The sequence below is a fragment of the Desulfitobacterium dichloroeliminans LMG P-21439 genome (genome assembly GCF_000243135.2).
In the GTDB taxonomy this organism is placed as follows: domain Bacteria; phylum Bacillota; class Desulfitobacteriia; order Desulfitobacteriales; family Desulfitobacteriaceae; genus Desulfitobacterium; species Desulfitobacterium dichloroeliminans.
In genome coordinates this window covers 2,346,786-2,462,128 of sequence record NC_019903.1, presented here as the reverse complement: position 1 = coordinate 2,462,128, position 115,343 = coordinate 2,346,786, and the positions used below count along the sequence as shown (strand labels likewise).

Below are 115,343 nucleotides of genomic sequence, written 5' to 3'. Positions count from 1 at the left end.
TGGAGATCCTCAAGGAGGAGGGACAGGTCATCACATTAATAAAACCACAATTTGAGGCGGGTCGGGAACACATCGGTAAAAAGGGGGTTGTCAAAGATCCCCAGATTCACCAGTGGGTTATTAACCATGTCCTCGAAGAGTCGGAAAAATGTGGTTTTGTGGTCAAAGGCTTGGACTTCTCGCCCATCCGTGGTCCAGAAGGTAATATTGAATATTTAGCCTGGCTTCAGCGTAAACAGGATAACGGCATACCTTGGCGTGAACTCGTTCCCGAGATTGTTGAACATGCTCAAAAAAGATCGGAGTGAATTGCATGGATCGAGTCGGCTTGTGGATTAACCGTAGTAAACCCGAAGCTATAACCTTAGCCGAACATCTTACCCCTTGGTTTCAAGAGCGCGGCTGGGAAGTCTATACCGATTGGGAAGAAATTATCGCTCAAAAGGTCAACTTTCTCATCTCCTTAGGAGGCGATGGGACCTTACTGGAAGCCTCCCGTGAGGCCGCACGTCATGCTCTGCCGGTTCTAGGAGTGAATCTAGGTCGCCTTGGCTTCTTATGTGAAATCGAGCGTAACGAGCTTTTTGATGCTCTAATCAAGATTATTGATCATGATTATACGATTCAGGAGCGCCTTATGCTTAACGTAACCGTAACGGGCCCGGATCAGAGTAGGGATACCTTCTATGTGTTGAATGATGTGGTGTTTCTCAGAGAGCCTTCAGGTGCTATGATAACTCTACAAGCTAATCTGTCAGGAGAACCCTCCGTACGATATCCGGCGGATGGTTTAATTGTATCCACACCCACCGGCTCCACGGCCTATGCTTTATCGGCAGGAGGACCGATCTTGAGTCCCAATGTTGAGGCGATTTTAATAACCCCTTTGGCGGCCCATTCTCTATCGGCACGTCCAATGGTCCTTTCTGCAGAAGAGAAGATCGATATTTTTTTGGCTCGCGGGGAAGGGTGTATCGTGAATTTTGATGGCTATCATCGTATGCTGATGAAGCAGGGCCAAATGTTTCATATAGAGAGGGCTCCAATTGCCGCCCTTTTGATTCGTTTAGGAAAAAGAAGTTTTTACCATGTGGTGCGGGAGAAATTAAAGGATCGTTGGCATGAGTAACCGAATTCAAGATATTCAAGGATTTCTTAGAAATATTCTTATGACAATGATTCAAGCTGGTGATGTAGTTCTAGATCTTACGGCTGGGCGGGGGAGAGATACCCTGTTTCTTGCTGAGCTGGTCGGGGAGAAGGGGTTTGTTCATGCTTTTGACATTCAAGAGATAGCCCTTCAAGAGACGCAAAGGTTACTAAGTGAATATCAACTGGAAGATCGTGTTCGCTTGCATCATTGCGATCACAGTCGATTATTAGAAAAGGTTCAAGAACCTGTTCAAGCGGCCATGTTTAATCTCGGATATCTACCGGGACATAATCAAGATGTCACCACGCATGCTACCTCGACAATTTCGGCTTTGACGGCCGTCTTTCAATTGCTCCGTAAAGACGGTGTGATCGCACTTACTTTGTATCGCGGTCATCCAGGTGGCTTAGCAGAGGCTGTTGCAGTGGAAGATTTTTTAAGCGATTTACCACGGCGTCAATACAGTGTCTTGCGCGGAGAGTACACGAATCAAATCCCAAACGCACCTTACTGGATTTTGGTTCAGAAGAATAAGGGGGATAACGAATGAAGACCCGTCGGCAGATGAAAATCCAAGAGATTATTAATAACCACCCTATACATACCCAAGAAGAACTTGCTGAGCGATTAAGAAAAGAAGGCTTTGATGTGACACAAGCCACGGTGTCACGAGATATCAAAGAGATGGGTCTAATCAAGGTTCCTACTTCGGATGACGATTATCGCTATGCGGTTCCCGGTTCAGCTCAACCACTCAGTACTCCCGACCGACTCAAACGCCGGATGAGAGAGACCGTAGTTACCATAAATGATAGCGAAAATCTGATTGTTTTGCGGACGATTCCTGGAAATGCTCAGGCGCTTGCCAGTTTGATTGATCACAGTAATTGGGAGGAAGTGATTGGTACGGTAGCTGGTGACGATACCATACTCTTGGTTGTCAAGCCAATCAGCGCTGTACCTCAAGTCCGAGGACGAATCGCTCAATTCATGGAATAGGGTTATTGGTCAAAGAGGAGATGGATTGCGATGTTAACAGAAATCCATGTAGAGAATTTCGCTTTAATGGAAGAGATAGAATTATCTTTTTCACGAGGTTTAACTATTTTTACCGGAGAAACAGGTACGGGGAAATCCATGCTCATCGATGCTCTTGGCGTATTGTTGGGAGGAAGGGCAAGTGCGGATTTTATTCGCCATGGTCTGGATAAGGCCTGGGTGGAAGGTATTTTTGAAGAGTGCCCTCCTGAAGTTCTCGAAGGTATAGAGGATGCCGGTTATCCTCTCGAAGAGGGGCAGCTAATTCTTTCTCGAGAGATCAATCGCAATGGTAAGAACATCTGCCGTGTTCAAGGAAGAACGGTTCCCTTAACACTCTATCGAAATTTGGTCCAAGGTTTAGTGGATATTCACGGACAGATGGAGCATCAATCGCTTTTTAATCCTGATAGTCATCGCGGTTTGCTGGATGCTTTTGGAGGAGAAAAACAGCTGGAGCTCCTAAGCCAGGTTAATAAGCTTGCCCGAGCTTATCGAAGTCTTATGCAAAAAGAACAGCAGCTTTTGCGTAGTGAAGCTGATCGAGAACGACGTGAGGATATCTTACGCTTTCAAATTGATGAGATTACTGCCATTGATCCTCAACCCAATGAAGAAGAAACATTAGTACAGGAAAAGAAGCGTTTGGCAAATTCGGAAAAGATCATGGGCAACATTGGGGAAATGTATGCTTTATTATATGAGGGTGGACAGCAGTCCTCCGCCTTAGATCAAATAGGTCGCTGCCGGAAAGCATTACAGGATCTTGTTCGCTATGATGAGAACTGTAACCATATGCTTGAACCTATGGACTCCATCTATTACACAATCGAAGATTTAGCCTCCCAAGTGAGTTCGTACCGAGATGGATTTGATTTTAATCCAGGACGTTTAGATGAAATCGAAGAGCGCTTAATTCAATTGCAACGTTTGCGAAAATATGGTCATACGGTCCAGGAAGTTCTCCACACGAAAGATGAAATGATGCAAGAGCTTCATACCATCACGAATCTACAAGAAGAGCTGGGGGCGTTACGTCGTGACCGAGAAAATATTCTAAGAGACTATGAGCAGAAAGCTAAGGAGTTAACGCAGGCACGGTTGCTGGTTGCGAAACATCTTGCTGAAGGTCTTAAAGGGGAATTGGCCGACTTAGGTTTGGAGAAAAGCAGTTTTGAAGTGAAGCTTACCTCTCTCCATGAACCTCAAATAGGTGGAGCAGAGGAAGCAGAGTTCTATTTTTCAGCAAACCTTGGGGAACCCCCAAAGCCACTAGCAAAAGTAGCCTCCGGCGGAGAAATGTCACGTCTCATGTTAGCTTTAAAAAGTCTTTTATCCAAAATCGAAAGCGTTAGCACCTTTGTTTTTGATGAAGTGGACAGCGGTGTGGGCGGCCGCACCATTCAAAAGGTTGGCGATAAATTAGCAAAAATTGCTGAAAACAAACAAGTGTTTTGTATAACCCATGCTGCGCTAGTGGCTGCCTTTGGTGAACATCATTTTGGTATCCAAAAAGAAATTAGCAATGGAAGAACAAGAACCCGCATCCAACTGCTTTCTGAGGAAGAGCGTATCCATGAATTAGCCCGCATGTTGGGCGGGGAGGAAGAAGCCATCGCCCTCGAACATGCGCGAAAACTTATGAAAAATATTTATTAATCTATTATAGAAATGAATTATTATGGGGATTTTATAGATAGAAGGTGAATTTGGCCTTCTATTTTTTTATTTGGAAATACAGAACGGAATTGTCAGGATGAAATGAATTCATGATGGTTAATTTACTATTAGGTTCTGAAAAAAAATAAGAATATCGAGAGAAAGGAAGAACATGGGGAGACAAAAAGACGGAGGGTGATAAGAGAGTGAAAACGAAGAGAGCCATGGTCTTCGCCAGTGTTCTTCTCTGTACCTTTCTCAGTCTTAATCCAACGCTTCATCAAATGGCACAACTGCCTGAACTCTATGAATCCAGCAGTCATCGTCTTCCACAACTCACAGGTCTGCTAGCTAATCTTATTGTCGCTGAAGAAGTTAAAGCAGCTGAGGCGGATGTAAATGCGGTTATGGCTGCTCACCCGGAAAAGCCTGAGGTTATTCAAGTGACCTACAAGCTTTTCGGACTGATACCGCTGAAGTCTAGTGCCGTCGAAGTGATGCCCAATCTCAAACTTTTACCTGGCGGACAATCGATTGGGGTAAGCTTGCAGGCAAAAGGAGTTATGGTAGTTGGGCAGGCTGCTGTGCAGAATCAGGAGGGTAGACTGGTTTGCCCAGCCAAAGATGTAGGAATCGAAGTAGGAGATGTCATCTTAAAAATCGATGGTCAAGAAATGTCGAGTGATCAAGACGTAGCCAATGCGATTCATCGGGCCGGTAAAAAGCAAGGCTTTTCGGAGATCCTTATCAGTCACAATGGTCAACAAACTCAAAAAAAGGTGACAACAGTTCTCTGTCCCGAAACCGATCGTTATCGAGTCGGTCTTTATGTACGGAATGAAGCTGCAGGAGTAGGAACACTTACCTTTTATGAGCCAAAGACTAGTCAATACGGTGCATTGGGTCATGTTATCAACGATGTAGATACGAATCAAAAGATTGAAATTGTTAATGGAAATGTGGTTGCCTCGACTATATATGCTATTGAGAAAGGAAAACGAGGACATCCAGGAGAAAAGATCGGCTCATTCGTCAATCAATCGAGATTTTCAGGCAATATCAAGAAAAATACCGTGTCAGGGATTTTTGGTTCCTTAGAAGGGGAAATTAGCAATCCTTACTTTAATGAACCCATTGCCGTGGGCTGGGAATCGGAAATTAAGGAAGGTCCGGCGAAAATTTATACAGTCTTAGAAGGAGAACGCATTGAAGAATACGATGTGCAGATTGAGCGCATCATGCGGAATCGTACGGATAGCAAAAATATGGTCATCAAGGTTTCTGATCCTGAGCTTATTGAAAAGACAGGAGGAATCATTCAAGGCATGTCGGGGAGTCCGATTGTCCAAAATGAGAAAATCATCGGCGCAGTAACTCATGTTTTTGTCAATGATGCTTCGCGAGGGTATGGCGTGTTTATCCAAAATATGCTAAAAGATGCTGATATTATTGACAAAAAGGAAGCTGCTTAGCGTTGAACAGTAGATCTTTATTGCCATTGAGTATAGACTCAATGGCTTTTTTATTAATTAAGTGGAATAAATACTAATGATTTGTCGAATATTATTCCTTTTATGAAGATATTGGAATAATAAAGCAACTCCATTGAATTGTTAAATTGTGATGGTATACTGATATAAGATACTTAATAAGTTCACAAATTGTAGAGAAAAATCTAAGAGTTCGAGGTAGTTGTTATTTTTTCATAGTATAGCAGGAAGAATTTATACATTTGTCGAAACTATAAGCACTTCGGATCGAGCAAGGGGGAGCAGTCTTAATGCAAAAGCCCATCAGAGTATTGTTAGCTGATGATAATCGCGAGTTTGTCGAGGTCCTAAAAGAATATATCTTACGCCAGACAGATATGCAGCTCGTTGGAATTGCTTATCATGGCAATGAAGCCTTGGACATAATTTACAGGGAACAACCCGACTTGGTGGTCTTAGACATAATCATGCCTCATTTGGATGGCTTAGGGGTGTTAGAAAAGCTACAAGGCGATATTAAGAAGCCTCATGTGATTATTTTAACAGCCTTTGGTCAAGAAAGTATGACCCAACGGGCAGTGCAGCTAGGTGCTGATTATTTCATTTTGAAACCCTTTGACTTAGAAACCCTCGGCAAGCGGATTCGTCAGTTACAAGGGGTCATCCCCTTAGCGCAATATAGCAATAAAGAGGGGACTTCAGGTGCTGGATCTTCCATTACTCCTACCCTATCCTCGACGCAAACTGCAGTTGCCAATGCTCGTAACCTTGAGGTTGAAGTGACGCGAATGATTCATCAGATGGGTGTTCCGGCTCATGTCAAGGGTTATCAATATCTAAGAGATTCTATTGTTTGCGTAGTTCAGGATGTGTCGCTCCTGGGAGCTGTGACAAAGGAGCTTTATCCGATGATTGCAAATAAATATAATACCACTCCTAGCCGAGTGGAACGTGCAATTCGCCATGCCATCGAGTTGGCTTGGGATCGGGGGAATATAGAGTTTATGAATCGGTTCTTTGGTTACACAATCAATGTGGATCGGGGCAAACCCACAAATTCAGAATTCATTGCCATGGTGGCTGATAAATTGAGAATGGCAAAAATGCTCTAAGCTATCAAAAAATGCTTGGGCAATAAAGAGAGCTGATTACCTTCTATCAAGGCAAATCAGCTCTCTTCGCATTCCGGTATATTGATCAACAGGTGTTCGCTTATTATGGTGTATCGCTATACATATTTTCCAGAAGCGCTCGAACATGTTCGTTTTCAAGATATTCATCATATTCCATCTTACGATCAATGATTCCCTTGGGAGTTATTTCAATGATGCGGTTGGCAATGGTCTGAACAAACTGATGGTCTTGTGAGACAAAAAGGATGGTTCCATCAAACTGTGTGAGCCCATTGTTTAAAGCTGTGATGGATTCAAGGTCTAAGTGGTTGGTGGGTTCATCCAGCAATAATACATTTGCGCCGCTCAGCATCATGCGGGAGAGCATACAGCGGACTTTTTCCCCTCCCGAGAGGACATTAGCTGATTTTAGAGATTCTTCCCCTGAAAAAAGCATTCTACCGAGGAAGCCACGAACAAAAGATTCATCTGGATCTTTAGAGAATTGTCTTAACCAGTCTACAAGGGATAGATTCGTATCGAAATAGGCGGAATTATCCTTAGGTAGATAGGTTTGGGAAGTAGTCACGCCCCAACTGAATTCTCCACTATCGGCTTCCATCTCGCCCATGAGGATTTTTAATAACGTCGTTTTGGCCAGACCGTTGGGTCCCACAAAGGCAACCTTGTCCCCGCGGTCCACAATAAATGAGACATTGTCGAGGACTTTTTCCCCATCAATAGTTTTCGTAAGACCTTCAACTGTAAGTAAGTTGTTGCCTGCCTCACGGTCAGGAGTAAAAGCGATATAAGGATATTTGCGGGAAGAGGGCCGAATATCGTCTAAGGTCAATTTATCAAGCTGTTTTTTGCGGGAAGTAGCTTGCTTTGCCTTGGAAGCATTAGAGCTAAAGCGTTGAATAAAGCTTTGGAGCTCGGCAATTTTATCTTCTTTTTTCTTATTGGCATCCCGCATCAATTTTAGAGCAAGTTGGCTAGACTCATACCAGAAGTCGTAGTTCCCCACAAAAAGCTGGACTTTGCCAAAGTCAATATCCACTATATGGGTACAGACTTTATTCAAGAAGTGGCGGTCATGGGAGACGACCAACACGGTACTCTCGAAATTATAGAGGAAATTCTCCAACCAGTTAATGGACTGAAGATCCAAGTGATTGGTTGGCTCGTCCAAAAGAAGAATATGTGGATGACCGAAAAGAGCTTGAGCTAGTAGTATGCGTACCTTCTCACTACCCTCAAGTTCTTTCATTTTCCTATCGTGATATTCCTTGGGGATACCCAGTCCCATGAGGAGTTCAGCGGCTTCAGCTTCAGCTTGCCAACCATTCATTTCAGCAAATTCCGCTTCTAAATCAGCGGCTTTCATCCCATCCTCTTCGTTAAAATCAGGCTTGGCATAAAGCGCATCCTTTTCAACCATAATTTCATAGAGTCGAGAATGGCCCATGATGACAGTTTTTAAAACGTCAAACTCTTCAAATTCAAAATGATCTTGCTTTAAGACGGCGATCCGTTCCCCGGTTGAAACGACAACCTCTCCTTTAGAAGGATCGATTTCTCCTGAGAGTATTTTGAGGAAGGTGGATTTGCCAGCCCCGTTAGCCCCAATGATACCATAGCAGTTTCCTGGGGTGAACTTGACATTGACATCTTCGAATAAAGCGCGTTTACCAAAGCGCAGTGTAATTCCGTTTGTACTTATCATGTCTTATGATCGTTCCTTTATATATATTTTTATCATGATTCACGAATTCTCATTATACCATATTTTCCGCGAGATTACTTATATTGTGTACTTATACTGGAAGAAAGGGAGCATCGCCGACTACTTTAGCAAGTAGTTCTACGACACTCCCTCAAATATTCTAGAATATTACCCCTAAGGCAATAAGAATCAAGACAGCAATCACTATAATACCTACACCAACGCCTGCGCCGATTCCAGCAACCGGAGCGACTGGCCGAGGGCAACATGCCCCGCCCATTCCGCCATAACCCATACCGAACATAGATTTACCTCCTTCACTTTTAGATGGTATTTAGAATACGATTCCTAAGGCAATTAACAAGAGGATGATGACGACAACGATTGCAATACCTGAACCAAAATTGAAACCACCCTCTAGACCAGCACCTAATGCCATTTGAGTTCCTCCTTTGATACGAAGATACTATAGATTATGAATTCCTATCCGCATTGCCACAATATGGAAAAATAAATTTCCGTGCTAAGGATAAACACTGAGTAAACAAATAACAACTATTTCAGATTGGTTGAGCCTTAACGTAGAAGAATATCTGCTCTGTTAGCGTCTATATCATTAGATGGAGATGAATGTTATGATATTGAGAAAAGGAGGGAGAAGATTATGGTGGGTTCTTCGTTACTACTACTTTTGGGTTTTGCCATGGTCGCCGTAGTTTTAATTATTGGAGCAATTGCGTTTTCTCTTCGTTCACATAATCGGAGTGACAATCCAAGCGAACAGAAAGATGGAGGAAATGCTATGATTAAAACTGTGTATACGTATTTGATTCTATTTGCGACCTTGATGATGACTATTGGTGGAAGTGTAGCGGCTTTTATGGCTGCGGCAGATTTAGTTGCACCCCAAAGCTACTATGTGTCCTTTGAGGATTATAAACAGGGGAAAATTTATGAAAAAGGGGAAACAGAGCCTTCCCTACCGGCCATTGAGAAAAGCGATGAAGAATTAAAGGCTGATTATCAAAGGCAGGTTGATGAGGAAAAAGCCCGCTCCCGAGAGAGAGCTCTAAACAGCTTAATCAAGAGCTTTGGCTGGATTGTAATTCCGTTACCTGTATTTCTGTATTATCAACGGCGTTTAAGGGCGGAATGACGTATAGATCATTGGTTATGGTCAGGGTAAAAAGCAACCTAGGGGTATTGATAGGAACCCTGGGTTGCTTTATATTTTTTCTTAGTCAGGATATGATAAAGGAAGCTAAGGATCTTTGTTGGGGGATGAAGTGTACTATGAGTGATAAGAGTATCCAGCAAAAGACAGGTCGAATCGAGGATGCTTCGCTAGAGGAGCAGTGCATAGAAAAGGAAATAGTCTTTTCCGGGCGCATGCTGAGAATGGACCGGGATAGAATTCGTTTGCCCAATGGGGTGGAAACTACCCGGGAGGTAGTTAGACATCCGGGTGCTGTGGGTATCTTGCCTTTTAAGGGAGAAGAACTAATCTTAGTCCGCCAGTATCGCTATCCGATTGAAGAGATTACTTTGGAGATTCCAGCGGGAAAGTTGGATCCGGGGGAAGAGCCACTGACCTGCGCAGTGCGCGAACTGAGGGAAGAAACGGGCTATCGTGGCACCTTGGAGCATTTGGTGAGTATCTATACCACTCCAGGTTTTACTGATGAAATCATCCATCTCTATAAGGCAACAGATTTGGTCTGGGATCCTCTGCAAACCGACGAGGATGAATTTTTAAATGTTGAAAGTGTACCTTGGGCTATGGCCAAGGAAATGGCTCTGGCCGGTGAATACAAAGATGCCAAGACAATTCTGGGAATCTTGATGCTAGCAGGTAAAGAAAAATGATAAATCTTTATGCAGATCTTCATATTCATATCGGTGAAAGCTTAGATGGAAAAGCAGTTAAGATTACCGCAGCCAAGAGTCTAAATTTACCGAACGTTCTTGAAGTCTCTCGTCATATCAAAGGGCTGGCGATGATTGGCGTTATCGATGCCCAATCCCCAGGTGTACGCAATGATTTCCGGCAAATGATTATGGCAGGGAAACTGCGCCCCCTGCCAGGAGGAGGATATGGGGCAGAGGGGTTGACGGTTATTCTGGGCACGGAAATCGAACTGTCTGTGGGTACGGGGAATGCCCACTTTCTCGCTTATTTTCCCACCATAGAGCATATTGAGGGTTATGTGAAGAAAATACACCCCTTTTTAAAGAACTGGCAACTCAGTTCCCAAAAGGGACACTTAGGTGTTAAGCAATGGCTGGAAGCTGTGGCGGAGAATGAAGGGATATGGCTACCTGCGCATGCCTTTACCCCCCATAAAGGAATTTATGGAAACTGCTGTAAGAGTTTACTGGATATTCTGCCTGGACTGCCCCAGGCTTTAGAAATTGGCTTAAGTGCTGATCGACAGATGGCGAAATCCATCTCAGAACTTGACGAGGTCGTGCTCTTTAGTAATTCAGATGCCCATTCCCTACCTAAGATTGGACGTGAATACAACCTGCTGAAGCTCTCAGAAGCATCTTTTCAGGGACTGAAGGAACTAGTCTACCGCACTAATGGCGAGGTTTTGGTGAATTATGGACTGCCACCGAAGTATGGCAAGTATCATCGCACTTATTGCTTGGTCTGTGAACAGGTCGCTGATGGGGAGCCGCCGCTTCTGAGTTGCCCGACCTGTGGAAGTACCCAGGTGGTATCCGGTGTGCTCGATCGCTTGGTGAGTATTGCTGATGCTGAAATGCTGAGTATTACGGATCCTCGTTATATTTATCAAATCCCCTTAAGAGAACTGCCGGGAATCGGGCCGAAAATGTATGGGCGTTTATTGGAGCATTTTGGCACAGAAATGAATGTTCTCCACCAAGTCCCTGAGAAAGATTTGGTCCAGGTGGCTGGGGAGAAAATTGCCCAGTTGATACTGCTTTCTCGCCAAGGTAAATTGGAATTTCAAGCTGGAGGCGGTGGAGTATTTGGTAAGGTAGTGGACATACTTTCTTAAACTCCTGAATAGGATGTCTATAGAGGATGCTGACATGCTTATGCAGTGTTAGTGTCCATTTTGGGGCTATAGACAGGGAGGCTGAAGGTATGCGGAAACTAAGCGAGCATATCCGACAATATTGGGTTATTTATCTTGCCCTAGCCAGTGTATATCTGGCAGGAATAATCTTCGGGTCAATGGGAGTTGGCGCCCTAAATGGTGGTGAGACTGAAGAACTCACCAGCTTTTTGGACAAGCTGCTCGCTAGTCAGCCCACCACTCTAGATTCTAGTTTTCTGATGCAATTAGCCAGAGAGCAATTTATTATTATGGCGGGAATATGGCTTCTGGGGTTGACGGTGATTGGAACGCCGTTGATTTTTCTGATTGTATTTACACGCGGATTTGTATTCGGATTCACCCTGAGCTTTATCATAGGGATAAAAGGACTCTGGGGGTTAGGGCTAGTCTTCATATCGATTTTAATACCAGCCTTGGCCGGGATTCCTTTTCTTCTCTTAGGAGCGGGCCTAGCAACCATTTTTTCAATGCTGCTACTTAAAGGGAAGCAGGTTGGGGAATCTTTACGGCGGGAATTTTTCTATTATTCCTTTGCCACGATTCTTGTTTCCCTTGGTGCAGTTTTGATGGGAGTTTCCCAAGGCTATTTTTCAATCTTGGGTGTCAACTTTTTTAATCTCTAGAGTTTTGTGCCGATTTCATGCTTTATATAATCCTGTTATTTAAATGGAATTAAATCAAATTTCGCATATTATGATTTCTGTTTAATTTTTTATTGAATAATATATTGCATTATTGAGTTAGCGGTGGTAAACTAACTTTAGAAGTTAGCGGTGCCTTACTAGTTTTTTGAGGATCGAAGGAGTGAAAGAAGTGGCAATGCAAAGTATAGCTAATCTCCAAGTTGTAAATAGAAATACAGTTTCTCTGACACCAGTAACAGTAGGTGCGATGCCTTTAGCAATGGTGGCACCTGGCGAGGAAGTCAAAGTCGTTTCCATTAAAGGCAGAGATAATACAAGACGCTTTCTGGAGAATCTGGGTTTTGTTGAGGGTGCTGTAGTTTCGATCGTCACTGAGTTGGCTGGAAATGTGATTGTTTCCATTAAAGAATCTCGGATTGCGGTAAACAAAGGGATGGCAATCAGGATTCTTACTGTCAAAGCATAAGGCACGACATGAAGGGGGAAGAATGATGATAAACCTTAGGGACGTGAAGGTCGGTCAGTCAGTAACTGTGGTCAAGTTGCATGGCCAGGGGCCGATTAAGCGTCGGATTATGGACATGGGTATTACCAAAGGCACGGAGATTCTTGTGCGTAAGGTGGCTCCCTTAGGTGATCCTATCGAAGTGAATGTGCGTGGCTATGAACTTTCATTACGGAAAGATGATGCTGCAAATATCGAAGTTAGATAGCATAAGAGATTATTTTTTTTAGCCCATAGTTAGCCTTGGCTAACCAAAAAGAAGAAGGGGAGGATAGATTTATGTCATTGAAAATCGCTTTAGCAGGGAATCCAAATAGCGGAAAAACGACCTTGTTCAATGCTTTGACGGGTTCTAATCAAACAGTGGGGAACTGGCCGGGTGTTACAGTCGAGAAGAAAGAGGGCAAGCTCAAGACTCATAAGGATGTGACGATTGTTGACTTGCCGGGAATTTACTCACTCTCTCCCTATACCCTAGAAGAAGTGGTATCGCGAAATTATCTGATCGGGGAGAAACCCGACGCTATTATTAATATTATTGATGGTTCTAACCTGGAACGGAATTTGTACTTAACGACTCAATTGATAGATCTAGGCATCCCGGTGGTGATCGCCATCAATATGATGGATGTAGTCAAGAAGTGCGGAGACGAGATCAATACTGCAAAGCTTTCCCAAGCGTTAGGATGCGAGATATTTGAGATCTCAGCAATCAAAAAGATGGGAATCACCGAGCTTGCTGACGAGGCTGTCAGAATTTCCCGAAGCGCAGAGAGCACAGCTACTAAGCTTGTTTTTGATTCTAAGGTTGAAGAAGCCCTTGAAACTATAGGGGGTAAGCTACCAGCAGAAATTCCGGTAGCACAAAAGCGCTGGTATGCAATTAAAATGTTTGAACGTGATGTAAAGGTTCTCGAGCAGATTAGCGGAGTGGATGTCGAAGAGATTACTCTAAGGGTTGAAGATGCTCATGACGATGATAGTGAATCTATTATCACCAGTCAACGCTATGATTTTATTACTTCACTGCTTAAAGGGAGTTACACCAAAAAAAGCACCTCTAGATTGACCACTTCGGATAAGATTGATAGGGTGATAACCAATCGCTGGCTCGCCCTGCCGGTTTTTGCTGCCATAATGACGTTTGTTTATTATATTTCGATTACGACTGTGGGCGATATAGTTACCACGTTCACCAATGATACACTCTTCGGGGCTTGGATCAGCGAACCTTTAGCCGCCTGGATGGAGAGGGTCGGCACAGCTGGGTGGCTAACCGGACTTGTTGTGGATGGCATCGTTGGTGGGGTAGGTGCGGTTCTCGGTTTTGTTCCCCAGATGTTAGTCTTATTCTTCTTGTTAGCAATTCTTGAGGAATGCGGATATATGGCACGGATTGCATTCATCATGGATCGAGTGTTCCGTCGTTTCGGACTGTCCGGTAAATCCTTTATTCCTATGTTGATTGGTACAGGATGTGGTGTACCTGGCGTTATGGCAACGCGAACCATTGAAAATGACCGTGACCGCCGGATGACTATTATGACCACCACCTTTATGCCTTGTGGAGCGAAGATGCCTATTGTGGCGTTAATTGCCGGTGCAGTTTTTGGTGGAGTATGGTGGGTAGCCCCTAGTGCATACTTTATTGGGGTGGCGGCGATTGTTTTGTCCGGCATCATTCTCAAGAAAACCAGTCGTTTTGCCGGAGATCCAGCCCCCTTTGTTATGGAACTTCCGTCGTATCATTTACCCACTGGGGAAAGTGTACTTCGTAGCACTTGGGAACGGGGCTATTCCTTTATTAAGAAAGCAGGAACAATCATCTTATTGGCTAGTATCTTTGTTTGGTTCTTATCTTCCTTCGGTTTTGTTGAAGGGTCCTTCCAAAGGGTCGAAGATATGGATGCAAGTGTCCTGGCAGTGATTGGTGGGATGTTGGCGCCTCTCTTTGCACCCCTTGGGTTTGGTAGTTGGCAAAGTACTGTGGCAACTTTGATGGGCCTAATCGCCAAAGAAGAAGTTGTTGGAGTGTTTGGGGTGCTTTATGGGGTGTCTGGAGATGCACTGGGTCTAGTTGAAGAAGGAGCCTTTGGCAGCTTAGGCGCTATCGGTTCTCACTTTACACCTTTAACCGCTTATTCATTCTTAGTGTTTAATCTCCTTTGTGCTCCCTGCTTTGCCGCCATCGGGGCTATCAAAGGGGAAATGAACGATCAAAAATGGACCTGGTTTGCCATAGGTTACCAATGCCTATTGGCATACGCAATGGCCTTGCTTGTTTTCCAATTCGGTTCCTTCTTTACGGGTGGCGGATTTACAGGTGGAACAGTAGCGGCGATACTCGTATTGGCAGTTCTTCTCTACATGGTGTTTAGACCAAGCAAACCAAGTCTTAAAGTTCAAGGTATCTTAGTCAAGGATTGATCACTTGGGTGAGAAGGAGGAGATGATAGTATGGATTGGCTAATCGCTAATGGTGCAACAATTATTATTGGTGTATTGGTACTGATAGTCATTGCTTTCGCCGGTCGCAATGTATATGAAACGAGGAAAAGTGGCGGGTGTTCTGGCTGTGCCAGCCGTGCCGGTTGCCCAAGTGCAGCCGGGCGTGCTAATAGGAATGGGTGTGATAGTGCCCCAAAGCCATAATGGATTTCTGAAAAGAGAGTCTTCCCAAGAGAAAGCCGCTCCTGTTTAACAGTGAGCGGCTTTTGTATTCCCTGACTTCCCTTCGTGGTGGTTGATTTTTCGCCCTGATTATACTATGCTTTGGATAAGATTTTTTTTAATTCGGGAGAAGGAGCTATTGCCATGAGTATTCATGAATCCGGCGAGATGTATCTCGAGACCATTTATGTGCTGAAAAATAAAAAGAGCGATGTTCGCTCCATCGATATTGCCAACGAGCTGGGTTATACTAAGCCAAGTATTAGTCGGGCGGTAGGTATTCTCAAGAAGAAAAAATATATTGAGGTGGACACTTCGGGAGTCATTACCTTGACCCAAGAAGGTGTGGACATTGCGTCAAATATCTATGAACGGCATAAAGTAATTACTGAATATTTGATTGGCTTGGGTGTTGACGAAGCCACTGCTTCCCAGGATGCCTGCCGTGTAGAGCATGTGATTAGCCAAGAGACCTTTGATAAGATTAAGGAAGAGTATCATAAGCGGTGCCAATCGTAATATTCTATTATGTAAAGATGTATCGTCTAGTAAAACCACTTATTGCTAAGGATAAGTGGTTTTACTATGTCATCAAGACAATCCTCTACCGCATAAGTTTTAGAGATTGGGGGGGCAAAGTTATGCAGAGAGGTAAGAGTTGGCCGGAATTTTTTTTCTATCTCGCACGTGTCATGGTTTTACTTGTTTTACTTGCTGTGCTGTTGCCGAAGCTTGTCACAGTATGTAGCTTATTGATTACTTCTCATGGGGATCGAGATGGAAGACCTAGTGGTAACCCCATGCGGGTAGAAGAAGAGGGCAGCAATTGGAGTGAGTTTGTTATACAGCTTTTCCCTGATATTAAAAGATAGATTTTTCTAACCCACTAATCCGCAGGAAAACCCTCCCTTCTGTAGAATTTTATTCTGGGAGGGATTTCTTGTGGAGACTCAGACGGAAATATGGATAAAAAAGTATTTGACTTACCTTAATGTAGAGAGAGGACTTTCCCAAAATACTCGAATCAGCTACGACCGCGATCTTAAAAAGATCACAGTCTTTCTTCAGCAACGGGAAAAAACTTTGCTAAACTGTGATGGCAATGATCTTTTTCTTTTTCTTCTGCACGAAAAGGATCTGGGAAGGTCTTCACGCACATTAGCGCGGCACCTCGCAACCCTGCGAGGGATCTTTTCCTTTCTCTTAGGGGAGGAAATGCGGGAGGACGACCCTACCGAATATCTATCATCTCCTAAGCTTGGGCAACATTTGCCTCATGTGTTGTCTGAAGGGACCATCGAAAGGCTCTTCAAGGAAGAAGATATCGGAACTGCATCATCAGAAGCCGCTCAAAGCAAAAATAATAACAAAAAGAAAAGGGCAGTAACGGACGCCCAAGAGAAGGATAATGCTTTGTTGATGCGTAATCTTGCCATGATTGAGGTACTCTATGGTTGTGGGTTGCGGGTTTCCGAATTAGTAGGCCTTCGAGTTAAAGATATTATCTTTGAGACGAAGACACTGCGCTGTCGGGGTAAAGGAAATAAAGAAAGGATTGTACCCATCGGGGAGTATGCCCTCAAAGTGGTACAGGATTATTTGGACCAGGGACGAGAGCTACTAAGAGCTAAGAATAAAAGCGAGATGCTTTTTCTTAATTCTCAAGGCAAGGCGCTAACCCGACAAGGGGTGTGGAATATCCTCAAGAAATGGGCCCAAGCCCATGGCGTCACCGAGAATATCTATCCGCATAAATTTAGGCATAGCTTTGCCACTCATCTTTTAGATCATGGGGCTGATCTGAGATCAGTGCAAGAGATGTTGGGGCATGCTGATATTTCAACTACCCAAATTTATACTCATCTTTCTCGGCAAAGGTTGATAGAGGTTTTTCGTAAAGCTCATCCTCGAGCAGATTAATGTAATGAAGCTATAAGGGGGAATTAATTTTTGAAAAGAGTCATCTTAATTGTTTTAGATAGTGTAGGAATTGGTGAAATGCCGGATGCTCATGTGTATGGAGATGTGGGAAGCAATACCTTAGGGAACATTGCTAAGGTTCGTGGTGGGCTACATTTGCCTCATCTACAAAAATTAGGTTTAGGGAATATTGAACTTATTCAAGGGGTCGCTCCGCTGGCCTGTCCTGACGGAAGCTATGGAAAAATGGCAGAAAGATCTCCCGGAAAGGACACAACCACAGGACATTGGGAGATGGCTGGGGTGATCTTGGCAAAGGCCTTCCCTACCTTTCCCCAGGGTTTTCCAGATGAGTTTGTTCAAGCCTTCGCCAAGCGTATCGGCCGTGAAGTTATCGGTAATGAAGTAGCTTCAGGCACGGAAATCATTCAACGTTTAGGTCAGGAGCATGTTACGACCGGAAAACCCATCGTTTATACTTCTGCAGATTCCGTTTTCCAGATTGCGGCACATGAAGAGATTATTTCCCTCGATGAACTGTATAGAATTTGTGAGATAGCCAGAGAAATGTTGGACGGAGATTTAAGAGTTGGCCGAGTGATTGCCCGACCCTTTTTGGGCACGGCAGGAAGCTTTTATCGGACAACCCATCGTCATGATTATGCCATTGAACCACCCCATACGATGCTCTTGGATGGAATTAAAGAAAAGGGTCTTCAGGTCATGGCTGTGGGGAAGATTAAGGATATCTATGCCGGACGTGGGGTAACCCTACACGTTCCGAGCATAAGCAATAAGGATGGAGTGGATAAGACCCTAGACTTCATGGGTGAGGGGAAACCCGGTTTAATCATGACGAATTTAGTCGATTTTGATATGCTATATGGCCATCGTAATGATGTAGAGAAGTATGCTCTGGCTATCGAGGAATTTGATGCCAGATTACCGGAGATCCTTGCTGGCCTAGGTGAGAAAGATATCTTAATGATCACGGCAGACCATGGTTGTGATCCGACCACTGCAAGCACAGATCATTCCAGAGAATACGTCCCTTTGCTAGTGTATGGGAAGCAAGTTAATCCAGGTGTGAATCTGGGTGTCCGATCTTCCTTTGCAGACTTGGGAGCAACTATCGCGGAATATTTGGGCACCGATCAATTACGCAATGGCCAGAGCTTTTTGGATGATCTGTTTCAAGTATAATGTAGTTGGGTTAAGAAAGATGATTGTATAGATGTGGAAATAAAGGAGCGATATTGATGATTAGCGAGCAAGAATTCATGGAGAAATTGAGTGAAACCCGACGAAGTATTGTGGAGAGGGTAAATATCGAACCCCAAATAGGAATTATTCTTGGCTCAGGTTTGGGTGGTTTTGTGGATTTAATAGAAAATCCTGTAGCTATTCCATATCATGAGATTCCCCATTTTCCAGTATCGACGGTAGAGGGGCATAAAGGACAACTAGTATTCGGAAAAGTTTTAGGTAAACCTGTCGTGGCTATGCAAGGACGCTTCCACTTTTATGAAGGGTATTCCATGCAGGAGGTAACTTTTCCCGTCCGAGTCATGCAGGCATTAGGAGTCGCAGGCTTAATTGTGACGAATGCTGCTGGTGGTATCAACCCCGCCTATCGGCCCGGGGATCTCATCTTAATTAAGGATCACATTAATATGATGGGAGACAATCCCTTGCGCGGAACAAATCTCAGTAATCTTGGTCCTCGTTTCCCGGACTTAAGCGAGGGCTATGATCTGGATTGGCGACAAAGAGCTTTAACAGTAGCTCGAGAAGTTGGCATTTCTCCCCAAGAGGGAGTTTATGCTGCTATGAGCGGTCCAAGCTATGAAAGTCCGGCCGAAATTTGCTTCCTTCGCACCGTTGGTGCTGATCTCGTCGGTATGAGTACCGTCCCTGAAGTCATCGTAGCTAACCATGGGGGGATGAGGGTCTTAGGAATCTCCTGTGTCACCAATATGGCTGCCGGAATCCTTGCACAGCGTCTCAGCCATGCCGAGGTTATGGAGACTGCTCAGCGCATTGAGAAGCAGTTTGTGCGATTCGTTCAGGCTTTGGTAAAAGCCCTCGCCTAAGAATATAAGGGGGTAAGTACAATGCGGGTAGTTGATGTAATCAACAAAAAGAAAGTGGGCAAAGCCTTGACCCAAGAAGAAATAGAGTTTTTCGTGCAAGGTTATGTCAAAGGTGAAATTCCGGATTATCAGATAGCTGCTCTTTATATGTCAATCTACTTCCAAGGTATGAATGATGAGGAAATAGCCAACTTAACGATGGCTTATGTAAACTCAGGAGAGACAATAGATTTATCGGGCATAGAAGGGGTGAAAGTAGATAAGCATTCTACGGGAGGAGTGGGGGATAAGATAAGCCTTATAGTCATCCCCTTGGTTGCCTCCTTAGGAATTCCCGTGGCCAAAATGAGTGGAAGAGGGTTGGGACATACCGGTGGTACGATCGACAAATTAGAAGCTATCCCAGGATTTAAGACCACTCTAAGTACAGAGCAATTTATCGCCAATGTGAACAAACATGGGATGGCAGTTGTAGGCCAAACTGCGAACTTAACTCCTGCTGACAAACTCACTTACGCCCTAAGAGACGTTACAGGAACAGTGGACAGTATCCCTCTCATAGCAAGCTCAATCATGAGTAAGAAGATTGCTTCCGGCGCAGATGCCATAGTGCTAGATGTGAAGGTTGGTTCAGGAGCCTTCATGAAATCCTTGGAGGAAGCCAAAAGGCTGGCTAAGTGCATGGTGCAAATCGGTAAAGCCTTAAACAGAAGGACAATCGCCATCATTACCGATATGAATCAACCCCTTGGACATGAAGTTGGCAATGCCAATGAGATAAGAGAGGTCATCGATGTTTTAAGTGGAAAGGGTGCAGAGGATGAAACCACAGTTGCCTTGACCATTGCCACGTATATGGCCATTGCTAGTGGAAAATATCATGATTTCCAGTCTACTCATGCAGAACTTCTGCAAGTTATTGAATCGGGGAGGGCCCTTGAAAAATTAAAAGATTTTATCTCCATTCAAGGGGGGAATCCCCAAATCATAGATGAACCGTCGAAACTACCTCAAGCTAAGAATCATATCGAAATTCGCTCCAACCAATCAGGGTATATAAGTCGTATTGACGCTGAGCACATTGGACTTGTAGCTATGCTGTTGGGTGCAGGACGGAAAAAGAAAGAAGACTCCATTGATTATGCAGCAGGGGTAACTCTATTGAAGAAGGTTGGGGATTATATTCACATCAATGAACCACTTTGTATTCTTCACACTAACCTTGATACTATCGAAACGAAGGTTTTAGAGGCATATGTATTTCAAGATAGCAAGCCTGATCCAATAGAATACATCCATGAAGTTGTAAAGTAATCCTTGCATGAATTATGAAGAGAACCCTGGTCATATGGCCTGGGTTCTCTCTGTTTTCATTATGGCATACCCAACCCTCCACGGCGTAGGGCTCCTCCTATAGTCATTTAGAGGTGCCGTTAGGAAATAGGCAAACTTTTATGCATTGATTTTTATCCAATAGTCATAGGATGAGCTAATTTCACGTAATCTTTTAATACCCGAGGGTTAGGAGTGACGACAAAGATGCGTGAAAGGAAAGTCCATAATTTAGCAGGAGATACGACAACAGCTCACCGCTATGCAGTTGTGGGGAATGCGGATCGCTTTCTAAAACATAAACATGCCTATAAAGCTTGGCAGCTTTTAAAGCAATTCGGCTGCGTAGTACATCCTGTAGCTCAGGATCTTCAGCGATTGGAAGGCTTTAAAGTCTACTCTCATTTAACGGCTTTACAGGATAAGGTGGATGTGGTAGTTCCCTGTTTGAAAGCAGAATGGATTCCAGATATTATCAGTCAGGCTCAAGAGTGTGGGGCCGAATTCGTATGGTTTCAAGAGCGCAACTGGACTAAGGAATTCCAGGAACAGGCTGATGAAGCAGGGCTTCAGGTGATACGAGGATGTATCTTAAAACATAAAATTTACCCCAAGCCCTTTGGGTATCTTCGCCCCTGCTATTGGCATGGACTCCATTCCCCTAAGGCCCCAAAACGTCGTTAGCAAGGGTTTGTTGAGCCCTTTTTTACTGACCCCAAAGCATTATAATCACAACTGTTTTACAAATAGAGAACGTTTCCTGTCGTATTGGGAGACGTTCTCTATTCGTTTTAGTAAGTATAAGGAGATTTGTCCTTGGCAAACAGAAATTCAATATTATTTGTTTTTCTGGGGATAATATAACAAACATGTTTTGAAGGGGGTCAAAAGAATGCGCAAAGCATTGATCTGGATTTTTGTATGCGGTCTTTTTCTAGGAAACGTAGTTGTTCCCAACCAGGCCTATGGTGCAGTGCTAGAAACAGACGCCGCTAGCGCCATTCTCATGGATGCTAAGTCCGGCCAGATTCTATTTGAAAAAGAAATCCATAAAGAGCTGCCTCCAGCCAGTGTAACGAAATTGATGACACTACTCGTAGCTGCTGATGCTATCGAGTCAGGTCGAGTGAGCCTTACGGATAAGGTCACGGCCAGCGAGGGTGCCAGTAAATTAGGGGGATCCCAAATTTACCTTGAGCCGGGAGAAACCTTCACTCTGGAAGAGATGATGATTGCCATAGCTGTCGGATCAGCCAATGATGCCTGTTATGCAGTAGCGGAACATATTAATGGTACGCATGAAGCCTTTGTCGAAGTAATGAATAAGAAAGCTAAAGAATTAGGAGCAAATCATACTAACTTTGTGAATGCCTATGGTCTACCTGCCGAAGGCCATTACACCAGCGCCTATGACCTAGCAGTCATGGGACGTGAAGCATTAAAGTATCCTTTGGTGCGTAAGCTGACCGGCATGAAGGAATATGATTTACGGGACGGCAAGTTCAAGCTTTGGAATACTAATAAATTACTGTGGTGGTACGAAGGAGCAGATGGTTTTAAAACTGGTTGGACCAATGAAGCCAAATATTGTCTGGCCTCTACTGTCGAACGGGATGGACTACGTCTTATTGCTGTAGTCATGGGCGTTCCTCCGGTACGGGGACATTTTACTGAATCAATGAAACTCTATAATTATGGATTTGCTAATTTTACGTATAAAGAATATGCCCCGATAGGCCAAAAGCAAGGGGTTGTTATGGTTCGCAAGGGAGTAGAGCAAGAAGTTGTGGCAGTGACTGAGAATGCCTTAGGTATTACGGTTCAAAAAGGTAATGACAAAAACATCTGGGCCGAGACGAAACTCAACCCAGATGTGGAAGCACCTATCAAAGCTGGCCAAAAAGTGGGAGAAATATTGCTATACCGAGATCAAGAACTGTTGACATCAGTGAACCTAGTAGCGGAAAAAGAAATTGCCAAAGCAGGTATTGGACAACAAATAATGCGAACTCTGCAAGGTGTATTTGGCTTCTAAAACTTTAGGTATCCGCCGAACCATCTGGTTCATGGAGAAATTGGCGGATATGATGCAGTGCTGCCCGCTCAATTCGTGAGATTTGTACTTGAGATAAGTTAAGGAGAGCTGCAATCTCGCTTTGTGTTTTATCTTCGTAGAAGCGCATCATGAGAACACGTTGTTCTCGTTCAGGAAGTTTATCCAGTACTTCTTTGAGGGCAATCTTTTCAAACCAACTGGGCTCAAAATCTTTTTCTATGGTAAGTTGGTCCAGAATATAAATCGGATCGGAGTCGTCTTGATAGAGGGTGTCATATATGGAAGTAGGGCTTTGCACAGCTTCCAATGCAGATACTATATCTTCACGTTCGACTCCGATATTTTCCGAGATTTCGCCGATGGTGGGTTCTCGACCTAGGCTAGCAGACAAGAACTCCCGTGACTTATTGACCTTATAAACCAGCTCCTTATAAGAGCGAGGGACCTTTACTGGATGGTCATCCCTTAAGAAACGACGTATCTCACCGATAATCATGGGCACAGCATAGGTCGAAAATTTCACGCCGTAGGTAAAGTCAAATTTGTCAATCGCCTTTATTAAACCAATGGTACCGATTTGAAAGAGGTCTTCCAGCTCGTAACCCCGATGAGAGAAGCGCTGTACAAGGTTGAAGATCAGCTTAAGATTGCAATTAATTAGTCGCTCTCTGGCGTCAACATCGCCTTCTTGAGCACGATGGAGTAGATTCATCATCTCTTCATCTGATAGGAGTGGGAAACGGGGAAGATTCATTTCCGTTAGTCTTTGAATCATTTTTCATCCCCCCCTAATGCGTGGAGGGCTGGATTTTATCAAGTCGTTTAATCATTGTGACGGTAGTACCTTGATTGACGACAGATTCCACTTGAAGATCATCCATAAAGGACTGCATGAAGACAAATCCTAAGCCCATACGTTCTGGATCAGTACTAAAGGCTGGTTGCATAGCCTGTACCACATCAGCAATGCCGCAACCTTCGTCTCTAACAATTATCTTTAAGGTCTCAGAATTTTGTTCAATGGTCAAGTAGACCAGCTTGTCCGAATTATTGCCATAGCCATGGATGATTGCATTAGAAACCGCTTCGCTTACGGCGACCTTAAGTTCCTCGATATCATTTAGCGAAAGATCCAGTTGAGCGCCGACGGAAGCAATTAACATCCGAGCAATTCCCACATTTTCGGCAAGACTTGAGAGCGAAAGTTTTAAAAGATTATTTTTCATACTGTTTTTCCCTTCCTTCCATCTTCCTGGCCCAGCATCTCTTCAAACTGAATAATACGTGGGAGCCCAGATAATTCCATGATCTTGTAGATATGAGGCGGCACTCGGGTAATGATGATCTTCCCCCCCATGGGCAGAAGTTTCTTATAGCGACCGAGAATGACACCAAGACCGGAACTGTCGATAAAGCTGATTTCTTCTAGATTGAGGATTACTGTTCGGACTCCTCGACGTTCAATCTCGCTATCTATGGCTTGACGTAGACTTTCAGAGGTATTCATGTCGAGTTCACCCCTTAAATGCAAGAGCAAGGTCTGGCGCTCAATCTTCTTATCAATAAGCAATTGTATTCCCCCCCAAAACGTCTTCTCAGAATCAATTCGACGGTATCCATAATTTTCCTTCTGATCTGTGTGGAAAATATTAATTTCGTAATTATGGGAAGGTGAATCAGGTAAATCGCATAAAATTGTTTTTTGGGATTCATACTAAGTGCTAGCAAAGTTGACGGATATTTACTCATGCGTCAAGTCTAGAGGAGTGATTGAATTGCCTAAGCAAAATTTAAGACCCCCAAATCTAAAAGTAACTCCCCAAGAATACGAACAATTGTCTAAATCTATGACTCCCAAGCCTACGATCGGTAAGAATATTATTCGCGCTTTTATCGTGGGTGGGCTTATCTGCGTTTTTGGCCAGATTATCATTAATTCTCTCGTTCAAATGGGATTGCCAAAGGAACAAGCTTCAACAGCAACCACAGCCTTGCTCATCTTTCTGGGCGCACTATTGACTGGATTGGGTGTATACGACGTAATCGGCAAGTTCGCAGGGGCAGGCTCCATCGTTCCGGTCACTGGATTTGCTAACTCTATAGTTTCATCTGCCTTGGAGTATAAACGCGAAGGATATGTCATGGGCGTTGGTGCCAAACTATTTACGGTAGCTGGGCCGGTATTAGTCTACGGAATTGCGACCTCTATAGCAATCGGTATAATTGTCTATTTCCTACGTTAAATCGAAACTATCCGTTGGTATTAGGTTCATGCTTTTGATGATACATAAAAGAGGCCGAAGGGGATGAAAAATAATGAAGCTTAAACGTATGGGGAATCAAACGGTGGTTTTTTCCAATCCGTCGGTGATTCTCTCATCATACTCTGTTGTGGGTCCCATGGAAGGTCAAGGACCGCTGAGTAAAACTTTCAACGCCGTCTGGAAGGATACTATCAATGGGAACTCATCCTGGGAAGTGGCCGAAAGCAAAATGCTTGAGGAAGCGATGGAGGGTGCGATAAACCAAGCGAGGATTGCCAAGGATGAAATTGATTACCTTTTAGCCGGTGACTTATTGAATCAGATTATCTCAGCTAATTACGCAGCACGAACGATGGGTCTACCCTTTATCGGACTTTATGGAGCCTGTTCAACTATGGCACTAAGTATGTCTGTCGGTACCATGTTAATCGATGGTGGATTTGCTCGACAAGTCCTAGTAGGTGTATCTAGCCATCACGATACAGCTGAGCGACAATATCGAATGCCTACTGAACAAGGAGGTCAAAGAGCTATGAGCGCTCAGTGGACCGTGACAGGGGCAGGTAGCTTAGTCTTGGGAGAGAGTGGTGAGGGACCCAGGATTACGGCTGCGACGATTGGGAGAATTGTAGACTTTGGGGAAAAGGATGCCAATAACATGGGAGCAGCCATGGCTCCAGCTGTTGCGGACACCATACTCAACCATTTGCATGATATGAACCGCACCCCGGATGACTATGATTTGATTATCTCTGGGGACTTGGGGAGTGTAGGACTCAGTCTTTCTCAAGAGGTGCTGAAAAAGAATGGCTTAACGTTCAATAACTTCTCTGATTGTGGAGTGTTAATCTATGACAAAAAGCAGGATGTTCATGCCGGCGCCAGTGGATGTGGATGCTCAGCTGTGGTTTTCGCAGGGCATATCCTGGATAAAATAAAATCCGGAGAATATAAACGGGTACTTCTCGTGGGAAGCGGTGCTTTGCATAGTCCGACATCGTCCTTGCAAGGTGAATCCATCCCCGGCATCGGTCATGCTGTGGTCATTGAAGGATAAAGGGGGGAAAGTGATGTTTGAACAGATCATACCAGCATTTATTGTCGGCGGTTTGATTTGCGTTGTCGGTCAACTGCTCATGGATTTAACAAAACCATCGTTTACACCTGCTCATGTCCTAGTCGCCTTTGTCACGGGGGGAGCGATCTTGGGAGGGCTAGGTCTCTATGAACCCTTAATGAAATTTGCAGGTGCAGGAGCGTCTGTCCCCTTATCAGGCTTTGGTTACACTTTAGCGAAGGGTGCTATGGAAGCAGTAGGAGAGAAAGGTTTTATCGGAGCCTTTTCAGGAGGAGTAGAGGCCGCAGCCGTGGGAATCGCGGCAGCAGTATTCTTTGGCTATTTGGTTTCCATAACCTTCAATCCTAAAGGATAGAGGAACAACAATGAGTTGGAACTAGAGAAAAGTAAAGAACTAAACAGGGACTAACTGGATTCGGGGGTGATAGTTTGGACAACTCAAGTGAACGTGATGTTAAGGTCAGTAAGAATTATCAAAAGAACATCGACTATCTTAATCGGGAACTAGGGGTTCCCGATAATTTTGATATTGTCCTTAGAGAAATGTCCATAGCCGGCAAGAAAGTAGCGATCTACTCTGTCAATGGCATGGTCAATACGGAAGTTGTCAGTATCATTCTTGATGCACTCATTGATTTAGAGCGGCCAGACTTAGTCGTGAATGCGCTACAAACCCTTGTAAAAGGTCGCATCGTCGGCCTCCAAGTATCTGAAGTAGACACAATGGATAAGATTCTCTACTTTATTTTATCCGGACCCATGGCTTTTTTTGTGGAGGGCCAGGAAAAGGCTATCATTGTGGATGCTCGCAGCTTTCCCTCGCGATCACCCGATGAGCCGGATATTGAACGGGTTACCCGAGGGGCGAGAGATGGTTTTACCGAAACTTTAATTTTTAATACAGCACTGATTCGTCGGCGACTCAGAGACCCTAAGTTAAGAATGAAGCTAATGCAGGTCGGCGGACGCTCAAAAACTGACGTCTGTGTTGCTTATATTGAAGATATCACTAATGAACAATTGGTTAATGAGATTACGGAAGAAATTCAAAAAATAAAGATAGATGGAATTCCCATGGCTGAAAAAAGCGTTGAGGAATTTATCTTGGGAAGTAAGATTTGGAATCCTTACCCGCGAGTAAGGTATACGGAAAGACCGGATGTTGCAGCTGTCCATCTCCTAGAAGGACATGTGGTAGTTTTGGTAGATACTTCACCTTCCGTCATGATTGCTCCAGCCACTTTTTGGTCCCATACTCAGCATGCTGAGGAGTACCGTCAGGAGCCTATCGTGGGAGCTTATATGCGTTGGGTCCGTTTTATGGGCATCTTTGCCGCTCTTTTTCTTCTCCCCCTGTGGTTGGCCTGTGCCTTGAATCCCCATATCCTACCGGAATGGATCCGGTTCGTCGGTGTCGAGAAAATCGGTAAAATTGGCCTTGTTCCTCAGGTCTTTTTAGCGGAGTTTGGGGTGGACTTAGTGCGCATGGCAGCCATCCATACCCCGGGTCCCTTAACAGTTGCCTTAGGTTTGATTGCGACCTTCATGATTGGGGATGTGGCGATCAAAGTCGGGTTATTCTCGCAAGAAATTATCGTTTATATCGCTGTGGTTACCGTAGGTACTTTTGCAACCCCAAGCTATGAGCTTGCTCAGGCCAACCGCTTAGCCCGTCTCTTTCTCATAGCAATGGTTGCCTTAAATAACTTTATTGGCTTTGTTATAGGTGCTCTGGTGTTGTTTTTTCTACTGTGGAGAACCAAATCCTTTGGTGTACCGTACCTTTGGCCACTGCTACCTTTAGACCTTAAGGCCTTAGGCACAGTCTTAGTGCGATCTCCCCTACCAATCAAGAATAAGCGCCCCAGTATTCTGAAGCCGAAGGACGCTATTCGGCAACCGGAAGGTCATGATGAATAAGGAGGATTCAGATCAGTGAGATTAGGGTTTCCACGGGCGTTGATGTATTACGAGTATTATCCCTTTTGGGCAGGATTTTTTTATAAATTAGGTATTGAATTGGTCACATCCCCGGCAACTAATCGGGAAATCATGGAGATGGGCCTTAAAAAGGCTACGGATGAAACGTGCCTGCCGGTTAAAATACTGGTTGGACATCTTATGGCTTTGCGTGATGTGGATGGGATTTTCCTGCCTCGCTTGGTAAGTATGGAAGAGAATACGTACCTTTGTCCAAAGGTTTTAGGGCTTCCAGAGAGTGTGCTCTATGCTATTCCTGAGTCGGAAGTTTATACCGTGGATATTAATTGGCGAGAAGGGAAGAGAAAGGTCTTGCATAGTCTCTTGGCTTTCGGATCAAGAATTGGACGTACAAAAAGCCAGATAAGAGAGGGGTTTGCGGAAGCTCAGCGTTGGCAGAAAGCCTACCAAAGAATGCGCAATGCAGGTTGGTCCTTTGAGGAAAGCATGGTGTGCTTCGAGACCTTGGCGGAGCCTATAAAACTCAAAGATTTGGGATTTAGTAGAGCAAGTAGTGAGTGTCGAAAGCCTCAAAAAATAGAAGATGGGTGGCTACTGGATGAGGGAATTCATAACGATAGTGGTAAGGTGCCCAGAATTGCTATAGTGGGACACAGTTATCTAACTTATGAATCCTACGCCAATATGAACTTGTTGGAGCGGCTTCGCGAAAAGGCACAAGTCATGGTGGTGGAGAATGTGGATGCTAACCCTATCGAGGAGCAACAAGGTCACTTGCACAAGAAGATTTTTTGGAGTCATGCCAAGAAAATATATGGTGCGGGGTCCTTCTACGTGGAGGATCCGGAAATTGATGGGTTGATTTACCTATCTTGTTTCGGATGCGGGACCGATTCTATGACCAATGATTTACTTGCACGTAAAGCTCGACAGAATCAAAAGCCCTATTTAGTTCTTACATTAGACGAACACACTGGAGAAGCAGGCTTGGTTACTCGGATCGAAGCCTTTCTCGATATGCTTGAAAGGTGGGGGGATTATGAAGGTAACCTTTCCTCATATGGGGAACGCTTGGATTATCATTCAAGCCTTACTTGAAAATTTAAACGTGGACTATATAGTTCCACCGTTGAATAGCAAAGAGACATTAACTATAGGGACCCAGCTTTCACCCGAATCCTTTTGTCTTCCTCTTAAGTTGAATCTGGGGAACTTTGTGCAAGCTGCAGCCCAGGGAGCAGACACTGCCCTCATCACCGGAGGAGTTGGACCCTGTCGCTTTGGCTATTATGGAGAGATGGAACGGCAGATTCTTCAAGAAGCGGGGTACCCTTTTGATGTTATCACCTTAGAACCTCCTGATGGTAGTTTAATTGGCCTTGCTGAGCGTATTCGTAAGCTTGCCGGAGAAAAGAATACCTGGAACCGAATCGTCAAAGCGATGCTTTTTGCCTACCGCAAAAGTCTTGTTTTGGATCAAATCGAGGATATGTTCCATGGGTTTCGTCCACGTATTCAGTCTCCGCACTATGTGGACCAGCTTTATGAAGAGGCGAAACGTCGTTTAGTTCAGGCTATGTCTGATCAAGGGTTGAAGGATGTTTTGAATTGGCTTAAGGATGAAATGATGCAAAGAATAGCCGACCACGAAGGCTACAGGGATGAAAATCCCCTAAAGATTGCCGTGGTAGGAGAAATCTATACCCTATTAGAGCCATTCATATCCATGGATGTAGAAAAAGAGCTGGGCAATCTAGGAGTGGTAGTCGATCGATCCATTTATTTGTCGGGATGGGTGGGAGAGCATGTGTTCCTTGGCTTAGCCCAAGGGTATCGCCCTTTAAAACCATACTACACCTTAGCAAAGCCTTATTTAAATCATTTCGTGGGAGGACATGCTCGAGAAACCATAGGAGCAACGGTGAAATATGCCCAAGAGGGTTATGAGGGCATCGTTCAACTCTTACCGCTTGGCTGTATGCCGGAAATTGTCGCTTCGACAATCTTACCGAAGGTCCAAGAAGATTATGGAATACCGATTATGACCTTAACTGTGGATGAACATACAGGAAGAGCGGGGATTCAAACTCGGCTGGAAGCCTTTGTGGATTTATTAGAAAGATCTCGCCATAATATATCAGCGATCAATGAGGGAGTGTTGGAACTTGCCGGTAGATAAGTATTTTCTTGGTGTCGATGTTGGTTCGGTAAGTACGAATATTGTACTTCTTAATCCGGATGGAACGATAGCCGAGTCTATGTATTTGCGAACTCAAGGAAGGCCCATGCAGACCATCCAAGAGGGGATGAAAGATCTGCGAGCACATATTGGCTCTACTGCCGAGATCATAGGGGTAGGAACCACGGGGAGTGCTCGTCAATTGGCTGCCACCCTGCTGGGAGCCGATGTAGTGAAAAACGAGATTACAGCCCATGCGGTAGCCGCATCGCGAATCCAGCCCAAGGTCCAAACGATCCTAGAAATCGGGGGGCAAGATTCCAAGATTATTCTCCTGCGCAACGGTGTCGTCGTAGATTTTGCCATGAATACTGTTTGTGCGGCGGGGACGGGGTCGTTTTTAGATCAACAAGCCTCCCGTCTCGGCATCCCTATCCAGGAATTCGGACCCTTAGCTTTGCAGGCCCAACATCCAGTACGAATTGCCGGGCGTTGCTCTGTTTTTGCTGAGTCCGATATGATTCATAAACAGCAATTAGGCCACCCACTTCCCGATATCTTAGCTGGACTATGTCAGGCCATGATACGCAATTATCTTAATAATGTGGGTAAAAATAAGGAAATCCTTGGCCCCATCTTCTTTCAAGGCGGAGTAGCGGCGAATCCAGGAATTCGCAAAGCCTTTGAAGAGGAATTAGGGCAAGAGGTAACTGTGCCGGAGCACTTTTCAGTGATGGGAGCACTAGGAGCCGCCTATCTTGCTCAGGAGCGCTTTCTAGCCAAAAAGGGTCTTACCACCAATTTCCGTGGTCTAAAAATGGCAGAAAGCAACTTCAAGGCTCGTAGTTTTGATTGCAAAGGTTGCAGTAATCATTGTGAAGTGGTGGAGATTAGGCAAGAGGATAAAATACTAACCCGTTGGGGCGACCGCTGCGGCAAGTGGTCCTGTGGAGATTGGTCATCACAGGTCGAGAGTATGCCTATGAATCCACTAGCGACGGGGTCGCACAAATAACATATCAAGTGCGGTAAGAACTAAAATAGCAATCAGAAGAGTTTCCAGTCCCTGAGAAGGAATCATAGGTTCGGGTTCCCGCCAGAGATAGGTTAGGTTTTGGGGGGAATTATATTTTTCATAAGAGTATGGGTAGGGGTCATGAGGTTGAGAGGGAACAAGAAACTGAGAATTTGTGCTAGGTGTAGTCATCTGCTGAGGGTAGGAATAGGAGAGTTGGGGTCTTGTCGGATAGTCGGAATTTCTATAAGGATAGCTGGGATAGCTTATCTGAGTTTGTGAAGGAAGATAGGTATACCCTGTATAGCCATAGTTTTGGTGAGAATAATATGGATAAGGCTCATAAGAATTTCGATAATTGAATAGACAAGAATTCATAGCTACCTCCTTAGTTCACACTATAAATGAACATAATTTAGTCTGACGAGATTAAGCCAGGAGAGTAGAGATAAGGCTCTGTATATAGGGTATTATATTCGATTTGGTAAAATATGCCACAGCAAAGACGAGACTCGCTGATTAAGGTTATTGAATAGCGAAAGGGCTTCCCTATTTTAGTTAAGAAGATTTTATAATTGGTGAATAATGACCAAGAATTTGTTTGATGCTAGGGGAGGATATTTATACGGAGATGGAGTGAGCAAAGTTGAGCGAAAATAAAAAATGGAATCGGATAATTCACTCCTTTCAGGTTTATGGGTTCAATGCCATCATTGGCTTTGGCCTAGGAATGGTTATTGTTTTTGCTATCCTTGCTTTTTCAGGTAACCAGTTCGATGTTAGACAGGAAGCTCAGGGTAGCAACGCTCTAACCTTATCGTCCCAAGAGGGGAGTTCAAGTCAGCAGTCAGAGCAAATCCACCGTAGTGAGGACACAGAGCCTCTGTTTGCAGGCGAACAAATACTCCCCCAGAGCAGCTTGCCGATTGATACTTCGAGTAATATTGAACTAAAGGATCGCTTTACCGTATTATTGGTCGGTATGGATAATCGTCCTGGTGAGATTATCAGTAACACGGATACACTAATTGTGGCAAGTTTAGATCAAAAGGCTAAAAAGATGGTTTTGCTTTCAATCCCCCGCGACACACAGGTGATGTTGAATAAGAAAAAGGAAAAAATCAATGCTCTTGCTCGTTTGGGGAAAGGCCCTATCTCGACTCAACAGTATATACAAGAGCTAATCGGAACCCCTATCGATGGCTATGTTCTCACAAACTTTCAGGGATTTAAAAACATCGTAGATAGCATGGGTGGTATTACGATAAATGTAGAAAAAGATATGTACTATGACACGGGAGATGAAAAGGATCGTTATATTAATTTGAAAAAGGGTAGCCAACGTCTCAATGGGACCCAGGCTTTACAATATGCTCGGTTCCGCAATGATGAACTTGCTGATATTTCTCGAGCCTCTCGTCAGCAAGAAGTAATCAAAGCTATAGTGGCAGAAGCCACCACCCCACGCAATTTGCCGAAACTGCCAATTATTATACCTAAAGTCTATCAAGCTATTGAGACGAATCTGAATCTTGGGCAGGTCTGGTCTTTGGCCGTAGCTTTTAAAAATAAAGATACCTATGCAGTAATCAACCAAACCCTTCCTGGTCAATTCTCAGACGAAGAAGGGATAAGCTATTGGAGAATTGATCCGAAGGAATCTATGGGTATCTTGAATGATCTTTTTCAAGGGCGCACCACTCCCATATTTGATAACATCCGCAAAGTTCAATCTCCCGCGCAAAAGCAGGCCGTGGATATGAAGAAAACCGATTCACAAGAGGTGCCTATCCTTGTCGAAGTGGTGAAGTCTGCAGAAGATTCTCCTAATGCCGATGGCAACGCTACAAATGAGTCCGAAATAACCTTCGAAGTCTTGGAATAGGAATATGTATCTTGTCATTTCTTGTAAACAAAGGTATAATATTTGAGGCAATCCTAGATATATATGGGATACAAAGATGGAGGTTATTTAATGGATAAGTTGTTCGAGGTGTTAAAAGGGTATTTACATATGGAAACGGAAATTCCATTTGATGAATTTTCCCAATACTATAAGGACTTAATTGGGTTTTTGAATACCACTTTTGAGGAAATGGATCAAGATGCCCGTCTTAAGGCTCGCTATGCCTGCTCTATCGTCCAAGCTAACGCTGAGTCTAGGGAAAATCGAGAAAAGAAGAATAGTAAAGCTTATAAGAAAATCAGTGCCAAAACAGCATTTTGGATGAATGCCATCAATTATCGACTCATTAAAGAAGGTATGACCCAAGCCGAGATTGACGAAGCTGTTGAAGCCATAAATGATAGTATTTAGTAACTATAGTGATTAGCCAAGCACTTCGCTCGCGGGGTGCTTTTCCTATTCGCATCTGTTGTTCCTTGCTGGAGCTACTATATAAATGATATAATTATGTCTAATATTTATATTTAGAATGAAATATAAGGAAGTACATAATGAAAGTGATTCTTAGCCATCGCCAGATGGATTTTGATGCCTTGGCTTCCATGGTGGCCGCGCAAAAGATTTTTCCGGACAGTGTCATGGTTGTGGACGGAAAATCCAATCCTTATGTTCAAGACTTTGTTGCTTTAGCTAAAGACAGTCTGCTATTTTGGCGTGCCAAAGATGTGGACTGGAGTAAGGTGCAACAGATTGTGCTTGTGGATACTCATGATCTGCAACGAGTTGCGGGGCTAAAGGGAGAGGGGACGCTGGATAATATCCCCTTAATAATCTATGATCACCATCCCTACCAAGGGCACCTAGCAGAAGGAATGCACATCGAAAGCATTGGCGCCTGTACAACCTTGATTGTTGAAGAGATTAAGAAGCTAAATCTCCGACTTAGCTCTTTTGAAGCGACACTTTTTGCTTTAGGAATCTATGAGGACACGGGAAGTTTGCTTTTTGAGAGCACGACTGTGCGTGATATCAAGGCGGTTGCCTATCTCCTCGAACAAGGTGCAAATTTGGGAGTTGTAGCAGAATATCTTCGCAAGCCTTTAATTGAAGAGCAAAAAGAACTCCTGCATCAATTGTTGGACCATGGAGAAACCATAGATTTCCATGGTCAGCCCGCTTATATTTCTTGGGCTGAAAGTGAGGAATATGTGGGAGGACTCGCCATTCTAGCTCATCGTGTTGGGGAAATGGAAGGGGCGGAAACCTTATTTTTAGTGGTCCACATGGAAAACCGGGTCTATCTGGTAGGACGTTCCCGTGGCCGAGGTATAGAGGTCAACCGCATCACCCAAGCCTTTGGTGGAGCGGGACACCCACGCGCAGCTTCGGCAACTATAAAAAATGTCTCTGTGGCAGAGATCCTAGAGCAACTTAAGCATGAACTGGAACATCTAGCCCCTCGAATTGATCGGGTGAAGGATATTATGAGCTATCCGGTTAAAACAGTTTCCCCTGAGATGAGGCTCAGCGAAGTGGAGCAGATTCTCCTCAGATATGGGCATACGGGAGTGCCTGTAGCTCAAGATGATAAGCTAGTCGGGATTATTTCTCGTCGTGATGTGGATAAAGCTCTTAAACATGGTCTGGAACATGCACCAGTCAAAGGTTTTATGACAAAAGAAGTCATCGTGGTGGATGCCAACGACAGTTGGGAAGATGTACAAAAGACCATGGTTCTGCATGATATCGGAAGAGTGCCGGTTCTGGAAGACGGAAAACTTGCAGGAATCGTTTCGCGCTCGGACATTCTGCGTATCATTCATGGGTGTGCGGTACCTACAGAAATGTCATTGACTCGGAATCGTAGCTTAGCCATGACAGAAGATATTTTGCAATTATTCTCGGAGTTGCCGGAACGAATACGCAAGCTCTTGCGGGCAGCCCAACAGGCTGGCGATGAGTTAGGTTATTCGGTATTCGTTGTAGGAGGCTTTGTTCGGGATCTGCTTCTCAAGGTACCAACCCAAGACCTTGATTTAGTTATTGAAGGGGATGGACATGCCTTCGCCCGAGTTCTTGCCCAGCGGTTTCCAGAGGGTCAATTGATTCTTCATGAACAATTTGGAACAGCACGGTTGGAATTTCCGGATGGATCTCACCTAGATGTGGCTCGTTCACGCCGTGAGGATTATGCTTCCCCAGGTGCACTACCGCAAGTTGAAGAATCTCGCTTGAGAGATGATATGTTTCGTCGGGACTTTACAATCAACGCCATGGCTATTGCCATTAATTCTACCCGCTCTGGGGAATTGGTAGATTATTATGGAGGACTAAGAGATCTCAAACAAGGTGAGATTCGTTTTCTACATAACCTCAGCTTTATTGAGGATCCCACCCGTATCCTGCGCGCCATTCGTTTTGCCGGACGTTATGGCTTTCGACTTGCTAAAGAAACCCGGGATGGGGTAGATACAGCTTTGAGTACGGGGGTTCTGAGAAAATTAAGTAACGAACGGTTTACGGAAGAATTGATGCATATGCTCAGGGAATTGAGATTTGGGGTGATGGGGGAGTCCCTGCTTCAGATGGGAGTACTTAAGGAGTGGTTTGAGTCTGAGCTCGCCTGGGATTTTACCCATCCTGTGCTAAATAAAGAAGTTCCCCCGAAAAGAAAATGGTTGATCTGCCTACGCAAGATGGACCTATCCCAGTTCGAGAGGGTGCAGGAAAAGCTTCGTTTGTCTAAGGAGCTTAGAGGGCTTACGCAAAAGTTTTTTGAGGTCATGACAGGACTTTCAGTCTTAAGAAGTTCAGATAAGATATCTTTGGAAGATTTGGATCATTATCTCGAAGGTTTACCGAAGGTCATTTTAGAAGTCCTGATGCTGGATGAACGGTTTCACGATTCTCTAAAAAGATACCACGAGGCAACTGAAGGAATAAAACAGAAGGTGGATGGAATGACGTTACTACAGTGGGGTATTAAAGAAGGTCCCGAGATAGGACGCATCCTTAAAAGCATCCGCTCTGCTTGGTTAGAGGGCGAAATTCACAGTGAGGAAGATGAACAAAAGTTTGTCGCTGAGATTCTTAAGAATAACCCTACCAAATCGACCTAAGGGGGAACATCATTGTTCAATTTTACGACGATTATTGCCAACATACCGGCTTTGCTTATTGGATTTGCTTTTCATGAATACGCCCATGCCTGGGTTGCTGATCGCTTAGGGGATCCGACTCCCAGGAGTCAAGGTCGACTAACCATGAACCCTTTTGTTCATCTGGATATATTCGGAACCCTTATGGCGGTGCTTTATTCTTTTGGTTGGGCAAAACCGGTACAGACACAGCCTCATTATTTCAAAGGGAATAAAGAACGTGGGAGAATCTTGGTATCCATTGCTGGCCCCTTGTCTAACCTTGTGGTTGCTTTTTTGGCCATGTTCCTTTGGATTATTACCTTGGCATTCCTTGGAGATTCATCATGGTCGAACACAATCTCACAACTATTCAGGGCCGTAGTTGTGCTGAATTTAGGTCTAGGCGTGTTTAATATGCTTCCCATCCCACCATTAGATGGGTTTTCGATCTTAAGAGGGGTTGTACCACGGAAGTATAGTAATGTACTCAACACCTTGGAGACTTATGGTATGTTTATTTTGGTTATAATACTCTTTACTAACTTCTTAGGGGCGTTCCTTCGTCCTGTTGTATCAGGGCTCTATGCTTTCTATCGTGATACCGCTATATTTTTGCTCTCGCCTTTTATTGGGTAAACGGTGTTCTACTGGGCAGGGTGAGTATTTTGGCCTATAATACAATTGACTTATTAATATAATAGCTATCCTTGAAAGGGGTCTTATAAGTGAAGGGAAGAATTTTTAGTGGCATGCGACCTACCGGGAGCTTGCATATTGGCCATCTTAGCGTGATTCAGAATTGGGTCAAGCTACAAACCGAATATGAGAGTTATTTCGGTATTGTGGATCAACATGCGTTGACCACAGGATATGAGGATCATTTGGATTTTAAATCATTAAATCGAGAAATAGCTTTGGATTGGCTTAGCGTGGGAATCGATCCGGATAAGGCGGCTGTATTCATTCAATCGCACGTCCAGGAACATGCGGAGCTTCATCTTCTTTTATCTATGATAACCCCTCTTTCTTGGTTAGAGCGGGTGCCAACCTATAAAGATCAAATGCAACAGCTAGGGAAAGATGGGGGAAAGGATCTGTCCACTTATGGATTTTTGGGGTATCCTCTTTTGATGGCAGCGGATATCTTGGTTTATAAAGCGGACACTGTACCGGTTGGGGAAGATCAGATTCCCCATGTTGAACTCTGCCGCGAAATCGCGCGGCGGTTTAATCATATCTATGGCACTGTATTTCCGGAGCCCAAGGCGCTCATCGGTAAAGTTGCTCTTTTACCCGGGGTTGATGGTCGTAAAATGAGTAAGAGCTATAATAATACTATTTCCTTAACCGCTTCTACAGACGAAATAAAAAGTAAAGTTCAACAGATGGTGACCGATCCGGCCCGTTTGCGTAAGGATGACCCGGGGCACCCTGAAGTCTGTGTGGTCTATAAATTTCATCAGATCTATACACCTGAAGTAGCACAAGTAGAAGATAGCTGTCGAGGCGGAAAAATCGGTTGCGTGGCCTGTAAACGTCATTTGGCCGAAAACCTTGACAAGCTGTTGAACCCATTCCGTGAACGACGCGCTGTCTGGGAAGAGCCCGGTAAGGTTGAAAAAGTCTTAGAACAGGGAGCTGAACAAGCTCGTCGCAAAACCCAAGAAACCATGAAAGAAGTTCGTCAAATGATGGGGCTAAGATGAGCGGAGGAGCGTCCCTAAACCACAGCACAATCTCCGTTCCTTATGTGGAGCTACCGGCCTTTCAAGGTCCAATGGATCTATTGCTCCACCTAATTCAACAAGAAAAAGTAGACATCTATGATATTCCTATTGCCAAAATCACCGATCAATTCATTCAAGTAGTGCGTCAAATGGAAAATCTCGATATGGAAGTGACCAGTGAGTTTTTAGTCTTAGTTGCCCAGCTTCTGCAAATTAAGTCTCGATATCTACTGCCTAAGCCAGTGAAGGATATTCCTGAAGAGGAAGAAGTGGACCCCAGACAAGAGTTAGTGGAACGGCTCTTAGCTTACCGGGCTTTTAAGCAGGCTGCTGAAACCTTGGGAGATATCCAGATTTCTTCAGGTCTCAGGTACTTTCGCGAAGTCGATGTCGAAGAGATCCGCAGCCAATTCCCTGTGGTTGACCCCCAAGATGGGGTGCAATTTGACGCTTTGTGGCAGGCCTTTCAGCGAATCATTGAACGAGCGGAGCAAGGTGAAGAGATTAGGACCGTTGAACCGGACGAGATTCCAATTGAGATGATGGTCGATGATGTACTGCGCCGAGTCATTCTACAGCCGCGAGGTATTCGTTTTAGCCAATTGATTCGTGGCACAAAGCGTATGGAGATTATTGTCTCCTTCTTGGCCTTGCTCGAGCTATTAAAATCCGGAAAAATTCATTGTGAACAAAGCTCGCAGAATGAGGAGATCTTTTTATTCCCAACCGAAAAGGCTTGGGAGTTTACTGAAGGGGAGTAGGATGATGTTGTTTCGAGAAAGAGAAATTGCGGGGGTCGAAGCGCTATTATTTGTTGCCGATCATCCCTTGACTAAGGAGCGTTTAGCGGAAATCCTTCAGTTAAGTATCAAAGAAATAGCAGAAATACTCTATGAGCTTAAGCAACGCTATGCATCACCCTCAAACGGAGTTAATCTTGTTGAGGTGAACGGGGGGTATAAGCTTGGGACCAAACCAGAGATGTCAGCTTTTATCGAGAGCTTATATCTTCAGCCCGCCCAAGGATTGTCGGGTGCTGCGTTAGAGGTGTTAGCCATAATCGCCTATAAACAACCGGTCACCAAAGGTGAAGTGGACTTTATTCGGGGAGTGCAATCTGATCGAGCCTTGGCAACTTTAGTAGAAAAGGGCTTAGTGAAAGAGGTGGGCCGTAAAGAAGGTCCGGGACGTCCCATTCTTTATGGAACCACGGAACAATTTCTGATTCACTTTGGTCTTAAATCGATTGAGGAATTGCCGCAATTGAATTTTGAGAGTATGAGGGAAGTTGCTCTGGCTGAAGGATTAGCAGATGAGTACATAGAGGATTCTATTGAGGATTCTATAGAGGAGCCAGCAGAGGGGCTCGGCGAAGAGAAGACTTTCGAACCATTAGAGGATTGATTTTGCGATAGATATATAGATTTGAGAGGCCGTCACTTATGAACTATTCTGTTGTGATAGCCTCTTTTTTGCGTGTCCGCAAATCGCTACGCGCGTACCGATTTGAGATGCTCCCCTTATAGTGAACGGCACCCCCTAGATGACGTATAAATATACCTTTTCGGGGCATCCTAAGTTTTTAGGAAAATTCTCGGAGGGATTAGCGTGCAGATTTTAGCACTCTTGGTCGCGGCCTTACTCTGGTTAGGTGTAATCCTATGGATACATGCAAAGTTAGACTTTCGATATCGCCGCTACGAAGAAAATGACGATATTGAAGTTGAACTTTCCGCTTGTAGAGGTTTGTGGAAATTCAACATGAGTATCCCAACAGTCCAATTAGCATGGGAAGATGGGCCAATCATTGAAACTACACAGGAAACAGAAGCTCCAACAGGGGAGAAAAGAGTGGGCTTTCAAGCCCTGAAAGTTCGGTATCTGCGGATAGGATTTCTCTACGAACTTTTTCCCGATATCCCCTCTTTAATCATCGAGTTTAAGCGGGTGAAGAAGAAGTTTTATCGTGGTATTCATTGTACCTCTTTTGATTGGGAGATAGAGTATGGTCATGAAAACCCTGCGACAACAGCCATAGTAGCGGGTAGCTTCTGGGGGATGATAGGATATTCTTTGTCTAGGATGTACAACCAAATTACTATGGATACTCAAGAACCTCGAATCATGGTGACGCCTCAATTTAAAAAACCAGGCTTCAGCTGTGATATCCAATGCAGCTTTCATCTGCGCATCGCCCATATTATGCTGGCAGGCTGGGACTTGTCGCGTATTTTCCTTAGAAGAATTTTAAGGTGAATATATGCATATTAATGCCTCAAAATGTCCATATTGTAAATATAAATGAAATGATAAAGGGGTGGATGAATATGGGAAATCATCCCATTGAGGTATTGATGAAGAGTGCTATGGAAAGCATTCAAGCCATGGTAGATGTCAATACGATTATAGGGGATCCTGTTGAATCTCCGGATGGTTCGGTGATTATTCCGGTATCCAGAGTGTGTTGTGGATTTGCGGCAGGAGGTAGCGAATTTGCTCCTCCAGAAGGGGATAGAGATGAGGGGGATAAGAAAGAAAAACCGACAGCATTCCCCTTTGGCGGAGGTAGCGGCGCCGGGGTATCGGTTCAACCGGTTGGCTTCTTGGTTGTGGGACATGGACAAATACGTCTACTGCCTATCGATCACAATGTGGTTATAGACCGCTTGTTCGATGAGATTCCGAATTTGATGGATAAACTATCGGGCATGATAAGGAAAGAGAAGCCAAAAGATCATCTGGACAAGGAAGATATCATCATTCTTGATCATTGAGACAAGCTTCCAAGACGAGTTGGGCATGTCAAATTTCGCACCAGTGCGAAATTTGACATTTCTGCGTAAAAACGCAGTGTCCAAGAAAACGCCTGAAATTTAAATATTTCAGGCGTTTTTTATCAATTATAGAGATAAATGTGTTGAGGTCTAAACCCCCATCTTCTGTCATAAATATTTGACAAGGAGGGGAGGACATGGTTAATGCCATCTGGTTGTTCATGCTTGTTACAGGCATAATCGTGGCCGCCCTTAATGGAAGAATCGAAGTCGTTACGGAGTCGGCCATGGCAGCTGCAGAATTGGGTGTCGAGACGGCTTTCGGACTCATAGGTGTTATGAGTTTATGGCTGGGACTTATGAAGCTAGCCGAAGATGCGGGCTTCATAAAAGCCCTAGCTCGCTTTTTTGGGCCGGCGATTCGTAGGTTATTCCCGACACTTCGCGAGGACAGTCCGGCACTTGGCGCTATTATCATGAATTTAAGTGCTAATGTCTTGGGATTGGGGAATGCGGCAACGCCGTTTGGCCTTAAGGCCATGCAAGAGTTGCAGAAAGAAAACCCCCATCCGGATACAGCCAGCCCAGCCATGATAACATTCCTTGCCTTGAACACCTCTTGTATCACGTTGATTCCGGCGACAATCATAGCAATACGCATGAAAGCCCAGTCCGTTAATCCCACAGAGATTATCGGCCCTACTATTATTGCGACAGGCTGTGCCATGACTCTGGCAATCACAGCCGATTATCTAATACGGCGGAGGTCGAAATCATGAGTTTCATTGCCGAGATCTCCCGTTGGGCAATTCCATGCTTATTGCTGATCATTCCTATAATTGCTTATCTGCGCAAGGTCCCGGTTTATGAATCCTTTGTCACAGGGGCAGAAGAAGGCTTTAGAACGGCAATTCGCATTCTGCCCTTTCTCGTGGGCATGCTTGTGTCCATCCGTATTTTTGTCGATTCTGGAGCACTAGAGATCCTAGCCCAACTGCTGGAACCCGTCTTAATAGTTTTGGGCTTGGATCCAGAGCTGACTGCAATTATCCCCTTGGCAGTAATGCGACCTCTGAGCGGCTCGGGAGCCTTAGGAGTAGCGACCCAATTGATCAATCAATATGGTCCGGACTCCTTCATTGGCCGACTAGCTTCGACACTTCAAGGCAGCACGGATACTACTTTTTTTGTTCTAACTGTATATTTTGGCTCGGTGGGTATTAAGAAATACCGCTATGCCCTTAAGTTGGGCCTCCTAGCTGACTTGACTGGGCTGATTGCTTCCCTTTGGATTGTTCATAAAATGTTTTATTAAGTAATTCCTTGAGCATACTAAGGAGGATAAGGAGGGCCTTGGTATGCTTTTTGTCGTCTTACCCGCTTACAATGAAGAAGCAGCACTTAGAATATTGCTTGATGATATACGTGAGGCTTGTCGGAACATTCCCACCCAGATTATTGTGGTCAATGATGCCAGCACCGACCAAACGCTGCAAATTGCTCAAGCTTACGCTCGCAACTACCCTCAAGTCCGTGTTGTATCCCATCCGGAAAACAAAGGATTGGGTGGTAGCTTAATGACAGGATTTAAGCAGGCCTTCCATTTGCGGAGAAATCTGCCTAAGGAAGGCCTGGTGTGGGAAAAAGACTACTACCACGATATCATCCTTACAATGGATGCCGATAATACTCATCCTGCGGACCGCATCCCCCTCATGGTGGAACAGATTAACCTCGGAGCTGATTTAGTGGTAGCCTCTCGTTATGCGCTCGGTGGCAATCAATATGGTCTTCATCCACTGCGAAAGCTACTCTCTTGGGGTGCAGGACAAGTGATGGGGCGCTTTTTCCCTGTTGAGGGACTTAAGGATTATTCCTGTGGTTACCGAGCTTATCGGGCCTCTATCTTAGAAAATACCTATCTTATTTATGATGAGGAACTGATTGAGAGTCGTAGCTTTGCCGGCATGGTGGAGCTCTTAGTAAAAGTTGTGAACTATTGTCATGATATCAGGGAGATTCCTTTTGATTTGCATTATGAGAAGAAACAAGGCAAGAGCAAAATGAAAGTCTTAGCAACGATTGGGGGATATTTCTCTTTAATCATCCGTCTGAAAAAGGAAACATGGGGTTGGGTGGAATGGGTCAGAGAGTAAAGGGTATTTTGGTTTTCATCCTAGTGGTGGGGGTCATATTGCGTCTCCAGGGAGTAGAGAATCCCTACTTGGACGATCAGGGTTGGCGCCAGGCCGACACTGCGAGTATGGCTTTAAATATGCTGGGACATCTGGGAGATTTTCCTGATGTCCTTTTTCCTACTCTGAATTATGATGGGAGCGGCCCGCAGCCTGTGGAGTTAGAATTTCCTTTTTTGCCCTATCTTCTGGCTTGGACCTGGACAATCTTTGGTTGGTATGATCTCTGGGGGAGACTGTGGGCTATCTCCTTTTCTGTACTTACCATGATTGGAGTCTACCAATTTGGCAAGTTGACCTTCTCCATACGAGCAGGTTTATGGGCAGTTGCCTTTTATGCAGTTATCCCTTTGACGACCTATTATGGAAGGACGGTCATGCCGGAACCTGTGGCTCAGGCTTTCAGTATCTGGGCTTTAATCGCAGTAATCCACTGGCGGAAGGAACCTTCCTTTATTCGTTTGCTGGGGGCTTCATTACTAATGTCCGGGGCTATTTTGGCCAAGCTTCCTCAACTGATGATTTTTCCCGTAGCTTTGTTGCTCGGTTTTTACCCTTTGCAGGGCAGGATAGGAAAAATGTTGACCTATAGTGTCTTATCTTTATTTCTGCCTATGATATACTATAGTTGGGTTCATATGGGGGCGGCGGGGAGCAGTCAATTTGTATCGGGGATTTTCTCCTACCAGATAATGGGTGATCAAAATAATTATGTCCAAGATTTGTTGATGAATCTGAAGAGGGGATTAGGTTTTCCGACTCTTTTGGCCCTGATGGGGATGATCATCATGATTCGTGAGGAAAGCCTAAAGAATGAAGTACATCTTGCCATGATTTTATGGGCAGTGGTTTGCTGTTTTTATCTGGGAGTGATTTGCCTAAAGATTCCCTTGGATTATTATCTTGTTCCGATAGCCTTGCCGATCGCGCTGCTGGCTGGGTTTGCCCTTGATAAAGGAGAGCAAACTCCAACCATTGGGGTTGGAGTGCTAATCCTCAGTCTGCTTTTGACCAGCCAATATACTAATGACAGGCCGAAATATTTGTGGGATGAACAAGTTCTCACTCAAGCGAAATGGATTCGCGAATATACCCAAAAGGAAAGTGTTTTGATTTTAAGCGGATCTCCGCCCATGACCCTTTATTATGCTCAACGTTATGGTTATCGTTTGATCAGTTCTGATGATGTGCAGGCCTGGTTGGATTTACATACTCTGTCTGGGGATTACCTTGTCGTCCTCCCTCATTCTAGGGGGGAGGAGTTCCGGAAGCGGATCGAAGCAAGCTTTCCACAGGTCGGTCCCGGGGTATATAAAATACAAGATAAGATATGAGATTTATTACTGAACTAAGCTGCCTTAAACTCTATCCTATAGGGTTTGGGTGCTTAATTGTTGGGGTAAAGTGCAGTATGGACTCGACTAACTATCTGTGGGCCTCGAATGCCCGCTAAAGGAGGTCTCGTTCGAAGGAGCGGTTGGATTGAAAGATAATCAGAATGAATCAGGTGAACGGTTGCAAAAGGTTTTAGCACAGGCGGGGCTTGCTTCTCGACGGCATGCTGAAGAGATAATCGAGCAGGGAAGGGTTCAAGTGAATGGTGAGGTCATACGGACCTTGGGAACCAAGGTAAGACCGGGTGATCAGATTATAGTGGATGGTAGCCTTCTGAAAATGCCCGAAAAGAAATATGACTATTATCTATTGCACAAACCTACCGGCTATATCACCAGCGTCACAGACCCTCAAGGGAGAAAGACGGTCATGGACCTGATGAAAGGAGTTCCCCAGCGGGTATATCCTGTGGGGCGCCTGGATTACGATACGTCGGGGCTACTTGTCTTAACCAATGATGGGGAACTGGCTCACCGCTTAATGCACCCTTCCTATGGGGTGGAGAAAACCTATCGAGTTGAGGTACATGAGTGGATTCCTACGCAGGTAAGACAACGATTAGAAAAAGGAGTGGAATTGGAAGACGGAAAAACAGCCCCGGCCAAGGTGCAAGAGGTTATTCAAAAGAGCCAAGGCTCTCGGCCTTGCTATGAGATTACCATTCATGAAGGCCGGAATCGTCAAGTTAGACGGATGTTCAAGGCAATCGGTTATCCCTTGACTTCTCTAAAGCGGATTCGCTTTGGTTCTCTTCGACTCGAGGAGAAGATGGCACCGGGAAAATTTCGGCCCTTAACAACTCTAGAAGTCCAGAAGTTACGTCAAGAGGTAGAACTAAAATAGGACCCCGCTAGGGGTCCATTGTGCTTGTGCTAAATATGCTAATAGTGGAATGTTAATGAGGCATATGTAAGGGGTGATCCAGCTCCTTATTCCATTTTTCAATATCTCGCCCGCCAAAGTTCTGGAGGGCGTTGGCTACGGAATTGACTTTTTCTTGATCAGTCGTGATCAGGACCAGAAAATGGCCGGTTCTGACTTCATGCTCGTAATGACGTGCCCGTTCTGAATTTAATCCGTAGCTTAACAAAGCTTCCACTAGGCCTTGCCCATGGGGGCGATGTAGAAGGTCGTTGGCCAAGGGGCCCGCAACCACACATTCCCCAAGGTTTGGGATATCCATGGGAGGAGCTTGAACCAGCCAAGCGTTAAAACGGTCGAAGTTAATCTCTGTGGGGACGAAGGCCAGCTCATTAGCAATCTCTTCGTGAAAATCTCCTTGGTGGAGATAGTTAGCTCGGACAATTACAGAAATATAGCTATTGGCTAAAGACTCGCCTTGGATTTCTTCTATAGCTTCTTTGGTTTGTTGAGGACCTTTAAATATTGCAAGAATCGTTCTAGACATCTTCATCCCCCTTTATGTTTTTGTTAGTATATCCATTACACGAGACTTCATTCAGTGAAAAAGTACACTTTACACCAAGGAGAGAAGGAGAATCTGAAAACATTGCCGAATAAAGAAGCGAGAACTGAACGAGGAGATGGAAAATGAAGATTCGTATTGGGAATGAGGAACTCACCGAACATATTCGTGTTAGAATCCGCTTGGATTTTCGAGGAGAAGGGAAAAGCGGTCGTTTTATATTTGGGGGAAAGAGCAGAGAGGAGATTGCCGAACAGGTTCGCGAGCAAGAAGTAGCCTTATTAAGGAATGTACCTTTGCAGGGAATATTTCTTGAGGATATTGATTTAAGTCTTGATCTATACATTGTCAACGAAACAGATGGACGACGTAAACGCGAGGTTGCTTATGCACCTATCATCTTGACTTTAAGAATAGAGAATCTAGATGATCTGCTACCGCTTGTAGTTAAGCAAGAATTTCGCAAGATTGAGTTTTTAAGTCCAGAGAACTTGCAAATTCACCGGCTCGATGTAGAGCGACTATTCTTTCGAGTGGGTCAGCAGATTCAAGAGGAAATTAAAAAAGCAGAGTTGCGTTTTCAATGATATCAACCCAGCCCAAAGTGCTGGGTTGTATTTTTTGACTTTCATATTCGACATGGTAAGTAATTTTTTCTAAATTTCAATTTTCTATTGCAAATGATGTAAATTTGACTTAAAATTAACTCTGGTTGTGATCATTGTAAAATTTGATCTGACCATTTCTTTGGCCATTTTTGGCCTGACCATACTACCTAGATTCTACGTCAGTACTTCAAAAAGCATAATCAAAGCCTTGATAAATATGCGTTCCTTCGAAATTCAGCTTTCACCCATTGGGTGAAAGAAAAGTGCTCAAAAATATGTTAAATTATCAGCTTTTATGACTCGATATATGGTAAAATAATAGTAAGAAAAGTAGTAAAAAGGGGTTCTAATTATGATTAATAAAATTGATTTCAAAGCTAAGAATCTAACATCAAATGCAGGTCTTTTTCTGCTCCTTGAGAATGCAAAAAGCAATGGGATTTTTGATTTTATTGAAAATGACCTCGTATTTGATAATGACTCAACAAATAAAATCAAGATGAATCATATAAAGACCATGCTCTGCGGTCACTTCATTGGCATTGATAAGTTAGAACGTCTAAAGCTACTTCAAAATGATCCCCTCGTCAACGAGTTTGATATTTCCGTAAAAGAACCTGAAACAGTGTCACGGTTTCTAGGAAACTTCAACTTCAAGACAACCCAAATGTTTAGAGACATTAATTTTAAAGTCTTTAAAAAACTGCTCACTAAAAGTAAATTGACATCCATTACGATTGATATTGATAGTAGTGTAATTAACGTAGAAGGTCATCAAGAAGGTGCGTCAAAAGGATATAATCCTAAGAAACTGGGAAACCGATGCTACAATATCCAATTTGCATTTTGCGACGAATTAAAAGCATATGTTACCGGATTTGTAAGAAGTGGCAATACTTACACTGCAAACGGTGCTGCGGAAATGATCAAAGAAATTGTTGCTAACATCAAATCAGACGATTTAGAAATTTTATTTCGAATGGATAGTGGCTACTTTGATGAAAAAATTATCGAAACGATAGAATCTCTTGGATGCAAATATTTAATTAAAGCCAAAAGTTATTCTACACTCACCTCACAAGCAACGAATTCATCAATTGTATTCGTTAAAGGAGAAGAAGGTAGAGAAACTACAGAACTGTATACAAAATTAGTTAAATGGGAAAAAGACAGAAGATTTGTCGTATCTCGCGTACTGAAACCAGAAAAGAAAGAGCACAATTATCACTTTTAGAAGGTTCCGAATACGACTACTTTTTCTTTGTAACAAATACTACCTTGCTTTCTGAAAAAGTAGTTATATACTATGAAAAGCGTGGTAATGCTGAAAACTATATCAAAGAAGCCAAATACGACATGGCGGTGGGTCATCTCTTGCTAAAGTCATTTTGGGCGAATGAAGCCGTGTTTCAAATGATGATGCTTTCATATAACCTATTTTTGTTGTTCAAGTTTGATTCCTTGGACTCTTCAGAATACAGACAGCAAATAAAGACCTTTCGTTTGAAGTATGTATTTCTTGCAGCAAAAATAATCAAAACCGCAAGATATGTAATCATGAAGTTGTCGGAAAACTATCCGTACAAGGGAGTGTATGAAAAATGTCTGGTATAATAAGAATATCATCAATAAAATTGAGTGTTGCTCTGTGGATAACTTGCAGAGTTTATTAAGTATCATTGCAGCAAAGATGAAATCAATGATTTATCAAAAATGATTGAAAGGTGGTTGTAAATAATGTTACAATGTGTGAGAAGCAGTCTAAATTCTTCGTGAAATAGTGATTTTTGAAGCTAATAAAAAACACACGTGGAATTTAGGTACTACTATAAGGGGGCCGGGACAGAAAATTTAATAAATTTAGAAATTTAAATCAAATTAAAAACGCATTTTTCTGAAAGGTGGAAACACTCATGCCATGGACACAGGATTACGCAGCACTTGGTGGCAGTCTTGGACTGACTGCACTCGCTGTTTCTATTCCGATTGTTTTTTTATTTTGGGCCTTAGCTGTTAAAGGAATGAAAGGGTATCTTGCAGGATTGCTTGCCCTTGCCATAACCATTGTGGATGTTATTATAGTTTATAAAATGCCAGTGACCCTCGCTCTTTCTGCTACAGCATATGGTATGCTCTATGGGCTTTGGCCGATTGCCTGGATCGTTATTACCGCTGTGTACTTATACAATTTAACTGTAGAATCCGGACAATTCGAAGTCATTAAAAGTTCTATCGCTTCCATTTCTAATGACCGTCGTCTTCAAGCTCTGATTGTTGCTTTCTGCTTTGGAGCATTCCTAGAAGGTGCAGCTGGTTTCGGTGCTCCCGTTGCTATCACCGGTGCTCTTCTTATCGGCCTTGGCTTCGATCCCATTAAAGCAGCCGGACTTTGCTTGATTGCTAATACTGCTCCAGTTGCCTTTGGTGCTATCGGAGCTCCGATCATTGCGGCAGGTGCTGTTACCGGCATGGGTGACTTTGTAATTTCCCAAGCCGTTGGCCGTCAACTTCCTTTCATTTCTGTTATTATCCCTCTTTATCTTGTTATTCTAATGGCTGGTTGGAAATCTGCTAAAGAAGTTATGCCTGCCATTCTCGTTACCGGGATATCCTTCGCAGTTGCTCAATGGTGGTCATCTAACACCCTTGGTGCCTATCTACCAGACATCATCTCTTCTTTGTTCTCGCTCGTATGTACTACTGTATTCTTAAGATTCTGGAAACCTAAAAAGGTATGGCGTTTCCCTCATGAGAGAGATAAAGAAGAGCCTGTCGCCAACAAATATACCGGTGGACAAATTGCTAAGGCCTGGTCACCCTTCGTCATTCTTACTGCAATGGTTACTATTTGGGGACTTCCTGGCTTCAAGAGCTTAATTCTTGATCAACTCCATCTAGTGCTTAAGTTCAGCTGGCCTGGCCTCGATGGCATGATTTACAAAGCAGCTCCTATCGTTGCTAAACCTACAGTCTATGACGCCATCTTCAAATGGGACTTCTTATCTGCTGGCGGTACTGCAATTTTGATCGCTGCAATCATCAGTTGTTTCGTTCTAGGAATCAAACCTGGAAAGGCTGTTAAAGTATTCAAAGATACCCTGAAACAGTTGATTTATCCAGTCATCAATATCGCTGCAGTTCTTGGTTTTGCTTATCTAGCTAACTACTCCGGTCTTTCTTATACTTTGGGACTCTTCTTTGCTTCTACCGGAGCAATGTTCCCTGTCCTTTCCCCGGTGTTAGGGTGGTTGGGTGTATTCCTCACTGGTTCTGATACTTCCGCCAATGCCCTGTTTGGTAAGCTGCAACAAGTTACTGCAGAGCAAATTGGAATCAATCCAGTTCTCACTGTTGCGGCTAACAGTTCCGGTGGTGTTGTCGGTAAAATGATCTCTCCACAATCCATCGCCGTGGCTGCTGCTGCTACCGGTTTGGTTGGACGTGAGTCCGAGCTCTTTAAGTTTACGGTTAAGCACTCTTTGGCAATGCTCGTTGCAGTAATTGTGATTATCTGTCTTCAAGCATACGTGGTTCCCGGTATGGTTCCAACCATCGCTGAAGCAGCAGCATTTCTACAATAATTGAATTGTGCATATATAGTGGACAATTTTAATCAAATAGGATATATTTAAATTCAATAGTCTTCGTAAGTAATGGGAAGTAGGTATCTGCTTCCCATCTCTTTCTATGCAATAGAAAGGAGCCTAGCATGAATTTAAAGCCAATAAAAACTAAGAAAATATATGAGGAAATCATTGAGCAGATCCGAGTGCTCGTGATTAAGGGAGAGCTGAAACCCGGAGATCGTTTACCTTCCGAACGGGATTTAGCGGTTCGCTTCAATGTGAGTCGCGCTTCTGTACGAGAAGCACTCAGTGCTCTTGAAATGATGGGACTAGTGGAAATTCGCAGTGGTGAAGGGACGTTTATAAAAGAGGTTAATCTGGACTCGGTCGTAACTCCGTTAGCATGGATTTTGAGTATGGAGAAAGATACATTAATAGAATTGCTCGAAGTGCGGAAAATGCTGGAAGGACAAACTGTAGCCTTAGCTGCGAAGAGGGCAGGATCCCAAGATTTACGTGAGCTTGAAGATGCACTCCAGGCAATGTTGGAAGATATGCAAACGGGCAAGGTGGGTGAAGAAGCGGATATGCGTTTTCACTACGCTATTGCTGGTGCCAGTAAGAACAAAATTCTACTCCGTCTTATGAATGCTATTTCAGACACCATGCACCAATCCTTGAAAGCCAGTAGGGTACGCCTTTATGAAGGAAATGTTTCACCTGAAAGACTATATAAAGAACATGTATTTATTTTAGAGGCTGTTACCAGGCAAAATGAGGAAGATGCCCGTCGCTATATGCTCGAACACTTAGCCGGAGTTGAAGAGCGTTTGTTAAGATATTACTCTAGTAATGATGTATAGATGTCATGGGAACTTCTTAGCTGATCCCTTTGATTAGGCGGTCAGTTTTTATCATTTTATTGTCCAAAATTGAGGGATTTATTTCAACTAACAGAAATATTTCTGTTCAATAGGGAGTTATTCGTGATAAACTGATTAAGAGATGGAGTAGTGTTAGGAGAGTTAAAATTGGACCTTAAACCAATCAAGACGCGCAAGATATACGAAGAAATAGTCGAACAGATTAGAGACTTGGTCTCTCGGGGAGATCTCAAACCGGGTGATCGATTGCCCTCGGAACGAGATTTAGTTGAGCGTTTACAAGTCAGCCGTGCTTCCATCCGTGAGGCGCTTAGTGCTTTAGAGCTAATGGGGTTGCTCGAGGTACGTAGCGGTGAAGGGACGTTCGTTCGTAAGCTACGCTCTGAATCGGTAGTTGCACCCTTGGCTTGGATGCTTACAATGGAAAAGGTGACAGTCATAGAATTATTGGAGATTCGCAAGATTCTCGAGGTTCAAGCGGTGGGGATTGCCGCCGAGCGTGCGGAAGAAAAAGATATCAATGACCTATCGGCTGCATTAGATGATTTGCGTGCAGATTTGAGTTCGCCGACTTCAGATGGTTCAGCAGATCATCGCTTTCATTATGCGATTACACGAGCAACGAAGAATAATATCATGATTCGACTAATGGATACAATCTCCGATCTTATGAAGTATGTGCTCAAGACAAGTCGCTCCAAGTTATATGAAGGAAAGTATACACCTGCACTGCTTTTTCAAGAACACAAGAAAATCTATGATGCCATTGTGGATAAGGATGCCCAAGGAGCAAAGGACTTAATGCTTGCTCATCTCAGTGGCGTCGAGCAAGAAATTTTAAAAGGATTCGATGAACACAATAATCCAATCATTGAGTAACACCATGGCCAATCTGCTGGAGAATTCCAGTTATCGGCAAGTCAAAAAAGGAAGGACAGGGCATCGATGCTCTGTCCTTCCTTTTTTTCATGAAAAAGTTTATACTAAATAATAAAGCTTATAATTATTGATCGAACTAAGGTTTAGCGCTATCTATGATTAGTGTCATATTGAATATTATGCAACTCAAAGAGGTGTAAGCTATGTTAAACACATGTCAAATGGTGTATCACCATAAAAACTGCTTAAATACAAAAAGACCCTATGCAAAGCCTTGCCGCTTGTGTATTGATGCCTGCCCTCATCAAGCCATATCCGAGTATCGGGAAATCGATAGCAAAAGATGTACTGAATGTGGAGCCTGTATGGCTGTCTGTCCCAGTGATGGCATTGTGGATCGATATACTGACCTTTTCCATCAATACATCGAAGGAACCCAGGGAGATATTATTTTAAATTGTCCGCAAGCTGCGTCCTTAGGGTTTGAGATATCTTGTTTAGGGGCTATTGATCATGATTTGTGGCTAACCTTATTGCATCTTGCGAAAGAAAGAAAGATTACAATTCATACGGGTAAATGTGTCGAATGTCCGGATAAGAAGGCCTGTGCCTTAAGTGTTAAAATATTTAAAGAGATTCACGAAGATTGGCCAGATCACCCACAGGTAATGATCAAAGTCAGCCATGACCAGCCGGTTGAAGACGCAACTGCATCGGGGAAGGTAAGTCAAGCATCCCTTCCTAAAACACAATCGGTAGAGAAAAAAGGCTGGAGAGAAAAAGGCTGGGAGAAGCTTGAAGATATTTTACCCGGTTTAACAGCCGATGAAGCATACCTCATCCCCAGAACTCGTGAATTGTTGGTTAGGCAGATGGCAGCCTGTTCACAGGACAAGATTCCTCTGCCGGCTTTACAAGTGAGGGACGGTTGTACGAGCTGTGGAGTCTGTGTAGCTATCTGCCCTCAAGCTGCCCTAACGAAAAAAGAAGATGGGGATGAGCTTTCTCTAATCTACGAGCCATATAAATGTGTGCGCTGTCAACGCTGCGTCAACATTTGTAACCCTAAGGCTTTGGGTTTTGCTAAAAAGCAATTATCTCATCGTCACTTCACGGGGAAAATACTTCTCCATAAAGGTAGCCCTAAACATTGTGTTCGTTGTGGGAAGCAGGTGTTTGATAACGCTGAACCGCCCTTGTGCATTGCTTGTGCTTCCTCTAAAAGTGATAGTATTTTTTCTACTTGAAATGGGGTAGGTGGAGATTACATGACATAATGATATAAGAGCTTTCCATGATTAATGCCAATCAAAAGTATTTTAGCTAGTAAAAAATCAGCGGCTATTCCTGCTGCGATTCCAGTAAATAATCTACGGCGATTAGTGCTTTTCCAAAAACCCAAGTATTGAGCGCCTCCATCAATTCCTAATGGAGCAAGCAAGAGGATTAAAACTACAAATGGAATATGATGATATTTTAAAGCAATTAATCCCCCGATTATATATCCAAATAATATTCCGGTACATCTTGCACAGATGGGAAATTGATGGCCTCTAAAAAAGAAAGACCTTTCTGGTAACTGGTGACATAGAAATAAATAATTTAGTGCTTTTCCAACTCTCATAATAATCACCTAAATACTACTCTTAAACGAATTTTTCTAGTGTCAAAAACCAAATAGCGAACCAAATACTCCCGATGCTAAGCCAATAGCATAAAGAATCATTCCGCCTATAAGCCCGAGTATCGACCAATTGCAAACTGAATCAGCCAATTGAGGCTTCTTTTTATGCCAAACAAAAAAGAGTACGAGACCAACAACAGGCATAAAAAGTGAAGCTAATTTGGCTGCTTTTGGTGCATCCTCCTTCGAGACAGCCTCTTTCTTAATAAGCTGAGCACCGCATTTCTTGCAAAGATTTTGTTTTGATTTAGTAGTTGCACCACAGGCTTGACAATGCTTGGTTCCACTGAGTGGTGTGACTTCGCATTTTGGACAGAACTTAACATTTTTTCTGATTTCTGAACCACATTCGCGACAGAACATTTCTGCTATCTCCTTCCGTTACTAGGAATTATCGCAAGATTATTAATTTTACTGATAATATCTTTTAGATTATACGAGAATTTAGAGCGGTTGTCATCACTCGCTATCATTAACTCAACAAATTCGTTGAAAGATTTCAACTAACTAAACAGAAAAGCACGGTTGACGGCCGTGTTTTTCTTGAGTTTTTCTACAAACTGGACTAATTGTTATGGTGATGGTGACCGCACCCACAGCTCGGTCCATTAACGTGTAAGGAAGGTGTGGCTCCGTCTTCTCTTGCGGTTTTTTTCTTAACGGGTTCTCTCAGAAGTTGATCTGTTAAATGCTGAGTATGAGAATAAGGTTGTTGTTGAATTTCTAAGGCTAGCTCAACGGTTTGGCGCAGTATCTCATGGGGTACCCCTAAGGCTTTAGCGTCTGTCATAGAAGATCGCAGGCTAGCAAGAGCATTTGTTGCAGCTGCGGCAGAAATCTTTACCAACAATGTCGTTTTTTCATCTAATTCCATGGTGTTTCCTCCTAAAGCTTAAACTAAGTCAAATATAGCATAAGATGATGATAATCACAAAAGGTTTGACAAGGAACATTTACAAGCCGAGATGTTCTAGTTGGATTTATAATCTAGGAAAAGTTATGTTAGAATAAGGTCATTGCGATTCGAGAAAGGATGTAGTATGAAAAAAGAACGGGTTATTGTGATTGGTGCTGGGGCTGCAGGCCTCATGGCTGCTGGACAAGCAGCATTGGCTGGGGCCGAGGTTATAGTGCTGGAAAAGAAGGGCCGTCCCGGAAGAAAAATTGCTATTTCTGGGAAGGGCCGTTGTAATCTAACCAATGCAGAGAATATGGGAAATGTTATTGAAAATTATCCTGGTAATGGTCGTTTTCTGCATGGGATTTTACGAGAATTTGATAACGTTAGACTCCGCGAATTTTTTGCGTATTATGGTGTTGAGACCAAGGTAGAGCGGGGAGGGCGGGTTTTTCCTCTTTCCGATGATGCGGAGCAAATTGTCGAAGCCCTACTTAAATACATCATGGACGCTGGAGTGGAACTGGCAACTGAACAGACGGTAGAGGAGGTTCTCCTTCAAGAAGGCGAAGTCCGCGGGGTTCGTTTAAGCAATGGAAAGATTATTGAAGGAAAGTCCGTAATCATCTGCACTGGGGGAGGATCCTATCCGGCGACTGGCTCCAATGGAGACGGGTATCGAATGGCTCGAAAACTAGGACACAAGGTTATCACACCAAGACCATCGCTTGTTCCGATGAGGACTTATGAAGACTGGGTGACGCAAGTTCAAGGACTTGCCCTAAGGAATGTGGAAGCATCCTTATGGTATGGAGAGAAAAAGCAAAAGACAGAATTTGGCGAAATGCTCTTTACTCATTTTGGGGTGTCCGGTCCTATCATTCTTACTCTAAGCCGTTGGGCGGGGGAGGCCTTAGCCAAAGGAAATAAAGTTCAATTAACAATTAACCTCAAACCGGCACTGACTTCGGAGCAGCTGGATCAGAGGGTCCAACGAGATTTCAAAAAGTTTTTAAATAAGCAGTTCAAGAATTCCTTAGATGAAATGCTCCCCAAGAGTTTGATTCCTGTGATCATTCAGTTGTCTGAAATTCCTCCCGAACGAGCGGTTAATAGTATTAGTCGTGAGGAAAGAAAGCGCCTGGTGCAGTTATTGCAAGTACTCCCTTTAACTATTACGGAAACTTTGCCCTTAGCCGCAGCAATCGTAACAGCTGGGGGAGTGGATGTTAAGGAGATCGACCCAAAAACAATGGCTTCAAAGAAAGTTCAGGGAATTTTTTGGGCTGGAGAAGTGGTGGATGTGGATGGAGTGACTGGAGGATACAACCTGCAAGCTGCTTTTGCCATGGGCTATCGAGCCGGGCGAGCAGCGGGTGAATATGTTTTGACCTATCAGAATGCATAACATTCACAGTGCGCAACATTCACGGTGAATAACGGCGAACAGCGAATTCGTATTCAGGGATGAGTGAAATCTAAAGGAAACAGTGTCTCCACGCTATTTTTATAGAATAAACGAGTTGTTATATCATGTCTTAGTTCAATGTTCGACGCATACACTAGTGAAGAGGTGAAGTTATGCGTCGTTTGAGTTTTTTTAGCAGGAATAAGAAACGTGGAAGAATCAATACCCGCTCTTGGGGGAGAGTGTCGAGTAACATAGGCTCTAGAAAAAGTTCTTCCTTTGGTTTTCAGAAGTTAGAACAGGTTATTGTTCGTGCAGTGGTGCTCTTGACGGTGCTCTTGGTTGTGGTTCAGATGGGACTAGGGTTGGCAAAGGATCCCGTTGATTATTACATTTCAATAGCTCAAGATGTAGAGGCACCCTCCATAAGCAGTACCCCGGTATCAAGTACGATAACACCGGACTTGATACTGGAAACAGTTCCTCACACATCGCAAATAACTCTCAAAGCCGTTCCAGCGGCACCGGTTCGTGTGATTCAAAATGGAAAAGTACTAGGAACATTAGCACGGGGAGAATTGGCGATCTCTGCTCAAACAGGAACACTACAATTAGATGGAACCAATGTGTCAGCCATTGTTCGGGTGCAGGTCATACAGAAAGCTCCAGAGTTTGTTGATCCACGATTGAATCAGGTCGTTATCGTAGAAAGGAATATCCAAACTTTAAGAGTTGGGCGCTAAAGTATGAGTAGGTTAATGTGCATAGCTGTGGGTTGAAAATTTAATGATAAAATATGTTGAATTTTGTTGCCTACAGTAGTTTCTTTGTGCTATACTCGGGTAAATTACGATAATTAAACATCTTATAATGGTTGGGGCAAACTTTGCGAAAGCACAGGACGCTAAAGCTATGGATCTAAGGTCGACAGACTAGGATCGCCAGGCTACAAGTGTTTAAGAACTTCTTAGGGGAGAGTGGTTCCTTTTTGGACTACTCTTTTTTTGTGTCTTTTTTGAAGGGAGGCTGTAGAAAAACGACTGTATGAGTCCGTGGATTATTTTCCATACTATTAACATTTGAGGGGGAGATTTGATGAGTACGCAGAAAAAGACCATTAATTTCTTGCAAGAGTTTTCAATACCATTAATTCTAGGTGTTTTTATCGCACTTGTCTGGGCTAATTTGGCCCCGGAGAATTACCACCATTTTGTGCACAATGAAATTATCGGGAAAATATCCCTTCATTTCTTTGTTAATGATATCTTTATGGTGTTCTTTTTTGCTATGGCTGCGATTGAGATTACCCAGAGCCTGCTGCCTGGAGGTAGTCTAAATCCAATTAAAAGAGCTATTAACCCATTAATGGCTACTGTAGGTGGAGTATTAGGCCCGGCGCTGGTATTTATTGGCCTAAATGCACTTATAGGTAGCCCTGAATTTGCTAAAGGATGGGGTATACCTACAGCCACCGATATAGCCTTAGCATGGCTGGTGGCAAGGATTGTGTTTGGGTCTCATCACGCTGCAGTATCCTTCTTGCTACTCTTAGCTATTGTTGATGATGGAATCGGCCTTATGATTATTGCCTTCTTTTACCCCGATCCAGCCAATCCTGTAGCCCCAATTTGGTTATTGCTTACGTTAGCGGGAATGCTTGTCGCTTATGGACTTAAACGCAAAAACGTCCAGAGCTACTGGCCCTATATCATCTTTGGGGGAGCGTTGAGCTGGACCGGGCTTTATCTAGCTCATGTCCATCCAGCACTTGCGCTGGTATTCATCGTTCCCTTCTTGCCTCACGCTCCTAGAGAGGAGTTTGGCTTATTTGAGGATGACCCCAAGGATCATTCTACTCTGAAGACATTCGAGCATGAGTGGAAGATTTTCGTAGACTTCGGTCTTCTGCTATTCGGATTAACCAATGCAGGGGTAGAGTTCTCAGGAATCAGTACCCTCACATGGCTCGTTTTCATCGCTCTCATAGGAGGTAAAACTATCGGGATATTCCTAATGGGAGCTTTGGCTACAGCTATCGGCTTTCCATTTCCTAAAGGCATGGGGTATAAAGAGCTCTTTGTGGCAGGGGTAATAGCGGCTATGGGACTTACTGTTGCGTTATTTGTCTCAGGTGTGGCCTTTGTCGATCCGGGTCTGCAGGGTGCAGCGAAGATGGGAGCTCTTTTCAGTGCAATTGCGGCAGTTATTGCTATTATTGCAGGTAAGATGCTAAGAATTAAGAAAGTAAAAGACACTCAGAGTTAATGATGTCACCACCCAGTGGTTTGAAGCAGGTCGTCTGGAAAGATTGGACCTGCTTTTTCTTTTGCATCTTTAAGTAGCAGGTCCGGATTATTCGATTGAGTTAATGATTAGGGATTGAAAATTGATCTGATACATCATATAATATAATTTAATATCTTGATAGATATTCTATGTAGAGCATACATAGTGTAGGACGGTTGGGCACTTCGATGTTTTTGTCCCTTAATTTCATAGAGGAAGGATGGTAGGACGGTGAATTAGAGATTAGACACCGTAGGTGTCTTTTTTATTATCTTTTTTAGAGAATGTACTATGTCTGAAATCACTTAGTGTAGTACTATTAAGGTTGGGTTAAGATAATCAAGGGGACCCCTTTGTGAAAGGAATGAATAGAGTGGTAGCTGAGAGTAAGAAAATTGCTATGGCGGCTTTGCGCATGGCCATGACAGAAAGCCGGGAAGAAGAAGCTCACTTAAAGGAAGGATTCGGCCGGCATGGAATCCATACAGTAGCAGTGGATTATGGTGGCGAATATCTTACCGCTATTAAGAAAATCGTAGAAAGAGCCATTGTCTCTGCAAAAAGAGAAGGAGTCATTAAAGAAACTCATGGGGACGAAGGGGCTGTAGCCGGCGCAACTCGGGAAGCACTAAGTCAGATTATGCCGAAAGCCATGGGTCTCAATATCGGCGGAAAAATTGGAATTGCTCGAAGAGACGAACACCTATCGGTAGCAGTCTTCTTTGGAGTAGGACTATTGCATCTCGATGAGGTAGCAGTGGGACTTGGGCACAGAGCTGTCCCCGGAGAAACCAATGCTTAAAGGAGAATGATTAATATGGCCGGTATGCGTGGTATACGTGGCGCAATAACGATACAAGAAAATGATGCAGAACAAATACGTCAAGCAACTCATGAGCTCCTAGAGGAAATAGTAAGGCGGAATTCATTAGCCCCAGCGGATATTGTTAGTGCGATTTTCACATTAACAAAGGATTTAGATGCTGCATTTCCTGCAGCTTTCGCTCGTCAGCTGGGCTGGGATCGCGTCCCGATGCTTTGCCTCAATGAAATCCCTGTTCCAGGGTCTCTACCCCGATGTATCCGCGTTTTGCTTCATGTAGAAAGCCCTTTGTCACAGGAGGAAATCCAACCTGTTTATCTAAGGGATGCAGTAAATCTGCGTAGAGATCTGATGGAGAATGCAGATGTGGATTAAAGATAAGTATGTTAGACAAATTGCGGTGTAGTATGGTAGAACTGCTCGTTTTCTGGATGAATGATACGAAAAAGAATGTAGGATGGTAGAGGGAGTGGAATTGATGATTATTGTCTTAAAACGCGGAACGAGTGAAGCACAAGTTCAGAAAATTAATGAACGTTTAAATGAAGAGGGGTTTAAGGTCCATCTTTCACAAGGAGTAGAGAAGATTATCGTTGGTGCTATTGGTGATCGTTCACGATTAGAAGCTCTGGATCTAGAAGCTATACCTTGGGTAGAGAAAGTAGTTCCAATCCTTGCGCCTTATAAGCTAGTCAGCCGTGAATTTCAAAGTGAAAACACCATTATCAAAATTGGAGAGCATGAAATTGGCGGAGAAGAGATCCATGTTATGGCGGGGCCTTGCAGTGTAGAAAGCCGATCCCAAATTCTTGAGACTGCCCATGCTGTGAAAGAAGCTGGGGCAACCTTCCTAAGAGGAGGAGCTTTCAAACCCCGCACTTCACCCTATGCTTTTCAGGGATTAGAGGAAGAAGGGTTAAAGCTTCTGGCGGAGGCAAGGGAAGAAACGGGACTTCTAGTTGTAACGGAAGTGGTGGACGTGCGCGATGTTGAACTCGTTGCCCACTATACGGATATCCTCCAAATCGGGGCCCGTAATATGCAGAATTTTATCCTGCTCAAGGAAGTAGCTAAAACCAATAGGCCTGTACTCTTAAAACGAGGACCCTCAGCGACTCTAGAAGAATGGATGATGGCTGCAGAATACATCATGGATGGCGGCAACTACCAAGTCATGTTCTGTGAACGAGGGATTCGCACCTTTGAGAACTATACGAGGAATACATTGGATTTAAGTATGGTTCCCGCTCTTCATTCATTATCACACCTTCCGGTCATCGTTGATCCTAGTCATGGGACCGGCCGCTGGAATTTGGTTCCTTCTATGGCGAAAGCAGCGGTCGCAGCCGGAGCTGACGGAATCATTGTTGAGGTACATCCTAACCCGGAAAAAGCTGTATCAGATGGCAAGCAATCCTTAACCGTCCCCAATTTTACCACGATGATGGACGAATTGAAGAAATTAGCTGATGCACTGGGAAGACCGGTAAAGGGAGCTCGATAGTCATGGAGAAGATGCAAAAACCTGTTCTGTCCAAAGGATGGACAGGAGAAAGAAAGCCGCGGGCTTGTATCATCGGCCTTGGATTGATCGGAGGATCGTGGGCTGGAGCCTTGACAGGAAAAGGATGGTCTGTTAGCGCTGTCGAATGTGACGGAGAAAGTTTGGAGGCGGCAAAATCTCGAGAGTGGATCCTTGAGGGATGGCCATCACTGCCAGAAAACTTGGATGTGGATTTAATCATACTAGCTACCCCCATCACCCTTTTAGCAGGTACGGTTACAGAGATTAGGGGACGAATCCCTGCAGGTTCACTCATAACGGATGTAGGAAGCATAAAAAGAGAAATCTGTCAGGCAACAGAGAACCTAGAGTCAGTTTACTTTATTGGTGGACATCCTATGGCAGGATCGGAACAGCGCGGATTTAGATATTCTAGTCCGGACCTATTCAATGGTTATCCTTATGTGCTTACTCCTCACCAGGACTGTCCGCAAGAATTAGTTAATCAATTTTCAAGCTTAGTTCAGAGCCTTGGGGCAAGGGTTATTTTTCGCGAGTATGAAGAACACGACCACGAAGTTGCACTCGTCAGTCATGTGCCCCATTTGTTGTCCCTTGCTTTGGCCTTAGCTGCTTCTGAAGGTTTTCCTGAAGGAAAACCTCTCGAACTAGCAGGTCGTAGCTTTAGAGAAATCACTCGCCTTGTGGATAGTTCTCCTGAGATGTGGAGAGAAATCCTCCTCCGCAATGCTTCTGCCATCCTTTACTCTTTAGATATCTGGGAGGAAAAACTTAAGGAAATCCGAGGCGTTATAGAACATTCTAATGGTGAGGAGATCATCCGCGTATTTGAGAGAGCTCAAGGGGCCCGAGGTCGAGTGTTAAACCGGAGGTAAGAACACGATGCATAACAACAGGGTAAAAGGAATTCGCATTCATCCAATCAAGAAAGTACAGGGCGAAATTCAAGTTCCGGGGGATAAGTCCATATCCCATAGGGCGGCTTTGTTTGGGGGTATGGCCCAAGGTGAAACCCACCTTACAAATTTCTTGCCTGGACAAGATTGTTTAAGTACACTTGAGTGTTTGAGAAAGCTAGGGGTAGAATGGGAACGAAAGGATACCGAGGTCTGGATCAACGGGCAGGGGTTTGAGCATTGGCGTGAACCCCAAGATGTTTTAGACGTGGGAAACTCCGGAACTACAATGCGCCTCATTTTAGGTGTTTTATCAGGTTGTCCCTTCAGTGTGACGTTAACTGGAGATTCCTCCATACGGTCAAGACCTATGGGACGGGTCACCATGCCTTTACAAGAGATGGGTGCTCGGATTTTGGGCCGCCAAGATGGGAAATATGCTCCCTTAACGATTCAAGGTGGCTCTTTGCTGGGAATTCAATTTCATTCCCCTGTGGCTTCAGCTCAAGTGAAATCCGCCATTCTTCTGGCGGGGCTTAATGCTCAAGGGGAAACTACAGTTACGGAGCCATTCCTTTCCCGGGATCATACGGAACGGATGCTCAGGGGATTTGGAGTTCCTGTGATTAGTGAGGGGAATACGGCCAAGATAAAGGGTGGGGCTAAACTATTAGGACAAGAAGTTTCTATACCTGGAGATATTTCTTCGGCTGCCTTTTTTCTAGTTTTAGGAAGCCTAGTCTCTCAGGGAGAGCTCCTAATCCAAAATGTAGGAATGAATAAAACGCGCACCGGTATTCTCGATGCCCTTTGGCAGATGGGTGCTGATATTCAAGTGGAAGATGAAAGGGAAGAGTGTGGTGAACCCCGTGCCAATCTGCGGGTCCGACCAGCCCAGCTTCATGGGATTGAAATCCAGGGCGCGATGATACCCCGCCTTATTGACGAGATTCCCATCCTCGCTGTTGCGGCTAGCTTGGCTAAAGGGGTGACCATGATTCGCGATGCGGCTGAGCTTCGAGTAAAAGAGACCGATCGAATCGCAATGGTGGCTCAAGGAATGGAGGCTCTAGGGGCAGATATCCAGGAGCTTCACGATGGGTTGCAGATTAAAGGTATTTCCCAACTAAAAGGCGGGCGAGCTTCCAGTTATGGGGATCACCGCTTAGCTATGGCCTGGGTAGTAGCGGGGCTGTTATCTAAAGAAGGGTTGAGTTTAGAAGGCATGGAAGCTGCATCCGTTTCTTTCCCTAATTTCCTAGACCTTATCGAAAGAATATCTAACTAACTAAAGAAGTGTGAGCATTAAATAATACTGCAACTATGAGAACTACTTAAGTCTATATAAGTGGTTCTCCTTTTTATTGTCATTGTTCTCACAATCACAATATTTAGATAATACAAAAAATAATAGATTATTTTAAAAAGACGAATTAGTGAGAAGGATTTGACAATAATCCGTCGAATTATAACCGGCAGTGTCTTAATTTTTTTTTGTCTTCGTGTCTGGTCTGACAATCCTATGTAGGTCAATTAACATGAATAAGCTTAATTGAAAAAATAATTAAAATTTTTAGAAATAATTTATTTCACGAAGAAGGAATATGACATAAACTCATCGAATTAAAAGTAACTATAAACATAAGATTCAGATTATTATAAGTAGTCTAATACTTCGGGAACTTAAGTGATGAAGTATTGCCACTCTAATCAAGGAAGCTATGCTTGAAATATAGCGGAGATCGAGAGGATTATAATTATTAAAAATGGCAAATAATAAAAGTAAACATCAGATTATACAATGAATATCCTCATCTGATTTCATATTGAAGGGGGTGATGCTTTAAAGAAAAGATTTTATAGTGACTGGATAAAACTGAATATTGAATGTATTTATCTAAGAGGAAGGGGAGACAATAGTTATCATTCAGATTTTACTTGGAAATATTACTATGCCCAAGATTAACTTGAATTTTTAATTACTTTTTAAATGGTTAGTAGTATTCAAAGTAAATCGTATCAACTATTAAAAAAATTATCTTTGGGGAGGTACATTAATGAGTATTCTAATGCAAGGATTTTTGGCCTTATTGCCAATCATAGTTGTGGCAATTTTCCTTGTTGGCTTAAGATGGCCAGCAAGTAAAGCGATGCCTCTTTCGTATATTACAGTTGTACTTGTTGCATTATTTGCATGGAAATTACCTGGCATGCAGATCCTTGGTGGATCAATCAAAGGTCTCGGGGTATCGATTACCCTCCTTTATATCATCTTCGGATCTGTTCTTGTTCTTTATACTCTGATGGAGTCGGGTGGATTGGCACAGATTCGCCAAAGTCTTATCGGAGTTTCTGCAGACAGACGCGTACAGGTAATCATCGTGGCTTGGTTATTTGGTTCTTTCATTGAAGGTGCTTCCGGCTTCGGTACTCCTGCAGCTGTAGCAGTTCCTTTGATGTTAGGTCTTGGCTTCCCGGCCTTTGCAGCGGTTATCGCTGGTATGATGATTCAGAGTACCCCTGTTTCCTTCGGAGCAATCGGTACCCCCATTCGTGTAGGAGTTGGTACCGGACTAGGAACTGGATCTGACGCTGGGGTTAATGAATTTGCAGCTCAGATCGGCATTCCCATTGTCGATGCGGCTGGCAAACTAGATACCATTGCTTATTATGATCAATTCATCGCCTTGTTTGCTCATAATGTAGCGCTTTTGCACTTTGTCGGTGGTTTCTTAACACCTCTTTTCGTTGTCGCTTTCATGACCAGATACTTTGGCAAGAACAAGTCTTGGTCTGAGGGTATAGCAATTTGGCCTTTCGCTTTGTTTAGTGCCCTTGCTTTTACAATTCCTTATGTTCTGATCAATCGCTTCGTAAACTACGAGTTAACCTCCATGCTTGGAGGTCTCATCGGACTCGCTATCGTTATCTTTGCTGCTAAGAGAAAGTTCCTCACTCCTAAAGAAGAGGATACATGGGATTTCATCGACAAAAAAGAATGGGATCCATCTTGGTCAGGTAGTGTTGAAGTTCATTATGTGGAAAAGCCCGGTGGCATGTCCACATTTATGGCATGGAGTCCTTACGTTTTTGTAGCTGCCCTGATCCTTATAACGCGTCTTATTCTGCCGCTTAAAGCTTGGCTGAACTCTGTAATTATCACCTATCCTCCCATTGGCGGATTAGCAGAGAAATGGGCAATCCTTTATTCCCCAGGTACCATCTTTATCATTGTTTCCTTCTTGACCTTCTTGGTTCATGGTATGAAGATGGATGCTTACAAAAAAGCTTGGGCACAAGCCGTTAAAGTTACTGCAGGTGCCAGTGTAGCCTTGATTTTTACCGTTCCCATGGTTCAAGTATTCATCAACTCCGGTGGTGGAGCTGCCGGATTCCTCAGTATGCCATATGCACTGGCTGAAGCTACTTATTCATTAGCCGGTGGAATGTGGCCGATGTTTGCCCCGATTATCGGTGGCTTAGGTGCTTTCGTTGCCGGTTCCAATACCGTCAGCAATATGACCTTCTCGTTGTTCCAGTTCCAGACTGCTCAACTGATTGTGGAAGGTAATTCTGCTCTTGCTCCGATGGCAAACACTTGGCCGATTTGGGTTGTGGCTCTCCAAGCAATTGGCGGTGCAGCAGGTAATGTTATCTGTATTCACAACGTTGTCGCTGCTTCGGCGGTGGTTGGTTTCTTAGGACGTGAAGGGGATGTCATCAGAAAGACCTTCATATTCTTCCTCTACTATGCCCTAATTCCTGGTTCAGTTGGTTATTCACTTCTGTACTGGAGTTCAAAGGGACCGTTCAACCTAGGTTCGATTATTCTTGTTGTATTCTACGCAGCAGTAATCTATGTTGTGGCTACTAACAAGAGTAGACTTGATAAGCTAAACGGTGTAATAAAATAGTATCACCATTAGATTCCTTTAATTAAACCTAAAAGAGGACGTAGCGAATTAGTTTCGCTACGTCCTCTTTCACGTGAAGAAGTTGTTTGTCAGTCAGCAGTCATTTTAATGTTTGATTTTCGAGGGGATAACGAATAGCGGCATCAAGGTAAACATATTCATGATCTCGATGCTCACGAACCATGCCGACGATACCTTCGTCGAGTGTTTCATATAGGTGGTGTTGAATAAAAGACTGGTATGCTCTTTCGTCCCAAGGATTGGTGAAATCGGCAACCTGTTCAAGGTAATCTGAGATAGGAATACATAAATGATGATGCTTAACTATAATACTCATTTTGACCTCCCGAGTGCTTTGGTTTACAATGAAAAGAGGATTGAATAGAGTTAGTATTTACATTATCATCGGAAATAAGCTACAATTCCTAATATTAATTGCGAGGAATTATTCTATGGCATTTGGTGAGGGTCATTTGAAGTAGAAGGGGAGGTGAGCCTGATCGATCCGACTCAGGAGTTCAATAGTGTTCCATCCGAAAAGGATGAGGTCGTGACAGGGCCAAGGAAGTTAACTTGGGTTGAATTGCTCTATGCTCTTTTAGGGATTGCCTTTCTTTACCTAGTGCTTGGTTTTATTATGGCTTGGGTAGCTAGTTGGTGGGAGTATGAGCGCGTCCTCCTTTATATAAATGGTTTTATGACGCAAGGGATGTTCTTGATGATCATTTTGTTTATCATGCGCACGCGTAAGTGGAGCTGGAGTGATTTTGGATGGCAGAATGTACAAAAAAGATACTTAGGAAGTGTCCTTGTCCTTTATATCCTCACTTGGGTTGTGAATATTCTTTATGCAACTTACCTATTGGAAAGAGGGTTTACCCCGCCCGATACGGATGTCTATATCAAATTATTAAGTAATGTTAATCTAGTGACCTTCTGCTTAAATCTTATCTTAGCTGGAATCCTAGCCCCCATCATTGAAGAAACGCTGTTCCGGGGCATTATCTATAGAAGCCTGAATACCTATATGGGCAAGTGGACAGCTGCCGCGATAAGTGCAGCCATTTTTTCTGGATTGCATCTTCAGTCTTATGGATTTATTCCTCGTTTTATCTTAGGGATGGTTTTGGCTTTTCTGGTCATGAAGTATAACTCGATTAAACCTTCCGTGGCCCTTCATGCCCTAAACAATAGTGTTGCCTTACTTCTCGCCGCTTTAGCGGGAGGTTTTTAGAAGTATCTAGATACTGTAAATCCCGCAATGGATTGTGAGGGTTTAAGACCTTGTGCTATAATAAAATGTCGTTCTTAATAGATTGAAAATCGAGGGTGTGAATAGTGAAAGATAATCTTCAGGTTGCTATCGATGGTCCGGCAGGTGCGGGTAAAAGCACGATTGCTAAGGGGATTGCTAAACGGTTAGGACTTTTTTATGTAGATACTGGAGCAATGTATAGGGCTATTACTCATAAAGCTTTGAGTTTAAATATCCCCTTAGATCAAGAAAGCGCAATTGTAGATATGGCCTGGCAAAGCGATATCACACTTGATCATACGGAAGCTAGAAGAGTGTATTGCGATGGACAAGATATAACGGAAGCTCTCCGGACCCCTGAGGTTTCTCGCAATGTATCGGTCATTGCCGCCTATGCCGGTGTCAGAGAAAGATTAGTGGACTTACAACGACGGGAAGCTCTCCGGGGAGCTGTCGTGATGGATGGGAGAGATATAGGAACCTATGTCTTACCGGAAGCGAATCTTAAAATCTTCTTAACGGCTACCTCAGAAGAAAGAGCAAAACGCCGTTGGCTTGAACTGCAGAAAGCAGGGAAAATGGTTTCCTTTGAAGAAGTCCATCAGGATATGCAGATCCGTGACCAAACTGATCAACAGCGAGAAGTCTCACCCTTGGTTCCGGCCGCCGATGCCATTATGCTCGACACGACGGGCTTGGGTGTGGAGGAGATTATCGAACGTATTATCAGCTTAATAAACAATTGAGGCTGTCAAAGCGCAATGAAGTGAGGCGATAGGACAATGAGCCTATATAGTTTTTTAAAAAAAGTGTTTCGTTTGCAGTTTCGAGTCATGGGTTGGAAAGTCCACGGGGTAGAAAACTTTCCGAAGAACGGGCCTGCGATCTTGGTAAGCAATCATGTCAGTGTATGGGATCCGGTTGTGGCTGCCTGTAGCGTACCGCTGGAGGTTTCTTTTATGGCTAAGGAAGAATTGTTTTCGAACGTGCTTTTAGGAAGAATCTTTCAAAGCCTTGGCGCTTTTCCCGTGAAGAGAGGCCAAGGTGATACAAGTGCCATCCGGAATTCGTTGAAGGTTCTTAAGGAAGGGAAAGTCTTGGGTCTGTTTCCTGAAGGTACACGCTCGAAGTCCGGTGAATTGCAAAAAGGATTTTCAGGTATGGTTTTATTGATGGAAAAAAGTCAGGCACCCATTGTACCTATGCGTGTGAATGGCACGCAAAACCTCTTAACCCGGGGATGGGGTCAGATTGAAGTTATCGTCGGGACTCCTATCAGTCCTGAACAACTTAAAGCCCCTGAAGGGGTAGAAAACCGCCGAGAATGGGCGGCGGACCAAATTATGAAAGCGATTGATCATTTGACAGTGTAAATTATTTGCTCTTAATCGAACAATGCATTATTTTTCTAAGAGAGGGCAATTTAATTCTGATGAAGGAATTTCGGAAATTATAGCGAATTTTAAGCGTAATGCAAGTTAAGGAGGGGCAAACTTGAAAATTATCCGGGCAGAAAAAGCCGGATTTTGCTTTGGTGTTAAACGAGCTTTAGATATGGCAGAAAGAACTGTTCTTTCTTCGAGCACCGCTTCCTTAGGACCATTGATACACAATAAACAAGTAGTGGAGAAGATGGAAAAGCAAGGAGTGCGGGTTGTCGGGGAAGTGAAGGAAACCGAAGCCGGTGATACTTTAATTATCCGTTCCCATGGAGTTCCACCAGATATTTATCAGGAAGCCCAGCGCTTACAAGTCGAAGTAGTGGACGCCACGTGTCCATTTGTCCAAAAGGCGCAACGACTGGCTGCCGAAGCATCGAAGACGAGTCAAGTTATTGTGGTTGGGGATAGGCAACACCCTGAGGTGCAAGGAATCTTGGGATGGGCCGGGGTACATTCGATAGCTATTGAGAAGCTTGAAGAAGCAAGCGAACTTCCCTTTTATGAAAAGCTATCGGTACTGGCGCAGACGACACAACCCGCTGCGAATTTCCACAGTATTGTGGACGAATTAAGAAAACATACCAAGGAGCTCAAGGTACATAATACCATTTGCAATGCTACTGAGGAGCGGCAAACCGTTGCCCGAGAATTAGCTGGTAAGGTTGATGTGATGATTGTAGTCGGTGGCAAAAACAGTGCCAATACCAGAAAGTTGGCCGGGATTTGCTCTGAACATACTCAAACCTATCTTATTGAGACGGCTGATGAATTAGAAAATAACTGGTTTAAAGGGGTAGAAACCGTAGGACTAACGGCTGGAGCCTCAACACCAGATTGGATTATTGAGGAGGTTAATAAAAAGATGTCAAACATGGAAAACAACGAAATGAATGAAATAATGAATATGGAGGACTGGGCTGCCGGGATGCAAAGTTTGCATCGAGGAGCTTTAGTCAAAGGAACAGTTGTAAAAGTGACTCACGACGAAGTGTTTGTGGATTTGGGTTGGAAATCTGAAGGGATTATCCCCCTGAAAGAACTCACTGTAAGTTCTAATGTTCAGCCCAGTGATATTGTTGCAGTTGGAGATGAAATCCAAGCTGTTGTTCTTCGTGTCGAGAATGAAGAGGGTAATCCATTGCTTTCGAAGCGCAGAGCTGACGAATTTGCTGCCGCTGATCGTCTAAAAGAATATGCAGAGACTAAACAAGAGATTCAGGGAAAGGTCGCTGAGGTGGTTAAAGGCGGATTGATTGTTGATGTGGGTATGCGAGGGTTTGTCCCAGCTTCGCAAATACAACCCGGCTATGTGGAAGATCTAAATCAGTTTAAAGGGCAAACTTTACGCCTACGAGTTATTGAATTTGATCCTTCAAAACGGCGCGTTGTGCTTTCTCAAAAGGAAATCTTACAAGAGGAGCTGGCAGTTAAGAAGGAACAGCTGCTCGGAACCCTCCAAGAAGGGGACGTTATCAGCGGTACAGTGAAGCGACTGGCTCAATTCGGAGCATTTATCGATCTCGGTGGGGTGGATGGGCTGCTTCATGTGTCTGACATTGCCTATACTCGGATAAAGCATCCTTCTGAATATGTCAATGTCGGGGATGAAGTGGAAGTTCAAGTGCTTAAAGTGGACAAGGAGCAGGGCAAGATTTCCTTGGGTCTTAAGCAATTGAAACCGAGCCCTTGGGAAAACGCCCTTGAAAAGTATCCAGTTGGAGCGTTAGTGACTGGAAAAGTAGTTCGTCTAGCCCCCTTCGGAGCTTTTGTTCAGTTGGAGGATGGGGTCGATGCTTTAGTTCATATCTCTCAGCTTTCTGAAAAACGAGTTAACAAGGTCGAAGATATCGTGACGGTAGGAGATATGGTTCAAGCGAAGATCATCGAATGCAAGCCCGAGGAAAAACGCATTAGCTTAAGTATTCGTGAAGCTGCGGAAGAAGCTCAAGCTACTGAAGATGCACAACTTCTGGCAGACCAACCTGAAGCCCCTCAAGTCACCATTGGTGATGTTATTCAACCTGATTCTGAAAGCTAAAGGACACTTGCTTTCAGGAGGAGTTTCAACCAAAAATACTTTTTAGCACCTATGACTTCTTGCAGGCCTGCAGGAAGTCATTTGCTGTCCATAGAATATTACTCTGATGGAAGTTAAAGCGAGGGATGTGCCGTGCCGAAAAAACGAAAACGCTCCTTACTCGGAAAATTACCCAAACCGCTCCACGAGGTGGACTTTTATTTACTGATCTCGGTATTAGCAGTTCTCGCTTTTGGGTTAGTGATGGTTCTTACTGCAGGCTCTGTCAGAGGATATAATGAGACGGAAAACACATTTTTCTACGTGCTGAGGCAGGGAAAATGGGCACTGCTCGGAAGCTTTTTTGCATTGATTATAACGAGAATTCCTTATCCGTTTCTCAAAAAGTTTGCTGGCATAGGAATTGGAGTTACCCTGCTTCTTCTGGTCTTGGTTCTGAATTCCGATAGTGCTGTTGAAGCTAACGGTGCTTCCCGGTGGCTAAAAATTGGGCCGGTCAATGTTCAACCCTCGGAAATTGCCAAAATAGCTCTGATTCTTTTTTTAGCAAACTATCTTGACCGTTATCCTGTAAAGAAATTAAAAGATCTCGCTTGGCCAGCCCTCATTCTTATTCCGCTATTAGCTTTGGTCTACAAGCAACCTGACTTAGGAACGACACTAGTGCTAGTGTTTACGGCTGCTGCCCTGCTTTGGCTGACGGAGCTTCCTACTGCGTGGTTTTTATTGGCGGTTCCTTGTCTTGGTGCACCTCTTTTTTATCTCATCTACAATACCCCTTACCAATGGAACCGGATTCTTGTTTGGTTAGATCCCTGGCAATATGCTTCTGGAATGGGATATCAAATAACCAACGCTGAGATTGCCTTTGGCTCTGGAGGAATCTTTGGGGTGGGATTAGGTAGAAGTATGCAAAAGTTCGGTTATTTACCCGAAACCTACACAGATATGATCTTTGCCTTAATTGGTGAGGAACTGGGTTTAATGGGCACCTTTTTATTGATTGGGTTGTTTATATTCTGCTTTGGGAGGGCTTTCTATATATCGAGAAAATGCCCTGATCGCTTTGGACGATTATTGTCCTTTGGCATCGCCTTCTCTTTAGCCATTCAATCTGGCATCAATCTTTGTGTAGTTACGGGAGTATTGCCTGTGACAGGAATCACTCTGCCCTTGGTATCCTATGGGGGTAGTTCCTTAGTCATTACTTTAGTTGAGATTGGAATATTACTGAATATTTCTCGCTATAGTCAAATTAATGTTCCTCATTTAGGCTCCTTCTCGATGCCTCCGATTGAAGGACAAACTTTAAGGGAATAATAGGGAGAGTCAAGCTAGAGGAGGCGATGAGACTTGATTTTCCCGATTGGCGAGTGGTTGGTCTTGAGTATTGGATTGCTAGCATGGGCTGAATGGCCGGTTTTCCATATTCATAAAAGTTTGAGAGTTCTTCCTCTGGCCTGGATTTTCGGATGGATTATTGAACATAGCTTTACTTTTTCCCATATCTGGGATTGGGATTTCCCGCGAATAGTTGTTTTGCTTGCTGTAACCTGGATTGCTTGGAAGCGAGCTAAGGGACGTAGATTCCCGGGGATACTCATGACGGGAATATGTTTGCTGGCTCAAGATCTGTTTGTCCTAAATGAACCAGGTATTTTCTCCTATGATCGGTGGTTGTTTGCTGTAGTTTTTCTTGCAGTTGCTCTCTTCAGCACTCATGACCTTTGGAGTATGACCTTAGCTCTTTCTGGTGGAATACTCGTCAATTTAGGCTTAACAATATTTTTATTTGATGGAGTTGTCAGATACTACAGCCTTCCGAATTCCTTTCTCTGGCATTTCAGTGGGGTGGGATGTATCATGATTGCCGCCTTTAGGCAGATTCGTGAGTATTACCAGACCAAGAAAAGCCTAAGCGCTGGTATGATAGCGGTGCAGGACTCGATGGCTGATGATGGAGGGATATATAGAAAGGATGACTAACTTGAAAGATGGTTTAGTCGTGGCAGCTGTCCATGAAGGCAGCATCGCTGAAGAGATGGAGATTGAATGTGGAGATCGAATCCTTGCCATTGATGAACAGAAGATTGACGATGTTATTGATTTTCAGTACTTAACTGCTGAGGATGAATTTACTATGCTCATAGAGAAGGTTAATGGGGAACTCTGGGAGATAGAAATTGAAAGGTCATACGGAGAGGTACTAGGCCTTGAGGTTCAGGCTATTAGCACTCAGGGCTTAAAGCTATGTAAAAACAATTGTGTCTTTTGTTTTGTAGCTCAAATGCCGAAGGGGATGCGCCAAAGCCTTTATGATAAAGATGATGATTATCGTCTTTCTTTAACTCAAGGGAGCTTCATTACTCTCTCAAACTTAGATGAGGATGAGTTTGAGCGGATTCTTAAGTTTCACCTTAGCCCCTTATATATCTCGGTTCATGCCTGGGATTCGGAAGCTCGGGTTCGCCTAATGAAGAATCCAAAGGCAGGAGATTTGTCTACACAGCTTAGAAAGCTGGCGGATGCGGGGATCCAAATTCATTCGCAAATTGTTTTGGTACCAGGTTATAATGATGGTGAAGTTCTTGAACAGACCGTTCGGGAGTTGGGCAAGCTACATCCGACGGTTCAATCGATTGCAGTAGTTCCGGTAGGACTGACGAAGTATCGAGAGAATCTGACTAATCTACGTTCGTTTACTCTCCAAGAGGCCCAAGGTATTTTAACGAAGGGTGAGGCTTGGCAAAAAGAATACCGTCAAGCAACGGATTGTAGTCTGGTGTATTTCTCCGATGAGTTTTACGCTTTAGCGGGTTGGGATTTTCCTTCTGTCGATATATATGATGATTTTTCCCAGTTAGAAAATGGGGTGGGAATGGCCAGCAAATTCCGCCATGAATTTGATCAGTCCCTTCAGCGCCTTCCTCATAGTATCCCTGAGCGAAAAGTCCACCTCATCACCGGAGTTTCCGCTGCAACATTTTTCGCGCAATTGATCAAGCGGTTAGACACTATTCAAGGTTTGTCTATCGAACTCCATGTGATTACGAATGAGTTTTTTGGACCGACCGTGACCGTGGCAGGTTTGTTGACAGCGCAGGATATTGCAAAGCAGATCGGTGATATCAAAGGAGATGTTTTTTTAATCCCACGGGTTATGCTCAAAGCTGATGAGGATATTTTCCTCGATGACCGTAGTGTGGAATGGTTAAGTCAGGTGCTGCAAGGAACGCCCTTGGTGGTTGAAAACCACGGGAGGGCTTTTCTGGAAGCAGTGAGTGGATTGAATTTGGAGGTTGAAGAAATTGAGTAAACCAGTAGTAGCCATCGTGGGACGTCCCAATGTGGGAAAGTCCACCTTGTTTAACCGTTTGGCAGGCGGACTTGTTGCGATTGTTGAGAACCGCCCTGGAGTAACACGGGATCGTTTATACCGAGATGCAGAGTGGTTGGGACGTAAATTTACCATTATCGATACGGGGGGGATTGAATTTGTCAATGAGAACACCCCTATATCCTCACAAATGCGTCGCCAGGCAGAGATTGCCATAGAGGAAGCCGATGTCATTGTTTTTGTAATTGATGCTCAAGTTTCTCCGACACCGGATGATGATATGATTGCCAATACTTTAAGGCGTTCGGGTAAACCGGTCATACTGGCCGCTAATAAAGTCGAACATTTTGAAAAAGCTGAGCTCTATGAGTTTTATAGATTAGGCCTAGGTGAACCGATTCCTATCTCAGCCGTACATGGGATGAATATCGGCGACTTGCTGGATGAAGTTATTTCTCATTTTCCTGATGAGTTGGAAGAAGAGATAGATCCCGATACCATCCGTATCGCTGTTGTCGGTCGCCCTAATGTGGGAAAGTCTTCCTTGGTGAATACTCTACTAGGTGAAGAAAGAGTGATCGTCAGTAATATTCCTGGCACCACGAGGGATGCTATCGATTCGGCTTTTAAGCATGACGGCAAGAGTTATGTGATTATCGACACCGCAGGGATGAGAAGAAAAGGCCGTATTGAAGAGTTGACTGAGCAATACAGTGTAGCTCGCTCCTTACGTGCCGTGGATCGCTCTGATGTTATTCTTATGCTTATCGAAGCCGTAGAAGGTGTCACGGAGCAGGATAAGAAGATCGCCGGTTATGCGCATGAAGCTGGCAAAGGAATCGTGCTGGTGGTCAATAAATGGGACCTGGTGGAAAAGGATGATAAGACCATGAATCGCTTTGAGAAGACGATTCGGGAGGAACTAGGCTTTATGCAGTATGCTCCCACTCTCTTTATCTCAGCGAAGACCGGGCAACGGGTTACTAAATTACTGGATTTGGTCGATTTTGTAGCGGAGCAGAACTCCACCCGGGTGGCTACCGCGACATTGAATACCTTAGTCAGAGAATGGACTCACCTCAATCCGCCTCCCTCGGATAAGGGGAGACGTCTCAAGATTCTTTATGCAACGCAGGTCGGAGTGAAACCACCAACCTTTGTCTTTTTTGTTAATGATCATGAGCTGATGCACTTTTCCTATCGCCGCTATTTAGAAAACCAAGTACGGGCAAACTTTGGGTTTGAAGGTTCACCCATCCGGATGATTGTGCGCCAAAAAGACGAAGAGAGGGACTAATCATGGGGGAGTATGCGATATTCGTTATCGCTTATCTACTAGGAGCCATTCCATTTGCCTATTTTGCAGGTCGCTTCAAGGGGGTTGATGTTCGCAAACACGGTAGCGGAAATATGGGCACCACCAATGCCTTCCGCTTGTTGGGTGCTAAAATCGGTGCTCTTGTGCTCTTAGGAGATGCCTTGAAGGGTGCCATGGCGGCCTATTTAGGGTATCATTTTTTCGGGCCTTGGGGAGGAATCGTGGCGGGTCTATTGGCCATGGCTGGACACAGTTGGAATCCTTTCTTTGGCTTCAAACCTAGCGGTAAGGGAGTGGCTTCCGGCTTTGGTATTATCTTAGTATTAATGCCGGAGATCACCGGTATAGCGATTGCCTTGTTTGTCCTAGTTGTATTTATCACTCGTTACGTTTCAATGGGCTCGGTATTAGGAGCTTTAACTGTTGGTGTTTTAGTTTTTATCTTGAACGAGCCCCTGGCGTATAAGGTTTTTGCAGTCATTGCTGTGAGTGGTGTGATTATTCGTCACCGCACGAATCTACAAAGAGTTCTCAAGGGAACGGAGAATCGTATTAATTTTAAAAAATAGGCAATAGTACTTTAATATATTTTGCTATATTCTTCGATATTTTGCTGGGGAGGGGGCATTATTTTGACTAAAATAACCGTATATGGAGCAGGGAGTTGGGGAACTGCCTTAGCTGTCGCTATGGGTAAAGCTGGTCATGAGGTCGTATTACTTGGTCGCAACCCCCAAGAGATGAGTCTCATGGATGAGCGACGCGAGAATCTTCATTACTTACCGGGAGTGACGTTGCCTGAGACCGTGCAACCATCTGTGGATATCACTGAACTTGAGGATACGGATATGCTCATCCTCAGTGTCCCCTCCCATAGTGTACGGGAGACTGCTCAAAGGATAAGATCCTTTCTTAAGAAGGAAACCATCGTTGTCAATACGGCAAAGGGATTAGAAGAGAGAAGCCATAAGCGCCTTTCCGAGGTACTCACGGAAGAGCTTCCAAACAACTCAATCGTGGTTTTGTCGGGGCCTAGTCATGCCGAAGAGGTGGGTAAGGATATGCCTACTACTGTCGTCGTGGCTTCCCACGATACGAAAGCTGCAGAAGCGGTCCAGGATGTCATGATGACTCCTAACTTCCGCGTCTATACCAACCCAGATACAATCGGTGTGGAACTCGGAGGAGCCTTCAAGAATATTATTGCTCTGTGCGCCGGTTTCGCTGAAGGACTTGGTTTTGGCGATAATACAAAGGCTGCGCTTATGACACGAGGAATTGCTGAAATAACCCGATTGGGTGTTGCTATGGGAGGGAATCCCTTGACCTTCGCGGGTTTATCTGGAGTCGGGGACCTTATCGTGACTTGCACCAGTCAACATAGTCGCAATCGTCGCGCTGGAGTCGCCTTAGGGCAAGGAAAACCTTTAGATCAGGTTTTACAAGAGGTAGGGATGGTAGTAGAAGGTATCCGCACTACAAAGGTAGCCTTTGAATTGAGCCGTCAATATGGGATATCTATGCCTATTGTGGAACAAGCCTATCAAGTTATCTTTGAGGGAACTGACCCCAAGGTAGCAGTATCAGCCCTCATGATGCGAGGAAAAAAACATGAGATTGAGGAAGTAGCCCAAATTGCTATGGAAAATAGTGCCTACAACACGAGGCTGCAGCGAAATGACTAGGTCAACCCAATAGGTCAACCATGCATCTCGGTATGAAGCCTGGTTTGCAAGCAAAAAAGACGTAAGGAAAAATTCCTTACGTCTTTTTTGCTTAATGGAATATATTGCTTGAACCTTACATAGCAATGATAAAGGATTGGGTAGTGGCTACGTAGGAGTTCTACAATGCAGAAAATTCTCGTGGCAAAAGAAATTTTGACATAAATGCCCAAGCCAATCAATATACTTATACTGCGTAACGTGCTAGTCCAGTTATCCGGTATCCATCATCTTGTGATAGGGAGGTGGGGGATAAGGTGGGGGCCCTTCCCCGGTTTTGGGACAGCACTCAAAAGGGAGGGAATTTTTGTGGAAAAAGTGGACATTTTTAAAGATATCGCCGAGCGCACAGGGGGCGATATCTACCTGGGAATCGTTGGACCAGTCCGCACTGGGAAGTCCACCTTTATCAAACGCTTCATGGACCTCCTGGTCCTGCCCAATATCACGGATGTTTTTGAGCGGGAGCGGGCGAACGATGAACTTCCTCAAAGTGGCTCGGGAAGACAAATTACTACGACAGAGCCCAAGTTTATTCCAGCGGATGCAGTGGAAATCTTAGTCAAAGACAGTATTCAAATGAAAGTTCGTCTCGTGGATTGTGTAGGCTATGCTGTGGAGGGAGCCATTGGCTATGAGGCTGAAGACGGGGAGGAGCCTAGGCTGGTTCGAACCTCTTGGAGCGATGAGCCCATCCCGTTCCAAGAAGCAGCTGAGATTGGCACGCGCAAGGTCATAACAGATCACTCTACCATCGGTATCGTGATCACCACAGATGGTTCAATCACAGACATTCCCAGAGAGGCCTATGTAGATGCTGAAGAACGCGTGATTGATGAATTAAAGCATCTAGGGAAACCCTATGTAATCGTCATGAACACAACTCGACCTTATTCGGAAATGTCCATGGAGCTAGCCAGCTCTCTTGAGGAAAAGTACGGTGTACCCGTGATTCCAGTCAACTGCCTGGAAATGACCCCCGAAGATATTACCCAAATTCTCGAAGAAGTACTCTATGAATTTCCCGTCGCTGAAGTCAATATTGAGATTCCTAAGTGGGTTGAAGAGCTTGAATCCAGTCACCCCGTCAGGACTAGCTTTGAAGAGGCAGTACGCCAATCCATCGAAGGAATTCGTCGCATACGGGATATTGACATGGCACTGGATAAACTTGGCGAATGCCCTAATGCACAAGATGTTCTGCTCAAACAGATGAATTTGGGAACAGGAACTGCTGACATAGAGATGACAGCCATCGATGGACTCTTTAAGACCGTTCTCGAAGAAATGACCGGCGTCGATGTAGAAGGGGAACATACACTCATGAGATTGGTCCTCGACTATAGCAAAGCGAAGAAGGAATGGGATAAAATTGCACCAGCTATTGATGAAGTCCGCGCCCATGGCTACGGTGTAGTAACACCTCATCTCGATGAAATGTTCCTAGAAGAGCCCGAACTAGTGAAATCCGGCGGGCATTATGGGATCAAGTTAAAGGCTAGTGCCCCATCTTTACATATCCTGCGTGCAGATGTCACCACGGAAATCACCCCTCTGATTGGAACGGAGAAGCAGGCGGAGGATCTCGTTCGTTACATCCTCGATGAATTCGAATCCGATCCCAAGAAGGTGTGGGAATCCAATATCTTTGGCAAATCACTTCATGACCTAGTTCGTGAAGGGGTTCAAACTAAGCTCTATCGGATGCCGGAAAATGCGCAACACAAGCTCCAAGATACATTGCAACGAATTGTTAATGACGGTAATGGTGGTCTAATCTGCATCATCATTTAGACCCTTAAGAGTGGGTTCCTGCGGGAGCCCTCTTTTTTTGTGCGTATCTTGTAGAAAAACAAATGTTGCCTTAGAGTGGACATTTGCTTATAATATCCTTACAGAAGCAATGAGGTTGCCCTAAGTTGAGGTTGTCTGAAGTTGATTTAGGTACTAGGAGCGAAGAAAGATGGCTAGTCAGAATCGTAATAAGGATTTCTTAATCATCAGTAAGAATATACTGCCGGAGGCAATTCTCAAAACAGCTCAGGCGAAGGAGCTTTTGGTAAAAGGCGATGCCCAAACCATTAATGAGGCTGTGGATCGAGTCCAGCTTAGCCGAAGTGCCTTTTATAAGTACAAGGATGGTGTGTTTCCCTTTTACGAAGCGAGTAAAGAGAAAATCATCACCTTATCTTTGACCTTAGAGAATACTGCGGGAGTTTTATCGAATGTCTTAAATACCATAGCTTGCTTCCGCGCAAATATCTTGACGATTAACCAGGGAATACCTCTACAAGGAATTGCTAACGTGACAATCTCTATTGAAAATACTGGGATGGTGGACACCCCGGAAAACCTGCTCGCTGGTCTAGGTGAGATTCAAGGGGTCCGTAAAATTGAAGTTATCGGGCAGAATTGAAGATAGCTAGAAAAGATACTTAGAAAGAAAACAAAACTAGAAAAAGACAAAAACCTACAAGTCTTGACAAGCAAGTTTGTAGGTTCATATTTTAAAATATGGTCGGAGCGACATGATTTGAACATGCGACCTCTACCACCCCAAGGTAGCGCTCTACCAAGCTGAGCCACGCCCCGATTAGATCCCCGTATTTGAGGGACTTATATAAAATAACATATGTCAACTTAAAATGCAAGACTATAATTTGCCACAATTTATGCCCATGGCGCTATCCTTGGACGTAGAATAGAAAAATTCATGTTAGAATAGTTTGTAGGTATGCACCGCTTTTGATAATATTAAACTGAGCGTGGCCAAGAGTAGGGAAGGGCGGGTATTAGCATTGAAACGACTTGAGTTTAACCGTTTTGTAGAATCAGATTTTGTCTGTTTGCGTTTGCTTCATGTTGCCAAGCAAGAAGATCATCTAGGAAAGAGGGAACGGATTGAAAAAGAATTTGCTGTCATGATCGACGATTTAATGTCCATACATTTAGACTATAATAACATCGGAAAACAAGTCGTTGCGATTTGGCAAGGGTATTGGATGGCACTCTCCACCTTAGATATAGCTGAGTAGAACAACAAGAGCTGGTTTACTTTTTTATTGACATGCACCATCATTGTGCTACAATTGTTTCGATAGAATTCCTTCTATTTTGCAATTGAAAAGGGGGCAACGATGACAAGATGAACAATTCTCTGGGACGTCATGTGTTGGCTGAAATCTATGGTTGCAACTTCGACATTCTTAATAACCGCGAAGAAGTCGAATCAATCATGGTCAACGCAGCCCTGGAAGCAGGCGCAGAAGTGCGCGAGGTGGTATTTCATAAGTTTAGTCCTCAAGGTGTGAGTGGTGTGGTCGTAATTTCAGAATCTCATTTAGCCATTCATACATGGCCAGAACTTGGTTATGCAGCCGTCGACGTCTTCACTTGTGGGGATCGGGTCAATCCCTGGGATGCCTGTAATTATTTGACCGAGCAGTTTATGGCAGGTCATATGACAGCTACAGAAATGAAGCGTGGGATCGTTGAAGATTCAAAGGAAGCGGTAAATCTTTAGGAGGGATATTTATTTTATTCCAGACTAGGATAAGACTAGCAAGGTAGGCCTTGTGACGGAGAGTTGCAAGGTCTATTGTTTTGAATTTCGTTAATGTAAATATTTGCTAATACATTATAGGATGATTTGTCTAAACCGGTAAAAAATAAGATAGTGAAGTGCGAAATAAAAGATAGGGGCAGGATTTTCGTAAAAAGCCTCGAATACTTCCTAGATTAGCCTCAAATATTAAGGAGAGATTGCCTTGTCGCTATTGACAGAACACTTCAAGGAGGAACTTGAAGAAATAAGAAAAACACTCAGACGTGAAATCAAGCTCAAGGCTGCGGAATTTGACGACCTTGTAGAATTGGATTTTGACGAACTGGATAATAACGCCTGCTCTCTCATTGTCCTTTCTATAAGTCAAGCCTTCGGAGGGGTTAACCGTTCAGCGATTCGCTTAGCAATAATTCTTCAATACATATTTATGGCCGACCAAGTTCATCGTTTGATGACTGATGATCCTGATTTAGAAGAGAGTAAACGGCAATTTCCGGTTCTTGTCGGAGATTTTCTCTATGGAAAGTTCTTTCTGAGTTTATGTAAAGAAAATATGCTACATTTCTTGGCTCCCTTGGCAAAAGTTATAGAGAGTATGAATCAAGGGGCTATTACCCGTTGGTTAGCTAAAGATAGAACAGTGGATCAAGCTGAATTTTTGAAGATTTTCGAGATGGAAAGAGCAACCTTGACAGGTCTTGCCGCACGTCTAGGAGCAGAGTTGTCAGGTTGCCCGGTAAAAGTGCAAAACCAATGTGAAGTTTTAGGATGGAACCTAGGGCTTGCCTGGGCTGCCTCACAGGATCAAGTTGAGGATAATGTAATTAATGATGCTTTGCATGAAGCTCGTAACGTCCTGCTAGAACTACCTAATCCCAAAGGTCACTCTTTAGGGGAACTCATCAATTATATCGAAAGTCATTTGAAAATAGAAACTCTGAAGATTAATTATGAATAGGTTTGTTTTGTAACTACAGTTATTCCATGTTAAAATTACATGCGAACGATTTGCTGCTTTAAGCTTAAAAATATACTTAATTAGTGCTAGAAGAAGTAGGGAAGGATGTGTGGGAATGCGTAGGCGGAAACGTTTGGACGAGAATATGCCACTCATGGAGCATATTAGCGCATTACGCAAAGTTTTATTATTTGCAGCCTACGGAATCGTATTAGGTACGGTAGTGGGATGGATTTATAGCGATCCTGTCTATCGGTTTCTCGCTAATCCGGTTCTTCAGATTGGAACAGTAGATTTTATTACCACAACTCCAATGGAACCTATTATGGTTAAATTGAAAGTTTCATTAGTTGTCGGAGTCGTTCTCGCCTTGCCGATTATTTTCTGGCAAATCTGGAGTTTTGTTCTCCCGGCTTTAAAGCAGAACGAAAAGAAATATCTGTATATGATTGTGCCCAGTTCCCTGATTCTCTTTGTCGCCGGTTTGGCCTTTGCTTTTTTCTTTGTTATTCCCATCGGCCTAAAATTTCTCCTTTTCGCAGGTGGAGCGGCGGTAGATTCAACACCTTTATTAACTAAGTCGTCCTATTTGACGTTTATCATTCGGTTTATCCTAACCTTTGGCTTGGTGTTCCAACTACCGGTTGTATTACTACTCTTGATTCGCATCGGGGTAATTACTCCAGCTAGTTTGGCAAAAAAGCGGAAGTATGCTTTTTTTGGCATCGTTGTCGTAACCATGCTCATTTCACCAACTCCGGATATCATGACACAGAGTCTTATGGTTTTACCTACCTATTTACTGTATGAGGTTAGTATCTGGCTCGGGTATATTGTGGTGCGAAATCGAGAAAAGACACTGCAAGGATAGGGGGGGTAAGAAATGAGTTTCAATGAAATTATTGTATTACTGGTTATCGCCTTAGTATTGTTCGGACCGGAAGATCTCCCGGACGTGGCTCGCGCCATCGGCAAAGTGGTGTTTGAGATAAAGAAGATTGCTGGAGATATGACGAAGGAATTTCAGGATGTCGTCGATACTCCAAGTAATGTACTTAAGAAGACACTGGATGAGACTTTAAAGACACCAACAACCACCCCAAAGAAATCCAGCCAGGCAGATACGCAGGGAACAGCAGACGCAGCTAAGACCGAAGCAACTGATGATTCTGAAACCACAAATCCCACACCTGGTGAGAACGATACGTCTGAGGAAGAACTATTAACTTATGATGAGGATCCCCTTGCGGAACTTCCACAAGATATGGTTTCCCACGAAAAATAGGGTACAAGCAGGTGAACCAATATTGAAACAACTTTGGCTTTTTAATCAGATCAACTCCGATTTACAGAGAGTTGAAAAAGAACTTCATGCCTATATTGAAACAGATTTCCCCGTGTTGGATCAATCTGCTGTTCAATTACTAGACGCTGGTGGGAAACGATTACGTCCAGCTTTTACTCTTTTAGCGGGTAAATTTTATGGTTATCCTATTGATAAGCTTCTTCCAGTGGCCATGGCTTTAGAGCTGATTCATATGGCTACACTTGTCCATGATGATGTAGTCGATGCTTCAACCACCCGACGAGGTCGTCCTACAGTTAAAGCAAAGTGGGGAAACATAGTATCCATAGCAACAGGGGATTATCTATTAGCCAAAGCTCTAGAGTTGCTGGCCCAGATTAATCACCCCGATGTATCGCGGATTCTCGCTGAAGTGAGTGTTGAAATGAGTCAGGGAGAAATTCAACAGATAAAAGCATCCAATGATGTAAACCAAAATCTAAAACAATATTACTATCGTATAAAGCGCAAAACAGCCATGCTTATCTCAGCCAGTTGCAAACTGGGTGCTATAGTCTCCTCTGCACCGCGCCGTGAAGTGTGGGCCTTGGGAGCATATGGTCATGACTTGGGAATGGCTTTTCAAGTCGTGGATGATGTACTGGATGTAACTTCTGAAGCATCTGAGCTGGGTAAACCCGTGGGGGGAGATATTCGTCAAGGAATCATGACTTTGCCTCTGATTCTCGCTTTAGATCGATCTAAGGATAAAGACCAATTGCGCAAAATCCTTGGGAAGACTGAAAAGACCGAAGGAGAAATCACCGAATCAATTCGCATGATTAAAGAATCAGGAGCCATTGAAGCCTCAATGCATTATGTTGATTTATACATAAACAAAGCTAATACTCACTTGCAAGAGCTTCCTAATGTACCCACCCGTAAAGCGTTAGTGGAGCTGGCTTGCTTTATCAAAGCTCGAAAGTTTTAAAATAAGGAAAAGACTATTCAGATCGAAGGGATTGATGGTAAGGCAATTCTTTCGATCTGTTTCTTTAACGCGATGGTGCTCTAACCATTAATCATAAGAATGAATATGCAGGGCGAAAATCGATTAACGACAGATAACGGATGATAATTGTGAAATCTTTATGAAATGATTTAGAGATGTAAAAATTACCGAAAAGTTGTACTTTGCAATAAATAATTTCTATGGTATTCTTTTTACAGGACAAAGAGCAAAGTGTGACGACCATAATTAATACAATCATTTATTTTGTTTTATAAACGTGGTCATAAGCTTTTTGTGGTGAAAAAATGGGTAAGTACAAGAGAGGGATTTAGAGAAAGGGGTTGTTCCATTTGTCAAAGCTCGATGTAAAATTAACACGTCGTACTGCTTTAAAGGTTGGGGCGTTAACTGCTGCCGCTGTGGCCGTAGGCATCCCAATGGGAAGCTTAAAAGAAACGAGTGTTAAGGCAGCGGGAACGGAGTCGGGTGAATCGAAGCAATTAGGTTTCTCGTATGACCAAAACAAATGTATAAACTGTAAGTTGTGTGCCAAGGCTTGTAAACAAACGAACAATTGGGAGCCGGGAGCAGAATGGCGTAAAGTGCATTCAGCCAAGACTGAAAAGGGATCAGTGTTCTTGTCCATGAGCTGCAATCACTGTGAAGAGCCGGCATGTATGACTGTATGCCCAGTAAAAGCTTATACAAAACGCGAAAAAGATGGCATCGTAGTACACGATACCAAAAAATGCGTTGGCTGCGCCTATTGCGTCTATGCCTGCCCATATCATGCGCCTCAATTTATTAAGTCCGGTACAGGAGCTGTTACAAAATGTAGCTTCTGCGTCGAGATTCAAGACGCTGGCGGTCAACCTGCTTGTGTAACTGCCTGTCCTGTTGATGCACTTAACTATGGCGATATGACTGAACTTCGCAAGATACCGGGTGCTGTTGCTCCGGAAGTCAATGGTCTTCCGCCAGTCAGCATTACCAACCCTTCATTTGTCATTATTCCGAAAGCTTAAAGAAGTAAGGAGGAAAAAGAAACATGCATCTTCATTGGGGATGGTTAATCGTCATATATCTCTTTTTAGGTGGTTTAGGTGCTGGAGCATACCTAACTTCATATGCTGCCGGAAAAGGGTGGTTAGGAAATTCACCCGCCTTAAAGCGTGCAGGATATTTTATGGCTGCACCTATCGTAGCCTTTGGTACAGCGCTCTTAGTATTTGACTTAGGTCAAGGGTTGAAGAAACCTTGGCTTTTAATTGGACTTTTAAGAAACATCACCTCTTCAGTTATGACTTGGGGTGTGTATATTCTGGCCTTATTCATCTGCGTAGGACTAGTTGTTGCCTTCTTTACCTTAAAGAAAAAGGCAATTCCCAAGGGTCTCGAAGGCTTGGGTGCGATTTTGGCCTTAGCTACGTGTGCTTACACTGGTCTTCTTGTTGCTGTTGTTGAAGCAATTCCCTTCTGGAATAGCTTTGCTATGCCAATATTATTTGTTATCTCAGCTATTTCTACAGGTCTCTCCATCACGATTTTAGTGGCTAATATTATTGATAGAGGTCTGGCAACAGATGAATATAAGACGACAAAGCTTCACTTTTATCTTGTGAGCTTGGAGATTGTTCTTGTGGCCTTTATCTTCAGCTTGGCTAACGCGGGAAACAAAGGTGCCGTTGCGGCTGAATCAGCCGGTAAAGCAATTTCCGGTGATCTCGCTCTTTGGTTCTGGGTCTTCTTAGTCGGACTAGGACTCGTGATTCCGCTTCTCATCTCAGCCTATGGAATTAGAAAGCTTGGCAGTTCTGCCCATAGCGGTCATGTACAGGCTGCAGCCGGAAGTAGCAGCTCAGTTGCTGTACATGAAGAACATGGATTTGCGAAGGTTCTCCTTCTTAGCGATGCTTTCGTGGTTTTGGGTGGCTTTGTGTTGCGTTATGTGGTTATTTTTGCAGCTCTACCCATTTGGAACGGAACCTTAAGCTAAGTTAGGATTAGATAATCTCATAGATAAATCATGCAGGCAAAGCTTCACTCCGTAACAGACATAATATGAGGAGCTTTGCCTTTTCTTTTTATCACTAAACCAATCCACCCATTGACTCCCTCCCTTATCCACTTAAACTATTGCTTAACTCAAGACAAGTGAGAAGACAGGGTCTACGGGTTTTTATGTAAGAAAGTGCATAAATTCACTATTTATCTTACTGATTTCTTAATAATATCTTACTTAAATCTCAAAGAACTATGATTTTTCTGTGAAACAATCCTCCCATCTAGGATTAGTAGGGTATATAGTGTAAAATAATACATAAAATAAGCCTTTGGTGAATCTAAGATTATCCAAAATTGTTACTGGAGGGTATCATGAGTAATAAGTCAGAAGGATTTGTGGAGAAGATTTGGGACATTTTTAGTTCTATGAAAACGGGGCTGTTTCTGCTCGGTGTTGTTGCCTTGGTCTCGGGAATAGGAACCTTGGTACCTCAAGTTTCCCTTGATCCGGAGGGGGCTGACGCAGTTGCAGATATCTGGAAAACATTAGGATTTACCAATATCTATGCATCCCCCTGGTTTCAGTTCTTATTAGGGTTACTCTGTATCAATCTTATTGTGTGTAGCGTACAACGTTTCGGGGGAGTCTATAAGCTGAGCTTTCAACCTGAACCCCCTCATGAGCATTCCGCACTTCCGCAAAAGATTTTTAGTCAAGTAAACAGTAAGGATAGTGAGGCACTCAGGCAAAGAACTCAGGAAGTCCTTAAGAAAAAGGGCTACCATGTGAGCCAGCTGGAAAAAGAGGGAGAATGGAACTTTACCGCCCAGAAGCATCGTCTCGGCAATTGGGGATCATTTATAACGCATATCTCCTTTGTTATCTTAGTTATTGGAGCATTGATCGGATCCCTTGGCGGCTTTAAAGGTTATATTATGGCTGGGGAGGGAAGTGTCATCCCCATTCAGGAGATTGAAATCTATAAAGGCCAAGTGAAAGATGATTTTATGGTTAAGATTAATTCCGCGGAAGACCGGATATTACCCAACGGTGAGCGGGATAATTGGTATACGGATTTAAGTATTATTGAATCGGGAGAGGAAGTTGCACGCAAATCTATATCAGTCAATCATCCCCTCACCTACAAGGGAGTAACGTTCTATCAATCCAGTTATGCACCCGGTGGGTTATTTACCGTGAAGGTGAACGGGGAAGAATACCCGGTAGTTCTTCAGAATGGCGGAGGTAACTACTTTAACGCACCTGGAACGAATCTTTTTCTAGTTATGTCGGCCATGAAAACTGATCCCCAAGAACCAGTCATTCTTTATCAAGTTTTTAATGAGACCAGTCAAGTTGAGATGGGACAACTTACCCTAGGACAAACAGAGACTATTCAAGAAGATTACAGCATAACCTTTGAGAAGGCTGCCGGATTCACTGGCTTACAAGTCAAGGAAGATCCTGGGGTATGGATGGTTTGGCTTGGCAGTGGGCTATTAATGTTGGGCTTGCTGTTGTCATTCTATTGGCGACCCGTTCGCATTTCTGGTATTCTGAAGTTAGAAAAAGATCATGAAGAAGAATTTGAACTGGCCATAGGAGCATACTGCGGAAAGTTTAACATGGGGATTAAAGAAGAATTTGACAGTATTGTGGAAGAACTAGAGAGCGGAAATCAAGTTACAAAATAAGGGGTGAATTGCATTGGGTGGATCCTTGGAGAATCTAGAAATTATTATGTTTTACATTATGGTAGCAGCTTTTGTGATAAGCACTGTCCTATATTGGTTAGGAATGGCTATGAAAAAGGACCTCATTAACCACTTGGCTACTTTTGCAGCCATTATCGGACTTGTTGCCAATACCGCCGCTATTGTCCTGCGTTGGGTTGTTACCCAAAGACCACCATTGACCAATGGCTACGAATTTATTTTGACCTTCTGTTGGGGAATAGTCATGATCTACTTGTTCGTAGAGTTTCGCTATAAATTCAAAGCCTTGGGCAGTTTTGTGATGCCGGTACCCTTTCTATTGCTAATGTTTATCATCATGAAGATGGGCCCCACCGAAAGAGTGTCGGGAGCTATCCCTCCGGCCTTGAAAAGTCAATGGTTGACCTTCCATGTGTTCACAGCAATGCTGGCCTATGGAGCCTTTGCGATCTCCTTTGGTTTGGGGATTATGTATTTAATCAAAACCAGCGCCAATACCAACGAGAAGAATACTAAGGAGACCTGGTCAAGTCATTTTCCTCACGAAAACGTTCTAGATGAGTTAGCCTACAAAATGATCGGCTTTGCTTTCCCCATGCTGACACTCTGTATTGTGACGGGTGCTATTTGGGCTAACTATGCTTGGGGGACGTACTGGTCGTGGGATCCCAAAGAAACATGGTCATTGATTACCTGGATTATTTATGCTGCATACCTTCATGCACGGCTGATGTATGGATGGAAGGGGAAGAGAGCTGCTTGGATGGCGATTATAGGATTTGCAGCGGTGCTGTTCACCTTCTTTGGGGTGAACTACTTACTGCCAGGGCTTCATTCTTACGCTTAATCAAGACTTTGTTCATAATAACACTTAATGGCCCCATAAAAAAAAGTTTGTTTTTAAGTTGGGAGTTTCGTTGTAAGATTAGATTAGAATATTTATTAACTCAATCTTGACTGAATAAGATGAAGCGGGGGGCTGTAAGTGTCACATTATTACCCCATCTATGTAGATTTGCAAAACAAACCAGTTCTTGTCGTGGGCGGCGGGACAGTAGCATATCGAAAAGTAAAGACCCTCTTGGAGCATGGGGCCATCGTGCGCATTGTCTCACCAAAGCTCAATCCGGATCTCAAAAGACTGGTGGATAGTGTTCGATGTATCTGGGAAGAAAAAGAGTATGCTGCCGATGACCTACAAGATGCACTACTGGTATTTTCCTGTACAGAAATCGAGGCGGTTAACGGGGCTGTTGCCGGGAATGCTAAAGATGCCTTCCGCCTGATTAATGTGGTGGATGATCCGGAGAAGTGTACCTTTATTGTGCCCTCCATACTCGAGCAAGGGGATTTGAGCATTGCTGTCTCCACGGGCGGTAGCAGCCCTATCGTGGCTCGTCAGATTCGAGCTGAACTGGAAAAGTGTTATGGAGAGGCCTATAAAGATTATTTGGTATTGCTGAGAAGCTGGCGAAAAGATGTTAAAAACCAGCTGACAGCCGAACAAAAAGAAAAATTCTGGGACCAGGTTACCGATGGAGGGGTACTTCAGCTCATAAAAAACGGTCAGCTAGATGACGCGAAGGGAGTAGTGGAAAAGTGTTTCCGATCACTGTTGGATTGAACCACAGAACGGCTCCAGTAGAGATTCGTGAGAAGGTTAGCTTTCATCCTTCGCAGGTTAACAAAGCCTTAGCTGAATTGAATACCCTCTCTGCTTTAAATGGAGTGGTTCTCTTGAATACCTGTAACCGCTTGGAGATTTATGCTGCTACTCCTGAAGTTGAGTCAGGAGTTAGCGCCATTAGGAGTTTTCTTGCCCGACACGGGAATCTTCAAGAAGAAGACCTTAGCCAATACCTTTATGTTCATGGTCTTTATGAATCAGTACGTCATTTGTTTCGAGTGGTTGCGGGCCTGGATTCCATGGTTATGGGAGAAACGCAAATTTTGGGTCAAGTGGCAGAAGCCTACGATAGGTCATCACAGATGAATGCATCCAATAAGGTGATTCATACTATTTTTCAGAATGCTTTAGCCATTGGTAAAAGGGTACGTGCTGAGACACAAATTGACCAACATCCCACCTCAGTTTCTTATACTGCGGTTGAACTCGCTAAGCAAACCTTTGGGGATGTGAAGGATAAAAGCATTTTGATCATGGGAGCCGGCGAAATGAGTGCCCTGACAGCAAAGCATCTTGTAGCTAACGGGGCGTCTACTGTAATGGTCTCTAACCGTTCCTTCCAGCGGGCCCAAACCCTTGCGCAAGAGTTTTCCGGAAAGGCCATCCCTTTTGAAGATATTGACACAGCATTAGTCGAAACGGACATTGTCATTTCCGCAACTGCTGCTAACCACTTTGTTATTTTACCGGAACGCATGCAGCGGGTTATGAAGTTGCGTGAATATAGATCCTTATTAATGATTGATATAGCCGTTCCCAGAGATATTCATCCCGGCGTCAATGAATGTGAAGGGGTTACTCTGTTTGATATTGATGATCTGCGTGGAGTGGTAGATGCCCATCAAAAAGCTAGGGAAGATGCGGCGATTCAGGCAGAAAAGATTCTCGAAGAAGAAATGGGTCGCTTCATGAAATGGCACAATTCTTTATTTGCCGTTCCCACGATTATTGCTTTACAGCGTCGAGGCGAGCAGGTTCGCGATGTAATGGTGAAAAATGCCCTTAATAAACTGGGACCCATCGATGCGAAGCAAGAGAAGGTGATTCGCTCCATGGCTAACTCCATTGTTACTCATCTCCTACACCCACCGATAGCAAACTTGAAAGAAGTGGCCCATACCAGTCAAGGGCATCTTTATACGGAAATACTACAAAATTTATTTGATTTAGACGTGGATCAAGAATCACCTCATGCAGGACGGAGTGTTCATCACGCAGTGGGTCATCATTCCAACCAAGGTTAAGAGGGGGAGCATATGCAGAAATTTAAGATTGGTACTCGAGATAGTCAACTTGCTCTTTGGCAAGCAAAATGGGTTAAAGATAAGCTACAAGAGCTTTACCCGGAAGTGGATTTTATACTTATACCTATGAAAACTAAAGGAGACAAGATACTTGATGTTCCTCTTGCGAAAATTGGGGATAAAGGTCTTTTCACCAAAGAATTAGAGGTCGGCTTACTTAGCGGCGAGATTGACTGTGCAGTGCATAGTTTAAAAGATCTACCGACGATTTTACCAGCCGGCTTAGATATTGCTGTTTTTTGTGAGCGAGAAGAGCCAAGGGATGTCTTCCTAAGTAGAGAGGGAATCCAGCTAGCCGACTTGCCTGCTGGCTCGATCATTGGTACCAGTAGCTTAAGACGCAAAGCCCAGTTACAGAACTATCGAAGCGATTTGGGTTTTGCTGATTTGAGAGGGAATCTGCAAACCCGTTGGCGCAAACTTCAGGAATCGACCATGGCCGGTATTGTTCTGGCTGCTGCCGGAGTTAAACGATTGGGCTGGGAAGAGCGCATCACGGAATATATACCTCAAGAGATTATGCTTTCGGCCGTAGGGCAAGGGGCGATTGCCGTAGAAGTTGTCTCTGATCGTGAGGATGTACGTGAGTTACTCTCGGCACTGAATCATCGGGAAACCGAACGAGCAGTCAGAGCAGAGCGGGCCCTCCTTCTTCGTTTGGAGGGAGGCTGTCAAATTCCGATCGGGGCTTTGGCCGTGACAGATGCTCAACAGATAAATCTCAGGGGAATGGTTGCCTCATTAGATGGCCAACGAGTTTTGAAGGTTTCTCTAACGGGAGATGATCCTGAGAAATTAGGAAAAGAAGCCGCTGAAGCACTGATTGCTCAGGGGGCTCTGGATATACTTAGCGAGATTCGAACTAACTTAGAATCGTAATATTTTATCATAATAATTGGATTGGAGTGTTCTAATTTGGACAAGGGATATGTCTATTTAGTCGGTGCCGGGCCGGGAGATCCGAAGTTGATTACAGTCAAGGGTTCAGAGTGCATCGCGAAAGCTGATGTGCTTATTTATGATCGATTAGCCTCTCGCCGCCTTTTAACTTTAGCTCGTCCCGATTGTGAGCTTATCTATGTTGGTAAATCCCCTGATCGTCATACCCTGCGTCAGGAAGAAATCAACGCTCTCTTAGTGCAGAAGGGATTAGAAGGAAAAATTGTTACACGTTTGAAGGGTGGAGACCCTTTTGTTTTTGGCCGGGGGGGAGAAGAGGCCGAGGATCTTCTGAAAGCGGGTATCTCTTTTGAAGTTGTCCCAGGTGTTACTTCGGCGATTTCAGTACCTGCTTATGCCGGTATTCCCGTAACTCATCGGGATTTAACCTCTTCCTTCGCAGTAATTACCGGACACGAAGATCCGACCAAAAACAGCTCAGCTTTGGCTTGGGAGCATTTGGCGACAGCGCATGGAACCTTGATTTTTTTGATGGGCATGGAAAACTTATCTTTGATTGCTTCTAAACTTATCGAAAATGGCCGTTCAGCCTCTACCCCGGTAGGAATCATTCAATGGGGCACTCGACCTGAACAAAAGGTCCTTGTGGGTGAACTGCATAATATTGCTCAACTAGTAAAGACTGAAGGGTTTACGAATCCTTCTATTATTATTGTTGGTGAGGTTGTTCAGCTAAGGGAAAAACTACAGTGGTTTGAAAAAAAACCTCTTTTTGGGCAACGGGTTATTGTGACTCGAGCTAGACACCAAGCGAGCGCCCTTTCTCAAGGTATTGAGGATCTTGGCGGGGAACCTTGGGAATTTCCAGCGATTGAAATCGCTCCGCCAACAGACCCCAATCAGATGATTAATGCGATTAAAAATCTGAAGCGTTTTGAATGGGTAATCTTTACCAGTGTTAACGGGGTGGAAGAGTTTTTTAAAACTTTAATAGAGCAAGGAAAAGACGTTCGAGATTTATTTGGCATGGATATTGTGGCGATTGGTCCGGCGACCAGAGATGCCCTTGAGAAACGCTGCTTGAAGGTCTCATTTGTGCCTGAAGAATACCGAGCAGAAAAGATAATTGAAGGATTAGCCAGTCGAGTTTTACCCGGTCAAAGTGTCTTATTAGCACGAGCTGAGGAAGCCCGGGATATACTTCCCGAGTCTTTGAAGGCACTTGGGGCTGATGTCTGGGACGTACCTGCCTATCGAACGGTGCTTGGCAATGCGAATAAGGAGGAGCTACAAAACCTCTTGAAGGAAAAGGCAGTATCAGCAGTTACCTTTACAAGTTCCTCAACAGTTCGCAATTTTATGCAGTTGATTGATGGCGAAAAAAGCCTTTTAGATGGGGTGAAGCTTTTCTCTATCGGCCCGATTACCAGTAAGACTGCGACGGAATGTGGCTTGACTATTGATGCTGAAGCAAAGCAATACACAATTAAAGGGCTTCTTGAGGCCCTAGCCGGGGGGGGAAAAGAATGATCAGTGTAACCAAATTGCTTTTTAATACAGAATACTTCGGAGACTCGCTGCGTTACACCAAAAGCTCCAAGGGTTCTCTGCATGGCACCACGGCTGGCTCCGGTCCGGTAGTTGTCTGGAATTCTACACGTACCTGTAACCTGAAGTGCGTCCATTGTTATATGGAATCCGATGCCCAGAAATACCAAGGTGAATTAACGACGGAAGAAGCCAAACGTTTTATTGATGATTTAGCTGACTTTAGAGTTCCTGTACTCCTTTTCTCGGGAGGGGAGCCTTTAATTCGTCCTGACTTTTTTGAATTGGCGGAATATGCAGCCGCCAAAGGAATCCGGCCGACCCTTTCGACCAATGGGACCCTGATTACACGGGAAGTGGCACAACGGATAAAGAATATTGGGGTTGGTTATGTAGGGATCTCTCTGGATGGGTTGCGGGAGGTAAATGATCGATTCCGTGGCAAAGCAGGGGCGTTCCAAGCTGCTATGGAGGGTATCCAGAATTGTGTTGCCGTGGGACAACGGGTAGGTCTTCGTTTTACTATTAACAGCCATAACCTTAATGAGTTAGATAGGATTTTCGATTTCATTGAAGAAGAAAACATCAATCGGGTCTGTTTTTATCACCTGGTCTACTCCGGCCGAGGCAATCAGATGATCAAAGAAGACGTCTCGCCTGAGCAGTCTAGACAAGCTATGGAGACAATTATTCGTCGTACCATCGACTTTGAAGAGCGGGGCCTAAAGAAAGAGATATTAACCGTGGATAACCATTGTGATGGAGTCTACCTCTATCTGCGAACTTTGCAGGAAGACCCAGTAAAGGCACAGGAGGTCAAAGAATTAATCAGCATGAATGGCGGAAATCGTTCGGGGATTGCCTTTGCCGAAGTAGATCCTCTTGGCTACGTCCATCCGGACCAATTTACCCAACATATTACCTTCGGCAATGTCCGTGAACGAAAATTCGGAGATATCTGGACTGATGTTTCTCATCCTATTTTGGCGGGCCTAAAGGATCGTAAACCCCTTCTCAAAGGTCGTTGCTCAAAATGTCAATATCTTGATAACTGTAATGGTAATTTCCGTACTCGCGCTGAAGCAGTGACCGGAGACTTTTGGGAATCCGATCCAGCCTGCTACTTGACCGATGAGGAGATCGGGATTAGATAATAGGGATGGAGGGATAAAATGCAACTGATCAATCGACCACGTAGACTAAGAAGCAGTGAAGCTATACGCAGGATGGTTCGGGAACATCATGTTCGCATTGAGGACTTGATTTACCCGATGTTTGTCATGTTCGGAGAACAGAAGAAGCTACCCATCTCCTCGATGCCCGGAGTTCATAACTATTCTTTAGATGAGTATCTTTTGGCTCTTAAAGAGGTAGTTGCGGCAGGGATACCGGCAGTTCTACTCTTTGGTATTCCGGAGGAAAAGGACGAGGTGGGGACAGGCGCTTACGACCACCATGGGATAATTCAGGAAGCCGTTCGTCTTACAAAGCTTCATTATCCCAATCTTTATGTCATTACGGATGTTTGTCTTTGCGAATATACCGATCATGGACATTGTGGAGTGATTCAAGAGGGGAGGGTTCTCAATGATCCTACCCTAAAATTGCTCGCGCAGACGGCAGTTTCCCATGCTGAGGCTGGAGCAGATATGGTGGCTCCTTCCGATATGATGGATGGTCGAGTAGCGGCCATTCGTGAGGCGTTAGACGATGCCGGATACAGTCACATTCCGATTATGTCTTACTCGGCAAAATTTGCCTCAGCTTTTTATGGGCCTTTTCGTGAAGCAGCCGGTTCCACCCCGCAATTTGGTGATCGTCGTACTTATCAGATGGATCCTCCTAATGGTAATGAAGCGATGCTGGAGACGGCTTTGGATATCGAAGAGGGAGCGGATATTATCATCGTCAAACCTGCCCTTGCATACGGAGATATTACTTATCGGACGAAGGAGCAGTTCGGGCTACCTATTGCTGCGTATAATGTCAGCGGGGAGTATGCCATGGTCAAAGCCGCCGCTGAAAAGGGTTGGATTGACGAAAAGCGTGTCGTCATGGAAAGCCTGGTCAGCATGAAACGAGCTGGGGCTGATCTCATCATTACCTACCATGCGCTTGATGCAGCCCGCTGGATAAAGGAGGATGAATCATGATTGTTTCATGGAATACGACGAATGCCTGCAATATGTATTGCGATCATTGTTATCGAGATGCCGGTTGCCAAGCGGAAGAGGAACTGAATACCAGTGAGGCAAAAACACTTCTTGAACAGATTGCCAAAGCAGGCTTTAAAATAATGATTTTTAGCGGCGGAGAACCTCTACTTCGTCCAGATATAGTGGAATTAGTAGCTCATGCCACATCCCTGGGCTTACGTCCGGTCTTTGGCACCAATGGGACATTAATCACTGTCGACATGGCTCGCCGTCTGAAAGAGGCAGGAGCTATGGGTATGGGAATTTCCTTGGATTCCTTATCCATAGAAAAGCACAACCAATTCCGCAAGTACCCGCGCGCTTGGGAAGAGGCAGTCCAAGGGATGCGTAACTGTCGTGAAGTGGGACTTCCTTTCCAAATCCATACAACAGTGATGGATTGGAATCGCCATGAATTGGAAGCTATTACGGATTTTGCAGTGGCTGAAGGGGCAGTTGCTCATCATTTCTTTTTCCTCGTGCCTACGGGACGAGCAGTATCGATCGAAGAGGAATCTCTGCGGGCTGAAGAATATGAAGATGCTTTAACTCGCATTATGAAAAAACAGCAAGAGGTCAATATTGAACTTAAGCCTACCTGTGCTCCCCAGTTTATGCGGATTGCCAAGCAAATGGGAATGAATACCCGATTCGGCCGAGGTTGCTTAGCCGGTACTTCCTATTGCATTATCAACCCTAAGGGTCAAGTGCAGCCCTGTGCTTACCTCAATATCCCTCTTGGGGATGTGCGGGAGACCCCCTTTGATGAGATTTGGAAAAATAATCAAGTGCTTAACGAACTGCGCACTATGGATTATAAAGGCGGCTGCGGGGTATGTGAATATAAAAAAGTATGCGGAGGCTGCCGAGCTCGGGCTGCTTATTATGAACAAGGGGATTATATGGCAGAAGAACCCTGGTGCCTATATCATGGGCGTAAGGGGGTAAAATAATGGAGGCTCTCGATCGAGCTTTGCTGAATATCGTGCAAACGGATTTCCCTGTTGCAGCCCGTCCCTACGAGACTTTAGCCAGTCTTACCGGGAGCACAGAGCAAGAAGCGTGGCAACGAATTCAATTCCTCCGTCGGGAGGGGATTATCCGCCGTTTGGGTGGGGTGTTTGACTCCCATCGCTTGGGATACAAAAGCACCTTGTGTGCCGCTAAGGTGCAGGAGGATAAAATTCAGATTCTTACAGATTTACTTATGGGAATGCCCGGGGTGACACATAATTACTTACGTAACCATGTTTATAATATTTGGTTTACCCTAATTGCACCTACCCAAAGAGAAGTTGAGAAGACCCTTACGACCATCAAAGGGATTATTGGCACGGAAGAAGTATATTCTCTACCTGCTCTTCGTTTATTTAAGATTAGTGTAGATTTTGATTTTAATTCCGGAGATACTACTGAGGATAATGGGGACATGGAAGGCAGAGGAGAGGTAGCTAATCTTCAGAGAGATTCGGGAGCGGAGTCAATGGAGGATTCTTCCGCGAGTAGTCTTCGTGGTTCAGAAATACTTGAACCTTATCCGGTAGATGAAGCCGACAAATCGTTAATTCGCGAACTGCAGGGTAATATCCCGCAATCCTTGATACCTTTCGCTGAAATAGCCGAAAGCTTAGCTTGGCCAGAAGAAAAGGTGCTCGCGCGGATTCAGAGTTTGCAAAGACATAAGGTATTGCGCCGTTTTGGGGCTGTTCTACGCCACCAAAAGGCTGGATTTACAGCCAACGCCATGGGAGTATGGCAGGTCCCTGAGGAAAAAGCCGAGGAGATTGGGAAGATCATGGCCGCCTTTCGCGAAGTAAGCCATTGTTATCAAAGGCCAACCCTTACAGATTGGCCTTATAACTTGTTCACCATGATTCATGCTCGTTCGGAAGAGGAGTGTGGCGAAGTAATGGTAAAGATCTCCCGAGCAACGGGAATCAAAGATTATTCGATGCTTTTTAGTATCAAAGAGTTAAAAAAGAGTAGCATGCAATACTATAGAGAAGAAGACGATTAGGAGGGTTTTTCTTGAGTTTCCAAGACAAACGCAGCAAAGAAGCTTTTGCTCGGGCTAATCTTGTCCTGCCGGGTGGGGTTAATTCTCCAGTCCGGGCTTATAAATCCGTGGGACGGGAGCCTGTGTTTATCGAACGTGGGCAGGGTGCACGATTATGGGATATTGACGGCAACTCCTATTTGGACTATGTTCTGTCTTGGGGCCCGTTGATTCTTGGTCATGCCCATCCGGTCGTCGTTGAAGCGATTAAAAAGGCTGCTGAGGGTGGGACCAGCTATGGTGCTCCTACAGAAATCGAAACAGATCTTGCCGAAGAAGTAATCAAAGCGTTCCCTTCCATGGAAATGGTGCGGATGGTGAACTCTGGGACAGAGGCCACCATGAGTGCCTTGCGTTTAGCACGCGGTGTAACGGGACGCAATAAGATTGTGAAATTTGAAGGGTGCTATCATGGACACGGGGATTCCTTGCTGATTAAAGCGGGTAGTGGCGCTTTAACCTTTGGGGTGCCTACTTCTCCAGGTGTACCGGCCTCTATTGCCACAGAGACTCTTGCTGCTCAATATAATGATTTAGAGGGATTAGCAGAGATCTTTAAACTCTATGGGGACGATATTGCAGCGGTAATTGTGGAGCCCGTCGCCGGCAATATGGGAGTTGTTTTACCACAACCCGGCTTTTTAGAGGGTTTACGTCAACTGACTCAAGAATATGGCAGCTTGCTTATCCTTGATGAAGTTATGACAGGCTTTAGAGTGAGTTATGGGGGAGCACAAGGACGATTCAATATCGATCCTGATATAACTTGTTTAGGCAAAATTATCGGCGGGGGCTTACCGGTGGCAGCCTATGGAGGAAAAAGAAAATTCATGGAGCAGGTAGCACCTAGTGGCCCTATTTATCAAGCCGGAACCTTATCCGGCAATCCTTTAGCTATGGCAGCCGGCCTTGCTACTTTGCGGCTATTGCAAGAGGATGGCGTCTATGAGGAACTGGAGCGCAAAACTACCCGTTTGGCTGAGGGCTTGAAGGCTATTGCTCAAGAATTGCAGCTCCCGATATGGGTGAATTCCGTCGGAGCCATGTTCTCTGCTTTCTTTACTAATCAGCCGGTCATCGACTTTAAGAGCGCTTGTACTTCTGATAGTCAACGCTTTGCAGCATTCTTTCGCGGAATGCTAGAAAAAGGAGTCTATTTAGCGCCAAGTCAATATGAGGCAGTATTCCTTTCTACTGCTCACAATGATGCTGATCTAGATTATACTCTAGAACAGGCCAGGGAAGTTCTAAAGTCCTTGCGTTAGACTCGCTTAAAGGAGAGGGATTGAATGGAAGGAAAGAAAGTACTACGAGCGTTGATTTCTGTAGGTCTTTTAGTTGCTTTAATTACAGTCATTTTTGTCTCCCAAGGCCATGACCCGAATAATCCTCATGCTGCTATTCCGAAGGAAGAGTGGCTTAGCGGGGAAAAAGGTCATGGATTTGCGGTATTAAACAATCAAAATCCCCAAGAACAGTGTTATGAATGCCATATAAAGCAAGACTTAGGCGGGAAGGCTTATTGCCAATCTTGCCACGACCAATCCAGTGTGAACTATAATTTACCGGATTAAGTATCTGGCGTCTAGAAATATTAATTCTACTTAATAAAGGCATTGGGATGTAAAATCCTAATGCCTTTATTTTATTAATAAGAAATAACCATTCAATAGATGGAATTAGAGTAAAGTCCTTTCGCCGTAATATTAAACGGAAGAGTCACAGGGATCGGAGTGATGGAATAATATGGAATATAATTTTGGCCATGGGGGGATCTTATGGATACGAATGAGAGAATTCATTATCTAGAACAGCTCGAACAAATTAGAGGTTCAAAGGTGCTAGTCTATTTTGCTTATACACCTCTGGACGATAGTATTCTGGTGCCCCTCTACGAGCAACTCAAAGTTATCGGCCATACAGAGAAAATTGATTTGCTTTTGCACAGTTATGGGGGAGCAGTGGACACTCCGTATAAGGTTGTTATGCTGGTCCGTGAGTTTTGCAATGAATTTGGAGTGATTGTTCCTTTTGTGGCCAAATCTGCGGCCTCGATGCTAGTTCTTGGCGCCGATGAGGTCGTGATGGGGCCTTTCTCTGAGCTCGGACCAATAGATCCGCTCATCAAGCATCCCATATATAAGGATCTTTGGGTGCCGGTTCAAGCCATACGGTATTGTATTGATTATTTGCAACGATCTATTGAAAATAATCCTAATCCTGAGCTGGTTACCGGAATTATTACTCCGATGTTAAACAAACTTGACCCTTGGTTAATTGGCGATTATGAGAAAGCTCTCAAGGCCTCTCATCAATACGCCGAAGCTCTTTTATCGCGGTATATGTTAAAGGAGACCCCCGAACTCGTCCCGATCGTCACCCAAGCTTTAACAGAAGGCTATTTCTCGCATGGTTACCCAATCGGACGTCAAGAGGCGAAAGAACTAGGTCTAAGGGTGACAGAAGCAGAGGGAGAGCTTTGGGATGTCATTTGGAGTTTGTATCTAGGCTATGAAGAGCTTTTTAGCAATCTCAATGATGAGTGAGTCTTCCAGTGAAGAGTGAGCCTGTAAGAGGCTCATTTTTGCGATATCAATTAAATCATATTGAAATAATAGACATAATCATGTACGATAATAAGTAAGAAATAATGGAATACCATTTGCGTTCTCAGATTTTGTTCAAGTTGTTAGTTATGGTATATTGGGCTTATGGGATATGTGATTTTGGAGGTGTCGAGATGCTTGTGACTTTTGGTGTAATAACCCCGACGGTGATGATTATTGTTTTAGTTATTGCATTAGTTATTTTTGGGCCTGGAAAGCTCCCTGAATTAGGTAAAGCCTTAGGGAGAGGAATTTCTGAGTTTAAATCAGCAACCAATGGCGAAGAAGAAGAAAAGAAAGATCGCGTTGAAAGTAAAGAAGTTTAAGATAGGTTTTAGGTGTCCAAGGAATTGGGGAGGGCAGACAGCAGATGTGCTGTCTGCCTTTGTCATTTAGCCATTTTCCCGATAGAAGGACCCTTAGTGATTAGGGGCCGCGGTACTGGTTAAACTATGGGAAAAAGGATTCGATGATAAGTACTCAACTCAATAAACGGGAGCGAAATCGAATTCGTTGAGGAAGTGTATTCGTGGAGATCGCTAAGCAAGTTTCTAATCCCCGGTTGATTTATTCTTTTATCAGAACTGTGTTTCCTGAGGTGAAGTCGCAACTGCAAGATTGGGAACACAGAGCAAGCCACTGCCCAGATCAAGTACTGGCGGATCAAGCAATCGCTAGTATTAGGCATAAAGAATTCCACTGTCTAGGCGGAAGTATTTATGCCTTGTATCCCGGGGTAAGAACAAAAGAGGTCATTGAGTTTGTAGTTGCCTACCAAACCATCAGTGACTATCTAGATAATCTGGTCGATGCGTTAGAGATACATGATGAATTAGCTTATGGACAATTACATTTAGCCATGACAGAAGCATTAGATGCTAACGCGAAGTGCTCTGATTATTATGCCTATTATCCATATCATGAGGATGGGGGGTATCTAAAGGCACTTGTTCAGACCTGTCAGAGGAGGGTGCAGGATTTGCCTTCCTATCCCACAATTAAGGGATCTATGCTTGAGTTGGCAGAGCTTTATGCTATGCTTCAAACGACCAAGCACCTTCAGCCATCTGTACGTGAAGAGAAGATGTTAAGGTGGTTGAATCAGCTTTTGAGCAATTATCCCGGGCTGTCGCCTTGGGAGCTGGCGGCAGCTACGGGATCAACCCTAGGGATTTTTTATCTCTTTGCCCTTGCCTACAGTCCGGATTTGACAGAGAGCGATGTGAAGCAGGCTAAGAATGCGTACTTCCCCTGGATTGCCGGATTACATATACTCTTAGATTATTTTATCGACCTCGAAGAAGATAGAGAAACCTCTCAATTAAACTTTGTGGAGTATTACCCCTCGCCAAGAGAACGAGAAGAACGGCTAAAGCATTTTGTAGAAGTTTCCTACCTGCAAATAAGGGGGCTGAACTATCCCAAATTTCATGAAGCAATAGTTCAGGGATTAATGGCGATGTACCTATCTGACCCTAAAGGAAGTTCTCAAGAATGTACCCAAGTGACCCAAAGGCTGATACGGGCGGGGGGGATAAAGGTTAAAATTCTCTATTCGATATGTAAGAGATTGCGTGGTAAGGGGATGCTGTGAACTAAGCCTTGCGATAAAGGATAGTATGAGCGAGCTTGATGAGGAAGGTTTTGGCTGGTGACGAGGGAAGAAAGTTTAAGGATGCAACTGCAGTCTGAGCACAATACAAGGCTGTGGTAAAGGCTTCATCCAGAGCTTCAGAAGAGATTAAAGCCTGAAGTATTTTCTGGCTATCCCGAGGAGATCGTTCCTTTTTCTGAAGGATTTCGGCCGCCCAAGGACCGTAGAGAGGCTTTTCTAGAAGATAGATCACGGGCAAGGTGATATTGCCGTTGCTAAGATCAGCGGCTACGGGCTTCCCCGTAGTAAGGGGATTACCTGTGAAATCCAGAATGTCGTCAATGATTTGATAGGCATATCCGAGGTTCATGCCATAAAGCCCCAGGCATTCGACTTCCGCTTGGCTGGCACCGGCACTGGCAGCACCAGAGGCACAACAGCTTGACAAAAGAATTCCGGTTTTTTGCGCGATTCGGGTAAAGTATTGACTAGGGTCAATTGTCAAATTATAGTGTTCGGAGGCTTGTTGAACCTCTCCGTGGCACATGGCTTGAATAGCCTCCACAAGATAGGACATACACGTGAGCAGATGATTACTCGCTAAGATACGAAAGGCTTCGGCAAATACATAATCACCCGCCAAAACAGCAACTTGGTTTCCTTGCTGGGAATTGATTGTCCGGACCCCTCGCCTTAGATCTGAGTGGTCAATGACATCATCATGAATCAGGGAGGCCATATGAATCAATTCAGCGGCGACCGCAGCATCAATAGTGGCTATATTGAGAGTGCCAAAGCACTGAGCACTCTGTAGAGTTAAGAGAGGTCTCAACCGCTTGCCTCCTGAGGAGAGCAGCTGCAGACAGGAGTCCTTGATCGTGCCACCTGCTCGCTGAAAGGATTCCCGTAGCTTTTCTTCGACGATGAGTAATTCAGGAAAAGAAATAACGGGGTTAGAAGCTGGAGCTTCTACTCCCGTTAGCAGCGGAGGTAAATCTGTGGAGGTTAAGGGGGTAACATCAATAGAAGCCATGAAATCAGTCCTTTGCGTATTCTTATAATTAGTATTCCATGGCTGAGGAAAAGGATACGTAAAAGGCAATTCAGGCTTAGAATACCCTTGAATGGCTACTCTTTCTAGGCTATACTGGAAAAACAAGCTCTTGATAGCTAACTAAGGAGGTACAGATGATGTTACAAGATAAAACAGCCCTAATCACCGGCGGTGCCACAGGAATTGGTCGAGCAATCGCCTTAAAACTTGCCCAAGCAGGAGTTCGCATTGCGATTAATTATTCGCGGTCTTTGGAAGATGCCGAAAAAACTCGCGATGAGATTAAAGAGCTTAATGTATCCTGTCGGATCTATCGAGCCAATATAGCCAAGGATCAGGAAGTCAGAGAGATGGTCAAGCAAGTAGTTGAGGATTTTGGGCAACTCGATATCCTTGTGAATAGTGCCGGGATGACATATTTTGTGCAGCACGCTGATTTAGAAGGTATGAAGGATGAATATTGGGACGACATTTTCAATGTAAATGTCAAAGGGGTATTTAATGTCTGCCGTGCAGCGGCGGAAGCCTTAAAAATGCAAAAAGGCTGTATTGTGAACATAACCTCCATTGCCGGGCTGACAGGATTGGGTAGTTCCATCGCTTATTGTGCTTCCAAAGCAGCGGAAATCAGTGTCACAAAATCCTTAGCCAGAGTTCTTGCTCCCGAAGTTCGCGTTAATTCTGTTGCTCCCGGAGTCGTTTTGACCCGTTGGATAAAAGGGAATGAAGATCATATCACAAGAATGGCTGAAGGAACACCTTTACAAAGAGTGTGCACCCCAGAAGATGTCGCAGAGGTTGCCTATTCTCTGGTCGCACAGGCAGGATTTGTCACTGGACAAACTTGGGTGGTCGACGGAGGTAACTTCATCTGATCGCCCGTATTCTCTTTCCTTTGATTTAAAAAAGGCATCCTTATTGTTCTTAACAATGAGTGATGCCTTTTTCTATAAAACTATTCAACTAGTGCTACATATCATTTGGTTCGTATGATTCCAGCTTACCCAAGGCTTTAGAGCAGAATTCGAGAATTTCCCGGCGGCGCACGAGGCCAATGAAGATCTGCTGATCATCGACGACAGGAATAAAGTTTTGCTCCACAGCCCGCGAGATAAGGTCTTCCATTCGGGCGTTGATCGACACCGGATGGTTTTGAATATGCTGTTCGACTTCGGTGAGTCGTATAGTGTGGGTGTTATGAAATTCAAGACCTGGAGTGTTTTTGAGCTTCCATAAAAGATCGCCTTCAGTAATCGTTCCCTGATAACACCCCTGCTCATCGATAAGAGGAATTGCTGAATAACGGTGGAATTCCATCTTCTCAATAGCTTGGCGCATGGTAGAATTGATTTTGAGGTAAATCACATCTTGTTTTGGTATTAAGAAAAACGCGACATTCATTGACGAGACCACTCCTCTTTTGTAAAAAAGAAAGAAAAATGGGAGGATTCGACCTTGAGAGGGCAGAATATTATCAGCCTGACCTAGTATAAAGTAGCAAAATACAAATTGCAAGAAAATTACTAAGGAGATTTGAAATGAAAGTAGCTTATTTAGATTGTTTCTCGGGAATCAGCGGCGACATGCTCTTAGGGGCCTTGGTAGATGCAGGATTAGATTTTAAGCTTCTACAAAGGGATTTAGCAGGTTTGGGCTTGGACGAATATGAGATCTATGAGCAAAAAGTGATTAAACAGGGAATCAGTGGTACCAAGGTGCAGGTTCTATCCTTGGAGGGACATGTCCATCGGCATTTAAGAGATATCCAAGACATTATCGAACGAAGCTCCTTGCCAAATCCCGTCAAAGATAAAAGTTTGACTATCTTCACACGCTTAGGCGAAGCAGAAGCAAAGATCCACGGAACCACCATCGATCAGATTCACTTTCATGAAGTTGGAGCAGTGGATGCTATAGTGGATATCGTCGGAGCAGTTATTGGCTTCTGGCGTTTAGGAATTGAAAAGGTCTTTTCTTCCTCTGTTCATGTTGGGAAAGGCTTTGTTAAAGCTGCCCATGGACTTTTGCCTGTACCGGCTCCCGCAACTCTGGAATTATTGCGGGGAGTGCCGATTTATTCTCGTGATATTGAAGGAGAACTTGTTACTCCCACTGGAGCTGCCTTGTTGACAGCATATTGTCAAGACTTTGGGTCAATTCCCTTAGTCAAAGTAGATCGAATAGGCTATGGTGCGGGAGAAAAAGATTTGACCATTCCCAACCTTTTGCGGTTGACCATCGGCGAGCTCGAGGTGAGCGAAAGTGAGGGATACCACGGGGTTAAAGAGGGGAAGGCCATGACCGTCGAGGCCAATATTGATGACATGAACCCCGAATTTTATGATTATCTTTACGAGAAACTCTTTGCAGCGGGCGCCATGGATGTTTATATGCAAACGCTCCAGATGAAAAAGAATCGCCCTGCGGTGATGTTGACGGTACAAATTCCACCATATAAACTAACCGCGATTCGTCAGATTCTCTTTACAGAAACTACCACCCTTGGTCTACGGGTCTATCCGATTAAGAAATATATGCTTCCTTATGAGTTTATCACATTAGAAACAAAATATGGTTCAGCTAAAGCAAAAATTGCTACTTTTGAAGAGAAAATTTGCACAGTAAGCCCGGAATATGAGGATTGTCGCAAACTTGCCCAGAGTTCAGGTGAGCCCCTTAAGCATGTTTATGATGAGGTCAAAGAACGGGCAAAGCAGAAGATAAATGAAGTTCCCTGACGTGTCAAACAAAAAGCAAATCCATACAGTGAAGCTTGGCCCCTTCACCGAGGGATAACGAAAAACTCCTTGAATATTCAAGGAGTTAAATTCTAATATGGTGCGGTCGAGAGGACTTGAACCTCCATGCCCTTGCGAGCACTAGGACCTGAACCTAGCGCGTCTGCCAGTTCCGCCACGACCGCGTAACGTAATTATTATATGCAAACCAAGAGAAATTGTCAATAAAATATTTGGATCAGGGTCATAGGACTAAAGGGAAAATATTTTCTGCGGTGAAAACTGAAGAGGATATGGGGGGATTTAGTCGAAAAAGTATATAGTTTTCTAGATTGTTTTACGATACTAGGAAATTTGTCATAAATAAGTAGGAGTTGGAGTATGCGTTTAGTCAATATTGCTTATGTGGATGATGGAGATGTGCTTGCTAGACCGCTAGTTAGTCCTAACGGTAGAGTTTTATTGCAGGCGGGTGTGAAACTCACTCGTAACTATATAGATAAACTATCTAGCTTAGGCTTTGATACTATGTTTATCATAGATGATGACTTTCAAGATGTGGAGATTTATTCGGCAGTATCGGCGAGAACTCGGGAGACTGCTTATGACTCGATTAAAAACCTCAGCAGAAGCATCAATGAGTCCCAACCTCGTGCCCTTAACCTTGATGAGATTCAAAATGCCGTTCAAGATATTATCAGTGATCTTCTCTATAGCAAGGATATGTTGGGAAATGTGATAGATATTCAAGGTTATGATGATTATACTTTTCATCATTCTTTGAATACCACAATTATTGCTTTAATCATGGCTATTTCTATGGGCTGGTCCAACACTAAACTGCTGGAATTGGGTATGGGTGTTCTCATGCATGACGTGGGAAAGATTAAGGTTCCGCCTGAAATTCTCAACAAAAGGGGACCTCTTACTCCCGAAGAGTTCGAGGAAATTAAGAAACACGCCGAATATGGATTCGAAATTCTTAGAAAAAATAAAGACATCAGTTTATTGTCTGCCCATGTTGCCCTCCAACACCAAGAACGCTGGGATGGCAGTGGTTATCCGCGAGGGCTGAAAGGGATGCAAATTCATGAATACGGACGACTGGCAGCCGTAGCAGATGTTTATGAAGCTTTAACCAGTAAAAGGGTCTATCGGGATGCTCTTCAGCCTTATGAAGCTTATGAATACGTTTTGGCAAATGCGAACAAACTCTTCGAACCCAAAGTTGTAAAGAATACTTTTTCCAAGTGCATTGCACCGTATCCCACGGGTTCCGGTGTTCAACTTAGTAACGGATTTCGCGGTAATGTAGTTAAGCAAAATCCTTACCTTCCTACTCGCCCCTCTGTGCGCATGACCCATGAAGCAGATATTCGGCTAATAGCTCCTATCGATTATGACTTAGCAGAACATCCATCCTTGATTATTGTCAGCGTTGAGAATAAGTAAAGAATAATGAAAAGCAAAGCCAAGTTAGCTTTGCTTTTTTATTTGAGAATTATATGTGGAGATGTATTCTTCGTTGCTTTCGAAGCTATACGCTCATAAAAGAAGTGAGGGTAGTTCAGCTGCTGTGTGCACCGGTCTGAGACAGGAATAGTTTTGACAGATATAAGCGGTTGATTGTTTGGAATCCTCAGGGTAATCCTTGAGCCAAGGAATGAGTTCGCTGAGGGTTCCCTCTTGATAAAGAAGGGTGGTATAGGGTCGGTATTCTGTGAAGATTAGTTCCTTCATTTTAGATAGTTCGGCATGCTGGATTGGGCCGGCGAGGACAATTTCCCGACTTTGGGCGAGGGCGTATTGAAGGGCTTGTAAAAACATAGTATAGCCTGCAGAGTGGGTAGAAAGCGAGGATTTGAAGGCCATGAGTTGCTCGTTTGCCCTTTTCTCCCAATGAATATCACCGGTCAAACGTGCCAGACGAATTAAATTACATGCGGATACTGAGTTGCCGGAGGGAGTTGCCCCATCATAAATTTCTTTAGGGCGAATCAGCAACTCCTCTGCGTCATGGCCGGTTAAGAAGTAACCGAGCTGCTCTGTATCTAAGAAAAGCTCATCCTGCGCCTTTTGCAGGCTTAGAGCAAGTCCTAGGTGGTCCTTTTTGCCTGTAGCGGAATAGAGCTCAATCAATCCCCAGATAAGAAAGGCATAATCATCGAGGTAGCCTAAGTGAGCGGAGTCTCTATCACGGTACCGAGCCAATAGGCGTTGCTTAGGATATAAATAATTTATAATAAAACTAACCGCTTTTTCCGCGGCATCAGTGTAGGTGGTATCGTCGAGGATTTGAGCTCCCTTAGCCAGAGCGGCAATCATCAAGCCATTCCAAGAAGTGAGGATTTTATCATCCTTATGGGGATGAATCCTTTTCTCTCGTGCTTGGAAAAGAACCTTGCGAGCTTCCTCAAGCTGAAGTGAGAGTTCTTCGCGGGATAGATTGAATTCCTCGGCTAAAGCCGTCCATTCCGTATGAAGAAGGTTAGGAATGTTTTTGCCTTCGAAGTTACCATCCCGGGTGATGTCGTAGGCTCGACAATAAAGCTGACCGGCTTCGGATCCTAGAAGCTCGTGGATTTCTTGAGGAGTCCAGACATAGAATTTCCCTTCCACCCCTTCGGAATCAGCATCCTCTGCAGAATAAAAGCCTCCTTCCGGACTTACCATATCCCGAAGGACATAAGCGAAAATCTCACGGACCTTTTGCTCATCTCGAGGGAGGTGCTGGACTTGGTAGCTTTCCAGATAGGCGATGGCTAGTAGGGCATTGTCATAGAGCATTTTTTCAAAGTGGGGAACCAGCCAATGTTGATCTGTGCTGTAGCGAGCGAAGCCAAAACCGATATGATCATAGATCCCTCCTTGACCCATAGCATCTAGGGTAGTGCGTACCATGTGTGTGGCTTGCTGGGCCTTTGGTGCTTGACCATGATCATAGGCATAGCGAAGAAGAAAGGTAAGATTGTGGGGAGTAGGGAATTTGGGCGCCTGCCTAAAGCCTCCATATTGAGAATCAAAGGATTCTTGGAAGGTTTGGAAAGCTGCTTCTAAGATGACTTTAGCCCAGGGTCTAAAGTCATCTTCTTGTGAAGAAACCACCGAGGCGTTAGGAAGTTCTTTATGGGTTGTGACAGCCGTATAAATCGATTCTGCTGAGCTGAGGACCTTTTTTTCATCGACTCTCCACAGTTCCCCGAGTTGATGCAAAACATCGATAATCCCGGGTCGGCCGTAACGGCTTTCCTTAGGAAAATAGGTACCCGCATAGAAGGGTTTTTGGTCAGGTGTCATGAGAATAGTTAAAGGCCATCCCCCGGAACCGATAAGAGCTTGGCAGAATTCCATATAGATATGATCGACATCGGGGCGCTCCTCTCGATCCACTTTAATGGCAATAAAATAACGGTTAAGGAGATCGGCCACCTCATGATCCTCGAAGGACTCGCGTTCCATTACATGGCACCAATGGCAGGTGGAATAGCCAATCGATAAAAATATCGGTCTGTTTTGTGTTTTTGCTTTGGCAAAGGCTTCTTGCCCCCACGGATACCAATCGACCGGATTATAGGCGTGTTGCAGAAGATAAGGAGATTTCTCGTTGATTAATCTATTGGGTGCACCATTTTTACTATTCATGGCATCACATCCTTTCTTCATAGCTTGACTTATTATATCCTAAAGATAATAAAGATAATAAAGAGGATAGCACCTCAGCAAATATAGGCTCAGCAAATATAAATAAAAGAAGGATGATGTTTTAGTTGACTTTCATTTGAATCACTGTTATGATAAACGAGTCCGTTCGATAAATATTGGATTTGGTAAAAACCTTCTTCTGTTGCCTAAAGCACTGGGAAGCAATGAAAATTCCTTTTGAGTGGCGGGTAATTTAAAATTATGGAGGTTTTTTTATTATGTACGAAGAAAAAGTTATTACCTCCTAGATTCTACGTCAGTACTTCAAAAAGCATAATCAAAGCCTTGATAAATATGCGTTCCTTCGAAATTCAGCTTTCACCCATTGGGTGAAAGAAAAGTGCTCAAAAATATGTTAAATTATCAGCTTTTATGACTCGATATATGGTAAAATAATAGTAAGAAAAGTAGTAAAAAGGGGTTCTAATTATGATTAATAAAATTGATTTCAAAGCTAAGAATCTAACATCAAATGCAGGTCTTTTTCTGCTCCTTGAGAATGCAAAAAGCAATGGGATTTTTGATTTTATTGAAAATGACCTCGTATTTGATAATGACTCAACAAATAAAATCAAGATGAATCATATAAAGACCATGCTCTGCGGTCACTTCATTGGCATTGATAAGTTAGAACGTCTAAAGCTACTTCAAAATGATCCCCTCGTCAACGAGTTTGATATTTCCGTAAAAGAACCTGAAACAGTGTCACGGTTTCTAGGAAACTTCAACTTCAAGACAACCCAAATGTTTAGAGACATTAATTTTAAAGTCTTTAAAAAACTGCTCACTAAAAGTAAATTGACATCCATTACGATTGATATTGATAGTAGTGTAATTAACGTAGAAGGTCATCAAGAAGGTGCGTCAAAAGGATATAATCCTAAGAAACTGGGAAACCGATGCTACAATATCCAATTTGCATTTTGCGACGAATTAAAAGCATATGTTACCGGATTTGTAAGAAGTGGCAATACTTACACTGCAAACGGTGCTGCGGAAATGATCAAAGAAATTGTTGCTAACATCAAATCAGACGATTTAGAAATTTTATTTCGAATGGATAGTGGCTACTTTGATGAAAAAATTATCGAAACGATAGAATCTCTTGGATGCAAATATTTAATTAAAGCCAAAAGTTATTCTACACTCACCTCACAAGCAACGAATTCATCAATTGTATTCGTTAAAGGAGAAGAAGGTAGAGAAACTACAGAACTGTATACAAAATTAGTTAAATGGGAAAAAGACAGAAGATTTGTCGTATCTCGCGTACTGAAACCAGAAAAAGAAAGAGCACAATTATCACTTTTAGAAGGTTCCGAATACGACTACTTTTTCTTTGTAACAAATACTACCTTGCTTTCTGAAAAAGTAGTTATATACTATGAAAAGCGTGGTAATGCTGAAAACTATATCAAAGAAGCCAAATACGACATGGCGGTGGGTCATCTCTTGCTAAAGTCATTTTGGGCGAATGAAGCCGTGTTTCAAATGATGATGCTTTCATATAACCTATTTTTGTTGTTCAAGTTTGATTCCTTGGACTCTTCAGAATACAGACAGCAAATAAAGACCTTTCGTTTGAAGTATGTATTTCTTGCAGCAAAAATAATCAAAACCGCAAGATATGTAATCATGAAGTTGTCGGAAAACTATCCGTACAAGGGAGTGTATGAAAAATGTCTGGTATAATAAGAATATCATCAATAAAATTGAGTGTTGCTCTGTGGATAACTTGCAGAGTTTATTAAGTATCATTGCAGCAAAGATGAAATCAATGATTTATCAAAAATGATTGAAAGGTGGTTGTAAATAATGTTACAATGTGTGAGAAGCAGTCTAAATTCTTCGTGAAATAGTGATTTTTGAAGCTAATAAAAAACACACGTGGAATTTAGGTTTTCTTTATAAACATAGGGGGAATTGCATGAAACGTTGCCTCATCTGCCTAGAAGAATTGGATCTGTTTCGGGGTCTGGAAAAAGAACAGATTACAAACTTGTGTCAATGTACAAATAAAAAACGGCTGTCCAAAGGACACTATCTTTTTTATCAAGGGGATATTACAAGTACTATATTTCTTGTGAAATCAGGAAAACTTAAACTTGTGCAAAGTGCTGAAGATGGACATGAAACAATTCTGGATATCTGTGGTCCCGGTGAGGTACTAGGTGAGTTGTCGCTATATCAAGAACAAAAGGAATGTTCTAGCGCGTTAGCCATGGAAGAGGCTTGCATCTGTTGCTTTAGTAAAATGCAATTTGAAATGTTAATTAAGAAAGATCCTTCTTTTGCCTTAAGGATAATTGATTACCTTGGGCAAAAGCGTTATGCCAATATGAATTCAGATAAGGAAACTAGACGAACTGTAAAAGAAAGATTATTAGGTCTATTTTATAACCTTGCCAACCAATATGGGAAAAAGCTGCCAAACGCGACAATGATCGATTTAATAATTACGCAGCAGGAATTAGCTGATATGATTGGTTCTTCACGGGTAATGGTCATTCAGGCCCTTAATGAGTTAAAAGAAGCCAAAATAGTCGACCGCACTAACAGATATTACATATTAAAAGATGACCCTTGTCTTAGTACGCACATATTTAAATAATAGGGTCAAGCAGCTACTTCTCTGATTTTTAGGTATGGAAATTCAACTTTTCAAATTTTTTTATTAATTGTTAAATACTTAACAGTATTAGAAACATAAATCACCTTATAATAAATCATAATTATATTCTAGGAGGGATTTTCTTTGATAGCTTTAGGTCCTATAGAAATAATGAATCATACTCCCTGGCATTTTCTGGCTGCATGTGTGCTCCTGGTCTTATTTTTTATCGCTACTTTTAGTGATGACCAAAACCTAAAAACAAAACTCCGTAAAATCATGTATGTTGTCTTTGGCTTCGCAGTATTAACAGGATGCTATGTTTGGACACTTGTTGATTTTAGCCTTCCATTGTTAATCAAGAGCATTGGAGGTTTCGCACTCTTTTGGGTGATGATCCAACTCACAAAGAACCGATTCAATAAACTTTATTGGGGGTTATTTATTTTAATTGCCGCTGTAGGTTTGACATTGGCTTTCGTCTACATTTAATTGAATTAATTAACCTGTTATAAGACTAATTATCCGAAACAATATCAGGCCGCTTCTAACGGAGTAAAGGGTTGAACAAAGGGAAATACAAACGCTGTCAAGTAGTAAAATATACTATAGAAATTGATTAAAATGGGGGGCTGTAACGAAACTTAGCCCCAAGCGAAAGACGTCAATTATGGCGTCTATTCTTTTTGGGGTGTTGCAGGGTTGCATAGATTTTCCGTACCTGTAAAGACTGTGGAGCAGAATTCGTATTCTCAGTTTCTGAGCAAGAATTCTACGCTGAAAAAGGGTTCACCAATGAGCCTGGCCGTTGCCCTTCTTGCCGTGCAGCAAGAAAGCAACAAACTCGTGGTAATGGTGGCTATCAACGTCAAGAACGCCAAATGTACCCTGCAGTTTGCGCTTCCTGTGGCGTAGATACCATGGTTCCTTTCCAACCTAGTGGCGACAAGCCAGTATACTGCCGCGATTGCTTCACCCCACGCAGCCGTTACTAAGATTTAAAGCAAGACCTTCTCAGAGAAATCTGAGAAGGTCTTTTTTATTGTGCGCCCGGCATGGGCGCAGTCTAACGGGTGTAAGTCCCGAGTGCAGGTTGATAGTGCCAAGCACATAGCCAAGGGTAAGGGTGTCCATCGCGAGGTGGAATCTGAAGGAAACCGGAGGCGAACTTCCGGTCTGACGAACAGAAATCACATAAGGCATACGTAGGCTGGGTAAGGTTGCAATACAAACCAAAGCCCTAAACTATCCGGAAGCCTACGGTGTAGATGTGGCAGATAGATGGAAGGAAAGACTGCGTTCTTACCCGGGGAGGTCTCATGGACGTACGGAAACACAGCGTATGAAGTACGGTTGAAACAAGATTTATCATGAGAAGTCAGCAGAGACCATAGTACCCGAAGAAGATGACTTCAACGGGGAAGGGTTGAACCTTAGGAGGTGAAAGTTAATGAATGTTACCAAAACAGAAGCGAAGTGTAGCCAACTTCCAAGAGACGAAAGTCAAAAGGAAGGCTCACCACAAAAGAATAGTGCAGAACACGAAGGATATGGGGGAGTGCACAGTTCTGTGAGGATCACTGAAAACAACATCACCGACGCAGACCAGTCGAAGGAGAGATTGCTTGAAGGAGTCGTAGACAGAGACAACATGAACCACGCGTTCAAAAGGGTCAAGTCGAACAAAGGAGCTCACGGAATCGATGGGATGGGTGTGGATGAACTTCTACAATATCTCAAAGAAAACGGAAGCCAACTCAGACAGTCAATCTTGGACGGAAAATACCGTCCTAATCCCGTCAGAAGGGTAGAAATACCCAAGGAGGACGGAAAGAAGAGAATGCTAGGGATACCAACGGTAGTAGATCGAGTAGTACAGCAAGCGATAGCCCAACAGTTCACACCGATCTTCGAGGAGCAGTTTTCCGACAACAGCTATGGGTTTAGACCCGGACGAAGCGCTCATGATGCCATCAAAAAGTGTCAGACTAACATAGACGAGGGATACAAATATGTGGTCGACATGGATTTAGAGAAATACTTCGATACCGTAAATCAAAGCAAACTGGTAGAAGTACTATCCAGAACCATCAAAGATGGTCGAGTTATATCGCTGGTCCACAAATATCTAAGAGCAGGAGTCGTCGTCAGAAAACGCTTCGAAGAAACAGAAGTCGGCGTACCTCAGGGAGGTCCTTTGAGCCCCCTTCTTAGCAACATTATGCTAAATGAATTGGACAAGGAACTGGAGAGAAGGGGCCACAGATTCGTCCGCTATGCAGACGATATGATGATCTTCTGCAAAAGCAGAAGAAGCGCTGAGCGTGTACTAAACAACATCATCCCCTTCATCGAAGAGAAACTATTTCTTAAAGTGAACAGGGAGAAAACAGTGGTTGACTACGTAGGAAAGGTGAAATTTCTTGGATTCTCGTTCTACCAAATGAAAGGTAAAACGAGAATCAGAATACACCCGAGATCGGTGGCAAAGATGCGTGGCAAAGTGAAAGAACTTACTTCCAGAAGCAACGGAATGGGAAATGAGCTCAGAGCAACAAAGCTTAGACGCTATATTATGGGATGGATAAACTATTTTAAATTAGCGGATATGAAGTCATTGCTATTGCAAACCGATGAATGGATGAGAAGGCGCATTCGCATGATTTACTGGAAACAGTGGAAACGAGTGAGGACAAAGCTGAAAATGCTTAAATCATTAGGAATCCGCGAGCAGAAAGCATGGGAGTACGCAAACACAAGAAAGAGCTACTGGAAAACGTCCAATAGCCCTATCCTATCCAAATCCCTAACTAACAATGTCATTAAAGGGTTTGGGTTCCTATTCTTTTCAGAGTATTATCGACAAGTCACAGCGTGAACTAAGGAACCGCCGTGTACCGAACGGTACGCACGGTGGTGTGGGAGGTCGGCCACTCAAATAATGGGTGGCCTCCTACCCGATTGGTGTGGTGCACGAACTTGTGCTAAGAAGATTTTGTCTTTATTTTGAGAATAGTTTAAAATATAGCTATTAAGAGTTTTGCGATTGAGTTTTGTTATTTCGATAAGGGAAATGGAAAAAAAGCTTGAAGGAGGAGAGGGATATGGTGCAAGTAACTTTTTTGCCAGGTCATACGAAAGTAGAGGTGTCCAAGGGGAGTACCATTATGCAAGCAGCTATCGCGGCCGGGGTACCATTGGAAAGTGCCTGTGGTGGGAGAGGGACCTGTGGAAAATGTAAGGTACAAATCGACCCTGAAAAAGTTGATCCGACCCAAGATGTGGGGAAAAAGTTTTTAAGTGACGCTGAAAGGGAAGTCGGTTGGGTTCTAGCTTGCCGGGTCGCAGTAGATAAAGATTTAACCGTGAAGCTTAGTGAATATAAAGATGCTCATCAAAGGAAGACTCAGCTCAATCAATTGACGGATGTTGAACTTGCTCCAGGAATTCAAAAGCATTTTCTCCAATTAACAAGGCCTACGGTTGAAGATCAGACACCTGATTGGGATCGTCTAGTGGCCGCGTTACCTTCACAAAAGATTTCTTTTAACCGCAGTATTGCCGCTCAACTTCCGCAGGTACTTCACCAAGCGAACTTTCAGGTGACAGCTGTTCTGGACGGAGATAAAATATTATCCGTGGAGCCGGGGGACACTACCCTGCGAAATTATGGTTTAGCCATCGATATTGGCACAACTACTACGGTAGTCTATTTAATGGATTTGCTCCAGGGGAAAGTCCTCGCTAGTGGCGCGGTGACCAATCCACAACGAGCCTATGGAGCAGATGTTATCTCGAGGATTACCCATGCTGCTCAGGGACCGGAGCAACTGCAGGAGCTCCAGGAGTTGGTCATCGGCGGTTTGAATGAAATTATTGTCGAATTGTGTGCAAAAAGTGATGTAAGCAAAGAGGAGATATATCAGGCTGTGGTCGTGGGAAACACCACCATGAGTCATTTGTTCTTAGGGATCGACCCAACCTATTTAGCACCGGCACCCTTTATTCCAGTTTTCCGGCAAGAGATTGAGGTTGAAGCAAGGGAATTGGGGTTGGGCATTCTAAGAACAGGGCATGTCGTTCTTTTGCCGAATGTTGCCGGGTATGTGGGAGCCGATACTGTCGGGGTGATGGTCGCCGTGAAGGTAGATCAATTACCGGGATATACCCTAGCCATCGATATAGGCACTAACGGAGAGATCATACTTGCCGGTGAGAAGAGAATTTTGACTTGTTCAACTGCTGCCGGTCCGGCCTTTGAGGGTGCGGAGATTAAATATGGGATGAGAGCTGCGGATGGTGCTATTGAAAGGGTAACGATTCAGGATGATGTGGAATGTGTGGCCATCGGTGGGACTAAGCCTATTGGCATATGTGGCTCGGGCTTGATTGATGCTATTGCCCAGATGGCTGAATCGGGAGTCATCTATGCCAGTGGTCGAATCGTCAATAGCCAAGTGGATCTCGATAAACTTCCCCCATCACTCCAACAGCGTATACGGAGAACGACAGAAGGAAGCGAATTTGTGCTTGTCTGGGCTAAGGAGACGGAAATAGGTGAAGATATCGTTCTAACTCAAAAAGATATACGCGAAATGCAGCTTGCGAAAGGTGCAATCCGAGCCGGGGTAAGTATTCTCATGAAAGAGATGGGGATCGGTCTGGAACAGCTGGATCGGGTGCTTTTGGCAGGAGCCTTCGGTAACTACATTAGTAAAGACAGTGCTTTAGGCATTGGCTTGCTTCCCGATCTGCCGCTTGAAAAAATTACGGCTATCGGCAATGCAGCAGGGGAT

General features: G+C 43.9%; 117 protein-coding genes, 2 tRNA genes, 1 pseudogene and 1 riboswitch (2 of these 121 cut by a window edge). Of the genes and pseudogenes, 104 read left to right on the top strand and 16 right to left on the bottom strand.

The features are described from left to right. The 7 genes from DESDI_RS11645 to spo0A form a co-directional block, all read left to right on the top strand. On the top strand, positions 1–308 hold the final stretch of the coding sequence (locus DESDI_RS11645; RefSeq protein WP_015262811.1) for a TlyA family RNA methyltransferase. It extends 502 nt beyond the left edge of the window; only the last 308 of its 810 coding nucleotides appear in the window; the start codon falls outside the window, past its left edge; its stop codon occupies positions 306–308. A 5-nt stretch (positions 309–313) separates the two neighbouring features. Next, on the top strand, positions 314–1,129 hold the full coding sequence (locus DESDI_RS11640) for an NAD(+)/NADH kinase (protein ID WP_015262810.1): 816 nt from the start codon (positions 314–316) through the stop codon (positions 1,127–1,129). After that, a complete protein-coding gene (gene mnmM / locus DESDI_RS11635; RefSeq protein ID WP_015262809.1) occupies positions 1,122–1,703 on the top strand; it encodes a tRNA 5-(aminomethyl)-2-thiouridylate-methyltransferase MnmM in 582 nt (193 codons plus the stop codon). Before DESDI_RS11640 ends, mnmM begins: the two co-directional genes overlap by 8 nt. Then, on the top strand, positions 1,700–2,152 hold the full coding sequence (argR, locus tag DESDI_RS11630; RefSeq protein ID WP_015262808.1) for an arginine repressor: 453 nt from the start codon (positions 1,700–1,702) through the stop codon (positions 2,150–2,152). The genes mnmM and argR overlap by 4 nt, the downstream gene beginning before the upstream one ends. A gap of 30 nt (positions 2,153–2,182) precedes the next feature. Next, a complete protein-coding gene (recN, locus tag DESDI_RS11625; protein ID WP_015262807.1) occupies positions 2,183–3,850 on the top strand; it encodes a DNA repair protein RecN in 1,668 nt (555 codons plus the stop codon). A gap of 206 nt (positions 3,851–4,056) precedes the next feature. Beyond that, positions 4,057–5,322, top strand: coding sequence for a SpoIVB peptidase (gene spoIVB, locus DESDI_RS11620; RefSeq protein WP_015262806.1), 1,266 nt, complete (start codon positions 4,057–4,059; stop codon positions 5,320–5,322). A 308-nt stretch (positions 5,323–5,630) separates the two neighbouring features. Next, entirely contained in the window at positions 5,631–6,452 is an 822-nt protein-coding gene (spo0A, locus tag DESDI_RS11615; RefSeq protein ID WP_015262805.1) for a sporulation transcription factor Spo0A, read from the top strand. Positions 6,453–6,555: 103 nt separating this feature from the next. On the opposite strand, the gene DESDI_RS11610 is transcribed toward spo0A, so the two are convergent. Both DESDI_RS11610 and DESDI_RS18110 read right to left on the bottom strand, forming a co-directional pair. After that, positions 6,556–8,178 carry an ABC-F family ATP-binding cassette domain-containing protein gene (locus tag DESDI_RS11610; RefSeq protein ID WP_015262804.1) on the bottom strand — a complete coding sequence of 541 codons (1,623 nt, stop codon included), beginning with the start codon at positions 8,176–8,178 and terminating at the stop codon, positions 6,556–6,558. Between the two features lie 160 nt (positions 8,179–8,338). Beyond that, complete coding sequence (locus DESDI_RS18110; RefSeq protein ID WP_015262803.1) at positions 8,339–8,482, bottom strand: hypothetical protein; 144 nt, start codon at positions 8,480–8,482, stop codon at positions 8,339–8,341. Positions 8,483–8,842: 360 nt separating this feature from the next. On the opposite strand from DESDI_RS18110, the gene DESDI_RS11600 reads away from it, so the two are divergent. The 16 genes from DESDI_RS11600 to DESDI_RS11525 all read left to right on the top strand — a co-directional run bounded on the left by DESDI_RS11600 (position 8,843) and on the right by DESDI_RS11525 (position 22,466). Beyond that, complete coding sequence (locus DESDI_RS11600; protein ID WP_015262801.1) at positions 8,843–9,334, top strand: hypothetical protein; 492 nt, start codon at positions 8,843–8,845, stop codon at positions 9,332–9,334. A gap of 137 nt (positions 9,335–9,471) precedes the next feature. Next, positions 9,472–10,044 carry an NUDIX domain-containing protein gene (locus DESDI_RS11595; RefSeq protein ID WP_041219438.1) on the top strand — a complete coding sequence of 191 codons (573 nt, stop codon included), beginning with the start codon at positions 9,472–9,474 and terminating at the stop codon, positions 10,042–10,044. Beyond that, entirely contained in the window at positions 10,041–11,204 is a 1,164-nt protein-coding gene (locus DESDI_RS11590; RefSeq protein WP_015262799.1) for an endonuclease Q family protein, read from the top strand. The genes DESDI_RS11595 and DESDI_RS11590 overlap by 4 nt, the downstream gene beginning before the upstream one ends. An 89-nt stretch (positions 11,205–11,293) precedes the next feature. Further along, entirely contained in the window at positions 11,294–11,890 is a 597-nt protein-coding gene (locus tag DESDI_RS11585; protein ID WP_015262798.1) for a stage II sporulation protein M, read from the top strand. Between the two features lie 196 nt (positions 11,891–12,086). Further along, positions 12,087–12,377, top strand: a complete 291-nt coding sequence (locus DESDI_RS11580) for a FeoA domain-containing protein (protein WP_041219931.1) — start codon at positions 12,087–12,089, stop codon at positions 12,375–12,377. A gap of 25 nt (positions 12,378–12,402) precedes the next feature. Continuing rightward, the gene (locus DESDI_RS11575; protein ID WP_015262796.1) at positions 12,403–12,624 is read left to right on the top strand and encodes a FeoA family protein; all 222 of its coding nucleotides are present in this window, start codon (positions 12,403–12,405) and stop codon (positions 12,622–12,624) included. Positions 12,625–12,695: 71 nt separating this feature from the next. Continuing rightward, positions 12,696–14,843 carry a ferrous iron transport protein B gene (gene feoB, locus DESDI_RS11570; protein WP_015262795.1) on the top strand — a complete coding sequence of 716 codons (2,148 nt, stop codon included), beginning with the start codon at positions 12,696–12,698 and terminating at the stop codon, positions 14,841–14,843. A 30-nt stretch (positions 14,844–14,873) separates the two neighbouring features. Beyond that, positions 14,874–15,068 (top strand): FeoB-associated Cys-rich membrane protein, encoded by a 195-nt coding sequence (locus tag DESDI_RS11565; protein WP_015262794.1) that lies wholly within the window; start codon positions 14,874–14,876, stop codon positions 15,066–15,068. A 162-nt stretch (positions 15,069–15,230) separates the two neighbouring features. After that, the gene (locus DESDI_RS11560) at positions 15,231–15,605 is read left to right on the top strand and encodes a metal-dependent transcriptional regulator (RefSeq protein ID WP_015262793.1); all 375 of its coding nucleotides are present in this window, start codon (positions 15,231–15,233) and stop codon (positions 15,603–15,605) included. Between the two features lie 122 nt (positions 15,606–15,727). Continuing rightward, on the top strand, positions 15,728–15,958 hold the full coding sequence (locus DESDI_RS11555) for a hypothetical protein (protein ID WP_041219930.1): 231 nt from the start codon (positions 15,728–15,730) through the stop codon (positions 15,956–15,958). A 70-nt stretch (positions 15,959–16,028) separates the two neighbouring features. Continuing rightward, positions 16,029–17,006, top strand: a complete 978-nt coding sequence (gene xerD, locus DESDI_RS11550) for a site-specific tyrosine recombinase XerD (protein WP_015262791.1) — start codon at positions 16,029–16,031, stop codon at positions 17,004–17,006. 30 nt (positions 17,007–17,036) lie between these two features. Then, positions 17,037–18,209, top strand: coding sequence for a phosphopentomutase (locus DESDI_RS11545; protein WP_015262790.1), 1,173 nt, complete (start codon positions 17,037–17,039; stop codon positions 18,207–18,209). Between the two features lie 56 nt (positions 18,210–18,265). After that, entirely contained in the window at positions 18,266–19,099 is an 834-nt protein-coding gene (locus tag DESDI_RS11540) for a purine-nucleoside phosphorylase (protein WP_015262789.1), read from the top strand. Positions 19,100–19,120: 21 nt separating this feature from the next. Next, positions 19,121–20,413: a pyrimidine-nucleoside phosphorylase gene (locus DESDI_RS11535; RefSeq protein WP_015262788.1), complete on the top strand. Its 1,293-nt coding sequence runs from the start codon at positions 19,121–19,123 to the stop codon at positions 20,411–20,413. Between the two features lie 225 nt (positions 20,414–20,638). Beyond that, a complete protein-coding gene (locus tag DESDI_RS11530; RefSeq protein WP_015262787.1) occupies positions 20,639–21,115 on the top strand; it encodes a CoA-binding protein in 477 nt (158 codons plus the stop codon). 208 nt (positions 21,116–21,323) lie between these two features. Next, positions 21,324–22,466: a D-alanyl-D-alanine carboxypeptidase family protein gene (locus DESDI_RS11525; RefSeq protein ID WP_015262786.1), complete on the top strand. Its 1,143-nt coding sequence runs from the start codon at positions 21,324–21,326 to the stop codon at positions 22,464–22,466. Positions 22,467–22,470: 4 nt separating this feature from the next. Here the strand turns inward: DESDI_RS11525 and sigF are convergent, their stop codons facing one another. The 3 genes from sigF to DESDI_RS11510 are packed head-to-tail and all read right to left on the bottom strand — an operon-like array spanning position 22,471 to position 24,057. After that, entirely contained in the window at positions 22,471–23,262 is a 792-nt protein-coding gene (gene sigF / locus DESDI_RS11520; RefSeq protein ID WP_015262785.1) for an RNA polymerase sporulation sigma factor SigF, read from the bottom strand. A gap of 13 nt (positions 23,263–23,275) precedes the next feature. Next, positions 23,276–23,713, bottom strand: coding sequence for an anti-sigma F factor (gene spoIIAB / locus DESDI_RS11515; RefSeq protein WP_015262784.1), 438 nt, complete (start codon positions 23,711–23,713; stop codon positions 23,276–23,278). After that, complete coding sequence (locus DESDI_RS11510) at positions 23,710–24,057, bottom strand: STAS domain-containing protein (RefSeq protein ID WP_015262783.1); 348 nt, start codon at positions 24,055–24,057, stop codon at positions 23,710–23,712. The genes spoIIAB and DESDI_RS11510 overlap by 4 nt, the downstream gene beginning before the upstream one ends. Before the next feature lie 205 nt (positions 24,058–24,262). On the opposite strand from DESDI_RS11510, the gene spoVAC reads away from it, so the two are divergent. From spoVAC to DESDI_RS11475, 7 genes are all read left to right on the top strand, one after another. Continuing rightward, positions 24,263–24,730, top strand: a complete 468-nt coding sequence (spoVAC, locus tag DESDI_RS11505) for a stage V sporulation protein AC (protein WP_015262782.1) — start codon at positions 24,263–24,265, stop codon at positions 24,728–24,730. A 73-nt stretch (positions 24,731–24,803) separates the two neighbouring features. Beyond that, on the top strand, positions 24,804–25,808 hold the full coding sequence (gene spoVAD / locus DESDI_RS11500; protein ID WP_015262781.1) for a stage V sporulation protein AD: 1,005 nt from the start codon (positions 24,804–24,806) through the stop codon (positions 25,806–25,808). A 13-nt stretch (positions 25,809–25,821) separates the two neighbouring features. Then, on the top strand, positions 25,822–26,184 hold the full coding sequence (gene spoVAE / locus DESDI_RS11495; protein WP_015262780.1) for a stage V sporulation protein AE: 363 nt from the start codon (positions 25,822–25,824) through the stop codon (positions 26,182–26,184). A 74-nt stretch (positions 26,185–26,258) separates the two neighbouring features. Continuing rightward, positions 26,259–27,749, top strand: a complete 1,491-nt coding sequence (locus DESDI_RS11490) for a spore germination protein (protein ID WP_015262779.1) — start codon at positions 26,259–26,261, stop codon at positions 27,747–27,749. 15 nt (positions 27,750–27,764) lie between these two features. Next, positions 27,765–28,868: an acyl-CoA dehydratase activase-related protein gene (locus DESDI_RS11485; RefSeq protein ID WP_015262778.1), complete on the top strand. Its 1,104-nt coding sequence runs from the start codon at positions 27,765–27,767 to the stop codon at positions 28,866–28,868. Further along, positions 28,810–29,949: a 2-hydroxyacyl-CoA dehydratase gene (locus DESDI_RS11480; protein ID WP_015262777.1), complete on the top strand. Its 1,140-nt coding sequence runs from the start codon at positions 28,810–28,812 to the stop codon at positions 29,947–29,949. The genes DESDI_RS11485 and DESDI_RS11480 overlap by 59 nt, the downstream gene beginning before the upstream one ends. Beyond that, on the top strand, positions 29,936–30,964 hold the full coding sequence (locus DESDI_RS11475) for an acyl-CoA dehydratase activase (protein WP_015262776.1): 1,029 nt from the start codon (positions 29,936–29,938) through the stop codon (positions 30,962–30,964). The genes DESDI_RS11480 and DESDI_RS11475 overlap by 14 nt, the downstream gene beginning before the upstream one ends. On the opposite strand, the gene DESDI_RS11470 is transcribed toward DESDI_RS11475, so the two are convergent. Continuing rightward, a complete protein-coding gene (locus tag DESDI_RS11470; protein WP_015262775.1) occupies positions 30,941–31,342 on the bottom strand; it encodes a hypothetical protein in 402 nt (133 codons plus the stop codon). The two genes, DESDI_RS11475 and DESDI_RS11470, sit on opposite strands and share 24 nt — an antisense overlap. A 268-nt stretch (positions 31,343–31,610) precedes the next feature. Here DESDI_RS11470 and DESDI_RS11465 point away from each other — a divergent pair, with 268 nt between their 5' ends. The 14 genes from DESDI_RS11465 to DESDI_RS11400 all read left to right on the top strand — a co-directional run bounded on the left by DESDI_RS11465 (position 31,611) and on the right by DESDI_RS11400 (position 44,944). Next, complete coding sequence (locus DESDI_RS11465; RefSeq protein ID WP_015262774.1) at positions 31,611–32,849, top strand: LCP family protein; 1,239 nt, start codon at positions 31,611–31,613, stop codon at positions 32,847–32,849. Positions 32,850–32,939: 90 nt separating this feature from the next. Further along, positions 32,940–33,281, top strand: coding sequence for a hypothetical protein (locus DESDI_RS11460; protein ID WP_015262773.1), 342 nt, complete (start codon positions 32,940–32,942; stop codon positions 33,279–33,281). 140 nt (positions 33,282–33,421) lie between these two features. Continuing rightward, positions 33,422–35,989 (top strand): CBS domain-containing protein, encoded by a 2,568-nt coding sequence (locus DESDI_RS11455; protein WP_015262772.1) that lies wholly within the window; start codon positions 33,422–33,424, stop codon positions 35,987–35,989. A 12-nt stretch (positions 35,990–36,001) separates the two neighbouring features. Next, positions 36,002–36,646: a site-2 protease family protein gene (locus DESDI_RS11450; protein WP_015262771.1), complete on the top strand. Its 645-nt coding sequence runs from the start codon at positions 36,002–36,004 to the stop codon at positions 36,644–36,646. An 89-nt stretch (positions 36,647–36,735) separates the two neighbouring features. Next, positions 36,736–37,716 carry a tryptophan--tRNA ligase gene (gene trpS / locus DESDI_RS11445; RefSeq protein WP_015262770.1) on the top strand — a complete coding sequence of 327 codons (981 nt, stop codon included), beginning with the start codon at positions 36,736–36,738 and terminating at the stop codon, positions 37,714–37,716. Next, positions 37,713–38,498, top strand: coding sequence for a segregation and condensation protein A (locus tag DESDI_RS11440; protein WP_015262769.1), 786 nt, complete (start codon positions 37,713–37,715; stop codon positions 38,496–38,498). The genes trpS and DESDI_RS11440 overlap by 4 nt, the downstream gene beginning before the upstream one ends. Before the next feature lie 4 nt (positions 38,499–38,502). Beyond that, positions 38,503–39,141, top strand: a complete 639-nt coding sequence (scpB, locus tag DESDI_RS11435) for an SMC-Scp complex subunit ScpB (RefSeq protein WP_015262768.1) — start codon at positions 38,503–38,505, stop codon at positions 39,139–39,141. Between the two features lie 204 nt (positions 39,142–39,345). After that, complete coding sequence (locus DESDI_RS11430) at positions 39,346–39,993, top strand: DUF2953 domain-containing protein (protein WP_015262767.1); 648 nt, start codon at positions 39,346–39,348, stop codon at positions 39,991–39,993. Between the two features lie 71 nt (positions 39,994–40,064). Continuing rightward, positions 40,065–40,511, top strand: coding sequence for a GerW family sporulation protein (gene ytfJ / locus DESDI_RS11425; RefSeq protein ID WP_015262766.1), 447 nt, complete (start codon positions 40,065–40,067; stop codon positions 40,509–40,511). 197 nt (positions 40,512–40,708) lie between these two features. Continuing rightward, positions 40,709–41,290 (top strand): nucleoside recognition domain-containing protein, encoded by a 582-nt coding sequence (locus DESDI_RS11420; protein ID WP_015262765.1) that lies wholly within the window; start codon positions 40,709–40,711, stop codon positions 41,288–41,290. After that, complete coding sequence (locus tag DESDI_RS11415) at positions 41,287–41,826, top strand: spore maturation protein (protein WP_015262764.1); 540 nt, start codon at positions 41,287–41,289, stop codon at positions 41,824–41,826. The genes DESDI_RS11420 and DESDI_RS11415 overlap by 4 nt, the downstream gene beginning before the upstream one ends. A 43-nt stretch (positions 41,827–41,869) precedes the next feature. Continuing rightward, on the top strand, positions 41,870–42,667 hold the full coding sequence (locus DESDI_RS11410; RefSeq protein WP_015262763.1) for a glycosyltransferase: 798 nt from the start codon (positions 41,870–41,872) through the stop codon (positions 42,665–42,667). Continuing rightward, the gene (locus tag DESDI_RS11405; RefSeq protein ID WP_041219433.1) at positions 42,637–44,040 is read left to right on the top strand and encodes an ArnT family glycosyltransferase; all 1,404 of its coding nucleotides are present in this window, start codon (positions 42,637–42,639) and stop codon (positions 44,038–44,040) included. Before DESDI_RS11410 ends, DESDI_RS11405 begins: the two co-directional genes overlap by 31 nt. Positions 44,041–44,188: 148 nt before the next feature. Next, on the top strand, positions 44,189–44,944 hold the full coding sequence (locus DESDI_RS11400; RefSeq protein WP_015262761.1) for a pseudouridine synthase: 756 nt from the start codon (positions 44,189–44,191) through the stop codon (positions 44,942–44,944). A 52-nt stretch (positions 44,945–44,996) separates the two neighbouring features. On the opposite strand, the gene DESDI_RS11395 is transcribed toward DESDI_RS11400, so the two are convergent. Continuing rightward, positions 44,997–45,509: a hypothetical protein gene (locus tag DESDI_RS11395; protein ID WP_015262760.1), complete on the bottom strand. Its 513-nt coding sequence runs from the start codon at positions 45,507–45,509 to the stop codon at positions 44,997–44,999. 143 nt (positions 45,510–45,652) lie between these two features. Here DESDI_RS11395 and DESDI_RS11390 point away from each other — a divergent pair, with 143 nt between their 5' ends. From DESDI_RS11390 to DESDI_RS11365, 7 genes and pseudogenes are all read left to right on the top strand, one after another. Beyond that, entirely contained in the window at positions 45,653–46,114 is a 462-nt protein-coding gene (locus DESDI_RS11390; RefSeq protein WP_015262759.1) for a hypothetical protein, read from the top strand. A gap of 127 nt (positions 46,115–46,241) precedes the next feature. Then, positions 46,242–46,391 (top strand): hypothetical protein, encoded by a 150-nt coding sequence (locus tag DESDI_RS18105; RefSeq protein ID WP_172635900.1) that lies wholly within the window; start codon positions 46,242–46,244, stop codon positions 46,389–46,391. Between the two features lie 96 nt (positions 46,392–46,487). After that, positions 46,488–47,749, top strand: a pseudogene (locus tag DESDI_RS11385) (IS1380-like element ISEcp1 family transposase). A 299-nt stretch (positions 47,750–48,048) separates the two neighbouring features. Further along, positions 48,049–49,716, top strand: coding sequence for an L-lactate permease (locus DESDI_RS11380; RefSeq protein ID WP_015262758.1), 1,668 nt, complete (start codon positions 48,049–48,051; stop codon positions 49,714–49,716). Positions 49,717–49,844: 128 nt separating this feature from the next. Continuing rightward, positions 49,845–50,564 (top strand): FadR/GntR family transcriptional regulator, encoded by a 720-nt coding sequence (locus tag DESDI_RS11375; RefSeq protein ID WP_015262757.1) that lies wholly within the window; start codon positions 49,845–49,847, stop codon positions 50,562–50,564. A gap of 168 nt (positions 50,565–50,732) precedes the next feature. Continuing rightward, positions 50,733–51,464, top strand: coding sequence for a FadR/GntR family transcriptional regulator (locus DESDI_RS11370; RefSeq protein WP_015262756.1), 732 nt, complete (start codon positions 50,733–50,735; stop codon positions 51,462–51,464). A gap of 203 nt (positions 51,465–51,667) precedes the next feature. Continuing rightward, complete coding sequence (locus DESDI_RS11365) at positions 51,668–52,711, top strand: 4Fe-4S dicluster domain-containing protein (RefSeq protein WP_015262755.1); 1,044 nt, start codon at positions 51,668–51,670, stop codon at positions 52,709–52,711. Between the two features lie 17 nt (positions 52,712–52,728). Here the strand turns inward: DESDI_RS11365 and DESDI_RS11360 are convergent, their stop codons facing one another. The 3 genes from DESDI_RS11360 to DESDI_RS11350 form a co-directional block, all read right to left on the bottom strand. Continuing rightward, positions 52,729–53,088, bottom strand: coding sequence for a DUF2085 domain-containing protein (locus DESDI_RS11360; RefSeq protein WP_015262754.1), 360 nt, complete (start codon positions 53,086–53,088; stop codon positions 52,729–52,731). A gap of 42 nt (positions 53,089–53,130) precedes the next feature. Continuing rightward, on the bottom strand, positions 53,131–53,511 hold the full coding sequence (locus DESDI_RS11355; protein WP_015262753.1) for a zinc-ribbon domain-containing protein: 381 nt from the start codon (positions 53,509–53,511) through the stop codon (positions 53,131–53,133). 202 nt (positions 53,512–53,713) lie between these two features. Then, a complete protein-coding gene (locus DESDI_RS11350; RefSeq protein WP_015262752.1) occupies positions 53,714–54,022 on the bottom strand; it encodes a hypothetical protein in 309 nt (102 codons plus the stop codon). Between the two features lie 166 nt (positions 54,023–54,188). Between DESDI_RS11350 and DESDI_RS11345 the strand changes: the two genes are divergently transcribed. The 9 genes from DESDI_RS11345 (at position 54,189) to DESDI_RS11305 (ending at position 64,898) form a co-directional block, all read left to right on the top strand. After that, positions 54,189–55,454, top strand: a complete 1,266-nt coding sequence (locus DESDI_RS11345) for a BaiN/RdsA family NAD(P)/FAD-dependent oxidoreductase (protein WP_015262751.1) — start codon at positions 54,189–54,191, stop codon at positions 55,452–55,454. A gap of 173 nt (positions 55,455–55,627) precedes the next feature. Further along, complete coding sequence (locus DESDI_RS11340) at positions 55,628–56,197, top strand: hypothetical protein (protein WP_015262750.1); 570 nt, start codon at positions 55,628–55,630, stop codon at positions 56,195–56,197. A 125-nt stretch (positions 56,198–56,322) separates the two neighbouring features. Further along, positions 56,323–56,408: riboswitch (cyclic di-GMP riboswitch) on the top strand. Between the two features lie 141 nt (positions 56,409–56,549). Continuing rightward, positions 56,550–57,719: a Na+/H+ antiporter NhaA gene (locus DESDI_RS11335; RefSeq protein ID WP_015262749.1), complete on the top strand. Its 1,170-nt coding sequence runs from the start codon at positions 56,550–56,552 to the stop codon at positions 57,717–57,719. A gap of 385 nt (positions 57,720–58,104) precedes the next feature. Continuing rightward, positions 58,105–58,542, top strand: a complete 438-nt coding sequence (locus tag DESDI_RS11330) for a HutP family protein (protein ID WP_041219927.1) — start codon at positions 58,105–58,107, stop codon at positions 58,540–58,542. Between the two features lie 15 nt (positions 58,543–58,557). Continuing rightward, on the top strand, positions 58,558–58,938 hold the full coding sequence (gene aroH / locus DESDI_RS11325; protein WP_015262747.1) for a chorismate mutase: 381 nt from the start codon (positions 58,558–58,560) through the stop codon (positions 58,936–58,938). Between the two features lie 103 nt (positions 58,939–59,041). Then, complete coding sequence (gene aroF, locus DESDI_RS11320; RefSeq protein ID WP_015262746.1) at positions 59,042–60,067, top strand: 3-deoxy-7-phosphoheptulonate synthase; 1,026 nt, start codon at positions 59,042–59,044, stop codon at positions 60,065–60,067. A 2-nt stretch (positions 60,068–60,069) separates the two neighbouring features. After that, on the top strand, positions 60,070–60,963 hold the full coding sequence (locus DESDI_RS11315) for a prephenate dehydrogenase (protein WP_015262745.1): 894 nt from the start codon (positions 60,070–60,072) through the stop codon (positions 60,961–60,963). Between the two features lie 7 nt (positions 60,964–60,970). Continuing rightward, positions 60,971–62,272, top strand: coding sequence for a 3-phosphoshikimate 1-carboxyvinyltransferase (gene aroA / locus DESDI_RS11310; protein ID WP_015262744.1), 1,302 nt, complete (start codon positions 60,971–60,973; stop codon positions 62,270–62,272). A gap of 769 nt (positions 62,273–63,041) precedes the next feature. Then, positions 63,042–64,898, top strand: coding sequence for an L-lactate permease (locus DESDI_RS11305; protein WP_015262743.1), 1,857 nt, complete (start codon positions 63,042–63,044; stop codon positions 64,896–64,898). A 100-nt stretch (positions 64,899–64,998) separates the two neighbouring features. On the opposite strand, the gene DESDI_RS11300 is transcribed toward DESDI_RS11305, so the two are convergent. Then, positions 64,999–65,235 (bottom strand): hypothetical protein, encoded by a 237-nt coding sequence (locus DESDI_RS11300; protein ID WP_015262742.1) that lies wholly within the window; start codon positions 65,233–65,235, stop codon positions 64,999–65,001. A gap of 162 nt (positions 65,236–65,397) precedes the next feature. On the opposite strand from DESDI_RS11300, the gene DESDI_RS11295 reads away from it, so the two are divergent. From DESDI_RS11295 to DESDI_RS11240, 12 genes are all read left to right on the top strand, one after another. Then, positions 65,398–66,132, top strand: coding sequence for a CPBP family intramembrane glutamic endopeptidase (locus tag DESDI_RS11295; RefSeq protein ID WP_051015719.1), 735 nt, complete (start codon positions 65,398–65,400; stop codon positions 66,130–66,132). 104 nt (positions 66,133–66,236) lie between these two features. Further along, positions 66,237–66,899 (top strand): (d)CMP kinase, encoded by a 663-nt coding sequence (gene cmk / locus DESDI_RS11290; protein ID WP_015262740.1) that lies wholly within the window; start codon positions 66,237–66,239, stop codon positions 66,897–66,899. A 36-nt stretch (positions 66,900–66,935) separates the two neighbouring features. Continuing rightward, positions 66,936–67,526, top strand: coding sequence for a lysophospholipid acyltransferase family protein (locus DESDI_RS11285; protein ID WP_015262739.1), 591 nt, complete (start codon positions 66,936–66,938; stop codon positions 67,524–67,526). A gap of 121 nt (positions 67,527–67,647) precedes the next feature. Continuing rightward, positions 67,648–69,633, top strand: coding sequence for a bifunctional 4-hydroxy-3-methylbut-2-enyl diphosphate reductase/30S ribosomal protein S1 (locus tag DESDI_RS11280; protein WP_015262738.1), 1,986 nt, complete (start codon positions 67,648–67,650; stop codon positions 69,631–69,633). 132 nt (positions 69,634–69,765) lie between these two features. Further along, on the top strand, positions 69,766–70,953 hold the full coding sequence (gene ftsW / locus DESDI_RS11275; RefSeq protein ID WP_015262737.1) for a putative lipid II flippase FtsW: 1,188 nt from the start codon (positions 69,766–69,768) through the stop codon (positions 70,951–70,953). Positions 70,954–70,986: 33 nt separating this feature from the next. Beyond that, positions 70,987–71,619 (top strand): hypothetical protein, encoded by a 633-nt coding sequence (locus tag DESDI_RS11270; RefSeq protein WP_015262736.1) that lies wholly within the window; start codon positions 70,987–70,989, stop codon positions 71,617–71,619. After that, positions 71,612–72,949 carry a DUF512 domain-containing protein gene (locus DESDI_RS11265; RefSeq protein ID WP_427846156.1) on the top strand — a complete coding sequence of 446 codons (1,338 nt, stop codon included), beginning with the start codon at positions 71,612–71,614 and terminating at the stop codon, positions 72,947–72,949. Before DESDI_RS11270 ends, DESDI_RS11265 begins: the two co-directional genes overlap by 8 nt. After that, positions 72,942–74,267 (top strand): ribosome biogenesis GTPase Der, encoded by a 1,326-nt coding sequence (gene der, locus DESDI_RS11260; protein ID WP_015262734.1) that lies wholly within the window; start codon positions 72,942–72,944, stop codon positions 74,265–74,267. The genes DESDI_RS11265 and der overlap by 8 nt, the downstream gene beginning before the upstream one ends. A 2-nt stretch (positions 74,268–74,269) precedes the next feature. Next, entirely contained in the window at positions 74,270–74,857 is a 588-nt protein-coding gene (gene plsY / locus DESDI_RS11255) for a glycerol-3-phosphate 1-O-acyltransferase PlsY (protein ID WP_015262733.1), read from the top strand. Positions 74,858–74,920: 63 nt separating this feature from the next. After that, a complete protein-coding gene (locus DESDI_RS11250) occupies positions 74,921–75,973 on the top strand; it encodes an NAD(P)H-dependent glycerol-3-phosphate dehydrogenase (RefSeq protein ID WP_015262732.1) in 1,053 nt (350 codons plus the stop codon). Between the two features lie 348 nt (positions 75,974–76,321). Beyond that, positions 76,322–77,806, top strand: a complete 1,485-nt coding sequence (gene spoIVA / locus DESDI_RS11245; RefSeq protein ID WP_015262731.1) for a stage IV sporulation protein A — start codon at positions 76,322–76,324, stop codon at positions 77,804–77,806. Between the two features lie 169 nt (positions 77,807–77,975). Next, entirely contained in the window at positions 77,976–78,428 is a 453-nt protein-coding gene (locus DESDI_RS11240) for an ACT domain-containing protein (RefSeq protein ID WP_015262730.1), read from the top strand. Between the two features lie 99 nt (positions 78,429–78,527). Here the strand turns inward: DESDI_RS11240 and DESDI_RS11235 are convergent. Then, positions 78,528–78,604: transfer RNA gene (locus DESDI_RS11235), tRNA-Pro, on the bottom strand. Positions 78,605–78,810: 206 nt separating this feature from the next. On the opposite strand from DESDI_RS11235, the gene DESDI_RS11230 reads away from it, so the two are divergent. The 23 genes from DESDI_RS11230 to DESDI_RS11120 all read left to right on the top strand — a co-directional run bounded on the left by DESDI_RS11230 (position 78,811) and on the right by DESDI_RS11120 (position 100,442). After that, the gene (locus DESDI_RS11230; RefSeq protein ID WP_015262729.1) at positions 78,811–79,047 is read left to right on the top strand and encodes a hypothetical protein; all 237 of its coding nucleotides are present in this window, start codon (positions 78,811–78,813) and stop codon (positions 79,045–79,047) included. A 110-nt stretch (positions 79,048–79,157) separates the two neighbouring features. Then, positions 79,158–79,535 carry an adenosylmethionine decarboxylase gene (speD, locus tag DESDI_RS11225; protein WP_015262728.1) on the top strand — a complete coding sequence of 126 codons (378 nt, stop codon included), beginning with the start codon at positions 79,158–79,160 and terminating at the stop codon, positions 79,533–79,535. A 244-nt stretch (positions 79,536–79,779) separates the two neighbouring features. Next, complete coding sequence (locus tag DESDI_RS11220; RefSeq protein ID WP_015262727.1) at positions 79,780–80,535, top strand: isoprenoid biosynthesis enzyme family protein; 756 nt, start codon at positions 79,780–79,782, stop codon at positions 80,533–80,535. A gap of 115 nt (positions 80,536–80,650) precedes the next feature. Beyond that, positions 80,651–81,406, top strand: coding sequence for a twin-arginine translocase subunit TatC (tatC, locus tag DESDI_RS11215; RefSeq protein ID WP_041219428.1), 756 nt, complete (start codon positions 80,651–80,653; stop codon positions 81,404–81,406). Between the two features lie 12 nt (positions 81,407–81,418). Then, positions 81,419–81,820 carry a Sec-independent protein translocase subunit TatA/TatB gene (locus DESDI_RS11210; RefSeq protein ID WP_015262725.1) on the top strand — a complete coding sequence of 134 codons (402 nt, stop codon included), beginning with the start codon at positions 81,419–81,421 and terminating at the stop codon, positions 81,818–81,820. 22 nt (positions 81,821–81,842) lie between these two features. Next, entirely contained in the window at positions 81,843–82,811 is a 969-nt protein-coding gene (locus DESDI_RS11205; protein ID WP_015262724.1) for a polyprenyl synthetase family protein, read from the top strand. A gap of 371 nt (positions 82,812–83,182) precedes the next feature. Further along, a complete protein-coding gene (locus DESDI_RS11200) occupies positions 83,183–83,857 on the top strand; it encodes a 4Fe-4S dicluster domain-containing protein (protein ID WP_041219426.1) in 675 nt (224 codons plus the stop codon). Between the two features lie 23 nt (positions 83,858–83,880). Further along, positions 83,881–84,828, top strand: a complete 948-nt coding sequence (gene nrfD / locus DESDI_RS11195) for an NrfD/PsrC family molybdoenzyme membrane anchor subunit (protein WP_015262722.1) — start codon at positions 83,881–83,883, stop codon at positions 84,826–84,828. A 380-nt stretch (positions 84,829–85,208) separates the two neighbouring features. Continuing rightward, positions 85,209–86,531: a cytochrome c biogenesis protein ResB gene (resB, locus tag DESDI_RS11190; protein ID WP_015262721.1), complete on the top strand. Its 1,323-nt coding sequence runs from the start codon at positions 85,209–85,211 to the stop codon at positions 86,529–86,531. Positions 86,532–86,544: 13 nt separating this feature from the next. Then, the gene (gene ccsB / locus DESDI_RS11185; protein ID WP_172635899.1) at positions 86,545–87,399 is read left to right on the top strand and encodes a c-type cytochrome biogenesis protein CcsB; all 855 of its coding nucleotides are present in this window, start codon (positions 86,545–86,547) and stop codon (positions 87,397–87,399) included. Positions 87,400–87,537: 138 nt separating this feature from the next. Next, entirely contained in the window at positions 87,538–88,176 is a 639-nt protein-coding gene (locus DESDI_RS11180; protein ID WP_015262719.1) for a precorrin-2 dehydrogenase/sirohydrochlorin ferrochelatase family protein, read from the top strand. After that, positions 88,152–89,483: a glutamyl-tRNA reductase gene (gene hemA, locus DESDI_RS11175; RefSeq protein ID WP_015262718.1), complete on the top strand. Its 1,332-nt coding sequence runs from the start codon at positions 88,152–88,154 to the stop codon at positions 89,481–89,483. Before DESDI_RS11180 ends, hemA begins: the two co-directional genes overlap by 25 nt. A gap of 12 nt (positions 89,484–89,495) precedes the next feature. Then, positions 89,496–90,422: a hydroxymethylbilane synthase gene (gene hemC, locus DESDI_RS11170; RefSeq protein WP_015262717.1), complete on the top strand. Its 927-nt coding sequence runs from the start codon at positions 89,496–89,498 to the stop codon at positions 90,420–90,422. Positions 90,423–90,458: 36 nt separating this feature from the next. Next, positions 90,459–91,973: a uroporphyrinogen-III C-methyltransferase gene (cobA, locus tag DESDI_RS11165; RefSeq protein ID WP_015262716.1), complete on the top strand. Its 1,515-nt coding sequence runs from the start codon at positions 90,459–90,461 to the stop codon at positions 91,971–91,973. Further along, a complete protein-coding gene (gene nirJ1, locus DESDI_RS11160; protein WP_015262715.1) occupies positions 91,970–93,145 on the top strand; it encodes a putative heme d1 biosynthesis radical SAM protein NirJ1 in 1,176 nt (391 codons plus the stop codon). Before cobA ends, nirJ1 begins: the two co-directional genes overlap by 4 nt. Positions 93,146–93,163: 18 nt before the next feature. Next, the gene (gene hemB / locus DESDI_RS11155; RefSeq protein WP_015262714.1) at positions 93,164–94,144 is read left to right on the top strand and encodes a porphobilinogen synthase; all 981 of its coding nucleotides are present in this window, start codon (positions 93,164–93,166) and stop codon (positions 94,142–94,144) included. After that, positions 94,141–95,139 carry a putative heme d1 biosynthesis radical SAM protein NirJ2 gene (gene nirJ2, locus DESDI_RS11150; RefSeq protein ID WP_015262713.1) on the top strand — a complete coding sequence of 333 codons (999 nt, stop codon included), beginning with the start codon at positions 94,141–94,143 and terminating at the stop codon, positions 95,137–95,139. The genes hemB and nirJ2 overlap by 4 nt, the downstream gene beginning before the upstream one ends. Further along, entirely contained in the window at positions 95,139–96,203 is a 1,065-nt protein-coding gene (gene ahbB / locus DESDI_RS11145) for a siroheme decarboxylase subunit beta (RefSeq protein ID WP_015262712.1), read from the top strand. Before nirJ2 ends, ahbB begins: the two co-directional genes overlap by 1 nt. Positions 96,204–96,214: 11 nt before the next feature. Beyond that, the gene (gene hemL, locus DESDI_RS11140; RefSeq protein WP_015262711.1) at positions 96,215–97,507 is read left to right on the top strand and encodes a glutamate-1-semialdehyde 2,1-aminomutase; all 1,293 of its coding nucleotides are present in this window, start codon (positions 96,215–96,217) and stop codon (positions 97,505–97,507) included. Between the two features lie 24 nt (positions 97,508–97,531). Further along, complete coding sequence (locus tag DESDI_RS11135; RefSeq protein ID WP_015262710.1) at positions 97,532–97,816, top strand: hypothetical protein; 285 nt, start codon at positions 97,532–97,534, stop codon at positions 97,814–97,816. A 204-nt stretch (positions 97,817–98,020) separates the two neighbouring features. Then, positions 98,021–98,788, top strand: a complete 768-nt coding sequence (locus DESDI_RS11130; protein ID WP_015262709.1) for an SDH family Clp fold serine proteinase — start codon at positions 98,021–98,023, stop codon at positions 98,786–98,788. Positions 98,789–98,982: 194 nt separating this feature from the next. Further along, the gene (tatA, locus tag DESDI_RS11125) at positions 98,983–99,174 is read left to right on the top strand and encodes a twin-arginine translocase TatA/TatE family subunit (protein ID WP_015262708.1); all 192 of its coding nucleotides are present in this window, start codon (positions 98,983–98,985) and stop codon (positions 99,172–99,174) included. Between the two features lie 203 nt (positions 99,175–99,377). After that, positions 99,378–100,442 carry a tetraprenyl-beta-curcumene synthase family protein gene (locus DESDI_RS11120; protein WP_015262707.1) on the top strand — a complete coding sequence of 355 codons (1,065 nt, stop codon included), beginning with the start codon at positions 99,378–99,380 and terminating at the stop codon, positions 100,440–100,442. Position 100,443: 1 nt separating this feature from the next. On the opposite strand, the gene DESDI_RS11115 is transcribed toward DESDI_RS11120, so the two are convergent. Further along, complete coding sequence (locus DESDI_RS11115) at positions 100,444–101,475, bottom strand: polyprenyl synthetase family protein (protein WP_015262706.1); 1,032 nt, start codon at positions 101,473–101,475, stop codon at positions 100,444–100,446. A 158-nt stretch (positions 101,476–101,633) separates the two neighbouring features. On the opposite strand from DESDI_RS11115, the gene DESDI_RS11110 reads away from it, so the two are divergent. Further along, positions 101,634–102,371, top strand: a complete 738-nt coding sequence (locus tag DESDI_RS11110) for an SDR family NAD(P)-dependent oxidoreductase (protein WP_041219424.1) — start codon at positions 101,634–101,636, stop codon at positions 102,369–102,371. 94 nt (positions 102,372–102,465) lie between these two features. Here the strand turns inward: DESDI_RS11110 and DESDI_RS11105 are convergent, their stop codons facing one another. Continuing rightward, positions 102,466–102,897 (bottom strand): CBS domain-containing protein, encoded by a 432-nt coding sequence (locus DESDI_RS11105; protein ID WP_015262704.1) that lies wholly within the window; start codon positions 102,895–102,897, stop codon positions 102,466–102,468. Positions 102,898–103,034: 137 nt separating this feature from the next. On the opposite strand from DESDI_RS11105, the gene larC reads away from it, so the two are divergent. Next, entirely contained in the window at positions 103,035–104,234 is a 1,200-nt protein-coding gene (gene larC, locus DESDI_RS11100; RefSeq protein WP_015262703.1) for a nickel pincer cofactor biosynthesis protein LarC, read from the top strand. 98 nt (positions 104,235–104,332) lie between these two features. Here larC and DESDI_RS11095 read toward each other — a convergent pair. After that, positions 104,333–104,419: transfer RNA gene (locus DESDI_RS11095), tRNA-Leu, on the bottom strand. 196 nt (positions 104,420–104,615) lie between these two features. Here DESDI_RS11095 and DESDI_RS11090 point away from each other — a divergent pair. After that, positions 104,616–105,686 (top strand): HD-GYP domain-containing protein, encoded by a 1,071-nt coding sequence (locus DESDI_RS11090; protein ID WP_015262702.1) that lies wholly within the window; start codon positions 104,616–104,618, stop codon positions 105,684–105,686. 93 nt (positions 105,687–105,779) lie between these two features. Here DESDI_RS11090 and DESDI_RS11085 read toward each other — a convergent pair whose 3' ends face one another. Beyond that, the gene (locus DESDI_RS11085) at positions 105,780–107,876 is read right to left on the bottom strand and encodes a thioredoxin domain-containing protein (protein ID WP_015262701.1); all 2,097 of its coding nucleotides are present in this window, start codon (positions 107,874–107,876) and stop codon (positions 105,780–105,782) included. Positions 107,877–108,365: 489 nt separating this feature from the next. On the opposite strand from DESDI_RS11085, the gene DESDI_RS11080 reads away from it, so the two are divergent. The 6 genes from DESDI_RS11080 to DESDI_RS11055 form a co-directional block, all read left to right on the top strand. Beyond that, a complete protein-coding gene (locus tag DESDI_RS11080; RefSeq protein ID WP_000608644.1) occupies positions 108,366–109,628 on the top strand; it encodes an IS1380-like element ISEcp1 family transposase in 1,263 nt (420 codons plus the stop codon). A gap of 235 nt (positions 109,629–109,863) precedes the next feature. Then, on the top strand, positions 109,864–110,547 hold the full coding sequence (locus DESDI_RS11075) for a Crp/Fnr family transcriptional regulator (RefSeq protein ID WP_015262316.1): 684 nt from the start codon (positions 109,864–109,866) through the stop codon (positions 110,545–110,547). A 144-nt stretch (positions 110,548–110,691) separates the two neighbouring features. Then, positions 110,692–111,039: a hypothetical protein gene (locus DESDI_RS11070; RefSeq protein WP_015262315.1), complete on the top strand. Its 348-nt coding sequence runs from the start codon at positions 110,692–110,694 to the stop codon at positions 111,037–111,039. A gap of 218 nt (positions 111,040–111,257) precedes the next feature. Further along, positions 111,258–111,542 carry a zinc-ribbon domain containing protein gene (locus DESDI_RS11065; protein WP_083879867.1) on the top strand — a complete coding sequence of 95 codons (285 nt, stop codon included), beginning with the start codon at positions 111,258–111,260 and terminating at the stop codon, positions 111,540–111,542. Between the two features lie 455 nt (positions 111,543–111,997). Continuing rightward, positions 111,998–113,425: a group II intron reverse transcriptase/maturase gene (gene ltrA, locus DESDI_RS11060; protein WP_015262700.1), complete on the top strand. Its 1,428-nt coding sequence runs from the start codon at positions 111,998–112,000 to the stop codon at positions 113,423–113,425. A gap of 226 nt (positions 113,426–113,651) precedes the next feature. After that, a protein-coding gene (locus DESDI_RS11055; protein WP_015262699.1) for an ASKHA domain-containing protein crosses the window boundary here: on the top strand, positions 113,652–115,343 show its 5' portion. The gene runs 141 nt beyond the window's last position; the window shows 1,692 of its 1,833 coding nt (coding positions 1–1,692); the start codon lies at positions 113,652–113,654; its stop codon lies beyond the right edge, outside the window.

Bases quoted from the DNA above. Each gene is read 5' to 3' on its own strand.
- DESDI_RS11640 (WP_015262810.1), top strand. From the start codon at position 314: ATGGATCGAGTCGGCTTGTGGATTAACCGTAGTAAACCCGAAGCTATA.
- mnmM (WP_015262809.1), top strand. From the start codon at position 1,122: ATGAGTAACCGAATTCAAGATATTCAAGGATTTCTTAGAAATATTCTT.
- argR (WP_015262808.1), top strand. From the start codon at position 1,700: ATGAAGACCCGTCGGCAGATGAAAATCCAAGAGATTATTAATAACCAC.
- recN (WP_015262807.1), top strand. From the start codon at position 2,183: ATGTTAACAGAAATCCATGTAGAGAATTTCGCTTTAATGGAAGAGATA.
- spo0A (WP_015262805.1), top strand. From the start codon at position 5,631: ATGCAAAAGCCCATCAGAGTATTGTTAGCTGATGATAATCGCGAGTTT.
- DESDI_RS11610 (WP_015262804.1), bottom strand. From the start codon at position 8,178: ATGATAAGTACAAACGGAATTACACTGCGCTTTGGTAAACGCGCTTTA.
- DESDI_RS18110 (WP_015262803.1), bottom strand. From the start codon at position 8,482: ATGTTCGGTATGGGTTATGGCGGAATGGGCGGGGCATGTTGCCCTCGG.
- DESDI_RS11600 (WP_015262801.1), top strand. From the start codon at position 8,843: ATGGTGGGTTCTTCGTTACTACTACTTTTGGGTTTTGCCATGGTCGCC.
- DESDI_RS11595 (WP_041219438.1), top strand. From the start codon at position 9,472: ATGAGTGATAAGAGTATCCAGCAAAAGACAGGTCGAATCGAGGATGCT.
- DESDI_RS11590 (WP_015262799.1), top strand. From the start codon at position 10,041: ATGATAAATCTTTATGCAGATCTTCATATTCATATCGGTGAAAGCTTA.
- DESDI_RS11585 (WP_015262798.1), top strand. From the start codon at position 11,294: ATGCGGAAACTAAGCGAGCATATCCGACAATATTGGGTTATTTATCTT.
- DESDI_RS11580 (WP_041219931.1), top strand. From the start codon at position 12,087: ATGCAAAGTATAGCTAATCTCCAAGTTGTAAATAGAAATACAGTTTCT.
- DESDI_RS11575 (WP_015262796.1), top strand. From the start codon at position 12,403: ATGATAAACCTTAGGGACGTGAAGGTCGGTCAGTCAGTAACTGTGGTC.
- feoB (WP_015262795.1), top strand. From the start codon at position 12,696: ATGTCATTGAAAATCGCTTTAGCAGGGAATCCAAATAGCGGAAAAACG.
- DESDI_RS11565 (WP_015262794.1), top strand. From the start codon at position 14,874: ATGGATTGGCTAATCGCTAATGGTGCAACAATTATTATTGGTGTATTG.
- DESDI_RS11560 (WP_015262793.1), top strand. From the start codon at position 15,231: ATGAGTATTCATGAATCCGGCGAGATGTATCTCGAGACCATTTATGTG.
- DESDI_RS11555 (WP_041219930.1), top strand. From the start codon at position 15,728: ATGCAGAGAGGTAAGAGTTGGCCGGAATTTTTTTTCTATCTCGCACGT.
- DESDI_RS11540 (WP_015262789.1), top strand. From the start codon at position 18,266: ATGATTAGCGAGCAAGAATTCATGGAGAAATTGAGTGAAACCCGACGA.
- DESDI_RS11535 (WP_015262788.1), top strand. From the start codon at position 19,121: ATGCGGGTAGTTGATGTAATCAACAAAAAGAAAGTGGGCAAAGCCTTG.
- DESDI_RS11530 (WP_015262787.1), top strand. From the start codon at position 20,639: ATGCGTGAAAGGAAAGTCCATAATTTAGCAGGAGATACGACAACAGCT.
- DESDI_RS11525 (WP_015262786.1), top strand. From the start codon at position 21,324: ATGCGCAAAGCATTGATCTGGATTTTTGTATGCGGTCTTTTTCTAGGA.
- sigF (WP_015262785.1), bottom strand. From the start codon at position 23,262: ATGATTCAAAGACTAACGGAAATGAATCTTCCCCGTTTCCCACTCCTA.
- spoIIAB (WP_015262784.1), bottom strand. From the start codon at position 23,713: ATGAAAAATAATCTTTTAAAACTTTCGCTCTCAAGTCTTGCCGAAAAT.
- spoVAD (WP_015262781.1), top strand. From the start codon at position 24,804: ATGAAGCTTAAACGTATGGGGAATCAAACGGTGGTTTTTTCCAATCCG.
- spoVAE (WP_015262780.1), top strand. From the start codon at position 25,822: ATGTTTGAACAGATCATACCAGCATTTATTGTCGGCGGTTTGATTTGC.
- DESDI_RS11480 (WP_015262777.1), top strand. From the start codon at position 28,810: ATGAAGGTAACCTTTCCTCATATGGGGAACGCTTGGATTATCATTCAA.
- DESDI_RS11470 (WP_015262775.1), bottom strand. From the start codon at position 31,342: ATGAATTCTTGTCTATTCAATTATCGAAATTCTTATGAGCCTTATCCA.
- DESDI_RS11460 (WP_015262773.1), top strand. From the start codon at position 32,940: ATGGATAAGTTGTTCGAGGTGTTAAAAGGGTATTTACATATGGAAACG.
- DESDI_RS11455 (WP_015262772.1), top strand. From the start codon at position 33,422: ATGAAAGTGATTCTTAGCCATCGCCAGATGGATTTTGATGCCTTGGCT.
- DESDI_RS11440 (WP_015262769.1), top strand. From the start codon at position 37,713: ATGAGCGGAGGAGCGTCCCTAAACCACAGCACAATCTCCGTTCCTTAT.
- scpB (WP_015262768.1), top strand. From the start codon at position 38,503: ATGTTGTTTCGAGAAAGAGAAATTGCGGGGGTCGAAGCGCTATTATTT.
- ytfJ (WP_015262766.1), top strand. From the start codon at position 40,065: ATGGGAAATCATCCCATTGAGGTATTGATGAAGAGTGCTATGGAAAGC.
- DESDI_RS11420 (WP_015262765.1), top strand. From the start codon at position 40,709: ATGGTTAATGCCATCTGGTTGTTCATGCTTGTTACAGGCATAATCGTG.
- DESDI_RS11415 (WP_015262764.1), top strand. From the start codon at position 41,287: ATGAGTTTCATTGCCGAGATCTCCCGTTGGGCAATTCCATGCTTATTG.
- DESDI_RS11410 (WP_015262763.1), top strand. From the start codon at position 41,870: ATGCTTTTTGTCGTCTTACCCGCTTACAATGAAGAAGCAGCACTTAGA.
- DESDI_RS11405 (WP_041219433.1), top strand. From the start codon at position 42,637: ATGGGGTTGGGTGGAATGGGTCAGAGAGTAAAGGGTATTTTGGTTTTC.
- DESDI_RS11395 (WP_015262760.1), bottom strand. From the start codon at position 45,509: ATGTCTAGAACGATTCTTGCAATATTTAAAGGTCCTCAACAAACCAAA.
- DESDI_RS11390 (WP_015262759.1), top strand. From the start codon at position 45,653: ATGAAGATTCGTATTGGGAATGAGGAACTCACCGAACATATTCGTGTT.
- DESDI_RS11380 (WP_015262758.1), top strand. From the start codon at position 48,049: ATGCCATGGACACAGGATTACGCAGCACTTGGTGGCAGTCTTGGACTG.
- DESDI_RS11375 (WP_015262757.1), top strand. From the start codon at position 49,845: ATGAATTTAAAGCCAATAAAAACTAAGAAAATATATGAGGAAATCATT.
- DESDI_RS11365 (WP_015262755.1), top strand. From the start codon at position 51,668: ATGTTAAACACATGTCAAATGGTGTATCACCATAAAAACTGCTTAAAT.
- DESDI_RS11360 (WP_015262754.1), bottom strand. From the start codon at position 53,088: ATGAGAGTTGGAAAAGCACTAAATTATTTATTTCTATGTCACCAGTTA.
- DESDI_RS11355 (WP_015262753.1), bottom strand. From the start codon at position 53,511: ATGTTCTGTCGCGAATGTGGTTCAGAAATCAGAAAAAATGTTAAGTTC.
- DESDI_RS11350 (WP_015262752.1), bottom strand. From the start codon at position 54,022: ATGGAATTAGATGAAAAAACGACATTGTTGGTAAAGATTTCTGCCGCA.
- DESDI_RS11345 (WP_015262751.1), top strand. From the start codon at position 54,189: ATGAAAAAAGAACGGGTTATTGTGATTGGTGCTGGGGCTGCAGGCCTC.
- DESDI_RS11340 (WP_015262750.1), top strand. From the start codon at position 55,628: ATGCGTCGTTTGAGTTTTTTTAGCAGGAATAAGAAACGTGGAAGAATC.
- DESDI_RS11335 (WP_015262749.1), top strand. From the start codon at position 56,550: ATGAGTACGCAGAAAAAGACCATTAATTTCTTGCAAGAGTTTTCAATA.
- DESDI_RS11330 (WP_041219927.1), top strand. From the start codon at position 58,105: ATGAATAGAGTGGTAGCTGAGAGTAAGAAAATTGCTATGGCGGCTTTG.
- aroH (WP_015262747.1), top strand. From the start codon at position 58,558: ATGGCCGGTATGCGTGGTATACGTGGCGCAATAACGATACAAGAAAAT.
- aroF (WP_015262746.1), top strand. From the start codon at position 59,042: ATGATTATTGTCTTAAAACGCGGAACGAGTGAAGCACAAGTTCAGAAA.
- DESDI_RS11315 (WP_015262745.1), top strand. From the start codon at position 60,070: ATGGAGAAGATGCAAAAACCTGTTCTGTCCAAAGGATGGACAGGAGAA.
- aroA (WP_015262744.1), top strand. From the start codon at position 60,971: ATGCATAACAACAGGGTAAAAGGAATTCGCATTCATCCAATCAAGAAA.
- DESDI_RS11305 (WP_015262743.1), top strand. From the start codon at position 63,042: ATGAGTATTCTAATGCAAGGATTTTTGGCCTTATTGCCAATCATAGTT.
- DESDI_RS11300 (WP_015262742.1), bottom strand. From the start codon at position 65,235: ATGAGTATTATAGTTAAGCATCATCATTTATGTATTCCTATCTCAGAT.
- DESDI_RS11285 (WP_015262739.1), top strand. From the start codon at position 66,936: ATGAGCCTATATAGTTTTTTAAAAAAAGTGTTTCGTTTGCAGTTTCGA.
- DESDI_RS11265 (WP_427846156.1), top strand. From the start codon at position 71,612: ATGACTAACTTGAAAGATGGTTTAGTCGTGGCAGCTGTCCATGAAGGC.
- plsY (WP_015262733.1), top strand. From the start codon at position 74,270: ATGGGGGAGTATGCGATATTCGTTATCGCTTATCTACTAGGAGCCATT.
- DESDI_RS11240 (WP_015262730.1), top strand. From the start codon at position 77,976: ATGGCTAGTCAGAATCGTAATAAGGATTTCTTAATCATCAGTAAGAAT.
- speD (WP_015262728.1), top strand. From the start codon at position 79,158: ATGAACAATTCTCTGGGACGTCATGTGTTGGCTGAAATCTATGGTTGC.
- tatC (WP_041219428.1), top strand. From the start codon at position 80,651: ATGCGTAGGCGGAAACGTTTGGACGAGAATATGCCACTCATGGAGCAT.
- DESDI_RS11210 (WP_015262725.1), top strand. From the start codon at position 81,419: ATGAGTTTCAATGAAATTATTGTATTACTGGTTATCGCCTTAGTATTG.
- nrfD (WP_015262722.1), top strand. From the start codon at position 83,881: ATGCATCTTCATTGGGGATGGTTAATCGTCATATATCTCTTTTTAGGT.
- resB (WP_015262721.1), top strand. From the start codon at position 85,209: ATGAGTAATAAGTCAGAAGGATTTGTGGAGAAGATTTGGGACATTTTT.
- hemC (WP_015262717.1), top strand. From the start codon at position 89,496: ATGCAGAAATTTAAGATTGGTACTCGAGATAGTCAACTTGCTCTTTGG.
- nirJ1 (WP_015262715.1), top strand. From the start codon at position 91,970: ATGATCAGTGTAACCAAATTGCTTTTTAATACAGAATACTTCGGAGAC.
- hemB (WP_015262714.1), top strand. From the start codon at position 93,164: ATGCAACTGATCAATCGACCACGTAGACTAAGAAGCAGTGAAGCTATA.
- nirJ2 (WP_015262713.1), top strand. From the start codon at position 94,141: ATGATTGTTTCATGGAATACGACGAATGCCTGCAATATGTATTGCGAT.
- ahbB (WP_015262712.1), top strand. From the start codon at position 95,139: ATGGAGGCTCTCGATCGAGCTTTGCTGAATATCGTGCAAACGGATTTC.
- DESDI_RS11135 (WP_015262710.1), top strand. From the start codon at position 97,532: ATGGAAGGAAAGAAAGTACTACGAGCGTTGATTTCTGTAGGTCTTTTA.
- DESDI_RS11130 (WP_015262709.1), top strand. From the start codon at position 98,021: ATGGATACGAATGAGAGAATTCATTATCTAGAACAGCTCGAACAAATT.
- tatA (WP_015262708.1), top strand. From the start codon at position 98,983: ATGCTTGTGACTTTTGGTGTAATAACCCCGACGGTGATGATTATTGTT.
- DESDI_RS11115 (WP_015262706.1), bottom strand. From the start codon at position 101,475: ATGGCTTCTATTGATGTTACCCCCTTAACCTCCACAGATTTACCTCCG.
- DESDI_RS11110 (WP_041219424.1), top strand. From the start codon at position 101,634: ATGTTACAAGATAAAACAGCCCTAATCACCGGCGGTGCCACAGGAATT.
- DESDI_RS11105 (WP_015262704.1), bottom strand. From the start codon at position 102,897: ATGAATGTCGCGTTTTTCTTAATACCAAAACAAGATGTGATTTACCTC.
- larC (WP_015262703.1), top strand. From the start codon at position 103,035: ATGAAAGTAGCTTATTTAGATTGTTTCTCGGGAATCAGCGGCGACATG.
- DESDI_RS11090 (WP_015262702.1), top strand. From the start codon at position 104,616: ATGCGTTTAGTCAATATTGCTTATGTGGATGATGGAGATGTGCTTGCT.
- DESDI_RS11085 (WP_015262701.1), bottom strand. From the start codon at position 107,876: ATGAATAGTAAAAATGGTGCACCCAATAGATTAATCAACGAGAAATCT.
- DESDI_RS11080 (WP_000608644.1), top strand. From the start codon at position 108,366: ATGATTAATAAAATTGATTTCAAAGCTAAGAATCTAACATCAAATGCA.
- DESDI_RS11075 (WP_015262316.1), top strand. From the start codon at position 109,864: ATGAAACGTTGCCTCATCTGCCTAGAAGAATTGGATCTGTTTCGGGGT.
- ltrA (WP_015262700.1), top strand. From the start codon at position 111,998: ATGAATGTTACCAAAACAGAAGCGAAGTGTAGCCAACTTCCAAGAGAC.